Annotated in this window: 111 protein-coding genes and 2 pseudogenes (2 of these 113 running past the window's edge); 67 read left to right on the top strand and 46 right to left on the bottom strand. The window is 66.5% G+C overall.

The features are described from left to right. On the top strand, positions 1-370 hold the end of the coding sequence (gene purU / locus OM977_RS17095; protein ID WP_264355080.1) for a formyltetrahydrofolate deformylase. 536 nt of this gene lie to the left of the window's left edge; only the last 370 of its 906 coding nucleotides appear in the window; the start codon falls outside the window, past its left edge; its stop codon occupies positions 368-370. A 53-nt stretch (positions 371-423) separates the two neighbouring features. Beyond that, the gene (locus OM977_RS17090; RefSeq protein WP_264355079.1) at positions 424-594 is read left to right on the top strand and encodes a hypothetical protein; all 171 of its coding nucleotides are present in this window, start codon (positions 424-426) and stop codon (positions 592-594) included. Between the two features lie 187 nt (positions 595-781). Here OM977_RS17090 and OM977_RS17085 read toward each other — a convergent pair whose 3' ends face one another. Continuing rightward, positions 782-2,014, bottom strand: coding sequence for an NYN domain-containing protein (locus OM977_RS17085; RefSeq protein WP_264355078.1), 1,233 nt, complete (start codon positions 2,012-2,014; stop codon positions 782-784). Between the two features lie 143 nt (positions 2,015-2,157). Between OM977_RS17085 and OM977_RS17080 the strand changes: the two genes are divergently transcribed. Next, complete coding sequence (locus OM977_RS17080) at positions 2,158-2,577, top strand: YciI family protein (protein ID WP_264355077.1); 420 nt, start codon at positions 2,158-2,160, stop codon at positions 2,575-2,577. Between the two features lie 22 nt (positions 2,578-2,599). Beyond that, a complete protein-coding gene (locus OM977_RS17075; RefSeq protein WP_264355076.1) occupies positions 2,600-3,865 on the top strand; it encodes an RNA polymerase sigma factor in 1,266 nt (421 codons plus the stop codon). Between the two features lie 16 nt (positions 3,866-3,881). Here the strand turns inward: OM977_RS17075 and OM977_RS17070 are convergent, their stop codons facing one another. The 5 genes from OM977_RS17070 to OM977_RS17050 form a co-directional block, all read right to left on the bottom strand. Next, on the bottom strand, positions 3,882-4,730 hold the full coding sequence (locus OM977_RS17070; RefSeq protein WP_264355075.1) for an HAD-IIB family hydrolase: 849 nt from the start codon (positions 4,728-4,730) through the stop codon (positions 3,882-3,884). A 67-nt stretch (positions 4,731-4,797) separates the two neighbouring features. Beyond that, the gene (locus OM977_RS17065; RefSeq protein WP_264355074.1) at positions 4,798-5,001 is read right to left on the bottom strand and encodes a hypothetical protein; all 204 of its coding nucleotides are present in this window, start codon (positions 4,999-5,001) and stop codon (positions 4,798-4,800) included. Positions 5,002-5,264: 263 nt separating this feature from the next. Then, positions 5,265-6,389: a phosphotransferase family protein gene (locus tag OM977_RS17060; RefSeq protein ID WP_264355073.1), complete on the bottom strand. Its 1,125-nt coding sequence runs from the start codon at positions 6,387-6,389 to the stop codon at positions 5,265-5,267. A gap of 269 nt (positions 6,390-6,658) precedes the next feature. Then, complete coding sequence (locus tag OM977_RS17055; RefSeq protein ID WP_264355072.1) at positions 6,659-7,240, bottom strand: ferritin; 582 nt, start codon at positions 7,238-7,240, stop codon at positions 6,659-6,661. 155 nt (positions 7,241-7,395) lie between these two features. Then, positions 7,396-8,307, bottom strand: a complete 912-nt coding sequence (locus tag OM977_RS17050) for a metallophosphoesterase family protein (RefSeq protein ID WP_264355071.1) — start codon at positions 8,305-8,307, stop codon at positions 7,396-7,398. Positions 8,308-8,728: 421 nt separating this feature from the next. Here OM977_RS17050 and OM977_RS17045 point away from each other — a divergent pair, with 421 nt between their 5' ends. Next, the gene (locus tag OM977_RS17045; RefSeq protein WP_264355070.1) at positions 8,729-10,102 is read left to right on the top strand and encodes an FAD-binding oxidoreductase; all 1,374 of its coding nucleotides are present in this window, start codon (positions 8,729-8,731) and stop codon (positions 10,100-10,102) included. Positions 10,103-10,157: 55 nt separating this feature from the next. Here the strand turns inward: OM977_RS17045 and OM977_RS17040 are convergent, their stop codons facing one another. Next, the gene (locus OM977_RS17040) at positions 10,158-11,507 is read right to left on the bottom strand and encodes a permease prefix domain 1-containing protein (protein WP_333473988.1); all 1,350 of its coding nucleotides are present in this window, start codon (positions 11,505-11,507) and stop codon (positions 10,158-10,160) included. Beyond that, the gene (locus OM977_RS17035) at positions 11,507-11,869 is read right to left on the bottom strand and encodes a PadR family transcriptional regulator (protein ID WP_264355068.1); all 363 of its coding nucleotides are present in this window, start codon (positions 11,867-11,869) and stop codon (positions 11,507-11,509) included. Before OM977_RS17035 ends, OM977_RS17040 begins: the two co-directional genes overlap by 1 nt. 200 nt (positions 11,870-12,069) lie before the next feature. Here OM977_RS17035 and OM977_RS17030 point away from each other — a divergent pair, with 200 nt between their 5' ends. Together OM977_RS17030 and OM977_RS17025 are read left to right on the top strand one after the other, a co-directional pair. Continuing rightward, positions 12,070-12,411, top strand: coding sequence for a hypothetical protein (locus OM977_RS17030; protein WP_264355067.1), 342 nt, complete (start codon positions 12,070-12,072; stop codon positions 12,409-12,411). Between the two features lie 73 nt (positions 12,412-12,484). Further along, positions 12,485-12,742, top strand: a complete 258-nt coding sequence (locus OM977_RS17025) for a hypothetical protein (protein ID WP_264355066.1) — start codon at positions 12,485-12,487, stop codon at positions 12,740-12,742. Between the two features lie 27 nt (positions 12,743-12,769). On the opposite strand, the gene OM977_RS17020 is transcribed toward OM977_RS17025, so the two are convergent. From OM977_RS17020 to OM977_RS17005, 4 genes are all read right to left on the bottom strand, one after another. After that, positions 12,770-12,988: a hypothetical protein gene (locus tag OM977_RS17020; RefSeq protein WP_333473987.1), complete on the bottom strand. Its 219-nt coding sequence runs from the start codon at positions 12,986-12,988 to the stop codon at positions 12,770-12,772. Between the two features lie 175 nt (positions 12,989-13,163). Beyond that, positions 13,164-14,078, bottom strand: coding sequence for an alpha/beta fold hydrolase (locus OM977_RS17015; RefSeq protein WP_264355064.1), 915 nt, complete (start codon positions 14,076-14,078; stop codon positions 13,164-13,166). 81 nt (positions 14,079-14,159) lie between these two features. Next, positions 14,160-14,354 (bottom strand): PEP-utilizing enzyme, encoded by a 195-nt coding sequence (locus OM977_RS17010; RefSeq protein WP_442960666.1) that lies wholly within the window; start codon positions 14,352-14,354, stop codon positions 14,160-14,162. Further along, positions 14,315-16,831, bottom strand: a complete 2,517-nt coding sequence (locus tag OM977_RS17005) for a PEP/pyruvate-binding domain-containing protein (protein WP_264355062.1) — start codon at positions 16,829-16,831, stop codon at positions 14,315-14,317. Before OM977_RS17005 ends, OM977_RS17010 begins: the two co-directional genes overlap by 40 nt. A 224-nt stretch (positions 16,832-17,055) precedes the next feature. Here OM977_RS17005 and OM977_RS17000 point away from each other — a divergent pair, with 224 nt between their 5' ends. Genes OM977_RS17000 through OM977_RS16980 form a run of 5 tightly spaced genes read left to right on the top strand, consistent with a single transcriptional unit; the run spans position 17,056 to position 21,899 of the window. Beyond that, positions 17,056-17,751: a hypothetical protein gene (locus OM977_RS17000; RefSeq protein WP_264355061.1), complete on the top strand. Its 696-nt coding sequence runs from the start codon at positions 17,056-17,058 to the stop codon at positions 17,749-17,751. Then, complete coding sequence (locus OM977_RS16995; RefSeq protein ID WP_264355060.1) at positions 17,748-20,087, top strand: multicopper oxidase domain-containing protein; 2,340 nt, start codon at positions 17,748-17,750, stop codon at positions 20,085-20,087. Before OM977_RS17000 ends, OM977_RS16995 begins: the two co-directional genes overlap by 4 nt. Before the next feature lie 56 nt (positions 20,088-20,143). Next, positions 20,144-20,533 carry an ArsR/SmtB family transcription factor gene (locus tag OM977_RS16990; protein ID WP_264355059.1) on the top strand — a complete coding sequence of 130 codons (390 nt, stop codon included), beginning with the start codon at positions 20,144-20,146 and terminating at the stop codon, positions 20,531-20,533. Then, entirely contained in the window at positions 20,530-21,510 is a 981-nt protein-coding gene (locus OM977_RS16985; protein ID WP_264355058.1) for a TIGR03086 family metal-binding protein, read from the top strand. Before OM977_RS16990 ends, OM977_RS16985 begins: the two co-directional genes overlap by 4 nt. Positions 21,511-21,560: 50 nt before the next feature. Continuing rightward, the gene (locus OM977_RS16980; RefSeq protein ID WP_264355057.1) at positions 21,561-21,899 is read left to right on the top strand and encodes a YciI family protein; all 339 of its coding nucleotides are present in this window, start codon (positions 21,561-21,563) and stop codon (positions 21,897-21,899) included. Positions 21,900-22,007: 108 nt separating this feature from the next. Here the strand turns inward: OM977_RS16980 and OM977_RS16975 are convergent, their stop codons facing one another. Next, entirely contained in the window at positions 22,008-22,976 is a 969-nt protein-coding gene (locus OM977_RS16975) for a GNAT family N-acetyltransferase (protein WP_264355056.1), read from the bottom strand. Between the two features lie 322 nt (positions 22,977-23,298). Here OM977_RS16975 and OM977_RS16970 point away from each other — a divergent pair, with 322 nt between their 5' ends. Then, positions 23,299-24,237, top strand: coding sequence for a 5'-3' exonuclease (locus OM977_RS16970; RefSeq protein ID WP_264355055.1), 939 nt, complete (start codon positions 23,299-23,301; stop codon positions 24,235-24,237). A gap of 28 nt (positions 24,238-24,265) precedes the next feature. On the opposite strand, the gene OM977_RS16965 is transcribed toward OM977_RS16970, so the two are convergent. Together OM977_RS16965 and OM977_RS16960 are read right to left on the bottom strand one after the other, a co-directional pair. After that, positions 24,266-25,186, bottom strand: a complete 921-nt coding sequence (locus OM977_RS16965) for a 2-hydroxyacid dehydrogenase (RefSeq protein ID WP_264355054.1) — start codon at positions 25,184-25,186, stop codon at positions 24,266-24,268. 185 nt (positions 25,187-25,371) lie between these two features. Continuing rightward, entirely contained in the window at positions 25,372-25,887 is a 516-nt protein-coding gene (locus OM977_RS16960; RefSeq protein WP_264355053.1) for a flavin reductase family protein, read from the bottom strand. A gap of 343 nt (positions 25,888-26,230) precedes the next feature. Here OM977_RS16960 and OM977_RS16955 point away from each other — a divergent pair, with 343 nt between their 5' ends. Together OM977_RS16955 and OM977_RS16950 are read left to right on the top strand one after the other, a co-directional pair. Next, on the top strand, positions 26,231-28,624 hold the full coding sequence (locus OM977_RS16955; protein ID WP_264355052.1) for an excinuclease ABC subunit UvrA: 2,394 nt from the start codon (positions 26,231-26,233) through the stop codon (positions 28,622-28,624). A 215-nt stretch (positions 28,625-28,839) separates the two neighbouring features. After that, positions 28,840-29,661, top strand: coding sequence for a GAF domain-containing protein (locus OM977_RS16950; protein ID WP_264355051.1), 822 nt, complete (start codon positions 28,840-28,842; stop codon positions 29,659-29,661). A 65-nt stretch (positions 29,662-29,726) separates the two neighbouring features. Here the strand turns inward: OM977_RS16950 and OM977_RS16945 are convergent, their stop codons facing one another. Then, positions 29,727-29,999 (bottom strand): hypothetical protein, encoded by a 273-nt coding sequence (locus OM977_RS16945; RefSeq protein WP_264355050.1) that lies wholly within the window; start codon positions 29,997-29,999, stop codon positions 29,727-29,729. Positions 30,000-30,217: 218 nt separating this feature from the next. Here OM977_RS16945 and OM977_RS16940 point away from each other — a divergent pair, with 218 nt between their 5' ends. Continuing rightward, complete coding sequence (locus tag OM977_RS16940; protein ID WP_264355049.1) at positions 30,218-30,415, top strand: hypothetical protein; 198 nt, start codon at positions 30,218-30,220, stop codon at positions 30,413-30,415. Positions 30,416-30,427: 12 nt separating this feature from the next. Here OM977_RS16940 and OM977_RS16935 read toward each other — a convergent pair whose 3' ends face one another. Next, positions 30,428-31,558 carry a glycosyltransferase family 9 protein gene (locus tag OM977_RS16935; RefSeq protein WP_264355048.1) on the bottom strand — a complete coding sequence of 377 codons (1,131 nt, stop codon included), beginning with the start codon at positions 31,556-31,558 and terminating at the stop codon, positions 30,428-30,430. Next, positions 31,558-32,522: pseudogene (locus tag OM977_RS16930) on the bottom strand (glycosyltransferase family 9 protein). The gene OM977_RS16935 and the pseudogene OM977_RS16930 overlap by 1 nt, the downstream one beginning before the upstream one ends. 132 nt (positions 32,523-32,654) lie before the next feature. Here OM977_RS16930 and OM977_RS16925 point away from each other — a divergent pair. The 7 genes from OM977_RS16925 to OM977_RS16895 all read left to right on the top strand — a co-directional run bounded on the left by OM977_RS16925 (position 32,655) and on the right by OM977_RS16895 (position 41,953). Further along, complete coding sequence (locus tag OM977_RS16925) at positions 32,655-33,008, top strand: ArsR/SmtB family transcription factor (protein WP_264355047.1); 354 nt, start codon at positions 32,655-32,657, stop codon at positions 33,006-33,008. A gap of 16 nt (positions 33,009-33,024) precedes the next feature. Continuing rightward, positions 33,025-33,522 (top strand): SRPBCC family protein, encoded by a 498-nt coding sequence (locus OM977_RS16920; protein WP_264355046.1) that lies wholly within the window; start codon positions 33,025-33,027, stop codon positions 33,520-33,522. Between the two features lie 192 nt (positions 33,523-33,714). Further along, positions 33,715-34,884 (top strand): aminotransferase class V-fold PLP-dependent enzyme, encoded by a 1,170-nt coding sequence (locus OM977_RS16915; protein WP_264355045.1) that lies wholly within the window; start codon positions 33,715-33,717, stop codon positions 34,882-34,884. A gap of 182 nt (positions 34,885-35,066) precedes the next feature. Then, a complete protein-coding gene (locus OM977_RS16910) occupies positions 35,067-37,637 on the top strand; it encodes a DUF4118 domain-containing protein (RefSeq protein ID WP_264355044.1) in 2,571 nt (856 codons plus the stop codon). Further along, positions 37,612-38,283, top strand: a complete 672-nt coding sequence (locus OM977_RS16905; RefSeq protein WP_264355043.1) for a response regulator — start codon at positions 37,612-37,614, stop codon at positions 38,281-38,283. The genes OM977_RS16910 and OM977_RS16905 overlap by 26 nt, the downstream gene beginning before the upstream one ends. A gap of 227 nt (positions 38,284-38,510) precedes the next feature. Beyond that, entirely contained in the window at positions 38,511-40,493 is a 1,983-nt protein-coding gene (locus OM977_RS16900) for an amino acid transporter (RefSeq protein ID WP_442960665.1), read from the top strand. 68 nt (positions 40,494-40,561) lie between these two features. Then, positions 40,562-41,953: a TrkH family potassium uptake protein gene (locus tag OM977_RS16895; protein ID WP_264355041.1), complete on the top strand. Its 1,392-nt coding sequence runs from the start codon at positions 40,562-40,564 to the stop codon at positions 41,951-41,953. A 40-nt stretch (positions 41,954-41,993) separates the two neighbouring features. On the opposite strand, the gene OM977_RS16890 is transcribed toward OM977_RS16895, so the two are convergent. Next, positions 41,994-42,794, bottom strand: a complete 801-nt coding sequence (locus OM977_RS16890) for a DeoR/GlpR family DNA-binding transcription regulator (protein WP_264355040.1) — start codon at positions 42,792-42,794, stop codon at positions 41,994-41,996. A gap of 161 nt (positions 42,795-42,955) precedes the next feature. Between OM977_RS16890 and galT the strand changes: the two are divergent. Both galT and galK read left to right on the top strand, forming a co-directional pair. Beyond that, a pseudogene (gene galT, locus OM977_RS16885) lies at positions 42,956-44,092 on the top strand (galactose-1-phosphate uridylyltransferase); the annotation flags it as partial. A 15-nt stretch (positions 44,093-44,107) separates the two neighbouring features. Then, on the top strand, positions 44,108-45,280 hold the full coding sequence (galK, locus tag OM977_RS16880; RefSeq protein ID WP_264357460.1) for a galactokinase: 1,173 nt from the start codon (positions 44,108-44,110) through the stop codon (positions 45,278-45,280). A gap of 626 nt (positions 45,281-45,906) precedes the next feature. Here galK and OM977_RS16875 read toward each other — a convergent pair. Continuing rightward, a complete protein-coding gene (locus tag OM977_RS16875; protein ID WP_264355039.1) occupies positions 45,907-46,935 on the bottom strand; it encodes a LacI family DNA-binding transcriptional regulator in 1,029 nt (342 codons plus the stop codon). A gap of 199 nt (positions 46,936-47,134) precedes the next feature. Here OM977_RS16875 and OM977_RS16870 point away from each other — a divergent pair, with 199 nt between their 5' ends. The 4 genes from OM977_RS16870 (at position 47,135) to OM977_RS16855 (ending at position 52,839) form a co-directional block, all read left to right on the top strand. After that, on the top strand, positions 47,135-48,091 hold the full coding sequence (locus tag OM977_RS16870; RefSeq protein ID WP_264355038.1) for a carbohydrate ABC transporter permease: 957 nt from the start codon (positions 47,135-47,137) through the stop codon (positions 48,089-48,091). A gap of 12 nt (positions 48,092-48,103) precedes the next feature. Next, complete coding sequence (locus tag OM977_RS16865) at positions 48,104-49,021, top strand: carbohydrate ABC transporter permease (protein ID WP_264355037.1); 918 nt, start codon at positions 48,104-48,106, stop codon at positions 49,019-49,021. A 64-nt stretch (positions 49,022-49,085) separates the two neighbouring features. Then, positions 49,086-50,426 (top strand): ABC transporter substrate-binding protein, encoded by a 1,341-nt coding sequence (locus OM977_RS16860; RefSeq protein ID WP_264355036.1) that lies wholly within the window; start codon positions 49,086-49,088, stop codon positions 50,424-50,426. A 166-nt stretch (positions 50,427-50,592) separates the two neighbouring features. Next, positions 50,593-52,839 (top strand): alpha-galactosidase, encoded by a 2,247-nt coding sequence (locus OM977_RS16855; protein WP_264355035.1) that lies wholly within the window; start codon positions 50,593-50,595, stop codon positions 52,837-52,839. Positions 52,840-52,949: 110 nt separating this feature from the next. Here the strand turns inward: OM977_RS16855 and OM977_RS16850 are convergent, their stop codons facing one another. Beyond that, positions 52,950-53,492: a TspO/MBR family protein gene (locus OM977_RS16850; protein ID WP_264355034.1), complete on the bottom strand. Its 543-nt coding sequence runs from the start codon at positions 53,490-53,492 to the stop codon at positions 52,950-52,952. A gap of 77 nt (positions 53,493-53,569) precedes the next feature. On the opposite strand from OM977_RS16850, the gene OM977_RS16845 reads away from it, so the two are divergent. The 3 genes from OM977_RS16845 (at position 53,570) to OM977_RS16835 (ending at position 55,234) form a co-directional block, all read left to right on the top strand. Further along, positions 53,570-53,794, top strand: coding sequence for an SDR family oxidoreductase (locus tag OM977_RS16845; RefSeq protein ID WP_264355033.1), 225 nt, complete (start codon positions 53,570-53,572; stop codon positions 53,792-53,794). A 157-nt stretch (positions 53,795-53,951) separates the two neighbouring features. Continuing rightward, positions 53,952-54,128, top strand: a complete 177-nt coding sequence (locus OM977_RS16840; RefSeq protein WP_264355032.1) for a CsbD family protein — start codon at positions 53,952-53,954, stop codon at positions 54,126-54,128. A 155-nt stretch (positions 54,129-54,283) separates the two neighbouring features. Continuing rightward, entirely contained in the window at positions 54,284-55,234 is a 951-nt protein-coding gene (locus tag OM977_RS16835; RefSeq protein WP_264355031.1) for an LssY C-terminal domain-containing protein, read from the top strand. Positions 55,235-55,275: 41 nt separating this feature from the next. On the opposite strand, the gene OM977_RS16830 is transcribed toward OM977_RS16835, so the two are convergent. The 6 genes from OM977_RS16830 to OM977_RS16805 form a co-directional block, all read right to left on the bottom strand. Continuing rightward, entirely contained in the window at positions 55,276-56,130 is an 855-nt protein-coding gene (locus tag OM977_RS16830; RefSeq protein ID WP_264355030.1) for a fumarylacetoacetate hydrolase family protein, read from the bottom strand. Positions 56,131-56,185: 55 nt separating this feature from the next. Then, the gene (rhmD, locus tag OM977_RS16825) at positions 56,186-57,367 is read right to left on the bottom strand and encodes an L-rhamnonate dehydratase (protein ID WP_264355029.1); all 1,182 of its coding nucleotides are present in this window, start codon (positions 57,365-57,367) and stop codon (positions 56,186-56,188) included. Further along, positions 57,364-58,410: a zinc-dependent alcohol dehydrogenase gene (locus OM977_RS16820; RefSeq protein ID WP_264355028.1), complete on the bottom strand. Its 1,047-nt coding sequence runs from the start codon at positions 58,408-58,410 to the stop codon at positions 57,364-57,366. Before OM977_RS16820 ends, rhmD begins: the two co-directional genes overlap by 4 nt. Then, positions 58,410-59,750 (bottom strand): MFS transporter, encoded by a 1,341-nt coding sequence (locus OM977_RS16815; RefSeq protein WP_264355027.1) that lies wholly within the window; start codon positions 59,748-59,750, stop codon positions 58,410-58,412. Before OM977_RS16815 ends, OM977_RS16820 begins: the two co-directional genes overlap by 1 nt. A 102-nt stretch (positions 59,751-59,852) precedes the next feature. Further along, on the bottom strand, positions 59,853-60,689 hold the full coding sequence (locus tag OM977_RS16810; RefSeq protein WP_264355026.1) for an IclR family transcriptional regulator: 837 nt from the start codon (positions 60,687-60,689) through the stop codon (positions 59,853-59,855). 149 nt (positions 60,690-60,838) lie between these two features. Next, positions 60,839-61,312: a hypothetical protein gene (locus OM977_RS16805; RefSeq protein WP_264355025.1), complete on the bottom strand. Its 474-nt coding sequence runs from the start codon at positions 61,310-61,312 to the stop codon at positions 60,839-60,841. 181 nt (positions 61,313-61,493) lie between these two features. On the opposite strand from OM977_RS16805, the gene OM977_RS16800 reads away from it, so the two are divergent. Continuing rightward, on the top strand, positions 61,494-62,087 hold the full coding sequence (locus tag OM977_RS16800) for a J-domain-containing protein (RefSeq protein WP_264355024.1): 594 nt from the start codon (positions 61,494-61,496) through the stop codon (positions 62,085-62,087). Between the two features lie 125 nt (positions 62,088-62,212). Here OM977_RS16800 and OM977_RS16795 read toward each other — a convergent pair whose 3' ends face one another. Further along, complete coding sequence (locus tag OM977_RS16795; RefSeq protein WP_264355023.1) at positions 62,213-62,971, bottom strand: FadR/GntR family transcriptional regulator; 759 nt, start codon at positions 62,969-62,971, stop codon at positions 62,213-62,215. A 212-nt stretch (positions 62,972-63,183) separates the two neighbouring features. Between OM977_RS16795 and OM977_RS16790 the strand changes: the two genes are divergently transcribed. From OM977_RS16790 to OM977_RS16765, 6 genes are all read left to right on the top strand, one after another. Then, on the top strand, positions 63,184-64,548 hold the full coding sequence (locus OM977_RS16790) for an MFS transporter (RefSeq protein ID WP_264355022.1): 1,365 nt from the start codon (positions 63,184-63,186) through the stop codon (positions 64,546-64,548). Between the two features lie 133 nt (positions 64,549-64,681). Further along, positions 64,682-66,424 (top strand): dihydroxyacetone kinase family protein, encoded by a 1,743-nt coding sequence (locus OM977_RS16785; protein WP_264355021.1) that lies wholly within the window; start codon positions 64,682-64,684, stop codon positions 66,422-66,424. After that, a complete protein-coding gene (locus tag OM977_RS16780) occupies positions 66,421-66,891 on the top strand; it encodes a ribose-5-phosphate isomerase (RefSeq protein ID WP_264355020.1) in 471 nt (156 codons plus the stop codon). The genes OM977_RS16785 and OM977_RS16780 overlap by 4 nt, the downstream gene beginning before the upstream one ends. Further along, positions 66,875-67,705 (top strand): triose-phosphate isomerase family protein, encoded by an 831-nt coding sequence (locus OM977_RS16775; protein ID WP_264355019.1) that lies wholly within the window; start codon positions 66,875-66,877, stop codon positions 67,703-67,705. The genes OM977_RS16780 and OM977_RS16775 overlap by 17 nt, the downstream gene beginning before the upstream one ends. Next, entirely contained in the window at positions 67,702-68,508 is an 807-nt protein-coding gene (locus OM977_RS16770; RefSeq protein WP_264355018.1) for a sugar phosphate isomerase/epimerase family protein, read from the top strand. The genes OM977_RS16775 and OM977_RS16770 overlap by 4 nt, the downstream gene beginning before the upstream one ends. Before the next feature lies 1 nt (position 68,509). Beyond that, positions 68,510-69,370, top strand: a complete 861-nt coding sequence (locus tag OM977_RS16765) for a phosphogluconate dehydrogenase C-terminal domain-containing protein (RefSeq protein ID WP_264355017.1) — start codon at positions 68,510-68,512, stop codon at positions 69,368-69,370. 226 nt (positions 69,371-69,596) lie between these two features. Here OM977_RS16765 and OM977_RS16760 read toward each other — a convergent pair whose 3' ends face one another. The 3 genes from OM977_RS16760 to OM977_RS16750 are packed head-to-tail and all read right to left on the bottom strand — an operon-like array spanning position 69,597 to position 72,826. Further along, the gene (locus tag OM977_RS16760; RefSeq protein WP_264355016.1) at positions 69,597-71,471 is read right to left on the bottom strand and encodes a Na+/H+ antiporter; all 1,875 of its coding nucleotides are present in this window, start codon (positions 71,469-71,471) and stop codon (positions 69,597-69,599) included. A 12-nt stretch (positions 71,472-71,483) separates the two neighbouring features. Continuing rightward, positions 71,484-71,879 carry a universal stress protein gene (locus tag OM977_RS16755; RefSeq protein WP_264355015.1) on the bottom strand — a complete coding sequence of 132 codons (396 nt, stop codon included), beginning with the start codon at positions 71,877-71,879 and terminating at the stop codon, positions 71,484-71,486. Further along, positions 71,876-72,826: a 2-hydroxyacid dehydrogenase gene (locus tag OM977_RS16750; RefSeq protein WP_264355014.1), complete on the bottom strand. Its 951-nt coding sequence runs from the start codon at positions 72,824-72,826 to the stop codon at positions 71,876-71,878. Before OM977_RS16750 ends, OM977_RS16755 begins: the two co-directional genes overlap by 4 nt. A gap of 306 nt (positions 72,827-73,132) precedes the next feature. On the opposite strand from OM977_RS16750, the gene OM977_RS16745 reads away from it, so the two are divergent. The 6 genes from OM977_RS16745 to OM977_RS16720 are packed head-to-tail and all read left to right on the top strand — an operon-like array spanning position 73,133 to position 79,487. Next, positions 73,133-74,695 carry an ABC transporter substrate-binding protein gene (locus OM977_RS16745; RefSeq protein WP_264355013.1) on the top strand — a complete coding sequence of 521 codons (1,563 nt, stop codon included), beginning with the start codon at positions 73,133-73,135 and terminating at the stop codon, positions 74,693-74,695. Positions 74,696-74,722: 27 nt separating this feature from the next. After that, on the top strand, positions 74,723-75,652 hold the full coding sequence (locus tag OM977_RS16740) for an ABC transporter permease (RefSeq protein ID WP_264355012.1): 930 nt from the start codon (positions 74,723-74,725) through the stop codon (positions 75,650-75,652). 8 nt (positions 75,653-75,660) lie between these two features. Then, positions 75,661-76,656 (top strand): ABC transporter permease, encoded by a 996-nt coding sequence (locus OM977_RS16735; RefSeq protein WP_264355011.1) that lies wholly within the window; start codon positions 75,661-75,663, stop codon positions 76,654-76,656. Then, positions 76,653-77,753: an ABC transporter ATP-binding protein gene (locus tag OM977_RS16730; RefSeq protein ID WP_264355010.1), complete on the top strand. Its 1,101-nt coding sequence runs from the start codon at positions 76,653-76,655 to the stop codon at positions 77,751-77,753. The genes OM977_RS16735 and OM977_RS16730 overlap by 4 nt, the downstream gene beginning before the upstream one ends. Beyond that, a complete protein-coding gene (locus OM977_RS16725; RefSeq protein WP_264355009.1) occupies positions 77,746-78,771 on the top strand; it encodes an ABC transporter ATP-binding protein in 1,026 nt (341 codons plus the stop codon). The genes OM977_RS16730 and OM977_RS16725 overlap by 8 nt, the downstream gene beginning before the upstream one ends. Further along, positions 78,768-79,487 (top strand): sulfite exporter TauE/SafE family protein, encoded by a 720-nt coding sequence (locus tag OM977_RS16720; RefSeq protein ID WP_264355008.1) that lies wholly within the window; start codon positions 78,768-78,770, stop codon positions 79,485-79,487. Before OM977_RS16725 ends, OM977_RS16720 begins: the two co-directional genes overlap by 4 nt. A 27-nt stretch (positions 79,488-79,514) precedes the next feature. On the opposite strand, the gene OM977_RS16715 is transcribed toward OM977_RS16720, so the two are convergent. After that, positions 79,515-80,537, bottom strand: coding sequence for a 2-hydroxyacid dehydrogenase (locus OM977_RS16715; protein ID WP_264355007.1), 1,023 nt, complete (start codon positions 80,535-80,537; stop codon positions 79,515-79,517). 116 nt (positions 80,538-80,653) lie between these two features. Here OM977_RS16715 and OM977_RS16710 point away from each other — a divergent pair, with 116 nt between their 5' ends. Continuing rightward, positions 80,654-81,478 carry a LysR family transcriptional regulator gene (locus OM977_RS16710; RefSeq protein WP_264355006.1) on the top strand — a complete coding sequence of 275 codons (825 nt, stop codon included), beginning with the start codon at positions 80,654-80,656 and terminating at the stop codon, positions 81,476-81,478. A gap of 103 nt (positions 81,479-81,581) precedes the next feature. On the opposite strand, the gene OM977_RS16705 is transcribed toward OM977_RS16710, so the two are convergent. The 5 genes from OM977_RS16705 to OM977_RS16685 all read right to left on the bottom strand — a co-directional run bounded on the left by OM977_RS16705 (position 81,582) and on the right by OM977_RS16685 (position 86,492). Continuing rightward, on the bottom strand, positions 81,582-82,925 hold the full coding sequence (locus tag OM977_RS16705; protein ID WP_264355005.1) for an ammonium transporter: 1,344 nt from the start codon (positions 82,923-82,925) through the stop codon (positions 81,582-81,584). Between the two features lie 195 nt (positions 82,926-83,120). Continuing rightward, the gene (locus tag OM977_RS16700; protein ID WP_264355004.1) at positions 83,121-84,461 is read right to left on the bottom strand and encodes a S8 family peptidase; all 1,341 of its coding nucleotides are present in this window, start codon (positions 84,459-84,461) and stop codon (positions 83,121-83,123) included. Positions 84,462-84,708: 247 nt separating this feature from the next. Next, entirely contained in the window at positions 84,709-85,026 is a 318-nt protein-coding gene (locus tag OM977_RS16695; RefSeq protein ID WP_264355003.1) for a DUF6221 family protein, read from the bottom strand. Between the two features lie 206 nt (positions 85,027-85,232). Continuing rightward, positions 85,233-86,207, bottom strand: a complete 975-nt coding sequence (locus OM977_RS16690; protein WP_264355002.1) for a CapA family protein — start codon at positions 86,205-86,207, stop codon at positions 85,233-85,235. Positions 86,208-86,240: 33 nt separating this feature from the next. Next, the gene (locus tag OM977_RS16685; protein WP_264355001.1) at positions 86,241-86,492 is read right to left on the bottom strand and encodes a DUF2630 family protein; all 252 of its coding nucleotides are present in this window, start codon (positions 86,490-86,492) and stop codon (positions 86,241-86,243) included. 201 nt (positions 86,493-86,693) lie between these two features. Between OM977_RS16685 and OM977_RS16680 the strand changes: the two genes are divergently transcribed. Both OM977_RS16680 and OM977_RS16675 read left to right on the top strand, forming a co-directional pair. After that, positions 86,694-87,260: a type 1 glutamine amidotransferase domain-containing protein gene (locus tag OM977_RS16680; protein WP_264355000.1), complete on the top strand. Its 567-nt coding sequence runs from the start codon at positions 86,694-86,696 to the stop codon at positions 87,258-87,260. Positions 87,261-87,388: 128 nt separating this feature from the next. Then, a complete protein-coding gene (locus OM977_RS16675; protein ID WP_264354999.1) occupies positions 87,389-87,802 on the top strand; it encodes a VOC family protein in 414 nt (137 codons plus the stop codon). Between the two features lie 23 nt (positions 87,803-87,825). Here OM977_RS16675 and OM977_RS16670 read toward each other — a convergent pair whose 3' ends face one another. Then, complete coding sequence (locus OM977_RS16670; RefSeq protein ID WP_264354998.1) at positions 87,826-88,071, bottom strand: hypothetical protein; 246 nt, start codon at positions 88,069-88,071, stop codon at positions 87,826-87,828. Positions 88,072-88,324: 253 nt separating this feature from the next. Between OM977_RS16670 and OM977_RS16665 the strand changes: the two genes are divergently transcribed. The 3 genes from OM977_RS16665 to OM977_RS16655 all read left to right on the top strand — a co-directional run bounded on the left by OM977_RS16665 (position 88,325) and on the right by OM977_RS16655 (position 90,085). Next, the gene (locus OM977_RS16665) at positions 88,325-88,534 is read left to right on the top strand and encodes a hypothetical protein (protein ID WP_264354997.1); all 210 of its coding nucleotides are present in this window, start codon (positions 88,325-88,327) and stop codon (positions 88,532-88,534) included. Positions 88,535-88,601: 67 nt separating this feature from the next. Next, a complete protein-coding gene (locus OM977_RS16660; protein ID WP_264354996.1) occupies positions 88,602-89,417 on the top strand; it encodes an alpha/beta fold hydrolase in 816 nt (271 codons plus the stop codon). Next, on the top strand, positions 89,414-90,085 hold the full coding sequence (locus tag OM977_RS16655; protein ID WP_264354995.1) for an esterase/lipase family protein: 672 nt from the start codon (positions 89,414-89,416) through the stop codon (positions 90,083-90,085). Before OM977_RS16660 ends, OM977_RS16655 begins: the two co-directional genes overlap by 4 nt. Here OM977_RS16655 and OM977_RS16650 read toward each other — a convergent pair. Beyond that, entirely contained in the window at positions 90,082-90,846 is a 765-nt protein-coding gene (locus OM977_RS16650; protein WP_264357459.1) for a GAF and ANTAR domain-containing protein, read from the bottom strand. The genes OM977_RS16655 and OM977_RS16650 overlap by 4 nt on opposite strands. 359 nt (positions 90,847-91,205) lie before the next feature. Here OM977_RS16650 and OM977_RS16645 point away from each other — a divergent pair, with 359 nt between their 5' ends. The 3 genes from OM977_RS16645 to OM977_RS16635 all read left to right on the top strand — a co-directional run bounded on the left by OM977_RS16645 (position 91,206) and on the right by OM977_RS16635 (position 93,708). After that, positions 91,206-92,555: a phosphoribosyltransferase gene (locus tag OM977_RS16645; RefSeq protein ID WP_264354994.1), complete on the top strand. Its 1,350-nt coding sequence runs from the start codon at positions 91,206-91,208 to the stop codon at positions 92,553-92,555. Between the two features lie 98 nt (positions 92,556-92,653). Continuing rightward, positions 92,654-93,526 carry an NAD-dependent epimerase/dehydratase family protein gene (locus OM977_RS16640; protein ID WP_264354993.1) on the top strand — a complete coding sequence of 291 codons (873 nt, stop codon included), beginning with the start codon at positions 92,654-92,656 and terminating at the stop codon, positions 93,524-93,526. A gap of 8 nt (positions 93,527-93,534) precedes the next feature. Then, positions 93,535-93,708 carry an aldo/keto reductase gene (locus tag OM977_RS16635; RefSeq protein WP_442960664.1) on the top strand — a complete coding sequence of 58 codons (174 nt, stop codon included), beginning with the start codon at positions 93,535-93,537 and terminating at the stop codon, positions 93,706-93,708. A 93-nt stretch (positions 93,709-93,801) separates the two neighbouring features. Here the strand turns inward: OM977_RS16635 and OM977_RS16630 are convergent, their stop codons facing one another. Beyond that, positions 93,802-94,596: a FadR/GntR family transcriptional regulator gene (locus OM977_RS16630; protein WP_264354992.1), complete on the bottom strand. Its 795-nt coding sequence runs from the start codon at positions 94,594-94,596 to the stop codon at positions 93,802-93,804. A gap of 137 nt (positions 94,597-94,733) precedes the next feature. Here OM977_RS16630 and OM977_RS16625 point away from each other — a divergent pair, with 137 nt between their 5' ends. The 7 genes from OM977_RS16625 (at position 94,734) to manD (ending at position 102,143) form a co-directional block, all read left to right on the top strand. Then, a complete protein-coding gene (locus OM977_RS16625; RefSeq protein ID WP_264354991.1) occupies positions 94,734-96,029 on the top strand; it encodes an ABC transporter substrate-binding protein in 1,296 nt (431 codons plus the stop codon). 110 nt (positions 96,030-96,139) lie between these two features. Then, complete coding sequence (locus tag OM977_RS16620) at positions 96,140-97,093, top strand: carbohydrate ABC transporter permease (RefSeq protein WP_264354990.1); 954 nt, start codon at positions 96,140-96,142, stop codon at positions 97,091-97,093. Next, entirely contained in the window at positions 97,090-97,983 is an 894-nt protein-coding gene (locus OM977_RS16615) for a carbohydrate ABC transporter permease (protein ID WP_264354989.1), read from the top strand. The genes OM977_RS16620 and OM977_RS16615 overlap by 4 nt, the downstream gene beginning before the upstream one ends. A gap of 7 nt (positions 97,984-97,990) precedes the next feature. Further along, positions 97,991-99,139, top strand: coding sequence for a galactonate dehydratase (dgoD, locus tag OM977_RS16610; protein ID WP_264354988.1), 1,149 nt, complete (start codon positions 97,991-97,993; stop codon positions 99,137-99,139). Between the two features lie 35 nt (positions 99,140-99,174). Further along, on the top strand, positions 99,175-99,867 hold the full coding sequence (locus tag OM977_RS16605; protein WP_264354987.1) for a bifunctional 4-hydroxy-2-oxoglutarate aldolase/2-dehydro-3-deoxy-phosphogluconate aldolase: 693 nt from the start codon (positions 99,175-99,177) through the stop codon (positions 99,865-99,867). Continuing rightward, complete coding sequence (locus OM977_RS16600) at positions 99,864-100,853, top strand: sugar kinase (RefSeq protein WP_264354986.1); 990 nt, start codon at positions 99,864-99,866, stop codon at positions 100,851-100,853. Before OM977_RS16605 ends, OM977_RS16600 begins: the two co-directional genes overlap by 4 nt. A 60-nt stretch (positions 100,854-100,913) precedes the next feature. Next, positions 100,914-102,143 (top strand): D-mannonate dehydratase ManD, encoded by a 1,230-nt coding sequence (gene manD / locus OM977_RS16595; RefSeq protein WP_264354028.1) that lies wholly within the window; start codon positions 100,914-100,916, stop codon positions 102,141-102,143. 101 nt (positions 102,144-102,244) lie between these two features. On the opposite strand, the gene OM977_RS16590 is transcribed toward manD, so the two are convergent. From OM977_RS16590 to OM977_RS16575, 3 genes are all read right to left on the bottom strand, one after another. Continuing rightward, positions 102,245-102,454, bottom strand: a complete 210-nt coding sequence (locus tag OM977_RS16590; RefSeq protein WP_264354985.1) for a hypothetical protein — start codon at positions 102,452-102,454, stop codon at positions 102,245-102,247. 191 nt (positions 102,455-102,645) lie between these two features. Next, complete coding sequence (locus tag OM977_RS19705) at positions 102,646-103,818, bottom strand: cyclase family protein (protein ID WP_333473986.1); 1,173 nt, start codon at positions 103,816-103,818, stop codon at positions 102,646-102,648. Next, positions 103,815-105,452, bottom strand: a complete 1,638-nt coding sequence (locus OM977_RS16575) for a purine-cytosine permease family protein (RefSeq protein ID WP_264354984.1) — start codon at positions 105,450-105,452, stop codon at positions 103,815-103,817. The genes OM977_RS19705 and OM977_RS16575 overlap by 4 nt, the downstream gene beginning before the upstream one ends. 220 nt (positions 105,453-105,672) lie before the next feature. Between OM977_RS16575 and OM977_RS16570 the strand changes: the two genes are divergently transcribed. Then, positions 105,673-106,455 carry a phosphatase PAP2 family protein gene (locus OM977_RS16570; RefSeq protein ID WP_264354983.1) on the top strand — a complete coding sequence of 261 codons (783 nt, stop codon included), beginning with the start codon at positions 105,673-105,675 and terminating at the stop codon, positions 106,453-106,455. Positions 106,456-106,506: 51 nt separating this feature from the next. Next, complete coding sequence (locus OM977_RS16565) at positions 106,507-106,815, top strand: MmcQ/YjbR family DNA-binding protein (RefSeq protein WP_264354982.1); 309 nt, start codon at positions 106,507-106,509, stop codon at positions 106,813-106,815. A 30-nt stretch (positions 106,816-106,845) separates the two neighbouring features. Here OM977_RS16565 and OM977_RS16560 read toward each other — a convergent pair whose 3' ends face one another. Further along, a complete protein-coding gene (locus tag OM977_RS16560) occupies positions 106,846-107,175 on the bottom strand; it encodes a MerR family transcriptional regulator (protein ID WP_264354981.1) in 330 nt (109 codons plus the stop codon). Positions 107,176-107,318: 143 nt separating this feature from the next. Between OM977_RS16560 and OM977_RS16555 the strand changes: the two genes are divergently transcribed. The 4 genes from OM977_RS16555 (at position 107,319) to OM977_RS16540 (ending at position 110,290) form a co-directional block, all read left to right on the top strand. Continuing rightward, complete coding sequence (locus OM977_RS16555; protein WP_264357457.1) at positions 107,319-107,744, top strand: Hsp20/alpha crystallin family protein; 426 nt, start codon at positions 107,319-107,321, stop codon at positions 107,742-107,744. Between the two features lie 103 nt (positions 107,745-107,847). Next, positions 107,848-108,216 carry a J domain-containing protein gene (locus OM977_RS16550; protein WP_264354980.1) on the top strand — a complete coding sequence of 123 codons (369 nt, stop codon included), beginning with the start codon at positions 107,848-107,850 and terminating at the stop codon, positions 108,214-108,216. A 33-nt stretch (positions 108,217-108,249) separates the two neighbouring features. Further along, complete coding sequence (locus tag OM977_RS16545) at positions 108,250-108,639, top strand: hypothetical protein (RefSeq protein WP_264354979.1); 390 nt, start codon at positions 108,250-108,252, stop codon at positions 108,637-108,639. 109 nt (positions 108,640-108,748) lie between these two features. Continuing rightward, positions 108,749-110,290: a glycoside hydrolase family 1 protein gene (locus tag OM977_RS16540; protein ID WP_264354978.1), complete on the top strand. Its 1,542-nt coding sequence runs from the start codon at positions 108,749-108,751 to the stop codon at positions 110,288-110,290. A gap of 53 nt (positions 110,291-110,343) precedes the next feature. Here OM977_RS16540 and OM977_RS16535 read toward each other — a convergent pair whose 3' ends face one another. Both OM977_RS16535 and OM977_RS16530 read right to left on the bottom strand, forming a co-directional pair. Continuing rightward, a complete protein-coding gene (locus OM977_RS16535; RefSeq protein ID WP_264354977.1) occupies positions 110,344-111,414 on the bottom strand; it encodes an App1 family protein in 1,071 nt (356 codons plus the stop codon). Between the two features lie 62 nt (positions 111,415-111,476). After that, on the bottom strand, positions 111,477-111,619 hold the 3' end of the coding sequence (locus OM977_RS16530; protein WP_264354976.1) for a DUF72 domain-containing protein. The gene runs 589 nt beyond the window's last position; 143 of the gene's 732 nt are visible here — the last part of the coding sequence; its start codon lies off the right edge, out of view; the stop codon is at positions 111,477-111,479.

Raw genomic sequence — 111,619 nt, 5'->3', positions numbered from 1 at the left:
GGATGTGGAACTCGTGGTCCTGGCCCGCTATATGCAAGTGCTCAGTGACGAACTGTCGGCCAAGCTTGCAGGGCGGACCATCAACATCCACCACTCCTTCCTGCCCAGCTTCAAGGGTGCGAAGCCCTACCACCAGGCCTATGACCGCGGCGTCAAAACGGTGGGCGCCACGGCGCACTACGTCAACGCCGAACTCGATGAGGGCCCGATCATTGCGCAACAGGTTATCGAGGTGGACCACACGTACACCGCCGATGACCTCGTGGCCGTGGGCCGGGACGCCGAATGCGCGGCCCTCCGCAACGCCGTCCGCTGGCATTGTGAGGGCAGGATCCTGCTGCTCGGCAACCGCACCGTCATCCTGCGATAGCGCTCATGAAATCGACAAAGGGATCACCTTGGCGCCGAGTGCCATGGAACGCCTTGCCCGCCGGGCAGCCGGTGCGACTCTCGCAGGATGGGCGTCCCATCGGCTCCGGCGTCGTGGACGGCACCACACCCGACGGTGCAATCGTCTGGGTTGTCCTGGACGGGTGGCGGGAACGGCGGATGTTCCACAGGGAGGACTATGTGCAGGTGGAGATCATTGCGTAGCGGGCAAAGGCGCAGGCGCGATCTGAACCGGAAACAGGCCCACCTGCGGTTGCGCCTGGAAACATGGGCGGTCACCGTCGCGTTTTTTATTCTGATGACAGTCACCGTCTCTCAGGCGGTGCCCTTCGGGTAGTGAAAACGCAAGCGGACGTCGGCGGAGTTCCCGCCGCCGTCCGTTTCCCTGTTGTCAGGTCTCCAGCAGTCCGCCGCTGGCCCAGCGCCGCACCGCGAGCTTCTCGGCGGCGTCGAACTCCAGCAGTGCCACGCGGCATAGTTCTTCTACGTTCGCGGTCCAGGCTGCTGCCAGAGTGGCTGCGGTCGCCTCGTCGTTGAGCTGAAAATTGACGTAGGCGAGGCCTTGAAGGACAAAGTTCACGGCGTTGCGGGAGACCGGCTGGTTTGCGCTGACGCAGTCGTCCCTTACCAGCCGGGACAGTTCGGTGCGGTTGAGCGGCTCACGAAGCCTGGCCGCCATGGCCAGGAACATCTGCCGGAACTGGGCTGCGGAGAGTGCTGGCACATCCGTCACTCGGGTGACTTGCTCCTCGATGCCGGGCTGCCGGTCAGCCGGCGCAGGAAGATCCTCGCTCGAGAACCTCCTCGCGTCCCAGACCCAGCCGCCCTGTCCTGGGGAATATTCGATGCCCTGGCCAACCTGGGCCACCCAGGTCCCAAACTTTCCGCAGCCACCCCAGTCTGTCTTTAGGGACGGGTCGGCCGTCAGGGCCCGGTGGGCCACCATCGCGCCCACAACCGGTCCCGGAGCGTTCCGGACGAAGTCCAAGACTTCAGGGACCGCGGGCGAGGCTGCTGTGCTGGTCGACTTCGCTGCGGCTGGAACGAGCTGCTGCTTCCGGGGCGCCACAGCATGGATGGGTTCCACCGTTGTGCCGTTGAGGATCGCGACGAAGTCGTGGGACTCCACCACATGATCCGCCATCTCCCGGTACGCGAAGGCCACGGCACCGGCGGCGATGACAGTGGTCATCCGGTCAGCGGCCCGGAACCGCTGTATCAGGGACGTGAAGTCGGCGTCGGCCGAGGCGATGAAGAACTCGTCGATGCCACCGCCGCCGGAGAGTGCGTCCATTGCATCCAGCACCAGGTTGATGTCCGTGCTGCTCTTTCCCCGTTGCGTCAGCGACGGGCAATCGATCACGCGGAACCCGGCCCGGGTCCAATAGGTCCGGTACTTCGAGTACACCACCGGGTTCAGGTAGCAGTTTCGGATCAGGAAGCGGCGGGCGTCCTCTCCGGAACTGCCGGCTGACAACGCGTCGGCCCAATGCTTGGGGTCTTCGGCAAACCTCTTCGCCGCCAGTGGATCCAGAGCCTGCAGGCCCGTGAATACATTGTCGAAGTCAACAAACATGGCGGCGCGGATGCCGGGCCTTCGGGAGGGTGGGAGCGCCTCATTCATTGGCCCAGTGTGCCAGCATCGCCGCCTACTCGCTAAAGAAAGACGCCATCGACTTTTTACCCGGCCGTGTCGATTTACCCTCGCGCTGTTCGACCTAGGGGTGAGAAGGTCGAAGGGCGACCTTCCAAAACTAGGAGATTGAAATGGCAAAGTACATGTTGATCATGCGCGGAACCGACGAGTCGTACGCCAACCTTGAGAAGGCCGACTTCAACGAAATCCTCGAAACCATGGGCAAATTCAATGACGAATTGATCCGCGCCGGTGTCCTGCTGGCGGCAGAGGGCCTGGATGATCCGAAGGAGGGCGTTGTGGTGGACTTTACCGGCGAAACCCCGGTGGTCACCGACGGTCCCTATGGAGAGACCAAGGAACTATTCGCCGGCTACTACATCCTCGATGTCGCATCCAAGCAGGAAGCCATCGAGTGGGCCAAGCGGGCTCCCATGACGGCGGGCACCAAGACCGAGATCCGCCGCGTACCCTCCATCGACGAGTTCCCACAGGACAACGAATGGATCCAGAAGGAACGAGCCTGGCGCGAGGAGACCGGGCAGCTCTGAACCGGCCGGCCCGGAAACAGCAGTGAGCAGCACGGACGCAAGGGCCGCCGTCGAAGCGGTGTGGCGCATAGAGGCCGCCCGTATCGTCGGCGCCCTTGCCCGCTATACGGGCGACTTTCCCCTGGCCGAAGACCTGGCACAGGAGGCGCTGGCGGAGGCTCTCGTGTCCTGGTCGGTGAATGGCATCCCCGCCGAACCGGTGGGCTGGCTGCTGACCACCGGCCGGCGCCGCGCGGTGGACACCTTCCGGCGGCGGGCCGCCCGGGACGGAAAATACGCCCTGCTGGCCCGGGACCTCTCGGGGGAGGAGCCGGGCGCGGATTCCCTGTTCGACCCAGAAGCGATCGACGATGACGTCCTGGCCCTGATGTTCATCTCCTGTCATCCGGTGTTGTCCAAGGAATCGCGGATCGCGTTGACGCTGCGCGTGGTGGGCGGCATGGGCACCGACGAGATCGCAAAGGCGTTCCTGGTTCCGGTGCCTACCATCCAGGCCCGCATCACCCGGGCCAAGAAGACCTTGGCCGCCGCCCACGTTCCGTTCGCCGTGCCGGAAACGCGGGAAGTGCCTGAACGGCTGGGCTCCGTGCTTCAAGTCGTGTACCTGATCTTCACGGAGGGATCCTTCGCGTCCGGCGGGAACTCCTGGATGCGCACGGACCTGGCCGGCGAAGCGCGCCGCTTGGCCCGAATGCTCACGCGGCTGGCGCCCGAACCCGAGGTGTTCAGTTTGCTGGCCCTGATGGAGCTGACCGCGGCGCGCTTCCCGGCGAGGCTCGATTCCACCGGGTGGCCGGTCCTCCTCGCGGACCAGGACCGGCGGCTATGGGACCGGTCGGCCATCCGGCGCGGTCGCGCTGCGCTGGCGAGGGCAGTGGCTGCCGGCCGGGGCCTCGGCGCTTACGGGCTGCAGGCCTCCATCGCCGAATGCCACGCGGTTGCCCGCTCCGTGGCGGAAACGGACTGGCAGCGGATCGTGCTCCTCTACGAGGCCCTGGGGAGGCTGGCGCCGTCGTCGATCGTCGAGCTGAACCGCGCCGTGGCGGTGGCCATGGCATCGGGCCCGGCCGCCGGGCTGGGAATCGTAGACGCGATCGCGTCCCGCGGCGAGCTCAACGGCTCGCACCTTCTGCCAGCGGTCAGGGGCGAGATGCTGACCAGGCTCGGCAGGCGCGGGGAGGCGCAGGCCGCCCTGCAGCAGGCTGTCGCGCTGTGCACCAACGCGGCCGAACGTGCGGCGCTGGAACGAAAGATCGACGAGCTCGCTAGAGGACGGCTTGGAGCCTAAAAAGTCAGGGTCCGGATTAGTAGAGGCCGAGTTCGGCGAAGGCGGCAACGAGCCCCTCCTGGCGTGGACGGGCAGCGGTGCGGTCCGCTACCGCCAAGACCTCGGGGGAGGAGCCCTCGATGGCGATGCCGACGCCTGCGTAGGCGATCATCTCAAGGTCGTTGGCGCCGTCGCCCACGGCAACGGTGTTCTCGCGGGCGATGCCCAAGTGGGCGATGACCGCCGCGACGCCGTCCGCCTTGCTGATCCCGCGCTGGTACAGTTCCCCCGCATGCCGGCCCTCGTCGGCAACCGAATTAGCGACGACGGCGATGCCCCCGCCGATGTCCCGGACCAGGCACTCCATGGCTACTGGGGAGTCGAACACGGAGACCTTGGCGAAGGGCACGGCCGCGCGCTTCGCGGTGGGGTGCACGGCGTCGAGGATGGCCGAAGAACCGACCGGGCATTCTGGCGCCTGCCTGAAATGCGCGTCGAGGATGGCGCGTAGACGCTCCAGCGCCGCCGGCGGAACGTGCAGCGCCTCCTGTGCTTCCAGGACATACACGGCGTCGTGCGCGTCGAGCGCCGCGACCGTTCTCGCCGCTAGCTCTGCGGGGAAGCGTCGGTCCACGAGCACGGTCCCGGCCACCTCCACGTAGGCGCCGGCACTGGCTACAAGGCCGTCGAAGCCCGCTGCGAGGATACTGTCGGGCAGCATCGACACGGGACGCCCGGTGCAGAGCAGGACCCGGTGGCCCGCTTCCCGTGCCGCCCGTACAGCGCGCACATGGCCGTCGGGGACGACGCCGTAGTCTGCGTACGTCCCGTCCACGTCAAGGAAGACAGCCCGGATAGTTCCAGTGGTGCTCGGCGTTGTGTTCATGTTCGCGCATCATACGCAACGGCGACGGCGGGAGGAGGTGACTCCCGCCGTCGTTCGTCTTGTGCTGCTACAGGTTGACGGTCTCAAGGTTGGCTTCGCCGTGGTTCACGCTGAGCGTGAAGGTGTTCGGCCCGCTGGCGTGGACCGCGATGCTGCTCTTGGGGGTGTTGTGCCGGACCGAGAGGTCGTGGACCAGGGCATCCAGTTCGTTGTGCATGTTGGAGCGGTCCCACAGCTTGTGGGTTACAGAGTTGGCAGTGTCAAACGTCATTGTTCAGTGCTTCCATTCTTCGATCCGGATGTCAGGCTGCCGCACCGATGCGGAGCCGCCGTAAGCCAAACCAGGGACGCCTGAGTCATTTGGGCAGCTCTGCGAGCTCACCGGTTTGGCCTCATTGCGTCCACCAGGATGGGTATAACTTTGCCTCTGACCACTTCGTGCGTTGCGCGTTCGGAGTGGTATTCAGGGCTGCCAGCAGGGATTCAGTGCTTCCCGCCGTGCCTTTCCATAGTGCACAGTGCGGTGTTCAGGGCTCAAGCCAGATGGCGATTATGGCTAGTGAGACTCATCACAGCGGGCCCGGAGGAGCGCAGCAGGCTGTCCTCGAGTGCGGCCATGGCCAGGGAGAAGCGCCCGGGTAAGGGAGAAGATGCCACCCGGAGCCAGAGGGCGTCAGCGTAGGCGTGGAACCGGCCGGGAGTTACCTGCAGTTCTTCGGCAACGGCCAGCACCTGCGTGTGAGCGGTCAGGTATCGGGCGGGTGTCATCTGGCCCTGACGAAGGTCCAACTCCAGGTGCACGTCGAGGCCGGCCAGATCGCGGGCAGCCTCGGCCCTGGCCGTACTGTCGAAGTCCAATAACCCGGGGGACGGCCCGTCAGTGGCGATGATCTGCTTGGCGTGAAGGTCTCCGTGGGCCCAGACCAGCGGATCCGGCGCCGTCCGAAGCAGGTTTATGGACACGTGCTCCGCTGCGGCGCGCAAGGCGTTGCCCTGGGGCGCCAATTCCGGGACGTTTTCATTGTGAAGCAGCCAACCGTTGACCCGTCGCCATACGTTCGCTGACTCCACCTCCGGTGAACGGAGCGGAAGACTCTCCACGACGCTTTGCCCGACGCGGCCATACCGGCCATGCTGTTGCGCGATCCAGGCGCGCGACCATTTCTCCCACTCACCGGCAAACATTTCGTCGCTGACTCCGGCTCCGTTCCGGCCCAGCTCCGACAGGGTCAGTCCGGGGATGGAGCTGAAAACGATGACGTCGGAGCTGCGAGAAAGGATTCTGGGGGTGGTGAAGGTGCCGGGATCCAGCAGGATATCCACTTGGGCGCACCGTTCTGCGGGGACGACGGCACGAAGGGGTTGGAAGACCTTGATGTAACGGTCCGTCGCGCGGACCACAGCCTGGCGGTAGGGCCGATACGAAATGACTTCACCCTTTTGCGCTTCCGCCCGCAGGGCGGGCAGTTTCGGAGCGTCCGGCGGGATGAGGTTGAAGCGCCCCTGGCGCAGGCGGGCTCCCCGGACCCCGGGTTCTCCCGGCGTCAGGACCTCCAGGGCGTAGTCTCCAGGCGTCGGTACCGGCCACGCCCGGCGGACCTGCCAGGTTGTGCCGGCTTCGTCGTCGGCGGAGAGCGGGACGGGGGAGGGCCAGTCCATGCGATCAGCTCAAGACCCTGCGGATGTTTCAGCGAGTGGCGCCGCGCAACGGAGTGCCGGGATCTCAGTGTCCCGTTCCTTCGGTGCCCGGCACGCAGCCAAGCTCAGTCCATCCATGGTCACCGCGGTCCTCAACCCGGCAAGCTCTACCGGCGCACGCCGGATCGTATTCCAAGCATGGCGGTCAAGAATGAGGCACCGATTAAGGGTTCATGAAAGAAACCTCATGAACGAAATCCCGCGGACCGAGTGGGGGCTGGCTACCTGGTTCAGAGCGAGCCGCCCGCCGCCTCCGGAGTGCCGGAATCATGTGTTTCGCCGCCGCGGTGTCCCTGATGACCGCCACGACCGCCGCCCGGGCGTCCTTGGTCGCCGACGCGCTCACGGGCGAGGAAGTTTTCGATGTCAAAGAGGTTGTCCGCGCGGCGCGCGATGTTCAGGAGCGTGGTCATCGAGGCGACCTCTTCGACCTGTTCCTTGAGGAACCAAAGCATGAACTGCTCGCCCAAGGCGTCGTTTTCCGCCCTGGCTGCGGCGAAGAGTTCCTTGATGTTCTCGGTGACTTCCTGTTCCTGCGTGAGGGCCAGGGCCAGGGGTTCCTCGACCTTGGAGAAGTCGTTGCGGACGGGCTCAATGCCGGGAATGGCGATCTTGAGTCCGCGGTCCAAAATGTACCGGACCATCATCATTGCGTGATTTCGTTCTTCCAGTGACTGGCGGTAGAAATGCTTGGCCAGCTGGGGAAGATCCTGCCCGTCGAACCATGCGGCGACGGCAACGTACTGGTGCGAGGCGGAGAATTCGTTTCCAACCTGACGGGCCAGCAGTTCGTTGAATCTTGAGGGGCTCATGAACTCTCCTGAAGTTTTGGGTTCAAGGCTGGAGTGCCACAATTACAGGGCCTCGCTGGCTGCGCCACGGGAGGGCCTGCACTGAGAATCCCGCGGCGTGGACATCGGGTCAAGACCCTATTTAATGCCGTCCCGTTTTGACTGGCGGTCCGGGGCTACCGTCGATGGAGGGCGAAGGAGTCCGTGAAGCTGTACCCCGCAGCAGGAACGAACCGTGCGGCGAGCTGGTCAGCCGACACGGTGACATCTAGCGTACCCAGGGCTGGATTCCGATTCTTGCCGGACCAGGTGGAGAAGTACCCGACCTCCGGATCGTTGTTTTTCACGTTGTAGAGTTCGACACCGCCGACGCCGACGGTGACGAAAACCGTTCCCGCGCCCTGCTCCATGCTGCCGTCCTTGTCGGTCAGGCACGTGGCGGAAAAGTTGGCCGGGACGAGCTCCGAGCAGTTGCCGCCGAGCCCCACCTGATGCGACCGCTGGTAGACGTGGTCATGCCCGGACAAGACGAGGTCGACTTTTTTGTCGATCAACATGTTCGTGAAGTCCTTTCCGGCCTGGCAGCTTTTCTCACCCAGGCTGAAACACGGGACATGCATTCCGACGACGGTCCAGGGGATTCCCTGCGATCTTGCCTGGTCGATGGCTTCGGCGGTCCAGCGCCAGCGTTCACTTCCCTTCGAATAATCGAGGGGGTTTCCGTTCTTGAAATCAATTCCGGGGCTCACCAGAATGAATCGCACCACCGGATTCTGCTCCGGCACGTCCACGCGCCACTGGATGCCGTACTGGCCCTGCAAACCGGGCAATTTATTCGGCAGGCAGCGGACGAATTTGTCGATGTCACCTTCCTCCCCGTTGCTCTCGTGGTTTCCGGTGATCAGCTGGTAGGGGAGGTCGGTGCCCAGTTTGCCGGTGACCATGTCGCAGAATTGCTGTTCGCCTCCTGCCCTGTAGCTGAAGTCCCCGAGGGCAAGATTCAGCTGGGGATCGAGACCCGCGATGACGTCCAGCACCTTTTTGGCCCCTGCGCCGAGGCCGATGTCCCCCTGGGCGGTAAAGTGCACGGTTTCGGATTCAGCCGATGGCGGTGGCGGGATGAAAGTTGGCTCCGGCGCGGGTTGCGTTGAGGACGGCGCGGGTTGCGTCGGGGAAGGCGCCGGTTCCGGTGGCCCCGGATCACACGCAGCCACCATCATGGTCAAGCTCAGCAGAGCGGCCGCCAAACCGGCCCTGCCCCGGTTGCTCAGCGATCCGGCCATAAATCCCTCACTCGGTCAGCCTCGGTGGAGCCCGGTTTTTATACGCCACAGTAGCCCCGCCCTCCGGCGAAGACCAGACCTCTGTTGGGGCGCTTCAGTTCAGCCGCCGCTCGTCCCTTCCTGACACGCGCGGGGAGGGCGTACGCTCGTTGCACCTTAGGAACGCACGGTCACGCAGCATGCCCAATCGGCGCGGTGACGTCCGGATCGAGAATGGTGCCTTCGAATGGCTATTGAGACTCCTCCGCCGGCGCTGGACCCGGCAGTCCTGGACGGCCTGAGCAAGGCCCTTGTCGGGGCGCTGCTCCGTCCCGAAGATGCCGGCTACAACGACGCCAGGAAGATCTTCAACGCCATGATTGACCGCCGTCCGGCCGTGATCATCCGCCCCGCCGGTTCGGAAGACATACGCCGTGCGGTGGTATTCGCCCGGGAAAACCGCCTCCCGGTCTCCGTCAAGGGCGGAGGCCACAACGTGGCAGGGAGTGCCGTCAGCGCCGGCGGGCTCATGTTGGATTGCTCCGGCATGAAAGACGTTCAGGTCGATTCGGGACGCCGTATCGCGGTGGCTGGGGCCGGGGCGCTTCTGGCGGACCTCGACCAAGCCACTCAGGCGCACGGCCTCGCCACGCCGCTCGGAGTGGTCTCGGTCACCGGCATCGCCGGCTTGACCCTCGGAGGCGGCATCGGCTGGCTGAACGGCAAGCACGGTCTTGCCTGCGACAACGTGATCGCCGCCGAGATTGTAACGGCGGACGGCCGGCTCTTGACCGTGAGCCCCGACGAGCACACCGACCTTTACTGGGCGATCCGGGGAGGCGGCGGCAACTTCGGCGTGGTTACCTCCTTCACCTATCGCCTGCATCCCGTCGGGCGGGTCCTCGCCGGAGGACTCTTGTACCCTGCCGAGCGGACAAAGGAGGTCCTGCGGTTCTACCTCGAATTCGCTGTCTCCTGTCCCGACGAGCTGTCCATGTCGGCCAGTCTGGGCAACGATGACGCGGGGCGCCCTGTTTTCGGCGTCGCCCTCTGCTGGAGCGGTGAACAAGATGAGCTGGAGTCGGCGCTCCGACCACTGCGCGATCTCGGTCCGACGCTGGACGAAGTGGTACCAACCGAATATTGCGCCTGGCAGAGCGCTCACGATGAGGGCTTTCCGTTGGGCCAGCACCACTATTGGAAATCGAGCTTCGTCACAGACTTCACCGACGACGCCGTCGATGTCCTGCTTCATTTTTCGGCCGAGAAGCCCTCAGCGGCGAGTGGCATCGGCATGCAGCAGTTGCACGGCTCGGCCGCCCGGGTTGCTCCCGCAGCCACAGCGTTCCCACACCGCCGTTCCCAAAGCGAACTCCTCATCCTGGCCGCGTGGGCTGACCCCGCTGAAACCGAGCGCAACGTGGCGTGGGCCCGGGACTTCTTCGAAGCGATGCAGCCCTTCGCCGCGCGCGGTGTCTATGTCAACGACTTGGGTGAAGAGGAGGGGGACCGGGTGAGGGCCGCCTATGGGGCGAACTACGATCGGCTGGCCGCCATCAAGGCCGTGTATGACCCGACCAACCTCTTCCGATCCAACCAGAACATCCGCCCGATCGCCTAGCAGTTCTGCTGGCGCCCAACACCGCCGGTGCATAGGCGCTTGTGGGGCGTGTTTACTAGGCGAAGCCGAATACGGGCGGGAAAACTACGACCACGACGGTAGCCCAGACGCCGTAGACCGGCAGATACCTGGTTTGCCAGCGCTCCACCGCGGCAAAAGTGCGGAGGCCACGAAGGAATCCGACGCCGAGCCAGGCCGCCCGGAGCAGGTGCACCAGCAGCAGAAGGTTCAGGCCAAGGGCGGCGATCTTGTTTGGGCTGTACCCGAACTCGGCGATGCGGGCAAGCATCGCCGCCAGCATCACGCCGTCCACTGCGAGGGCCGCGAGAACGAGTACCGACTGCATTGCATCGAACAGTCCTGGAGGCGAGAGCGGGTCACGGGCGGAGATCGAGTAGAGCAGCAGGCACAGGACCAGCACGAGGATGGCGTCCAGGAGGATCAGCAGGTTGCGGTCGATCTCGACGAAGCCGCCCGCCGTAGCAAGCACGGTCAGGAGAACCAGGAGCATGGCAACGGTCAGGGGGGTGAAGACGCGGGTGAGGACGGGGGCGATGTTTTCGACTACGTGCTGCTTGGCTTCGACGAGCCAGACGGCGACCAGGAGCGCTCCGGGTACCGCGAACGGGAGGATCCAGCCTGCCAGAACGGGTTCGAAGTCGAAGCCTATGATCCGGAGGGTCGCGAGTGTGAGCGCGATCAGGACTGCACCGCCGAGCGCAAGCAGCGTGAAGTAGATACCGAGCTCGCCGGTGAACCGGACGAAGTCCATGCGTCGCTTGTCCGACCGCCACCTCCCGCCGAGGTAGCCCACTCCGGCCAGCAGCCACAGGATGACGGGGGCGTGCAGGGCGGCGAGCATTCCGGTCGAGCCGCCCGGGGCGAACGGGTAGATGTTGAGCGCAACTGCCAGAGCAGCAGCCGGGAGTAGCATTGCGGCTGCCACCGCGCCCGTGAAGCGGCGCCTCCATGCGAAGTACGCGGCCAGGGACGGGAAGACGAGCAGTCCCAGGTTGCGTGTCAGCGATCCGCCGTCGTCGATCCAGGCAAAGCCAGCCTTGACCGCGATACCCGCCCCGACCGCGAGGGCGAGGACGACGGCCAGCTCGCGCCACGGCGGCGTGCCGGCGTCGGCGGAACCCTCCGGCACCAGAACAAGCTGCTTCCACAGCCGTTCGGAGTGTTCGCGCGCAAACTCGTGGGAGACGGCGTCGAGGTTGCCCAGGCGTTTGATGGCGACGAGGAAGGCCTCATCGTCATCCAGGCCGGTCGCTTGCCGGTCGGCAATCTGCTCGCGCAGATGGTCCTCCAGCTCATCGACGTCGGCCGGGGAGATGGCCTGGCGCCGCTGAACGTAGCCGCGCCACCGGTCGATCTGGGCCTCCAGCTCAGCGTGTGACGTCACTACGCCCACCCCTCAACCGCGGCAGAGGGCCGCTGCGTAGTCTGCCACACTTGCCGCAACGCGTCCGCGACGACGGTCCACTGCTCCTGCCGCTCGGCGAGGGCGTCCCGGCCTGATGGCGTGATTGTGTAGTGCTTGCGACGACGGCCGGCATCGGAGGTACCCCACGAGGAGGAGACGTAGCCGAGCCGCTCGAGACGGTGCAGCAGCGGGTAGAGCATCCCGTCCGTCCATTGCATGCCACCGCCCGACAGCTCACCCACCCGCTTGAGGATTGCGTAGCCATACAGATCGCCGTCCGCCAGAATGCCGAGCACCAGCGGGGTGGCTGAGGCGGCCACCAGGTCCTTGTCAATGCGCACTACGTCTCCCATACCTAGATCTAAAGGGTATTAAACATAGTAGCTCTAGGTATGGCAAGGGGCCCCGACCGGTGGCCGCCGGGCACAACTTGTTAGCCGGCAGGTCGGCCTCGTGCCAACGAACCCCGAATCCCTATTACTGGCTGCCGGTCAGGCCTACACTGGTCTTGCATTCAGCGGTTGCGTCTAGGGAGAAAGTCATGGACGTTATTGAGCAGGTGTACGAAGGAATGCACGTCGTAGCGCCGGATGGGAAGAAGGTCGGCAAGGTCGGCGACCTGAAGATGGGTGATCCCGAGGCTGTGACCTCGGACGGCCAGACCGATCCGATAACAGGAGGCCTTGTCGGCAGCGTGATCGATGATTTTGCGAAGAGCTCCAGGCTGCCGCGCCACACCGCAGAGCGGCTACTGCGGATCGGCTACGTGAAGGTCGACAGGTCCGGCCTGTTTGCAGGCCACACGTTCCTGGCCTCGGATGAGCTTGACCGGGTCGAGGGCGACACGCTGTGGCTCAAAGAAGGCCTGCACGCCGATCATTGACGCGCCCCGGCTGCTGGGAGGCGCTGGTGGATCCTGCGCGCCCATCGGTTCTCTGCGGGGTTACCGTGGAGGTATGGACTACCTGAGAGGTCCGCTGTATCTGGACATCGCGGCCAAGGGCCTGTGCCTGGTAGGTATCCTGTTGATGATTTTTGGGCAGGGCGGCTGGTTCACTGCCGGGGTTTTCGCCGTGGCCGTGGGCGTGCTCTTCGGCGCGTGGTCCCTGGTTGCCGCCCGCCGCATGGGATCACGGAGCGGCCGCTCGGGTGCAGCACTTCTCCGCGCCCGTCCTCCCGAGAATGACGTCCGGGAGGACGACGGGCATCCATGACGATCAGCACGTCGTCCGGCCAACAGCTCAGCCCGGCGCGTCGCCAGGGACCTGGCCGTCGGCGACGTCGGCCTTCGTCCAGGTGGCCACAACGCTGACGCCGCCGCCCTCATCGCGGTCGGTCACGACATCGATCTCGCCCGGCGCCGCGCCCATGCCTAGGAGCTCCTCCCGGTAGGCCGCCACAAGCTGGGAAAGACTTTCCTCCGTCCATTCACCGGGGCGCATCCGGGTGGAGATCTCCACTGGTTCAGGCTGATATAGCGTCAACGCTGCCTCCTCGGGCGGTTTCGGGGGCTGCACCAGCGGCCATTAGGGCTCTGGTTCCTGCGACCCCGCTCGCTCCACGGTAGAGCCGCCAGCGTCCCTCGGACAAGAACCCTAGCTTGAAACTGCGAACCCCCCCACGCAAGCGGACGCCTCACGGACGCCACACCCCTTTGAGCAGCCGTTGCACCTGCTCCGGCCGCTCGAGATTGGCGAAGTGGCCGCAACGCGGGATCGTCACCATGTGGACGTGCGGGACGAGAGCTGCCAAGCGGGCCAGGTCCGAGGGCGGCGTGAACACATCGCTGTCCCCGCGGGTGGCCAGCACCGGGCAGCGAATGCCGCGCCACCAGTCAAAGTCGTAGTGTGATGCGGCCCGGGCGGCAGCAGTGAAGGAGGCGGGCCGGGCGTCCTCGCCTAGCCGGCGGATCTCGATTTTGGAAATGACCGCGGGATCCGCGAAGAACGGGGACGCCAGCGGTCCAATTAAGGGCGTGGTCCCGGCTGCACGGACCAGTGCCTGCCCTGCCGGCCCGAGGGCCGCCATCGAGCGCATGAGCAGCTGCATTCCGACAAACGCGGGGAACGTTCTCAGGCTGCGCAGCGGCTCCTTGGCTGCCTCGGACACGCCGAATGTGGTGGCCGAAATAGCGGCCACGCTGGCCGTCCGCTCCGGCCACACCGCTGCAATGTGCAATGCCAGAAAGCCGCCCATGGAGTGGCCCACCAGGTTCCACCGCCGGTAGCCGAGCGCGTTCAGTACCCCGGTGACGGCGCGGGCCATCGCCTCGATAGTGAAATGTTCCACCCGGGCACCTTTCGTTGATTCACCCCAGCCCGGCAGATCAAGCAGCACCCGATCATGGGCCGGCGTTCCGCCCAGCAGCGCCCCGAAGGTGGTCCAGGTTCCGGCGGCGCCGTGAAGGTAGACAACCGGTGTGAGCGACACGGGACCGGGGCCTCCGCTACCCTGCATGACACGCACCGTGCAGGGACCGAGTTCCGTGGGAAGGATCTGCCGCCGCAGCGCGGCCGCTACCGTGGACGCGGTTTCCTGCTGGATACTCATGGTCACTTTCCGGTCGTGGTCTCTGAAACAGATTCGGAGCCACAGGTACTGCGGACCGGTCTGGAGGGGGGAGGCTGGGGGTCACGGCTCCTGCGTGCCGGCCGGATGCTCGATTGCCACGGTGCCGGCGTCACCGTCGACGCGGATCCGCTGGCCGCTGGCAACCCGCTGGGAGGCCACGCCGGTGCCGAGCACGGCCGGGATGCCGTATTCGCGGGCCACGATCGAGCTGTGGCTCAATGGGCCGCCGACGTCGGTGACCACGGCGGAGGCCATCGCGAACAGCGAGGTCCAGACGGGAGTGGTGATGCGGGCCACCAGGACGTCTCCGGGCTCCATCCGCGCGAAATCCTGTGGCCCCTCAGGACACGGGCGGGAGCAGTGACCCGGCCCGGGCTGGCACCGATGCCTTTGATGATGTCACCGGGCTGGTCCTGCGGGCCCGCCGGCATCATCGACCCAAAGGCCCGCTCCATCCACCGGCTCTCCGGCAGCAGCTGCGGTGCAGCGGCCTTTGCCTGGCCGCGCCACAGCATCTTGCGCTCCTCGACGACGGCGGAGCGGACGGGCCGGTCTGCTCCGGTAATGGCCACCGCCGCCGGTGCGCCGGGCGCTACCGCGGCCAGACCGAACTCGATGGCGCTTTGCAACTCCTGGCGGCGCAGCCAGAACACATCGTCTGGCTGGGCGATGACACCAGAGCCAACCAACCGCTGTCCGAGTTCGAGCAGCAGGCGCCGCAGCAGCGGCCAGGCCAGGCCGACGTCGGCCAGGGCATCCTCGCGGATCGGGGCGGCGTTCTGCGCCCACCGGAGGAGCCGGATGAAGGCTGCCCGGCGGGCCGGCCCGAGCCGGCTGGCCATTCGGCTGGTTTGCTCCTCCCTGCGTGTGGCCGAGTGCCGCTGGCGCTCGTGCGGGTCGGTGCCTTGGCCCCGCAGGTAGTACTTGACCGTCTCCAGCGGCGCCGAGGGATCGTCCGCCGGCACCGGGCTGGCGAAGTCCAGGTTGTAGACCGCATGACCGAACCGGTCGAGGTGGTTCTGGAAGCGAGGATGCCACTGCTGCCACAGTGCAGGGTCGAAACCGGCCGGCGGGGACCCGTCTGGCTGCGACCCGGCGAGCGCCGCCGTCGGTTCATTGAGGATCGCCGGGGCCAGCCCCGGCACGCCGAGGGCCCACACCGCGAGGTCGTACAGCGATTTTTCCGCCCGGATGGGTTCGCTGTCATAGCCGAGGAGGAACGTCTGGGCGGGGGGATCCCCGTCGCGCCGAACGAACTTGTCGTAATACGCCCCGAACGAAATTTCGCTCGTCGCGGCGAGCGGAATTATTGACTGCACTGCCGTGTAGTACACGGTGCCGGCGTCCAGCAACGCCTGCACACCCTCTAGCAGTTCTTCGCCGGAGAATTCGACGGCGGGCCTCGCCGACCAGTCCTTGATCACCTGCTCGTAACGAGGGTGCGAATATTCCCGCCAGCCGGTTATTCCCATATGCGCCTTGCCGCGGAGCAGCGCGCGTACCGCAGTCAGAGACTTGCCCATCAGCCGCCACATTCCTGAAGTGCGGTAGTAGTAGTAGGCGTAGCCGTTGATGGTGGGCAGTCCGACGTCGTCCTCGCGGATGATGTTCTTGCCGACGGCTTCGGCCAGCAAGGCTCTCAGCGACCGGGACACGGAACCGTCAATCAGGTCGGCGAACAACGGCGAGAGCGGGTTGGGCAGCTGTTCCACGATGCTCGCACGGAAATAGAGCCCCTTCGGATAGGGCACCGCCCAGGTGTCCGGGGTGTCAGCCGCCGGTTCAGGAAGTGCGGTGATGGGCCGGGATTGCAGGATGAAGAACTCGTTCCCGGCCCGCGCCCACTCGATGTCCTGCGGTGACCCGAATTGATCCCTAATCCGTGTTCCATAGCTTGCCAGCGCGGCGGCCGCGTGGTCGTCCAGTACTGGCCGGCGACGGCGGGCCGACGGCACCGGCTGCTCCCGGGTGCCGTGGTCCGCGTAGACCGTCAAGACGTCCTTGTCAGCGGTCCGCCGCGACAGCACGCGGCCCGACCCCGCCTCGACCACGACGTCGTCCGTGCTGACCGTTCCGCTGACCACAGACTCGCCGAGGCCCCACGCGGCACTGATCACGATCTGGTCGCGGCGCCCGTTGGCCGGATTGGCGGTGAACAGAACACCGGCTGCTTCGGCTTCGACCATCCGTTGGACCACTACAGCGAGGCGCACCGCGTCCGGTCCGATGCCTTCACGGGCGCGGTAGGCCATGGCACGGGCCGTCCACAGGGAAGCCCAGCATTCGGTGACGGCGGCGGACAGGGCCTCCGTCCCGACAATGTTGAGGTAGGTTTCCTGTTGCCCCGCGAAACTGGCCGAGGCGAGGTCCTCCGCCGTGGCGGAGGACCGCACCGCCACGGCCGTATCCCCGTTGCCGAGCAGCCCGTAGGCGGCGCCGAGTTCGGCTGCGATCACTGCCGGCATGGTGGCACCGGTAAACAGGGCGCGGATCCGCTCGGAAGCATTTTCGTAGTCCTCGGGCGACGCCTGCGGCGCCAGTTCCGCCAGCTCGCGGATGCCGGCCTGGAGGTGATTGGCCTCCACAAAATCCGCGTAGGCAGCGGTGTTCAGCACGAAGCCCGGGGGGACTGGCAGCCCGGCCCGAACGAGGCCGCCCAGTCCCACGCCCTTGCCGCCGGCCACGTCGACGTCGCTCTGTCCCACATCACCAAAGTTGACGATGTAGGTCATGACCGCGCGTCCTTCCTGCTTCGGAGCTTGGCCGCTCCATAGGGCCTGATTCCCAACATATTGGCACTCCTGCAGGCAAGAGGCCATAGCGTCCCCGGGGGGTCTGGAACGGCCGCCGCGGGTGACGCCGCAGGTCAGGACGGGATTCGAGCCCGGCCCAAGCTTTCCATAGGGTCTGTAAGCAGCATGGAGGCCTATCGCGAAGCCAATTTGGAGGTCCAATCATGGATCCGCACACTCGCAAAATTCCGGCCCCGGTTCTCAACCGCCGCCAATTCGGACTCCTGATGGGCGGCGGTGCCCTCCTGCTGTTCGGTGGAGGAACCTACGTTGCCATAGCACTGGGCGCTGCCGACGACACACCGATCCTGGGCACGGCCTTCGGCACCCTTTCCGTGGTCAATGCAGGCCGCCTTGCCCGGCTGGACGCGCAGGGAAGACCTGCCACCAAGTCACTGGCCGCCGCGGTAGCGCAGATCACCACCGGCGCGGGCACGGCGGCAGCGTTCGACGGCGCGCCACGCCTGGAGCGGGCGGCCCACCATGAGCCGGCAACGCCAGCCACCCACGGGCACGACGACGGGGCCGTACCGGATTCCGACTGGCCGCAGCCCGCCAACCTCACCTGGGGCGATGTTGTTCTCCTCGAAGTGGCGCTACGAAACACCCTGTCAGATCCTGTCCTGTTTGCCCCGGGCCAGTTGAGGCTGAAGCTGCTTCCGTCCGGCGTGACGGTCACCCCGCAGGACTTCAACCACGGCCCCGGCATTATCGCGCCCGGCGCCACGGAGCAGCTCTGGATCAGCTACCTGGCCCCCCACGATTCCCTTGAGATGGAGATCGAGTATTCGGATCCGGAATTGGAGGGGACTATGAGCGTGGGCCTGCCCGCCCTGACGGTCAGCCAGGTGACGCCATGAGCCCGCTGGACCTCCACATCAACGACGGCTACCTGCCAATGGTGGATGGTTCCCGCGTCTACCACCGTGGGTTCGGCGACCGGCAGACCCTTCTCCGCGACCCCGCGCCCAGCCTCGCAGTGAGTCCGCGGGTGTTCCTGCGGAACGGAACGGTGGCGGCGAGCCGGACCTACCCGCTGAATGCGGCCGTCCCGCCACTGGGCCGCCCCGCGCCCGCGGCGAAGGACCCGGCCAGCCCCGGGGAATTCCTGATCCGCCGCGCGCACTGGGCCAGCTTCTTTCCGGACCGGACCCTTATCGCGGAGACCGGCAGCACCATCAGCGTCCGCGTGACCAACCACCTGGCCCAGGAACATTCCCTGCAGTTCCTGAATGCCGGTCCGAACAACGGCCATGTCGGTACAGGCGCGATCAGGCCGGGTCAAGCCAGGACGCTGGAATTCAGGGCCCCGAAGGAGGGCACCTACCTCTACTGTGACCCGGGCGCTGATCCGGCCGATCCGACCGCGGACCCCGTCCAGCGGGTCCTTGGCCTCTTCGGCGCCCTGCTGGTAGTCAATCCGGACTCGCCGTGGGTGCCCATGCCGGGCGGGCCCGAGTTCGAGCGGCAGTGGCTGTGGATGCTGCACAACGTCGACCCCGTCTGGGCAGGTATCGCCTCCCGCAATGGAACCGTAGACCCAGGCCGGACACCCGCATACCCGCGCTATTTCACGCTGAACGGCCGCAGCGGCTTCCAGTCGCTGGCCGCGTCCACCGATGAGGCCCTCAACCGTGTCCGCGACGAGGACACCCTGATGTCAGGCTCCGCCCGGCGCGTCGACGTCCGCAATTTCAGTCAGGGTGCGACCCCCGGCACCGTCAGGGCCGGCCAGCTCATGCGCTTCCTCAATGCCGGCGTGGTCCACCACCAGCTGCACTTCCACGGAAACCACCTCTGGACGGTCAACCGGAACGGGGACATGTTCCCCCGCTCCGGCGGCAACGTCGATCCCGATGGCCATGTGGTGCTCCAGCAATGGGAAGACGTTATTGAAATGCACCCACTGGACCGGAAGGATTCCGTTCTCCCGCTGAAGCGCCCCCCGGAAGCGATTGAAGAGGTGTGGAACGCCCGGACGGAGGACTGGGACTACCCGATGCACTGCCACGCTGAACCATCGCAGGTGGCACGCGGCGGAATGTATCCGGGCGGCCTGGTGGGGCACTGGACAGTCGCAGCCCCCGGACCGGACACGGGTGGTCACGAGCTGTTCCGCAGCCAGGTCGACTTCAGTTCCCAGCAGATGCACGAGGGAAGCCCCGCAACAGAGTTCCGCCAGAAGCCGGACGTGGCGCATGAATTCAAGTTTTTCAACCGCAAAATGAAATTCGACGACGGCGGCGAATTTGAGATGTGGACGTTCGAATCCGAGAACTCCGGGCGAATCTTCCCGGCGCCCCTGGTCCGCCTCGTCGAGGGCCAGCTCTTCCAGGGCACCATAAAACCCGGCAAGAGGGTCCATACGGTCCACTGGCACGGCATCGAACCGGACCCGCGCAACGACGGCGTGGGCCACACCTCGTTCGAAGTCTCCGGCTCCTACACGTACCAGTGGCGCCCCGAGCGCGGATCTCCCGGGAATCCGAACGTGGGGGCGGCCGGAACGTACTTCTACCACTGCCACGTCAACACCCCGCTGCACGTCCAGATGGGAATGTTCGGCCCGCTCATCATTGACCCGGTGCCACACCCGGATTTCCCGGTGACCCGCGGGGCACGGAGGGCGTTTGTGGACGGGCCGGAGTACGACATAGATACCGAAACGATCCTCGTCCCCTACTCGTTGGACCCGCGCTGGCACCAGCTCAACCACGCCGCCGGGCTCTCCGGCGACGACGCCGGCCTGGACAAATTTGAGCCCAGACACTTCTACCTGCTGGGCGGCGAACTTGCCCCGGCACCGGCCAATGAGGGCCCGATTTTCCTCACCAGAATCCGCGCCCGGATGGCCGGGGGCACCTTCAAGCCCACGCTGCTCCGCCTGCTCAACGCCAACTACTTCCCCGCGAACGCGCGCTTCACCGACTCCGGCGGCAAGCCTGTCGCCATGGCCGAACTTATATCGCACGACGGACGGCCGTTCCGGGACACCTCAAGCCCAACCGGACCGGCCCGGCCGATTTCCGCCACCGGCCCCCTCCGGACGGCCAGCATCAACTTCGGTGCGGCCGAACGCTACGACATGCTCCTGCACCCGCCAGCCCGCGGAACGTATTGGCTTACCGTGGACCTGCTCGACTGGATCACCGAAGGAGTCCTTTTCTCCCGAAGAATCCCGGTGGTCACCGCCTAACCGCAGCACCGCCCCTGAAACCCTGTATGGCCGCACCCTTGCGAAATGCGTTAGTAGTGGCTAACGTATTCTTTGTGCTGGATGCCTTGGAGATTGCTGCGGAGCCGAACCGGCGACGGCTCCTGCATCTGCTGGCCAGCCATGAACAGGCCGTCGGGGAGCTGGCCGCGCACTTTACGGTGAGCCGCTCCGCGGTGTCCCAGCACTTGCTGTTGCTGGAGCAGGCCGGCTTGGTGTCGGCCCGCAAAGAGGGCCGCAACAGGTACTACCGGCTCGATCCGGCGGGCATGGGCCGGCTCCGGGAACTGGTCGAACAATTCTGGACCTACGAGCTGGACCTGCTGGCCTCGGATGCCGCTGCACTTGCCGCGCGGCGCTCCGGACCTCCGCAACATCACAAGACCAATTCAGATGCCCCGCCCCAAGACAAAGGACCACTCTCATGACGTTCGATAAGACCATTCACCTGCCCGTCGGCGCCGACGAGGCCTTTGCACTCATCACAGAGCCGGAGCGTCTTCGCCGCTGGCAGACGGTGGCCGCACGCGTGGACCTCCGCATCGGCGGCGAATACCGCTGGACCGTCACCCCGGGCCATCACGCGGCCGGCACGTTCCAGGAGATCGAGCCGGGCAAGCGCATCGTCTTCACTTGGGGCTGGGAATCGGGAATGGACCTGGCGCCCGGCGCCTCCACCGTGACCATCACGCTGGAGCCCGACGCCGGAGGCACCACGCTCCACCTGGTCCACGATGGCCTCACCGCCGAACAGGCCGCAGCACACGCCGAGGGCTGGAACCACTACCTGGGCCGCCTCGTCGCGGAAACGTCCTCCCCGGCCGGCGCCGGCCCCGACGAGTGGTCAGCGGCGCCGGACTCGATCGATCACCTCAGCTCTGCAGAGGCATCACTCGCCGTGCTTCTGGGCGTGCTTCGAAAGCTCACTCCGGCAGACCGGGAGAAGGCCACTCCTTGCGAAGACTTCACGGCGCACGAGTTGCTGGAACACCTGGCTGGTTCGCTGAAGCAGATCGGTGGTGCACTGGGCGCGGACGTGACAGACGACGCCGGGGCAGGCCCGGAAGTTCGCATCGCGGGTCTCGCGCAGGCCACCCTGGAGGCGTTCACCCGCCGCGGCGTCGAAGGCACCATCGACATGGGCTTCGCGGAACTGCCGGCCACGGTCGTCGCCGGCATCATTAACCTGGAGCTGCTCGTGCACGCCTGGGACTTTGCGAAGGCCACCGGCCAGGAACTCGTCGTTTCCGACGTCGTCACCGACCACGTTGCGGCCCTTGCCCGGCTGACCATCTCCGAGCAGGTCCGTGCAAGCGGCAGCTTCGCCCCTGAGTTCACGGTCGCCGAAACGGCCGGCAGCCTTGAGCGCCTGATCGCGTTCACCGGCCGAAGCGTCGCCGCCTAGAACTTTTCCCCCAGAAACCGCGTCAAACCAACCATGAAAGTAGGAACCCCATGTCCAAGTTCGTCTTCATCTACCACGCCCCGATGACCCCCGCCGAGGCGGCGCCGCCCGCGCCGGAGGACATGGCAGCTGTCATGGAGCAGTGGAACGCCTGGGCCGGGAAGGTCGGCAGCGGCCTGATCGATTTCGGCAGCCCGCTGGCCAACGGTGTCCGCGTTTCTTCCGGCGGAGCCACCGCCGCGAGCCAGCGTGAGGTCGCCGGCTACAGCATCATCGAGGTCGAAAATCTCGAGGCCGCCGTGGAACTCGCCAAGCAGCACCCGCACCTGAACATGCCGGGCGGCTGCGAGATCGAGGTTCACGAGGCCCAGCAAATCCCCGGGATGTAGCAGGAGCGGCCCGCCCGGTCCCGCAGGTGTGTGCGCCGTCGCCGCTGTACGGCCACGGCGGACACGCCGGCGCCACTAAGGCACATCTACGGGAGTGAGAGTCGTGTCTCAGCGCCAGTCATCGATCACGTAGGCGTTGGGGTGGCTGTATCCGGGATCATTGGGCCGGTGCATGGTCACACCCTGCAACCCGGTACGGAAACCGCGGGCGACCATGCGCTGATAGGCGTCCGGGCGGCCCAGGTTCATCCCGGCTTCGAGCTGACCCAGTCCGCGCTCGGCGGCCAGTTGCTCGCAGGCGTCGAGTAGTCGTTCGAATCTGTCACCCGCCTGCTGGCCGGGGCGTACGGCGCCGAACTTGATGAAGCACACATCTGTCCCGGCCTCCGAGCCCGGTCCGCAATGACACACGGCCAGCCCGTCGAGCCCCGACTCGCCCGGCAACAGCACAGTGTCACCGAGTCCCTGCACGTGCGCGGCGAGGATCTCGCGTTTTAGGTCCAGACCCGCGTACACGGCGTCAGTGAGGGCACGACAGGCACTGAGATAGTCGGGCCGCTCGGCGTCGGACAGCCCTCCAAACGTCACCTTTGCGGGCACCGCGTCACGGGCCGCCACCTGCTTACGCATGACGGCGGTCAGGAATCGGGGCCAGAAGCCGTACCGGCGGTAGAGCTCAAGGTGTTTAGGACTGTGCGAGAAGGTGAACAGGCCGAGGTGGCTGTTCCCCCAGCTCTCGAAGCACTCCATGATCGGCTCCATCAGGCTCTTGCCGACGCCGTGGTCCCACAAGTCCGGGCGCACGGTCAACGGTCCGAAGAACCCGACGCTGCCCCAATTTGCGGCAAAGTTTGATCCTACGAGCTCGCCATCGACTGTTGCGGCGAAGGCGGCGTGCGGATCGGCGGCGAAGCGAGTACGGACATAATCGGCCGTTCCGAACGGATCGGGGACGCCGAGAAACGTCCCGAACGCCAGCCTGACTATCTCGTCTGCGCGATCGAGGTCCGCCTCGCGCAGCGGCCGGACCGATACTGCGCCCTCGACACTCTTTCGCCCGGTTTCCTGTGCGGTCATGAGACTCTCCCTCCACGACTTCTTCTTGCAACAGACGCCCGACGCAACCCCGTCGCGTAGCGAATCCGGACACCCCCGGGCGATAGACTCCCGCGGAGGGATGTTGATCGTTGCTTTGTGGTGCTGTGCATTATGGCCCTATTGGAGGGTCTCGTCCAGCATCCGCGGGATCGTCAAAAGGCGCACATATATGTGATCTCGCCCAGCTGCCGGGGCGGGTCACTGGGCACGTGCGAGTTTCTATCGGGCCGCGCGCCGCCGCACATAGACACGAAACCGGCACGGTCCGGCGCGGGCGGCCGCATCCGTGTGAGGATCAGTCATGGCCGACCGACTAATGCTGCTCGACACCGCCTCGCTTTACTTCCGCGCTTTCTACGGCTTGCCCGACACGATCCGTCGCCCGGACGGCACGCCGGTGAACGCTGTCCGCGGCCTGCTCGACATGATCGCCCGGCTCACGACCGATTACGAGGCGACGCATCTCGTGGCGTGCTGGGACGACGACTGGCGCCCGCAGTGGCGGGTAGACCTCCTCCCGACCTATAAGTCGCATCGGGTCGCGGAGGTGGTGGCGGGCGCCCCCGACGTGGAGGTCGTGCCGGACGCGCTCGAGGCGCAGCTGCCGATGATCCGCCGGGTGCTCGACCTCGCCGGCATCGCCGTCGTGGGGGCCGCCGACCATGAGGCCGACGACGTCATTGGCACCTACGCCAGCCACGCGGAGCTTCCGGTCGATGTGGTCACCGGCGACCGCGATCTGTTCCAGGTTATCGACGACGCCCGTCAGGTGCGGGTGATCTACACCGCCCGCGGCATGAAGAACCTCGAAGTGGTGACCGACGTCGTAATCGTCGGGAAGTACCGCGTGTTGCCCGAGCAGTACGCCGATTACGCGACGCTCCGCGGCGACACCTCGGACGGCCTGCCGGGCGTGGCCGGCATCGGTGAGAAGACCGCCGCGTCGTTGCTCGGGGAGTACGGCACCCTCGACGGTCTGCTCGAAGCGGCGGCGGATGCGGGAGGCGGGCTGTCCGCGTCCGTGCGGTCGAAGCTCGCCGCGGCCGCCGATTACCTCGCCGCCGCGCCAACCGTCGTAAAAATCGTGCGGGACTTGGAGCTGCCGACGCTCGAGGAGGCCGGTGCCCAGCTGCACCCCGTCACCGGCGATGCGCGTGCCGAACTGGAACGGCTCGGCACCGAGTGGAACCTCGGCGGATCGGTCCGGCGACTCCTCGAAGCCCTCGATCGGCGGCACTGAGGGCGGGGAGACCCCGGCAGGCGGCGGCTCAGCCGCCGAGGACCACGTTCGCCGGCGGTTCCCCGGCCAGCATGAGCTCGATCTGTCGCTGCAGGAGCCGGCCCATGCGCGGGCGCATCGCCGAGCTCGCCCCGCCCACGTGCGGGGTGATGATCACGCCGGGCGCCTTCCAGAGCGGGTGGTCGCGCGGCAGCGGTTCCGGGTCCGTGACGTCCAGCGCGGCCCGGATCCGACCTGCAGCTGCATGGCGGACCAAGGCCTCGGTATCGGCCACCGGGCCACGGGCCACGTTCACCAGCAGTGCGCCATCGGGCATCGCCGCAAGGAACGCGTCATCGATCAGGTGCCGGGTGGAGTCGCTGAACGGAACGGCCACCACCACAATGTCGTGGTTTGGCAGAAGCCCGGGCAGCTCGGCAATGCCGTGCACGGCACCGCCCTCATCCGTCCGCGCCCGGCTTGCCACCCGCGTGACGCTGGTTTCGAATGGGATGAGCCGCCGTTCAATCGCCTTGCCCACTCCGCCGTACCCCACCATCAGGACGCGGCAGTCCGCCAGGCTCGCGGTCGACCGGGTTTCCCAGACGCCCTCCTGCTGATTGCGGAAGATGCGCGGGAACTCCCGCTGGCTGGCGAGAACCAGGGCCAGGACGAGCTCCGCCGTGGAGGTCTCGTGCACGCCGGCGGCATTGGCGAACACCCGTCCGGCCGGCAAGGACTCCGCCACGCCGTCGTACCCGATCGACTGGCTCTGCACCAGCGCCGTCTCGACGTCCTCGAGCCTGCGCAATACCTGCGTGCCGCCCATGTAGGGCGGGACGACAATATCGATCTTCGGCTGTGGCGCCCCACCTTCGAAGTCCCAGTCAAGCACCGTGACGTCCGGGTGCGGTTTCAGGTACCCGCGAAGGGCGGGGTCCGGCAGGCTGACGCTGATCTTCCGGGTCATAGGTCTCCAACAGCTCCGTCGGTCCGGGGCAGGCCTTTCTTCGGTTGGCCTGCCGGGTGGTTGATCTCCGTGGCCAGCCTAACGGAGCGGCAGCGGCGGCGGTGTCGGGATTTTTTCGGCCGGAGCTGCGCGAAAAGCAGATGCGCAACCACGACTAAGCCGTCCCCTTTGTATCGTCCGGCCCGTCATGCCACGCCCTGCAGGGCACCGGCCCGGGACCGGACGCCGACGTATTCACCCTTGAAGAAAAGCAGCGGTTCGGCGCCGGCCCGGGCGCTGAGGGCGCGGACCGCCGCAACAACAATGGTGTGGTCGCCGCCGTCGTACTCCTGATGCAGTTCGCAGTCCACCCACGCGAGCGCCTGGTCCAGGACGGGGTTGCCGAGGGGCGACGGAGAATGCTCGACGCCGGCGAACTTGTCGGTACCTGAGCGGGCGAACTGGGCAGCCAGGTGCTGGTGTTCCTCGGGCAGGATGTTCACCGTGAACCGGCCGGCCGCACGCAGCAGCGGCCAGGTGCTGGAGGTCCGTGCCGGGCTGAACGTGACGAGGGCGGGCTCCAGTGACAGGGACGAGAAGGACTGGCAGGTGAACCCGGCCGGCCCGTCCGCCGTCGTCGCCGTTATCACCGTCAAGCCGGTAGCGAAATGTCCCAGGATGGAGCGAAGTTTCGTGGGGCTGAGATCAAATGGTTCCGTCATGGCGAGTCCTTCCGTAGCTTGTGCACTCAATCAATCACCCCGTGGGCAGGATCCCAACCCCGGCCGAAACGCGCCGACGCCGAGCGACACACCGCTTCACTGTCCGCATCAAGAGGTAATGAACGCCTGCCGGCGAATAGCGGAGCACTGGTTCCGGGCGGCGGGCCGCAGGGGATGACCTCACCGGTGACGTACTGGCACGTGCGCTTAGCAGGCAGCGGACCGTTGCCTCCGGCCGCACGGACACAGGACAATCAGACCTGCCCCCGCAAGCTGATTAGATAGAGCCCAGCGACGCCAACGGCGGCTGCGACGGCGGCCCCGCGCAACAGATGGAGACACGATGACTACGACCACGACGACGGACGACACGCAGTCGCCCGCGACGCATGTTGCCGACAGCCACGATCTGATCCGTGTGCAGGGCGCGCGAGAGAACAACCTCAAGGACATCAGCATCGAGATTCCGAAGCGCCGCCTGACGGTGTTCACGGGAGTGTCCGGCTCAGGCAAGAGCTCGCTGGTGTTCGCCACCATCGCCGCCGAATCGCAGCGGATGATCAACGAGACCTACAGCGCCTTTGTGCAGGGCTTCATGCCTAACCTGGCGCGGCCCGACGTCGACCACCTGGAGGGACTGACGACGGCGATCATCGTCGACCAGGAGCGGATGGGCGCGAACCCGCGCTCCACGGTCGGCACTGCCACCGACGCCAACGCGATGCTCCGGATCCTTTTCAGCCGGCTGGGAAAGCCGTACGTCGGCCCACCCACGGCCTTCTCCTTCAACATCCCGACCCGGAAAGCGAGCGGGGTGATGAGCACGGAGAAGAGCGGCAGGGTGGAGAAAAGCGTTGTCCAAAACGCCGTCTACTTGGGCGGCATGTGTCCGCGCTGCGAGGGCATGGGCGCGGTCTCCGACTTCGACCTCACTGCGCTGTACGACGACACGAAGTCACTGGGCGAGGGTGCCCTGACGATCCCCGGCTACAGCATGGACGGCTGGTACGGCCGCATCTTCAGCGGCGCGGGCTTCAACATGGACAAGCCGATCGCTAAGTACACCAAGAAGGAGATGCACGACCTCCTCTACAAGGAACCGACCAAAATCAAGGTCGAGGGCATCAACCTCACGTATGAGGGCCTGATCCCGAAGATCCAAAAATCGATGCTCTCCAAGGATGTCGACGCGATGCAGCCCCACATCCGGGCGTTCGTGGAGCGCGCCATCACGTTCCAGTCCTGCCCGGAGTGCAACGGCACGCGGCTCAGCCCGGAAGCCAGGTCCTCGAAGATCCAGGGCAAGAACATCGCCGACCTGTGCGAGATGCAGATCAGCGACCTGGCCGGGTGGATCCGCGCGCTCGACGAGCCGTCGGTCGCGCCGCTCCTGAAAGGCTTGCGGCACCTGCTCGAATCGTTCGCGGAAATCGGGCTGGGTTACCTCTCGCTGGACCGGCCGGCGGGCACACTGTCCGGCGGAGAGGCCCAGCGCACCAAGATGATCCGCCACCTCGGGTCATCCCTCACCGACGTCACGTATGTCTTTGACGAGCCCACGATCGGACTGCACCCCCACGACATCGAGCGGATGAACACGCTGCTGCTGCAGCTGCGGGACAAGGGCAACACCGTGCTCGTCGTGGAGCACAAACCGGAGACCATCACCATCGCCGACCACGTCGTCGATCTCGGTCCCGGCGCCGGAACCAAGGGCGGCAGCGTCTGCTTCGAGGGAAGCGTGGAAGAGCTGCGGGGCAGCGATACCATCACCGGACGCCACCTCGACGACCGGGCCACGGTCAAAAACTCGGTAAGGACGCCGTCGGGCGCGCTCGAGGTCCGAGGTGCCTCGACGCACAACCTTCAGGACGTCGACGTCGACGTTCCGCTCGGGGTGCTCTGCGTGGTCACCGGCGTTGCCGGCTCCGGGAAGAGCTCACTGATCCAGGGCTCGGTTGCCACCCGCGACGGCGTGGTGGTGATCGACCAGGGTGCCATCAAGGGCTCGCGCCGGAGCAACCCGGCGACGTACACCGGCCTGCTCGAGCCGATCCGCAAGGCGTTTGCGAAAGCCAACGGCGTCAAGCCGGCGCTTTTCAGCTCCAACTCCGAGGGCGCCTGCCCCACCTGCAACGGCGCTGGGGTTATCTTCACCGAACTGGGCGTCATGGCCACCGTCGAGTCCACCTGCGAGGACTGCGAGGGCCGGCGCTTCCAGGCCTCGGTGCTGGAGTACACGCTGGGCGGCCGCAACATCTCCGAGGTGCTGGCAATGTCGATGACGGAGGCCGAAGGCTTCTTCAGCGAAGGGGAGGCCCGCACGCCCGCGGCCCACAAGATCCTCGACCGGCTCGTCGACGTCGGACTTGGTTACCTCACCCTCGGCCAGCCGCTCACCACGCTGTCCGGCGGCGAGCGGCAGCGCGTCAAGCTGGCCACCCAGATGGCTGAGAAGGGTGACGTCTACGTCCTCGACGAACCGACCACGGGCCTCCACCTCGCCGACGTCGAGAACCTGTTGGGCCTGCTCGACCGGCTCGTGGACTCCGGCAAGTCGGTCATTGTGATCGAGCATCACCAGGCTGTCATGGCGCACGCGGACTGGATCATCGACCTCGGTCCGGGCGCCGGCCACGACGGCGGCCGGATCGTTTTCGAGGGCACGCCGGCCGAGCTGGTTTCCGCCCGGTCCACCCTCACCGGCGAGCACCTCGCCGCCTACGTCGGGGCCTGACCGGGGGCTCGTCACCGGCGATCACTGCCATCCGGGCCCACCTCACCGACCAGTCCGTCCCGGATCCGGAAGGGCAACCCCACCGCAATCCTCCCTGCCGGGGCGCTGGTGCGGCGCCATTTGCCTTGGGCGTAGTGCTGACCCGACCGTCGGCCGTATGCTGTCCGTAGCGGTCCAGCATTGAGCCGTCGTGTTTCGTATCTCGAGCGTGAAACGTGACCCAGGAAATCTCATCCGACAACGGACAGATGGCTGACGCCGCCGTCTGGGAGATACGTTTCGACAGTCCGGACATCGATACGTTCCTTCACGAGGCAATCAGTGAGTTCGTCGACGATCTCGGCCCCCCGGGCAGGAGCATCAGTTGGGCGATTACGCTCCTTCGGGCAGAAGGGAGCATCACGCTGGCCGCCGGCAGTGCTGCCTCGGAAGCCGTCGATCGGTTGCAGTCCGCGTTCGACGACGGTCCCTCCCGCGCCGCGGTCCGCACTGGGGAGTTCGTCCTCATTCCGGATATGGGCAGGGAGCGCCGTTGGCCCGGGTACGCCAGTATGGCTCTCGGCCTGGAGATCCGGTCCGGCTTGGCCGTCCCCCTCGTCCCTGCAGATATGTTCCGCGCGGCATTCAACTTATATGCTCCACAGGCCCATGTCTTCACAAGTGCCGACATCACAGCAGCGGTCACGTTCGTCCGTCATGCCTCCTGGACCCTGCGCCTGGCACAGCAAGCGGGACGGCGGGACCAGCGCAGTGAGGAGCTCTCCTCGGCCCAGTTGTGCCGGGCCCTGGCCCCGCTGGCGCTACGGGCGCTCGTGCTGGAATACGGTTTCAGTGTGGAGGAGTCCCTGGAGTATCTGCGCCGCGCCGCCGGCAACCTTCCGCAGCCCAAAGATCAGGTCCAGGTGGTCCCGGTAGCCATGTGGGACTCCGACCAGGCCATCCTGGACCCGCGGGAGGGATCCAACCTCCAGGCTGCGGGGTCGACCAAGCCGCGGACGCGCAGCCGGAGGCGCCCCGCACCCGAGAAGACGGCCTGACGCCCCAACGCCGGGGGAGCGGGAAGGCGTCAACGTGGCCGCGCAGGACGGCAGTCCCGCGTCGGTCAGTGGCCGACGCGGGTGGTCCCGAACATCAGGGTTTGCCGGCTCACGTCGTAGAAGACTGTATCCGCGGTGGACAGGAGATCCTGCAGGTTGTCCGCGTCATCGGCGTCGATGGTGAGGACTTCCTCCCAGGCCCCCTCATCCAGCACGAGCTGCAGCGTCCACGTGCCAGGGCCACCCGCGTCCCCGGCAACCCAGCTGAACTGATAATGGCTGAGCTGGCGCACCTTGATGCTGTCGTCGGTGATTGGCTGCTTGGGTGTAGGACTCATGGTCATATCCTTGCCGGCTGCACCCGCCGCGCAGCCTCGTCGCTGTCTGCTGAATGTTTGAATAGCTCTGTCCGGCCGGCCGGCGAGTCTCTCAACCGGGACCCTAAATGTAGCCCCGGGGCCGGAGGCATGTAAATGATGGGAAGGCGCCAAGGGGAGCGGCAGGATGCGTGGGGTGGGCGTAAAATCACTGCCATCGACTGAGAGAAGGAACGTCCATGGACCAGAACCCAGCGGCTTCGGCGGAGCAGGACCCGGATAAGACCAATTCTCCGGGCAGCGGAAGCACCATACCGAAATCCAAGGACGGCGTCTGGGTCACCTCGACGCCGGGCGGATCCAATTTTGAGCCGGAAGAAGACGTTCCGGCCCGGGACGCCGGAGAGGACACCGGAGCAACAGACAAAAAGACCTGACCGCAGCGGCACTCAGCTTCCGGTGGCCGTGAACAACCGCATGTCCACCAAGACGTCCTCGGGCCGGATCGGGGCGAGCAGGGATGGGTCGTGGGGGCAACGAACAGACGTGTATCCCACTTGGGTCACGTCTCTTCCGCAGTCCCGGCAGTGCGTCACCCAGGACAGGTGGGCCCGGTGCAGGCTTCGACCCAGCGGCCCGGCGTTTATGAGGTTGCCAACCCAGTAGAGACCGACCGTCGGAGTGCCCATGGCCTGGGCAAGATGCCGGGGCCCGCTGTCGTTGCCCAGCATCACGCTGCACCGGGTGAGCAGGGCCGCCAGGGTGCCCAGATCCAACTGCCCGGCCAGGGAGGTGACCTGCGGGGAACGGGCGGCATCAACCACCTGGGCCGCCAGGTCCTTGTCCTCACTGGCTCCGACCACGAGCACCCTGCACCCGTCCGCCGCGCAGGCTGCAGCTACCTCGCCGAACAGCTCTGCCGGCCATCTGCGGCGAGGATCGGTTGCGCCGGGGTGGATGGCAACAAGCGGCGCCGCCACCTCACCGATGAGCAACTCGGCCTGGTCCACATACTCCGGAAGCGGCTGCAGCCTGGCCTCCAGCTCGACCGGGGGCGCGCCCACCAGCCCCACAACCTCAAGCGCGCGGAGGGGTTCGTGCTGGTAGTAGATGTAGGGAACGGACCGGTCCAGCTCCGCGGCATCCGCCGTCCGGAGCCCCGCGGAGAACCGGGCTCCCAGACGAAGCAGGAAAGGGTTGGAGAAGCGGCCGCCGCCGTGCAGTTGGACGGCCAGATCGAACTTCTCCGAGGCCATCTCGGAGAAAAAACGTTCAACCTCGACGGCGTCCTCCGGGCCCGGGCGGACCCCCTCAGCGAACGGCAAAATCCGCACGTCCCGGAGCGGGGGATGGGTGCTCCGGAGCAGTTCACGATGCGCCGGCGTGCCCAGCAGGGTCAGTGCGGCCCGGGGGTAGGCCGCCCTGAGGGCGGCCACAGCGGGGAGGGCAAACATGAGGTCCCCGAGTCCGCCGCCCCGGAGCACGGCGATCTTTTCGACGTCGGGGAACTTCTCCAGGACCGGTCCGACGCCCCAGCCCACTTCTTTGGCGCCGCCGAACTCCGCGGTGGTCTCGTCCACTATCCGGCTCCCGTCGCTTGCTGCGGCCACAGCGGTCCGAGGCCGCGGACCGCTGCCAGCACCTCGTGGACCTCCACGCCGAGAAGTGCCGGATCAGGGTCCGCCGCGAAGGTGTCCCCCCGCCGCAACTCAGCCTTGGTCAGGACAGTATGGGGTCCGGGGGTGGACCCCAATGGTCGGGGGAGGCCGGGCCAAAGAGCACCACGGAAGGACGCCGGTACGCCGTTGCGAGGTGCGCCGCGCCGGTATCGGCGGAGACCACAAGCCTGGACTCCGCGATGAGCGCCGCGAACGCGTTGAGGGACTGCTGCCCAGCCAAAACAACGCCTTCGCGGAGGCCCGCGAGGGCGGCAATCCGGGCAGCGCGTGGCCGTTCCGCGGCGCTGCCCGTGAAGACCACGTCGTGACCGGCCTGCGCCAGTTCGGCGGCGACCTCGGCAAAGCGGTCCTCGGGCCAGAGGCGGCTTCCGTACGCGGCCCCGGGGTGAAGCACAGTCGCGCCCGGCCGGTCCGTCCGCACCGGGGGCAGATTCAACCCGAAGTCCCCGGAATCCGCCTCGATGCCGTGCCATTGCAGCAACCGGGCCCACCGTTGACGCTCGTGCATGTCGTCTTCCCAGACTGGGCCCGGCCGGCCATCGGAGGCATGCGATATGACCCGCCGCGGCCGAAGTGCATCGATGCGGGAATCGCTCTCCGGGCCCCTTCCATGCAGATTAACCGCGACGTCCACCCGTCCCGGCGGCAGGGCCAGCGGGACGTCGAGGCCATGCGTTGGGAGCAGTTCGTAACCCCCGACCAGGGCTAATGCGTCCTCAAGCCAGTCCTGGGCAGCATAGAGGAGCCGGTGCGCAGGATAAGCCCGGCGCAGGGCATGCAGGGCCGGGACAGCGACGAGCAGATCGCCGAGCTTCAGCGCCCGCAACACCAGCACCACCGGCCGGCCGTCCTCGGATACGAGCACTGAGCCCCCTCCCGGTTCTCGAGATAGATCACCTCTTGAACGAGGAGTGTAGTCCGATGTTCGGGAATGCAGTACCGGTAGGCTGCCCGTCCTATTGACGCCCGGCGGCAACCGGGCATAGCCTACAACCAAATGGTTGTAGATCAGAGAAGTGAGGCCGACATTGACCGCCTGTTCCAGGCGCTCGCAGATGCCACCCGCCGCGACATAGTTCGCCGGGTGACGGTGGGGGAGTATTCGGTGTCCGGCCTGGCCGCCCTCTATGCCATGAGCTTTGCCGCCGTTCAAAAGCATGTGGCGGTGTTGGAACGCGCATCCCTGGTCACCAAGGAGAAACGCGGAAGGGAGCAGATCGTGCGGGGCAGCCACGAAGGTCTAGAACGAGCCCGGCGGTTGCTCGATGAGTACGAAGCGATCTGGCGGCAGCGTGCCGGGCGGATCGCAGACATCCTCGCTGAAAAGCGTTACGTCCTCACCGAAGAATAGGAAGGGTAGCGAGAAAATGACGGTTATCAGTTCCACCAAGAATCCGGAGGCGTTGAGCTTCACCCTCATCGCCGAGTTCGACGCCGGCGTCGAGCGCGTCTGGCAGATCTGGGAAGACCCGCGGCAGCTTGAGCGCTGGTGGGGGCCGCCCACGTGGCCGGCCACCTTCGAAAAGCACGAATTCACCCCCGGCGGGGAGGCCAGTTACTACATGACGGGACCCGACGGTGAGAAGGCCCGCGGCTGGTGGCGCATCACCGACGTCCAGCCCCCGACGCATCTCGAGTTTGACGACGGTTTCGCCGACGACGACGGTGCTCCCGTTGAGGCCATGGGCACCACCCATGCCACCGTCACGCTCGAGGAAATCGGTGACCGCACCCGGATGACCATTCTGTCCACATTCGAGTCTGAAGATCAGCTGAACAAGATGGTCGAGATGGGCATGGAAGAGGGCATGAAGGAGGCCGCCGGCCAGATCGACGCCCTCCTCGCCGAGCACTCCCGCGCTTGACCCAGTGGGTCCGTAACGGTTTGCGGGCAGGAATGCGTAACGACGACGGCGGGACCTCCCGCCGTCGTCGTCCGTCCGCAGCGCGAGACCACGGCCCCCTTGTACCCTGCCGGGGCGCGCGCCACCATGGAAGCGTCGGCAAGGCTCCTGGGAGGTTGGGTGGCGCCGGCGCTCCACAGGAGGTGCGGCAGCATGTCCCGGAACGAAACTGCCCGCGAGGCCGGACTCAAGCCCCTCGTCAGCCCTGGCGATTTCACGGGGCTGCCCGGGCTATGCCACCTGGCGGCAGCAGGGGAGACGCCGATGCTCGCCTCCCAGGCAGCCGTGTTCAGCGACTTCATGTACGACAAAGCCATGGGCATGGCAGGCCGGGAACGCATCTACGCCAAGGTGTCCCGGACGGCCGATTCACTGGCAGCTCTTCTTGGGTGCCAGGCGGTGGACCTCGGATTCCCGCAGAACGTGGCGCAGGCCATGAACATGGTCGCGCGCACTATCGATCTTCCGGACGGAAACGTGGTGCTGCCGCAATGGGAATACCCCTCCGTTCTGTATCCCTGGGTTACCGGAACAAACCTGGAGGTCCGCCTCGTAGTGAGCCCTGACCACCTGATGGATGCCCGCCGGTTCCGTGACACGGTGGACCCCCGCACCCGGGCGCTCGCCGTTAGCCTCGTCTCCTACTACACCGGCGAGCTGATCGACCTCGCCGAGTACCGGGAAATCGCTGATTCCTGCGGGGCGCTCCTGATCGTGGATGTTTCCCAGGCCCTCGGCGTGGCTAACTTCGATATATCGCTGACCGACTTCGCCTTCGCATGCGGATACAAATGGGCGCTGGGCACGCACGGCGCCGGGATTGCGTACTGCAATGCGGCTCGGCAGCCCAACTGGCAGCCGAAGGAATCCGGCTGGACTTCGGCCGAATGGGTGGACGCCGACGTCCGGGACACTTCGGTGACGCCGGTCCGGGACGGCCGGCGCTTCGAACTCGGCAATCCCGCGGCATTGTGCGTGCAGATTCTCGGCACCGGCGTCGACTACCTGCGGGCTGCGGGAATCGACAGCGTAGAGCGTCACGTCCGGGCCCTCACCGACGTGCTGTGGGCTGAACTCCATGCCCTCGGCATGAGGATGCTCACACCCTCTGACGCGCATCGGCGCCTGGGAATAGTCGCATTTGCGGTCGAGGATGAGGCCCACTGGAGGCGCGGACTGGAAGCCCGCGAGGTTCTTGCGTGGACCGGCGACAAGCGGGTTCGGATCTCCCCGCACCTGTACAACGGGATGGCGGACGTCCGCCAGGCCCTCGATGCCGTTGAGGCCGTGCGGAACGCCGAGAGCAAGGGGGAGCAGCCATGAAACGGCGCCCAGCGGGCGACGGCGGGACGTCCAGGAGACCGTCGAGGAACTCGGTCATGAGGGTACTGCCTTCGCCTGCTGGTGCCTGAGGAAATTCTCCACCGGCGGGGCTCAGGCCTGAAGAGGGGACCCGATTCCGCCGGGGCGCAGCGGCATTGCCTGCGAGCGTGAACAATAGAGCCATGGCACGAGGCAATCTGCGCATTTTCCTGGGAGCTGCACCCGGGGCCGGGAAGACCTTTGCCATGCTGGAGGAGGGCCGCCGGCTCCAGTTGCAGGGAACGGACGTTGTCGTCGGGGCGGTGTCCGTCCGTGGCAGGGCTGAAACCGCCGTGCTCCTGGCAGATCTGGAGCTGTGCCCGGCCGGATCAGGAGACGAGGCCGGGCTGGACGTTGCGGCCGTGCTGGAACGTTCCCCCGAGGTGGTCCTGGTCGACGACTACGCCAGCAGCCGGTGTTCCGGCACGGGTAACACTGCCCGCTGGCAGGACGTGGCCGTCCTGCTGGAGGCGGGCATCGACGTGATCTCCACCCTGGACATCCGCTGCCTGGAGTCCCTCTCCGACGTCATCGAAAGCATCACCGGCGACAGCGAGGCGGAGAAGGTTCCCGATGCCGCCGTGCGGGGAGCCGACCAGATCGAACTGGTGGACGCGTCCCCCGAATTGTTGCGCCAGCGCCTTGGGGAAGGGAAGATCTACCCCCGGCAGCAGGACGCAGATGCCGCCCTGGCCGGTGACTTCCGGATCGGACCGCTCACCGCATTGCGGGAGCTCGCCCTGCTGTGGCTGGCCGAGCGCATCGATGCCGGACTGTCCGGCTACCGGGCAGGGAACAACAAACGGGACGGCTGGCCCACCCGTGAACGGATCGTTGTCGGGTTGAGCGGGCTGCCTGAAGGGCGGACGCTGATTCGCCGGGCGCTGAGAATGCTTTCGAACGCTGCGGGCGGGGAGCTCCACGCGGTCCATGTCCGCACCAGCGCCGCAGGGAGCGAGCTGAGTTCCGGCAAGGAGCTCGAGCTGCAACGCAAGCTCACCGTTGACGCCGGAGGCGTCTTCCACGCTGTCGGCGGCGAGGACGTTGCTGCCACCCTGCTGGAGGTTGCGCAAAACCTCCACGCCAGCCAGATTGTCCTGGGAAGCTCCCGGCGCCGGGCGAGGGCCCGCTTCCGCCGCGGGACGACGGCTGCCGTCCTGCGAAACGCGGGCGCCCTCGACGTACACCTTGTGACGCGGGAGGCGTCCGCGGAGGCGGCCGGGACCGGCCGCGCGCCATCGCGCCTCGGCCGCCGCCGGGAGATGACAGGCTTCGCCCTCGCAGCGGGCCTGCCCCTGCTGCTGGAGCTTGCCCTGGATCTGCTCCCGCACCGGCAACTTTCCACCGACATGCTGGTTCAACTGACCGGCATCGTGGCAGTCGCCCTGGTCGGGGGGCTCTGGCCCGCCGTGTTGGCCGCCGTGTTGGCAGGGCTGACCGTCAACTATTTCAGCGTCCGGCCGATAGGCTCGCTGTCAGTGATCGATCCGGAAAACGTGCTGGCGCTGCTGATATTCCTCCTCGTGGCCGTGTCAGTATCCCTGGTGGTGGACAGGTCCGCGAGGCGCAGCAAGGAAGCCCGGCGGGCCGGCGCGGAAGCCTCCATCCTGGGAGAGCTGAGCCGTAGGGCGGTGGCAGAGGGCAGCAGCGTCCCGGCAGTCCTGGAGCAGGTCCGGGAACATTTTCAGGCGGCCGGTGCCGGCCTGTGGGTCCGCGGTGCCACGGCTCCCGGAACCGCACGCTGGCAGCTCGCGGAATACTCGGGTGCATCCCGTCCGGCGGAGATGCCGGACGAGGACATCATCGAACAGTTGGACGAGACCCGGATCCTCTCACTGACCGGCCGGGAACTCGGCCAGGACGACAGGCGCCTGCTCAGTGCGTTCGGGTCGCATCTGCTGGCCATGCTGCAGCGCGAGGAACTGACGGCCAGCCAACGGGAGAACCTGCGGCTGGCGGAAGGCAACAAGATGCGCACCTCCATCCTGCGGGCCGTGTCCCACGACCTGCGGACGCCGCTGGCGGGCATCAAACTGGCGTCCAGCAGTCTCCGGGACCGGAATGTATCATTCACCCCAGGGGAACAGCAGGAACTTCTTGCCACCATAGAGTCCGGGGCTGACCGGCTGGACCGGCTGGTCAGCAACCTCCTGGACATGTCCCGGATCACGGCAGACTCCGTCGCGCCCCTCATCGCCCCGGTCTACTGGGCGGATGTGATCTCCGAAGCCCTCCGGGGAACAGCCTCAGAACGCGTCCGGGTGCTTCTGCCTGACAACATGCCGCCGGTTGACGCGGACCCCGGCATGCTGGAACGGGTGATCGCCAACCTTGTGGAGAACGCCCTCAAATACGCGCCGGACTCCGACGTCGTGATCGCCGGAGCGGTGGGCGGCTCCGGTAACGCGACAATCGGCGGTGCCCCGGCCAGCGAGTTGAGTGTGGTCGATCACGGCCGCGGCATCCCGGCCGAGGAAGTGCTTGCCATGTTCCGTCCGTTCCAGCGGGCGGATGACACCACGGCAGGGACCGGCATCGGACTGGGACTGGCGGTCGCCAAAGGTTTCACCGAAGCGATGGGAGGGATGCTGTTGGCCGACCCTACCCCCGGCGGCGGCCTGACCATGGTGATCCGGTTGCCGCTTTCCACCGGCGCAGCGCCGCCCGCCATCAGCCCGAGAGGACACCATGCCGGCAGTGCTGATAGTCGATGACGAAGTCCAGATCCTCCGTGCACTGCAGATCAACCTGAATGCCCGGGGGTACTCCACTGTCACGGCCTTTACCGGGCAGGAGGCGCTGGATCAGGCTGCCCGCCATCCGGTCGACGTCGTCATTCTGGATTTGGGGCTGCCGGATCTGGACGGGGTTGAGGTTCTCCGCCGGCTGCGCCGCTGGAGCGGCGTCCCCGTCATCGTGCTCTCGGCCCGGCACGGCTCCGAGGACAAAATCCAGGCCCTGGACGCCGGCGCCGACGACTACATCACCAAGCCGTTCGGCATGGATGAACTGCTGGCGAGGCTTCGTGCCGCGCTGCGCCGGAGTACCTCAGCAGATGTCCCGGTGGTGGAAACCGCTGACTTCGTGGTGGACCTGGCCGCGAGGCGCGTTACCCAGCGCGGCGCCGCAGTGCGCCTTACGCCCACGGAATGGAACATCCTGGAAATGCTGGCGCGGAACAGCGGTGCACTGGTCACCCACGAGCAGCTGCTCACCCACGTCTGGGGCCCGGCTTACGCCGGCGAAACAGCCTATCTGCGCGTCTACCTCGCCCAGCTCAGGAGGAAGCTCGAGCCGGACCCAGCAAATCCCCGCCACCTGCTGACCGAAACCGGGGTGGGCTACCGGTTCCAGGAATAACAGCTCGGCCGTTGGCATGGGCGTCCCGGCCGCCCGGGCCGGCGGCGTTAAGAAAGCGTTAAGATCCCCCGGATTCTGCTGTCACGACGCGCGCCCCGGGCTACGCTCCGGTGGTTGGATTCCCGAGCATCCGGTGCCCAAGCCCCGCGTAATCGCGACGGCTGAGGGCTCGCACCGGGAGCCGGGATTAGGCTGGCCCGCTCCTTGCAGTACAGAAAGACACGTCGTTGACAGCATCTGCCCAATTCTCGATCCCAGCCAGCGTTCCAAACCCGGAACGCCCGGCTGAACCCGGCAATACGCTGGTCAGGTGGCTTCTGGAACATCGGGTGCACCCACCCGTCGGTCCCGAAGCGGCCGAAGACACCGCGCACCAGCAGAGCTGGTGGAAGGTCATGTGCCTGACAGGGGTGGACTACTTCTCCACGCTGTCCTACCTGCCCGGCATCGCAGCGCTCGCCGCCGGAGCACTCTCCCCGCTCGCCACCCTGCTGATAGTGGCCCTGACCCTGCTGGGGATGCTGCCGATGTACCGCAGGGTCGCGAAGGAAAGCCCGCACGGACAGGGATCAGTCGCGATGCTGGAAAACCTCCTGCCGTTCTGGCGGGGAAAGATCTTTGTCCTGATCCTGCTCGGCTTCGTCGCCACGTCCTGGATCATCACCATCACCCTGTCCGCGGCGGACGCCACCGTCCATCTGCTGGAAAACCCTTACCTGCCCCCGTTCCTCGAAGGCCAGGCCGTGGCAATCACGGTGGTGCTGCTCCTGATCCTTGGCGGCGTGTTCCTGCTCGGCTTTTCCGAGGCCGTGGCCGTCGCCATCCCGTTGGTAGCTGTCTTCCTCCTGCTCAATGCCGTCATCATCGGCGTAGGGATCGTTGACATATTCAGCACGCCGGGGGCACTCTCCACTTGGATTGAGGCCCTGGGCTCCGCCGGAGGCGGGTTCGGCGGCATCCTCGGGCCGGCGCTGATGGCGTTCCCCTTGCTGGTGCTTGGCCTGTCCGGCTTCGAAACCGGGGTCAGCATGATGCCCCTCGTCGCAGCCAAGGGTGCCACCCCCGAGGAGCGGCTGGAATCACGAATCAGGAACACCCGCACGCTCCTCACGGCGGCGGCCCTGATCATGAGCGTCTACCTGATCGGCAGCAGCTTCGTCACCACGGTGCTGATTCCTGCCGAAGCGTTCCAGGAGGGCGGGGAGGCCAACGGACGGGCCTTGGCCTACTTGGCCCACGAACGGCTGGGCAACGGCTTCGGCTCGGTGTACGACGTGAGCAGCATCTTGATTCTCTGGTTCGCGGGGGCCTCGGCGATGGCAGGCCTGATCAACATCGTTCCCCGGTACCTGCCGTCCTACGGTATGGCACCGGACTGGTCACGGGCGGTCCGCCCCGTGGTCCTCGTCTACACCGCGATCAGCATCCTCATCACGATCGGCTTCAACGCCGACGTCAACGCCCAGGCCGGCGCCTACGCCACGGGGATCCTGGCCATGATGGTCTCCGGTTCCATCGCGGTCACCATCTCGGCCGCCCGCCGGAAAAAGCGCCAGGCCGCCGTCGGGTTCGCCGTGCTGACCATGGTGCTGCTCTATGCCCTGGCCGCGAACGTGATTGCTAAGCCGGACGGAATCGCAATTTCCGGTTTCTTCATCCTTGGAATCGTCGCTATCTCCCTGGTCTCGAGGGTCAGCAGAACCACCGAGCTGCGTGTGGACAAGATCGAATTCGATGACGCCGCCCGGCGCTTCATCACCGATTCCCTCGAGTTCGACGGCAGGCTGAACCTGATCGCGAACCGGCCGGAGAGCCGGGACGTCGCGGAATACGCCGGTAAGGAGATCACGCAGCGGGAAATGAACCCGGTGCCCGGCACCGCCGACGTGATGTTCCTAGAAATCGATGTCACGGACCCCTCCGGCTTCAGCGACATCCTGGAGGTCAAGGGGGTTGAAGTGGGCGGTCACCGCGTCCTCCGCGCCGAGAGCCCCGCGGCCCCTAACGCCATAGCCGCGATCCTCCTCGCACTCCGGAACGCCACGGGAGTGCGCCCGCACGCCTACTTTGAATGGTCCGAAGGCAACCCGCTGGCGCACCTGATGCGCTACCTGCTGCTCGGCCGGGGGGACACCGCCCCCGTGGTTCGCGAAATCATCCGGGAGAACGAGCCCGACCCGGAGCGTAGGCCTGGCATCCATGTCGGCTAAGGCGCGGAAGGAGCATGTTGCCGTCCCGGAATGGCGTTAGCCGCCCCGGCAGGGCGGGGGGTGCCGGCATGGCGGTAAGGGGGTTGCCGCGGAACGGCAAAGCCCACGCCGCCCGGCCGGAGAGCGCCCTCCGACGCGCTCTCTCGCATCCCGTCCGTTCCGTGCCGCTGGCCTTCCTCGCCGTGATCCTCGTCGGGGCCGGGCTTCTGATGCTTCCCATCGCCCGCGCCGGCGATGGCACGGATGTCCTGATGCCCGCGCTCTTCACCTCGGTTTCAGCCGTGTGTGTCACCGGTCTGACCACCGTGGACACGGCAACGTTCTGGACGCCATTTGGGCAGGGCATCATCCTGCTCCTCATCCAGGCGGGCGGGTTCGGGATCATGACCCTCGCGACCCTCCTCGCGCTGCTGGTCCGCAAGAGCATCGGGCTCCGCGGCCAGCTCGTCGTGCAGTCCGAGACGCACACCCTGAACCTCGGCGACGTGCGGGCCGTGCTGTTCCGCGTTGCCAAAATAATGGTCTTCTTCGAAGCCGCCACGGCTGCGGTACTCACGGCGCGGTTCTGGATCGCCTACGACCGGAACCCCGCCACAGCTCTCTGGCACGGAACGTTCCATGCGGTGTCGGCCTTCAACAATGCCGGGTTTTCCCTGTACAGCGACAACCTCATCGGCCTCGCCGAGGACCCCTGGATCATCATCCCGATATGCGTCGCGATCGTCGCCGGAGGGTTGGGCTTCCCGGTGATTATCCAACTTTTCCGCGGAGGTATGAGAGTGCGGGACTGGAGGGTCCACCTTCGCCTCACGATTTACGGCAGCCTGTTCCTCCTGCTGGCCGGCTTCGCGCTTTTCGGCGCGTTCGAGTGGAACCGGAGCGAGACGCTGGGGCCGCTGACGTTGACCGGCAAGCTCCTGGGCTCGCTCGCCGGAAGCGTCTTCCCCCGCACCGCAGGATTCAACAGCATCGACTACGGGGCGGCAGCACCCGAAACGCTCATGGTCACCAACATCCTGATGTTCATTGGCGGCGGCAGTGCCGGCACCGCGGGCGGCATCAAGATCACGACTTTCCTGGTGTTGGGCTTCGCCATCTGGAACGAGGTCCGGGGCCGCGACGAGGTCACGGTTGCGCACCGCTCCATCAGCGCCTCAACGCAGCGCCAGGCGCTGTCCGTCGCGCTGTTGGGCGTCGCCGCCGTGGTTGGCGGAACGCTGCTGTTGCTTCTGCTCACCGACTACGGCCTCGAGAAGGCCCTGTTCGAGTCCATTTCCGCGTTCGCCACGGTGGGGATGAGCACCGGGATCACCTTCAACCTGCCGCCGGCCGCGCAATGGGTGCTGATGGCGCTGATGTTCACCGGCCGCATCGGGACAGTGGCCGTTGCATCCGCGCTCGCCCTTTCGTCCCGCCCCCGCCTGTACCGGCTTCCCGAAGAACGGCCGATCATCGGCTAGGAGCGCCCAGCAGGCGCGGCAGGTACCGCCACCGGAACCCCTACCCGGCCTCCACCGCGGCGGCGGCGGAACCCGCGGGCGCCAGCCGAAGCCGGCCCACCCGGTCGCTGAGGATGCGCCGGGCTTCACCGGGCAGCCCCTCGTCGCTGATGAGCTCGTCGGCTTCCTCCAGGCCGGCGATGGTGCTGATGCCAAAGGTTCCCCACTTGGTGTGATCGGCCAGCACCACCACGCGCCGGGCGGCGGCCATGAAGGCGCGGTCCGTTTCGGCTTCCAGCACATTCGGCGTGGTGAAGCCGGCGTCGGTATCCACGCCGTGGACGCCCAGAAAGAGGACGTCAAGATGCAGCTGCTTCAGTGCGGACGTGGCCAGCGGGCCCACCAAGGCATCCGAGGGTGTGCGTTCGCCGCCGGTGAGGATCACCGCCGACGGCGAGGAGCCCTGATGGAAGACGTCGGCGATCCGCACCGAGTTCGTAACCACCGTGATCCGGGGACCGGCGCACAGCAGCCGGGCGAGCGCCCAGGTGGTGGTGCCCGCGCTCAGGCCCACCGCCATCCCCTCGCGCACCTGGGCGGCCGCCTCCTGCGCGATCGCGGCCTTCTCCTCCTGCAGCTGCGTCACCTTCAGCTCGAAACCCGGCTCGTGCGTGCTCGCGCCGCCGGGCAGCTTTGCCCCGCCGTGGATTTTCTCCACGGCGCCGGCCGCGTCCAGCGCATCGATGTCGCGCCGGACGGTCATCAGGGACACGCCCAGCATCTGCGCGAGGTCCGCGACGCGAACGATCCGTTCGCGCTGGACCTCCGCGATGATGGCGGCGTGGCGGGCTGGGGCTAGCATGCTGCGTCCTTCGAACGTGCTGACAAGAGGCTTGGGGGAGTGGCGGCTGGGCGAGCTTCCTCCTGCCCATCCTAATCTTGGCCAGGAGCAGGCGGACGCCTCGCCCCAAGCTTTGGTGTTCTCTATTGTTCGAAAATGTTTTATCGTGTACAAATTAGACCATGACACGAACCACCATGACCAGGCTGGCAGACGGCCGGGAGATCCTCTACTTCGATGACGCCGCGTCCCCGGAGCGCCCTCCGGCGTCGCTGGTGGACCACCGCGATCTTCCCGCCCGCCCGGAACCCGGCCAACTGCGCTTTGATGCGCTGAGTCGGGAATGGGTGGCCGTCGCTGCGCACCGGCAGTCGCGAACGCACCTGCCGCCGGCGGACCAGTGCCCGATCTGCCCCACGACGCCGGCCAACCAGACCGAGATTCCTGCCCCCGACTACGACGTGGCAGTCTTTGAGAACCGCTTCCCCTCGCTCGGTCCGGACACGAACGAGATCCATGCCGTGCCGGTCTGGGGGACCACGGCACCCGCGGTGGGCCGCTGTGAAGTGGTTGCCTTCACTCCGGAGCACACCGGATCCTTTGCCGAACTGGGCTGGCAGCGAACCCGGACGGTAATCGATGCCTGGGCCCACCGGACTGCGGCCCTCAGCGCGTTGCCCGGCATCCAGCAGGTCTTCCCGTTCGAAAACCGGGGCCCGGAAATCGGCGTCACCCTCCACCACCCGCACGGGCAGATCTACGCCTACCCCTATGTCACGCCCCGCGCCGCCGTCCTGGCCGCCGCGGCAGGCGAGTACTTCGACAACTCGGACGGCACCGCGACCCTCACCTCGTCCCTCCTCCAGTCCGAGCGCAGCGACGGCAGCCGCATGGTCCTCGAGGGCGAACATTTCAGCGCCTACGTCCCCTTTGCCGCACGCTGGCCGCTGGAAGTCCATCTCGTCCCGCACCGCCAGGTCCAGGACCTGGCAGGGCTGAACGGGGCTGAACGCGACGAACTGGCGGACCTCTACCCCGAACTGCTCAAGCGTTTCGACGCCCTCTACCCGACGCCGACCCCCTACATCGCGGCCTGGCACCAGGCTCCGCTCGAGCCGCACATGCGCCGGGCTGGGCAACTGCATCTGCAGCTGACCTCACCGCGGCGTGCGGCCGACAAGCTCAAATACCTCGCGGGCTCCGAGGCTGCCATGGGCGCCTTCATCAACGACACCACGCCCGAATCCGTCGCCGCCCGGCTGCGCGAAGCCGCCGTCGTGCCGGCCGATGTTGTCCGGACCCACGCGGCCCTGACCCCGGAAGGCGCCCCCCGCATGAACACCACCGCACGCGCTGACGCCCAGGCCCGCGACCTGGCGGCCCGCTTCGAGGAGACCTTCGGGGCCGCCCCGGACGGCGTCTGGGCCGCCCCCGGCCGGGTCAACCTGATCGGCGAGCACACCGACTACAACGAGGGCTTTGTGCTGCCCTTCGCCATTGACAAGCGGGCCCGGACGGCGCTCCGCCTCCGCGGGGACTCCACGATCAGGCTGCTGTCCACCTTTGGCGACCAAGGCCCGGTCCAGGCCGACGCCGCGGACCTTGTGCCCGGTGCCGTGAAGGGATGGGCCAAATACCCCCTCGGCGTGGCCTGGGCGCTTCAGCGGCACGGCCTCGACGTTCCCGGATTCGACCTTCTGCTGGACTCCGACGTGCCCCTTGGCGCTGGATTGTCCTCCTCGCACGCGATTGAATGTGCGGTCATCACGGCCCTGAACGAACTCACCGGGGCAGGGCTGTCCGCCGAGGACATGGTCCGGCTGACCCAGCACGCGGAAAACGCGTTCGTCGGCGCTCCGACCGGAATCATGGATCAGTCGGCGTCCCTGCGCGGGGCCGCCGGGCAGGCCGTCTTCCTCGACTGCAGGGACCAGGCCGTGCAACTCGTCCCGTTCGAGGCCCAGGAGTCGGGGCTCGTGCTGCTCGTCATCGACACGAAGGTCTCGCACTCGCACGCCGACGGCGGCTATGCCTCCCGCCGTGCCTCCTGCGAGCTCGGCGCCGACGTCCTCGGCGTCAAGGCATTGCGCGACGTCACCGTCGCCGACCTTGACGAGGCCCGCGCGCTGCTTGATCCTGTGACGTTCCGACGCGTCCGCCACATTGTCACCGAGAACCACCGCGTGCTGCTGACCGTGGACGCTCTCCGGAGCCAGGGACCGGCCCACATCGGCCAGTTCCTGGATGCCAGCCACGTCTCCATGCGGGACGACTTCGAGATCTCCTGCCCCGAGCTCGATCTCGCCGTGGCCACGGCCCGCGCCGCCGGCGCCATCGGCGCCCGCATGACCGGCGGCGGCTTCGGCGGCTCGGCCATCGCCCTGACCCCGGCGCGGCACGAGCAGCAGGTACGGGACGCCGTCGTCCGGGCATTCGCGGACGCAGGATTCACCGCGCCCGATATCTTCACCGTCACACCGGCGGCGGGCGCCGGGCGCATTTCCTGACGTCGGTTGCTCCCCGCCGGCCCCCTCGCCTCGCAAGCTCGGCCAGGGAACCCTGCCGGCGTGGGCCCCCCACCGGCCCCCTCGCCTCGCAAGCTCGGCCAGGGAACCCTGCCGGCGTGGGCCCCCCACCGGCCCCCTCGCCTCGCAAGCTCGGCCAGGGAACCCTGCCGGCGTGGGCCCCCCACCGGCCCCCTCGCCTCGCAAGCTCGGCCAGGGAACCCTGCCGGCGTGGGCCCCCCACCGGCCCCCTCGCCTCGCAAGCTCGGGCAGGGAACCCTGCCGGCGTGGGCCCCCCACCGGCCCCCTCGCCTCGCAAGCTCGGGCAGGGAACCCTGCCGGCGTGGGCCCCCCACCGGCCCCCTCGCCTCGCAAGCTCGGGCAGGGAACCCTGCCGGCGTGGGCCCCCCACCGGCCCCCTCGCCTCGCAAGCTCGGGCAGGGAACCCTGCCGGCGTGGGCCCCCCACCGGCCCCCTCGCCTCGCAAGCTCGGGCAGGGAACCCTGCCGGCGTGGGCCCCCCACCGGCCCCCTCGCCTCACAAGCTCGGCCAGGGAACCCTGCCGGCGTGGGCCCCCCACCGCCCTTTTGAACCCCTCAAAACGGCGGTTACGGAGCAGTCGATGGGCGTTAGGCCGCCGGGGCGCAGCCGCAGGACTGCCGCACCCGGAGTGCGGTGGGGAAGGTGCGGTGCTCCGGCTGCTCGCCGCGGCGGGCGCCGACGAGGGCGGCGACGGCGGCCTCCGCCATGTCCCGCACGGGTTGTTCCACCGTGGTGAGCGGGGGCCAGCTGAACTCGGCTTCGGCCGAGCCGTCGAAGGATGACAGGGCAATATCGCCCGGCACGGTGAGCCCGGCCTCGTGGACGGCGCGCAGGATGCCGATAGCCTGCATATCCGAACTGGCAAAGACGGCCGTGGGCCGGTTGGCGGAGGCGAGCAGCCTGCGGCCGGCCGTGTAGCCGCCCTCGCGGGTGAACGGTCCGCGGACGATCTGGCCTTCGGGCAGTCCCGCATCTTCGAGGGCCTGCAGCCATCCCGCCTCGCGCCGGTCGAAGTCGTTGGCTGTGTTCGTTCCCATGGCGAGGGCGATGTTGGTGTGGCCGTGGCCGATCAGGTGCTCGACGGCGATCCGGGCCCCGGCAGCGAGGTCCACGCCGACGCTGTTGAACCCCGGGGACTCGGTGCCGTGGTTCAGGAGCACCGAGGGGATCTCCGCCGCTTCGAGCTCGGCCAGGTCGGGTTCGAACAAGACACTGGCCAGCACCACCCCGTCCACCTGGCGCGCGGCCAGGTTACGCACGTGCCGGCGTTCCTTGGCGAGGTTCCCGTCGGAATTCGTCAGCAGCAGCGCAAAGCCGCGCTCTGCCGCCGCGTCTTCGACCGCATGTGCCAGCAGGGAAAAGAACGGGTTGGAGTTGTCCGGGATGACGAGGCCGATCGTCTCACTGGAGCCCAGCTTCAGCGCCCGCGCGGCAGCGTTCGGCCGGTACCCCAGGATCCTGATGGCATCCTGGACCTTGGCTTCGGTGCCCGGCGCCACCTTCTTCGGTCCGCCGTTCACCACGTAGCTCACGACGGCGGTGCTGACGCCCGCGTAACGGGCCACGTCCTTGCGGGTGACCTGGCTGCGGTGGGCGGGGATTGCCGGCGTTGTCATGGCATCCATGCTAGTTCCCGCGCCCTCTCATCCTGCACGTTTTCGGACAGTGTCGCACGGTAATCTACACGAGTCAATCGTTACCGGGGAGTACGAAGTCCAGGCGGCAAATCCGCGGAAAAAGACTTGCCACCCCGGATCTACTCGTGTAGATTCTTCTCAGCTGTTACCCACATCACACCACCAGGAAGAGTCAACGATGACTACCATCACCAAACTTCCGGATCCCGTGGCTGGAGGATCCAAGCCCTCGCACACCGGGGACGCTCCCCGCTCCAACCGGGGACGACGCCTCGGAGATCTGCGGATCGCCCTCCTGTTCATCGCCCCGGCCCTGATCGGCTTCGTCGCCTTCTACCTGGTGCCCACCATCCGCGGCATCTACCTGAGCTTCACCGAGTACAGCATCCTGGGGGAGCCCGCCTGGATCGGCGCCAGGAACTACACCGCCATCTTCGCCGACGAGCTGTTCTGGAATGCCATGGGCGTCACCGTGCAGTACGTCGGCCTGAACATCGGCTTCCAGACCGTCATTGCACTCGGGCTGGCCCTGCTGATGCACCGGGTCGCGAAGTCCACGTTTATCCGCGGCGCCCTGCTTCTGCCGTTCCTCGTCGCCAACGTCATCGTGGCGCTGCTGTGGTTCTGGATGCTCGACTACCAGATGGGCATCGTCAATGAGGTGATCAGCTGGCTGGGACTGCCCCGCATCGCCTTCTTCGGCAGCGAGCAGTGGGCCATTCCCACCATCGCCGGAGTCAACGTCTGGCGCCACATGGGCTACACGGCGCTGCTGATCTTCGCCGGCCTGCAGTCCATCCCCAACCACGTCTACGAGGTCGCCTCGCTCGACGGCGCGTCCCCCACCCGGACCTTCTGGAGCATCACGATGCCGCTCCTGCGCCCCGTGCTGGTGCTGGTCCTGGTGGTCACAGTGATCGGGTCCTTCCAGGTCTTCGACACCGTGGCCGTGACCACCGGCGGCGGACCCATCAACGCCTCCCGCGTCATCCAGATGTACATCTACCAGAAGGCCTTCGGTGAATCCGACTTCGGCTACGCCTCGGCCCTGTCCGTCATTCTCTTCGTCATTCTCGCCCTCGTGGCCTTCATCCAAATGAAGTTCCTCAAGGGCAACGAATCGGATCTGGACTAAGGAACCCCAGCCATGACAACCTCCGCACTCTCCCGCAAGAAGCCCGCTCCCACGACGCCGGTCAACTGGCGCCGCGTCGGCGCCTGGACGCTCGTCGTCGTCGCCGTCATCGTGACGGTGGCACCGTTCCTCTGGATGCTCCGCACCGCGCTCTCCAGCAACGCTTCGCTCGCCTCCAATGCCGGCAACCTGCTGCCGGCAGACTTCAGCCTGGGTGCCTTCAAACGGGTCCTCGGCCTGCAGAGTGCCGAGGAAGCCATCGCCGAGGGCGGTTCCGGCGCCGCGATCAACTTCTGGCTGTACCTGCGTAACTCGATCATCTTCGCCACCGTGACCACCGCCGGGCAGGTGTTCTTCAGCGCGTTGGCCGCGTACGCCTTCGCCCGGCTCCGCTGGCCCGGCCGGAACGCGGTGTTCGGTCTGTTCCTCGCCACGATGATGGTTCCGCCGATCTTCACCGCGCTGCCCAACTTCCTGATGATCAAGAACCTCGGCCTGCTGAACAGCTTCGCCGGCCTGGCCCTGCCCTTCCTGTTCATGACCCCGTTCGCCATCTTCTTCCTGCGCCAGTTCTTCCTCTCCATGTCCCGCGAAGTGGAGGAGGCCGCGATGCTCGACGGCGCCAGGCACGTCCGGATCTTCTTCCAGATCGTGCTCCCGAACGCCGCCGCACCGCTGGCCACCCTGGCCCTGCTGACCTTCATCGGCCAGTGGAACGAATACTTCTGGCCGCTGCTCGTGGGCCAGGACGAAAGCGTCCGGGTCCTCACCGTCGGCCTGGGTGTCTTCAAGTCCCAGTCCCCGCAGGGAGCGCCCGACTGGTCCGGTCTGATGGCCGCCACCCTGATCGCCGCCGTGCCCGTCCTCCTGCTCTTCATCGCCTTCGGCAAACGGGTGGTCAACTCCATCGGCTTCTCCGGCATCAAATAGCACCCACACGTTCTGTTCCACGCACCTTTGCACAACCACGTTGTACATCCCTGAAAGGTCCACCATGAAGAAGACCCTCGGCGCCGTCGCTGCCGCCGCAGCCATCGCCCTCTCCCTTTCCGCCTGCGGCGGTTCCGGCGCCCCAACCGCCGAAGCCAAGGGCGAGATCAACTACTGGCTCTGGGACGCAAACCAGCTCCCGGCCTACCAGCAGTGCGCGGACGATTTCACCAAAGCCAACCCGGACATCAAGGTCAAGATCACCCAGCGCGGCTGGGACGACTACTGGACCACCCTGACCAACGGCTTCGTCGCCGGCACGGCCCCGGACGTCTTCACCAACCACCTCTCCAAGTACCCCGAGTACGCCGCGAAGAAGCAGCTGCTCTCCCTGGATGACGCCGTCGCGAAAGACGGCATCAAGCTGGAGAGCTACACCAAGGGCCTGGCGGAGCTCTGGGTCGGCCAGGACGGGAAGCGCTACGGCCTGCCCAAGGACTGGGACACCGTAGGCCTCTTCTACAACAAGGCCATGACCGACGCCGCCGGCCTCACTGCCGGGCAGATGGCGGACCTGGACTGGAACCCGAAGGACGGCGGCAGCTACGAGCAGGCAATCGCGCACCTGACCGTGGACAAGAACGGCGTCCGTGGCGATGAGGCCGGGTTCGACAAGAACAACGTCGCGGTCTACGGCCTCGGGCTGGCCGGCGGCGGCTCCGGCCAGGGCCAGACCGAGTGGAGCTTCCTGACCGGAACCACCGGCTGGACCCATACCGACAAGAACCCCTGGGGCACCGAGTTCAACTACGACGACCCCAAGTTCCAGGACACCATCGCCTGGTGGGCCGGCCTGACCGAGAAGGGCTACATGCCCAAACTGGAAACCACCGTCGGCGCCAGCCTGGCGGATAACTTCGGCGCCGGCAAGGCCGCCATCAACACCACCGGCGACTGGCTGATCGGCCAGTACCAGAGCTACAAGGGCGTGGAAACCGCGTTCGCCCCGACCCCGAAGGGCCCGGACGGCAAACGTGCCAGCATGTTCAACGGCCTCGCCGACTCCGTCTGGGCGGGCACCAAGAACCCTGCCGCCTCGGTCAAATGGGTCGAATACCTCGGGTCCGCCGCCTGCCAGGACGTTGTGGCCTCCAAGGCTGTGGTTTTCCCGGCCATCACCAGCTCCGCCGAGAAGGCAGCCGAAGCATTCAAGGCCAAGGGCACCGACGTTTCCGCCTTCACCACGCACGTCAAGGACAGCACCACCTTCCTGTTCCCGATCGCGGATAAGGCAGCCAAGGTGGACGGCATCATGAAGCCGGCCATGGACGCCGTCCTCTCCGGCAAGAAGCCCGCCAGCTCCCTCACCCAGGCCAACGACCAGGTCAACGCCCTCTTCAAGTAGCCCCCGCTGCGGCACCGCCCGCAGCCACACACCCCGGGTGTCGCCGCTACCTCCTCGCGGCGGCGGCACCCGGCATCATCTGCCGCACCACCCTGCACTCCCCAGACTCCTGCACTCAGACTCCTGCGTCCCTGGACGCGCGCCGAACCACCGAAAGAGACCCGCCATGGATCCCCTGCACCTCCGCTCCGCCAGCACCAGCCTGGTGATCAGCTTCGACAGCGGAGAGGCCGAGGTGATCCACTGGGGCGCCGACCTCGGCGCCTCCCTTCCGGACCTGGCCATCCTCGGTGAGCCGGTCCCGCACTCAGCCGTGGACGCAACCGTCCCCGCCGCACTGCTCCCGCAGGCGTCCTCGAGCTGGCAGGGCCGTCCCGGGCTCCGCGGCCACCGGATCGTCGACGGCGTCCCCGGCCACGACTTCTCACTCCGCCTCCGCGTCGCGGACGTGACCGTCGACGGTGGCAGGAATTCAGCCGCGCCCAATTCCGCGGTGATTGTCCAGACGGACGCCGACGCCGGCATCAGCGTGGCGTCCACCCTGACACTGCACGACGGCGGCCTGCTGGAACTGAGCCACACCGTCACCAACACCGGAAGCTCGCCCTTCCAGCTGGACGAACTGGCCACCATGCTCCCGGTGGCGCGGGACGCCGTCGAACTCCTGGACCTGACCGGGCGCTGGTGCCGGGAACGCCACCCCCAGCGCCGCCCCATCCAGCAGGGCACCTGGGTCCGGACCGGCCGGCACGGCCGTACCGGACACGACTCCTCGCTGCTTTTCGCCGCCGGCACCGCCGGCTTCGGCAACCGGCACGGTAAGGTCTGGGCGACGCACCTGGCGTGGAGTGGCAACCACGAGCAGTTCGCGGACCGTGTCGCGGACGGCCGGACCATGATCGGCGGATCGGAAGTGCTCGGCGCGGCCGAGGTCATCCTCCAGCCCGGCGGCAGCTACACCACCCCCGCACTGTTCGCGGCGTACTCGGCCCGCGGGCTCGACGGCGTCAGCGAGGCCTTCTATGCCTGGTTCCGGAACCGCCCGCACCACGTGCTGCCGGCCGCGGGCACTGCCGGAGCAAAGGGTGCCGCGGCCGGAAAGCCGCGCCCGGTGGTGCTCAACACCTGGGAAGCCGTCTACTTCGACCACAACCTTGCAACCCTGATCGAGCTCGCGGACTCCGCAGCCGAGCTGGGCGTCGAGCGCTTCGTGCTCGATGACGGCTGGTTCCGCGGACGCCGCGACGACCACGCCGGCCTCGGTGACTGGTACGTCGACGAGGACCTTTGGCCGGACGGGCTCACGCCGCTGATCGAGGCTGTCACGTCCCGCGGCATGGAATTCGGCCTCTGGGTGGAACCGGAAATGGTCAACCTCGACTCCGATGTTGTCCGGGCCCACCCGGAGTGGATTGCGGGGCCCTCGGTCCAGAGCTACAAGGACGGCGGCCACCTGCCGCTGGAGTGGCGCCACCAGCACATCATCGACCTCGTCAATCCCGATGCCTGGCAGTACATTTACGACCGCGTGGATGCGCTTCTGCGGGAGAACAACATCAGCTACCTCAAGTGGGACCAGAACCGGGACCTCCTGGAGCACGGCCACGCCGGCCGCGCCTCCGTGCACGCCCAGACCCTCGCCGCCTACCGACTCTTCGATGAGCTCCGCAAGGCCCACCCCGGCGTCGAGATTGAAAGCTGCTCGTCCGGCGGCGCCCGGGTGGACCTGGGGATCCTGGAGCGCACCGACCGGATCTGGGGCTCAGACTGCAACGACGCCCTGGAACGGCAGACCATCCAGCGCTGGACCGGACTGGTGGTGCCGCCGGAGCTCGTGGGCGGCCACATCGGCCCCACCACATCGCACACGACAGCCCGCACCCACGACCTGTCCTTCCGCGCCATCACGGCCCTGTTCGGCCATTTCGGGATGGAATGGGATGTCCGGCAGGTGCAGGGCGCCGAGCGCGAGGAACTCAAGCGCTTCATCGCCCTCTACAAGGAACACCGCGGGCTGATCCACAGCGGCCGGATGGTCCGCGCGGACCTGCCCGATGACGCGCTGATGCTGCACGGCGTCGTGGCAGACCCGGCTTCAGGTGCGGCCGCTGTCGCTGCCGCATCAGGGTCGACGGCGGCGCTGTTTGCGCTGGTCAGTACGCGGACCACGTTCTCCGAACAGCCCGGTCGGATCGCCATCCCGGGCCTCCCCGCCGCATCGGATTTCCGGGTCGAGGCCGTGTTCCCGGCCCCGGGCGACGCAGACTACGCGCACCTGTACACCCAGGTCCAGCCGCCGGCGTGGCTCGCATCAGGGGCGGTAGCCAATGGGCGTTTCCTGGCCGAGGTGGGCGTGCCCATGCCCATCCTCAACCCGGAGCACGCGCTGCTGCTGAGGATTACCACCGTCTAACGCCCTTCCCAGGCCATCGATTGCTGCGCAACGGCCCTTTTGAGCCCGCATTAGGGCAGTTGTGGAGCAGTCGATGAGCCGGGGACCCCGCAGACTGGGGCCTGGCCTCCTCAGTTGTTCAGGGCCGCGTAAACGTTCAGGCTTGCCGAGAACACCAGCCACGAGACATAGGGCAGCATCAGCAATCCGGCGCTCGTGCTTATGGGTCCGAAGCGGAGGACAGTGACGGTCGCCGTCGCTGCGTGGGCGGTGATGATGAGAAGAGCCAGCCACAGGGCGGCGGTCCCCATCATGGGGTACATGCCGAAGAACGTCATCGGCCACGCCAGATTTAGCACGATCAGGACCGCGTAAACCTTCAGCGCATCCCGGCGGGGGAAGGCCCGCTGCCGCCAGACCAGCCAGGCCGCCACCGCCATCGCCGCGTACAGCGCCGTCCACGCCGAGCGGAACAGCCATCCCGGTGGTGTCCATGGCGCCTTCTCGGCGAGCGCGTACCAGCCGTTGCTGTTGAGGATGATCGGAACAGAGCCCAGCGTCGCCACAACCCAGGACACCGCGAGGAACCCGAGCAGGGCGGCGATTTGCCGCGCCCACGGCGCAGGGCCGGGGCTCGGGACGCCCGGGGCGCTCTCTTGAGGATTTGCTGGCACTGACCAACCTTAAGCTGTCCGAGGACCTGCGGCGGACCGGAAGTGCCAGTCAGCCCTGGGGCAGGCGGAGCACGTCCATGGCTTTCAACGCCGTGGCACCCGGCCCCACCATCACCGGAATCGTTGCCAACTGGGGCTCCCAGCTCGCGGCCGAACGCCTCGGCCCGCTGATGCAGGCCACCGTCCCCGCGCCCGCCACTGCCGCGCAGCTGGCCGCCTCCATCACCTTCCTGCTTAGCGAGGACGGCACGAACATCAACGGTGCCATCCTCGCCTCCGACGGCGGCTGGTCCGCCCTTTAAGCGTCGCCCGGAGGATGTCGACGGCGGGACTGCGCCGAATCCTCCGGGGGCCCGCTGTGGTCCCTGGGCCATTGGACGCGGCGCCCGGCACGATTAGGATGGAGTCGTCAGCCGCCGGCAGTGCGCCGGCGGGCAGCGGACCACAAGGAGAAATGCCATGGGTTTGGATGACAAGATCGACAACGCGGCCGAGAAGCTGGGCGGCAAAGGCAAGGAAGCCGCCGGAGAAGCGAGTGGCGATGAGAGCCTGAAGGCCGAGGGCAAAGGCGACCAAGCAAAGGCAGACCTCAAGCAGGCCGGCGAGAAAGTCAAGGACGCCTTCAAGAAGGACTGACGCCCGGGACTGACAGGCATCAGACAAAGGTGCGGCTCGCAGGAGCCGCACCTTTTTGCTTAGGATCGGACCCCGGGCCGCCATATCCTGACGTCGATGCAGTCGGCGGACCGTGCCCGCAGCGATGCCATCCACGAGCACCGGGAGGAGATGGAATGACGGACGCGCCAGCCGCCGAAGAGGACGGTCCGAGCGGGCCCACAGCGGCTGCGCGCCCCCCGGCCGGAGTGCCAGCGCAGGAACCGGATCATTCGAGGCAGCCCAGCGCCCGGGCACGCTGGCGCAGCCGATGGGTTACCGTCGTCGCCGTCGTGCAGCGTCTGCTGTACGTGCTGATCACGGTCGCCGTCGGCTGGGCCGTCTACTATTTCCTGCTGGCCCGCCTCGCCCAGGGGCCGGAGCAGATATGGGTGTTTCTCCCCGTGTGGCTGATCGCCGCGTATGCGCTCCTGCCCCGCATCCACAAAATCCTCAGCAGCCTCTACATTCCGGATTACTTCATCGGCCGGGCCCGCACCGGCGACGGCGTGCTGGGTGATCCTGTGAACCTGGCCGTGATCGGGCCCGAGCGCGAACTGCGGGAGGCCATGACCGCGGCAGGCTGGACCGAGGCCGATCCGATCACCCCCGCCACCGCGTGGCGCACCCTGACTTCCACGCTGCTGCGCCGGAGCTATCCGGAAGCGCCCGTCAGCTCGCTGTACGTTTTCGGCAAGAGGCAGGACATGGCCTTCCAGCGGGAGATCGACGGAAACCCGCGCAAACGCCACCATGTGCGCTTCTGGAAATGCCCGGAGGGCTGGAAGCTTCCCGGCGGCTTCGCCGTTGACTGGGTGGGCGCGGGCACGTACGACAAACGGGTGGGCCTCTCGCTCTTCACGTTCCAGATCACACACAAAATCGCCGACGGCACCGATGAGGAACGCGACTTCATCATCGAGACGCTGCAAAAGGCACGTGCGGTGGAGTCGGTGCACGTCATCGCGCATTTCTTCTCCGGCTACCACCACCGCAACGGCGGGGGAGACGCCATCCGCACCGACGGCCACTTGCCCATCATCGATCTGCTCCCGCAGGAAACGCCGACGGCTGAAAGCGGGCGCTGACGCCATCAAGGGGCGTCAGCGCCCGCCGCCCGATCGTTACCTCAGTTCCGGAAGGCGACCAGCTTCTGCTCCTGCCGGCCCAGCTTTTCGATCGAGATTTCCATGCTGTCCCCTTCGCGCAAGTACGGGAATTTGCCCGAAAGCGCGACACCCTGAGGCGTACCGGTGTTGATGATGTCGCCCGGGTCCAGCACCAGGTACTGGGAAAGGTTCCAGATGATGTGGGCCACCGAAAAGATCATGTCCGAGGTGCTGGAGTCCTGCCTCGTCTCGCCGTTGACGGCGGAGCGCAGGCGGAGCCGCTGCGGGTCGCCAACCTCCTCGACGGGAACCAGGGAAGGGCCGAGAGGATTGAACGTGGCGCAGCACTTTCCCTTGGACCACTGTCCGCCCGAATGTTCCACCTGGAAGGCGCGTTCGGAGACATCATTGCTGATCGCGTAGCCGGCTACATATTCGAGGGCCTCCTCGGGGGAAGCGAGGTACGAGGCGCGCTTGCCGATGACGACGGCGAGTTCCACCTCCCAGTCCACCTTTTCGGCTCCGGGCGGGATCACGACGTGGTCGAAAGCCCCCACAACGGTGTTGGGGTGCTTGAAGAACAGGATGGGAACCGAGGGCGGGGCGTCACCGGATTCCGCGGCGTGGGCGGCGTAATTCTGGCCGATGCACAGCACAGCTCCCGGTTTGGCGACGGGGGCGCCCATCCGGAGGGATGCTGCTCCTTCGAGTTCGGGCAACCCGGTTTTGAGGGCGGCGCGGGCTTTGGCGACGCCGTCGGAGCCCAGGAAGCCGCCGTCGATGTCTGCGGTGATCGACCGCAGGTCGTAGTACTTTCCATTCTCGGTGGCGACCGGAATTTCCTGGCCGGGTTCACCCAAGCGCATGAGTTCCATAGTTTCATTCCTAATTTCTTGTTTTCTTGTTCCAGGATTTCCAGCTGGCAGGCGGTCAGTGCGTGTAAGGGCGGACCTTGTCCAGTGCCGGGTTCAGTTCGACGCCGAAGCCCGGAGTTTCCGGGACCTTGAGCTTGCCGTTTACGGGGATCGGCTCACCGAGGAGCATGGGGGAGAACATGGGCACGATTTCCTCGGCAGTGGGGTGCATCATGAGGAACTCGGCGAACGGGCTGTTTGTGCGGGTGATGACGAAATGGTACGAGTAAACGGAAGATCCATGCGGAATCACCAATGCACCCGCGGCATCGGCCATGGCCGAGATCTTGGTCAGCTCGGTGATTCCACCGCACCAGCCGACGTCGGGCTGGATGATGTCCGCGCATTCCATGTCCAGGAGCAGCTTGAAGCCCCACCGGGTGGCCTCGTGCTCGCCCGTGGTGACCAGCATTTTCGGCGGAACCTGCTTCTTGAGCTTCGCGTAGCCCCAGTAGTCGTCCGGTGGCAACGCCTCCTCGATCCACTTCAGGCCGTACTCCGCGGCGCCGTGGGCGAGCCGGGTGGCGTAGTCGAGGTCCAGGGACATCCAGCAGTCCAACATGAGCCAGAAGTCGTCGCCGACCTTCTCACGCATGTCCCGGATCATCTCCAGGTTCTTCCGCAGGCCTTCCTCGCCCTCGGCCGGGCCGTGGTGCAGCGGCATCTTGCCGCCGATAAAGCCAAGGTCCTTGGCGACGTCGGGCCGGGCGCCGGTGGCGTACATGGTCAGTTCGTCGCGGACCGGTCCGCCGAGGAGCGCATAGACCGGCTCCTGCCGGATCTTGCCCAAGAGATCGTAGAGTGCGAGGTCCACCGCGCTGATGGCATTGAGGACAACGCCCTTGCGGCCGTAAAAAAGCGTGGACCGGTACATCTGGTCCCAAATCTTCTCGATGTCCGTGACGCGGGCGCCTTCGACGAAGCGGGCCAGATGCTTCTCCACGATGAATGCGCCGAGCTCGCCCGCCGTTGTGACGGCGAAACCGACTGTGCCGTCGTCGGCCTCGATCTCCACCACCAACGTGCCGAGGACATTGATGCCGAAGCTCTGGCGGGACTGGCGGTACTCCGGATAAACGGACATCGGGGTCGCGATGTGGTCATCGATCCAGTGGCCCGCGTCCTGGTCGTGGTAGTCGGCGCCGCCGCCGCGTAGCGTATAGGCGCGGACCTGGCGGATACGGTTTTCGATGCTCATTCGCTGTTCCTTGCTGAATCGAGGCGGACCAATACTTTGCCTGCGGTGCCGTCCGCGGCGGCAAGCCCGGCGAAGGCCGCGTCGGCGTCCTCCATGGACACTTCACGGCTGATGAGTTCTGCCAGGACCGGGGATCCCCGATCCACCCACGCTGCCGCGTCGCGGAAGTCCTGATTGTTGTAGCAGAAGCTGCCCACGATCTCCCTTTCCTCCGTGGAAACACGGTAGGCGCTGAACGCCAACTCCGGCGAACCCATGCCGACCAGCGATACGACGCCACCGAACTTCGTAGCGTCGAGGGCACTGGCAATGGTGGGCTTGATCCCGACGGCGTCCACAGTGGTGTCGGCGAGTTTTCCGAACGCCGCCCGGACCTGCTGGTCCAGCGGAGCGGCAGTTGGGTCGAGGGCGGTGGCGCCGAGCCGTTCGCACAGGGAGCGCCGGGCGGGATCCATTTCGGAGACGAGGACCCGCGAGGCACCCTCCTGCAGGGCCGCCAGGATGACGGATTGCCCGATGGGGCCGCCGCCGATCACCAGGACCTTCTGGCCGGCGCTGATCCGGGCGCGGCGCACGGCATGGAACGCGACCGCGAGCGGCTCGATCAGGGCCCCGTAAACAATGGGTGTGTTAGCGGAGAGGACCACGACGTTGTCTGCGGGTACCGCCACCTGCTCGGCGAAGGCGGACACGATTGCCGGGTTCACCCCGATCACGGTCCGCTCCGGGCAGTGCTGCTGCTGGCCGGCTGTGCACGCCTCGCAAGCGTTGCAGCTGATGAGCGGGTTGAAGGTGACGGCCTGGCCGACCGCGAAGCCGAAGCGGTCTGTTCCTGAACCGAGGGCAGCGATGCGTCCCACAGTCTCGTGGCCCATCACCTGGCCCGGCACGCGGCGGCCGTTCTCTCCGGTGTAACCATGGATATCCGATCCGCAGATGCCGGTGGCAACCACGTCGATCAGGACTTCCCCTGGCCCGGCGGCGGGCCTGTCACGGTCCGCCAGCACGAGCCGGCGGAATTCTTTCAGTTCAAGGACTCGCATTAGTGCACCTTTTCGGCGATGGGCTGGGCCAGAGGGTTGCTGTCGGCGATCTTGCTGACCCGATGGCTGTTGAAGAGCAGGACGGCGCCGAGGAAGGCTGTCATGGCAAGCAGGAACAAGCCCGAGTTCGCACCGAAGGACGCCTCTGCCCAGGTCTTGGCGATGGGTGCCACGAAACCGCCCAGGCTTCCGACTGAGTTGATGAGAGCGATGCCGCCGGCGGCTGCGGCGCCCACGAGCATCCCGGTGGGCAGCGTCCAGAACACCGGCTGTACCGAGATGAACCCTGCGGCACCGAGGGAGAGTGCAGCCAAGCCCAGGGCGGGGTTGTCAGTAAGGGCGGAAGCAAAGATGCCAACTGCTGCGGCCGCGAGTGAGGCGGTGGCCACGAGGCGGCGCTTGCCGGTTTTGTCTGCCAAGCGGCTGAGCAGGAAGGTGGCGATTATGGCGATGCCCCACGGGACCGCAGTCATCAGACCAACGCCAAGGCCCACTTTCGCGCCCACCAGTTTGGCGATCTGGGTGGGCAAGTAGAACGTGACACCGTAGACGCTCATCTGGATGGTGAAGTAGATGAGGCAGAAGTAGAGGACCTTCGGATTGGCCAGCGCGCGCAGGGCGCCTTTCGGGGAGTGGTCGGCCTTGACGTGGTCTTCGGCGTCGAGCGCCGCCTTGAGCGTGGTCCGCTCGCTCTCGTTCAGCCATTTGGCGTCCGCCGGGCCGTTGTCGAGGTAGGAGAACGCCCAGATTCCGACGGCGACGGTCAGGGCGCCGGTTACTACGAACATCAGCTGCCAGCCCTGCAGCCCGCCCAGTCCGTCAAGGTCAAGGAGCATGCCGGAGAGGGGGCCTCCGAAGATGAAGGCGAGGGGCGCACCAAAGTAGAACAGGCCGTTGACCCGGCCGCGGAACTGGGTCGGGATCCAGTACGTCAGGTAAAGAATGACGCCGGGGAAGAAGCCCGCTTCGGTGATGCCCAGCAGCACGCGGAGGATGTAGAAAGCCCATTCGGTCTGGGCGAACATCATCAGCGCCGAGACGATGCCCCAGCTGATCATGATTCGCGCCAGCCAGATCTTGGCTCCAAGCTTGCGCATGAGGATGTTGCTGGGGACCTCCAGGGCAGCGTAGCCGAGGAAGAAGATGCCGGCTCCGAGGGCGTAGGCGGCGTCCGAGAGGCCAGTGTCCGCCTGGAAGGCGGCCTTGGCGAAACCCAGATTGGCACGGTCAAGGAACGCCAGGATGTACATCAGCAAAAGAACTGGGATAAGCCGCCGCGTAACGCGGCTGACAATCGGCGCCAGCGCTTCGCTGGTGGGAGCCGTCACTTGATGGGACACGCTAACTCCTCGTTGAGTTCATCGTTATGAATTCTTGTTCACGAATGTGAACAATGCGAGTATGGCACAGGTCACAGGGTGTGGCAAGAAGCGAATTCGGAGTTACGCGGAGCGGGCCGTGTCCCGGGGCCGGACCGGTGCCGTGCTGGGAACAACTAGGTCCGGTTCCCGGACGCCGAGGAGGGCGCGGATTTCCTGGGCGGCTGCCAGCAGCGGCCGCAGGATACTCCCGGGCCAGTCCGCGTCTGTCCGGGCGGTTGGCATGGTGACCGAAAGGGCGGCATACATGCCCCCTCCTGCCGCACTGGTCAGTGGAACGGCGACACAGCGGCACCCATCGAGATATTCCTCATCGTCCACCGCGAAACCCTGGGCTTTGGCGGCTGCCACGAGATCGGCGAGCGCCGCGACATCCGTGACGGTCTTGTCCGTCAGGCGGGGCAGCGCCACCGAGTCGAGACGGCGCTTCGACTCGGCGGGGTCAAGCATGCTGAGCAGGGCCTTGCCGATCCCCGTGGCATGGGCGAGCAGGCGCATGCCGACGGAGGAACCCAGCCGCATGCCTCCCGATGTCTGGCTGATGGCGATGTACACGTTCTCGACACCGTCCAGGAGGGCGAGCTGAACTGTCTCCCCGAGCGACGCGGAGAGCCGGTCCATTACGGGCTTGGCGACGTTGGCCAGCGTTTGGTGACCGGTGTACAGCTGGCCGACCTGCCAGGCCCGAAGCCCCAGCGAATACTGTTTGTTAGCCGTATTGTGGTCCAGCCAGCCGGCGGCGCACAGGGTGTTCAGCAGCCCGTGTGCGCTCGAACGGGGCAGGTGAAGCCCTTCAAGGATTTCCGTAAAGCTGGCCGAGCCCTTGCCCGCGACGAATTCGACCACGGTGAGTGCGCGGTCGGCGGATTTGACGGTCGGGTTGCCCCGGTCTTCGCTCATGCCTGCTCCAGAGGTCGTACGGTCCTCCTCGAGGACACAGCCTCCAGGGATGTGACTGACCTGTTCACATACTTGAATTGTAGACGGACGGTTCGCGGCCGCGCTCCGGGGGCCGTCACATGCGCGAAGTGGCGGGCAGCTTCCAAGGCTCAGTCGCCGCCGCCGCCCCCACCGCCGTCACCTCCGCCGCCCCCACCGCCGCTACAGTCGCCGCCGGAGCCGGAACCGGGTCCGCCGCCGCTGTAGAAACCGCCGTCGGATCCTGGCCTGCCCGCGTGACAGGTGCGCCGCGGCAGTACGCCGAACAGCAGTATGCCGGCGGCGTTCGGGTCACCGCCGGAGACTGCAAAGGCGGCCCTTCGGCGTCGCCCGGCGAGCCAGATGAGGGTCAGGACGAGGGCAAAGGCCGCCGCCTGTCCCACGAGGATTGACCCGAGCGTCCCGAAGTCCGACCCGTCCAGCGGATCGAGCAGCAGGCCGGCAAAGAATAATCCGACGGGAATGGCCAGCAACAGCCTGCGGGTTAGGGTCCAGCGCAGGCTGGCAAGGGGAACGTGCAACTCCTCGGGCCGGTGGTCCGGCGTGACCCGGCCTTTTGCCGCGGTCACCTTCAATTTCGCCATGCCCCGCCCCCTGGATCCCGGTTCCTGCCGCCATGTCGTGCCGGCTTTTGCTCGTATCGTATGCGAATTCGCGGCGGCAACCGCCGCTCCATCGAAGCGGGCGGACGGTTGAGCTCCCGTAATGCTGATCGGCATACTGGAGTGAGGGTCAGTGAACTCCAATGTGAGGCGGCGGTGATTCATGAGCAGCGGCTCAACGGGAGCGTTCCGGCGCCGCGTGGAACGGGCAGCCGAGCTTCGGGCGGTGCGGGCCAGCGGCAGCACGGCCCGGGAGAACGACGAGCTCACGGCTGCCGAGGAAGAGCTCCGGCAGAAGCGGGCGAAAGTGGACGACGCCGCGAAAGCCGAATACCTCATCCGCGACGCCATGGCGCAGGGGAAGTTCGACAACCTGAAGTACGCGGGCAAGCAGATCCCGGGGTTGGGGGAGGCCTATGATCCCGACTGGTGGGTTAAGGGCCTGCTGCAGCGGGAGAACGTCACTGGCCTGGGCCCGAAAGCCATTCTGCTCCGCACCGAGGACGCCGGGCTGGATGCCAAACTTGATGCCGAATTTTCCGAAAAGCAGGTGCGGGACATCCTGGAGGACTTCAACAGGCGCGTCATCGACGCGCGGCGCCAGCTGCAGGGCGGGCCGCCCGTGATCACAAAGACCCGCGACGTCGACGCCGAACTGGAACGCTGGCGGGACCGCCGGGAGGCCGCGGCTGCCCCTGCCCCGCCGGAACCGGAGCCCAAACGCCCCTGGTGCCGCCGGATTTGGAGCCCTTCCTAAGTCCCGCTTCAGCCACGCCGCCCGGCCGAAGTCGCCGGAAAGCTGCCGGTTCGCCGGAATGTCCCGGCGAGTTCGCAGGTTTCCAGCGATTTCGCACGCCGGGGGAGGAGGCGCCGGCAGGGGAGCTAGGTGCCGGCCTCAGCCTGGTCGGCGTCGAACCCGGCCAGCAGGCGCCGGGCGGCCGTGTCCATGTGCGAGTGCATGGCGGCCGTGACGGCAGCCTCGTCCCGGGCTTCCAGTGCGCGGAAGATCTCCCAGTGTTCGGCCAGGGCCGCCGCCGCATGGCCCTTCTCGGTCAGCGCCCGGTCAACCCAGATGCGCAGCAGCGAGCGGATGCTCTGGAGGAGTTCCTGCAGGACCTGGTTGCCCGAGCTGGTGGCGATTTCACGGTGAAAGGCGGCGTCGGCCTCCACGAAGACATCCAGATCGTCCAGGCTGCCCTCCATCGTGGCGAGGTTGCCGCGCATCCGATCCAGCGCCTCATCGCTGATCCGCAGGGCTGCAAGCTGCCCGGCTTGCACCTCGAGGCCGCCGCGGAGTTCCACGAGTTCGCGGGTGCGCGGGGCGCCCAGCATGAGCCCCCAGCTGAGGGTGCGGGGGAGCAGTTCGGAAATACCGTCCCGAAGATATGTTCCGGAGCCGGGCCGGACGATGACGATCCCCAGGATCTCGAGGGCGGCCAACGCCTCCCTAACAGCGGACCGGCCCACACCCAGGGATGCGGCCAACTGACGTTCCGCCGGCAGCCGCGTTCCGACGGCGATCTCTCCGCTGGTGAAATATGCCAGCAGCCGCTCTGCCACCTCGGACACCACCGAGCCTTGTTCCATGGAACCGAGGGCGGCACTGATCTTGGCCGACGATGCGGCGGAGTTAACGGACACACTCAAAGCCTAACAACCCGGCCCCCGGAAAAGTGCCGCACAATCACCTCGAGAAACGTACATGTCAACCGGTTGACCAATTTCCTAAACGGTCTTATGGTGTTAATCACAGGCTTACTCGCGGGCCGGCAAGCTTCGCGTTAACAGGCCCTGAGACACCCTCCCGGCATCCAGCGAAGGACGCTGCCGGAGACCAACATCTAGGAGTCAATGTGGACACCACACAATCGGTGGTCGAAAGATCTGCAATCAGGAAAGTGGCGATGCGGCTGGTGCCGTTCGTTGCGTTGATGTTCTTCATCAACTACCTGGACCGGACAGCTATCTCGTTCGCCGGTCCCAATGGCATGAACACCGACCTTGCCCTCTCGGCAGCGCAGTTCGGTTTCGCCTCCGGCGTCTTCTTCATCGGCTACATCCTACTGGAGGTCCCCAGCAACCTGGCCCTCCACAAGTTTGGCGCCCGGCGCTGGCTTGCCCGCATCATGGTCAGCTGGGGCATTGTCTCCCTGCTGTTTACGTGGGTGGGCAACGTGGAACAGCTCTACGTCCTGCGGTTCATCCTGGGCGTGGCCGAGGCCGGGTTCTTCCCCGGCGCCATTCTCTTCCTCAGCCTCTGGGTCCCCTCCCGGCACCGCAGCAAGATCCTTGCCCTGTTCTACTTGGCCCAGCCGCTGACCACCGTCATCGGTGCCCCGCTCGCCGGCCTCCTGATCCAGCAGCACGGACTCTTCGGACTCGCTGGCTGGCGGGTCATGTTCTTCGGCGTCGCCATCCCCGCCATCATCATCGGCATCATCGCCTGGTTCTACCTCGCCGATTCCCCCGCCAAGGCCAAGTGGCTGACGCAGGAGGAAAAGACCTGGCTGACCGCCGCCCTTGAGACGGAAAAGAAGGAAACCGCGGCCAGCAACAAGCACGTCAGCGTCCGCACCGTCTTCGGCAACGGCCGCGTCTGGATGCTTTCCGCCATCTACTTCGGCTTCATCTATGGCCTCTACGCTCTCGGGTTCTTCCTGCCCACGATCATCGCCGGTTTCGAAGGCATCTACGGCACCAAGTTCGATGTCTTCCAGAAGGGCCTGATCACCGCCATTCCTTACCTGCCCGCAGCGTTCGCCCTGTACTTCTGGTCCAAGGACGCCACCAAGCGCGGCGTCAAGACCTGGCACATCGCGCTTCCGGCTCTCACCGGCGCCCTCAGCATCCCGCTGGCTCTGTTCGCCGGCTCGCCGGCCGCCACCATCGCCGTCATCACCATCACGGCCATGTCCATCTTCGCCGCACTGCCCAACTTCTGGACCGTACCCACGCAGTTCCTCACCGGAGCAGCGGCGGCAGCCGGCATTGCCCTGATCAACACGGTGGGCAACCTGGCAGGCTTCAGCGCCGGCTACATCACCGGCTGGCTCAAGGACTTGACCGGCGCCTACACCGTACCGATGTTCGTCGTCGGCGGCTTCATGCTCCTTTCCGCCATTCTCATGGTGCTGCTCAGCCGCTCAGGCAAGGTCAGTGAAGGCATTCCGGCTGAAGCCCTGGACCCCACGGGAGCCGGACACCACGCCGAGCCGTAACAGACCCGGGGGCGTTCTCCTCATCCGAGGGCGCCCCCGTACCAAGCCCGGCCCGGCGCATACCGCCGCCAACCCTTCACCCCCTCAGCATCAGAATCACGACTTCGCCCTAGTTAGGCCCAGGAGCTTTCCCATGACCCGCCTGTTCAACCAACCCGCAGCCTTCGCTGACGAAATGATCGAGGGCTTTGTCGCCTCCCACGGACGCTGGGTGAAGCGCGTTTCCGGCGGCGTTGTCCGCAACACCAAGAGCACACCGGACACCGTGGCGCTGGTGATCGGCGGCGGCTCCGGCCACTACCCCGCCTTCGCCGGCCTGGTGGGCCAGGGCCTGGCGCACGGCGCCGCGATGGGCAACCTGTTCGCTTCCCCGTCCGCCCAGCAGGTGTACAACGTGGCCAAGGCGGCCAACAACGGCGGCGGTGTGCTCCTGGGCTACGGCAACTACGCCGGGGACGTCCTGCACTTCAACCAGGCGCAGGATCGCCTGCGCAAGGAAGGCATCGACTGCCGCAGCATTGCCGTGACCGACGACGTTTCCTCCGCGCCGCTGGCAGAGCGGACCAAGCGGCGCGGCATCGCCGGCGACCTGACCGTCTTCAAGGTGGCCGCGGCCGCCGCGGAGGCCGGATATTCGATGGACCAGGTGGCGGAGATCGCCGAACGCGCCAACCACCGCACACGCTCCTTCGGAGTCGCCTTCTCCGGCTGCACCCTGCCGGGCGCCGACCACCCGCTGTTCTCCGTCCCCGAAGGCCGCATGGCCGTAGGGATGGGCATCCACGGTGAACCGGGCATCGACGAAACGGACATCCCGACGGCGGATGAGCTCGCCGAACTGCTGGTCGCCAGGCTCCTCACCGAGATCCCCGAAGGAACAGGTGACAGCCCGCACCGCGTGGTTCCCATCCTCAACGGCCTGGGCAGCGTCAAATACGAAGAGCTCTTTGTCGTCTACCGCCGCGTTGCCCAGCTCCTTGCCGAAGCCGGCCTGGAAGCGGTGGACCCGCAGGTGGGCGAGCTGGTGACCAGCTTCGACATGGCCGGCACCTCGCTGACCCTCTTCTGGCTTGACGCTGAACTTGAATCCCTCTGGAATGCCCCGGCCGACACCCCATCGTTCCGCCGCGGCGCCGTTACGGCCGAGGCACTGGAAGTCCCCGGCGGGGGACATGGCGCCGGCGGCTTTGACGACGTCGAAAGCGCCATCCCGGACGCTACCGAAGAGTCCCGCGCCGGAGCCCTCCGCATTCTTGACGTTCTGGGCTCGGCGAAGGCAGTGGTGGATGCCAACGCCGATGAACTCGGCAGGATCGATGCCATCGCCGGCGACGGCGACCACGGCATCGGCATGGAACGGGGAATCGGGGCGGCTGTAGCCGCCGCCGCAGACGCCGTTGCCCGCGGGGCAGGGGCCGCGACCACGCTTCATCTCGCCGGTGACGCGTGGGCTGACAAGGCCGGCGGCACGTCGGGAGCGCTGTGGGGGATGGCGCTCCGCGCCGTCGGTGACGCCCTCGGTGACTCCAAGGCTCCCGACGCGAGCGCCGTCGCCGACGGCGTGGCCCGGGCTGCCGCCGCGATCATGGAATTCGGCAAGGCAAAACCCGGCGACAAAACCCTGGTGGATGTCCTGGTCCCGTTCCGCGACTCGCTCAGCACCGGCGTCAGCGCCGGCCAGACCCTCCGCGAAGCCTGGGACGCGGCAGCTACAGTCGCCGAGCAGGCGGCCGAGGGCACCGCACAGTTGCTGCCGCTCATGGGGCGTGCACGTCCCCACGCCGAGAAGAGTCTCGGTACCCCCGATGCCGGCGCCGTCTCCATGGCGCTGATCGTACGAGCCATTTCCAAAACCCTTACAAAGGAGAACGCATGAGCGCCAAACTGCGCCTGGTCATCGGATCCGACGACGCCGGATTCGAATACAAGGAAACCCTGAAGGCCGACCTTGAGGCGAGCGACCTCGTCGAATCCGTCCAGGATGTCGGCGTGGACGCCACCAGCCACACCCCCTACCCCTCCGTGGCCATTGCCGCGGCCGAGCTCATCGCCGCCGGCAAGGCGGACCGTGCGCTGCTGGTCTGTGGCACCGGACTTGGTGTCGCCATCGCTGCCAACAAGGTCCCCGGCATCCGTGCCGTCACGGCCCATGACAGCTTCTCGGTGGAACGCTCCGTGCTGAGCAACAACGCCCAGGTCCTCACCTTCGGCCAGCGTGTCGTCGGCCTCGAGCTTGCCCGCCGGCTCGCCCGCGAATGGCTCACCTACACCTTCGACGAGACCTCAGCCTCGGCCGAGAAAGTCACTTTGATTAAGGACTACGAGGGTGTCACTTCCTGCTAAGGGCCCCGCGGGCCAAACTCAGCCGAAGGCCATCATCGGCGTCAGCCTCAAGATGTACTTCGGCTACGATCGCACACTCGACTGGTGCCGCGACGTCGCCGGGTTCGCTGCGGGCCACCCCGCAGTGCGCAGCGGCGAGATCGAACTCTTCGCCCTGCCATCCCACCCGGTGCTCGCCGAAGCGGCGCGGGTCCTCGGCGCTGCCGGGGTAGCCTCCGGCGCCCAGGACATCTTCTGGAAGGATGAGGGCGCCTTCACCGGCGAAGTCGGCGGCAAAATCATCGCCGAGGTCGGTGGCCGCTACGCGGAAGTGGGCCACGCCGAGCGGCGCCGGATCTTCGGCGAGGACGATGACGTGATCGGGCTGAAGACCGCCGCCGCTTTCCGCAACGGCCTGACTCCTGTCCTGTGCGTCGGGGAACCTGCCCGCGGGACAGCCGCAGACGCCGCGCGGTACTGCATCCGCGAAATCGATGCCGTGCTGAACCGGGCCGAGAGCCTCGGCCAGTCCGGACGGACCATCGTCGCGTACGAACCCCAGTGGGCCATCGGCGCCGCCGAACCCGCCACGCCGTCCTTCATCAGCGACGTCATCCGCGGCCTTGATGCCCACCTTCGTAGCCGGCCCGGCCAGGCCGACAGCCGGGTCATCTACGGCGGCAGCGCCGGACCCGGACTGATCGGCCAGCTGGACTCCGCCGTTGCAGGCCTCTTCCTGGGCCGCTTCGCCCATGACCCGGAGGCGCTCAGGACCATCCTGGATGAGACCTCCGCGCGGCTCGGGCTTCCGATCGGAACCGAGGCGACAGCATGAGCAGCACCGCCACCATCGGGCTGAGCAGCTACGCCTTCTTCTGGCAGCTTTCCGAGAAGGTCTCGAAGCCGCTCAGCATCCACCAGGCGCTGGAACGCACTGCCGCCCTGGGCGTGGACCTGTTCCAGATCTGCGACTACGTCCCGCTCGAATCCATGAGCGCCGCGGAGCTCGCGGACGTCAAGGCAACCGCGGACTCGCTTGGGATAGCGCTGGAAGTGGGGACCAAGGGGATCCGCCCGGAGCACCTCCGGAAGTTCCTGGGCATCGCCGGCATCCTCGGATCCCCGCTGCTGCGGACGATGTTCAACAGCCCCGGCCACACCCCCTCAACGGAGGAGGCCACGGCCATCTTCCGGGAGGTCCTGCCGGAGTTCGAAGCGGCCGGGGTAAAGATCGCGCTGGAAACCTACGAACAGGTACCCACCTCCCGGGTCCTGGACGTCATCCGCAGCGTTGGCAATCCGAACCTGGGCATCTGCAGCGATCCCGCCAACACCGTGGCCGCCCTTGAGCTGCCCCGTGAGGTGATAGACGCCGTCGCGCCGTATGTCCTGAACATGCACATCAAAGACTTTGCGTTCAGCCGCAAGGAGGGGTGGGTCGGGTTCACATACTCCGGCGCGCCGCTCGGCGAGGGCCTTCTGGACTATGACTACATGGCCGGAAAGCTGCAGCCCAAAGAAAGAAACATCAACCAGATTGTCGAGCACTGGCTGCCGTGGCAGGACTCCGAAGACGAGACCATCCGCCTCGAAAACCAGTGGACCCAACAAAGCCTCGATTTCCTAAGGAGCAAGTGAAATGTCAGCAGAACAATTGACCATCGCCGTCATCGGTGCCGGAGGCAAAATGGGGCTGCGTGTTTCAGCCAACCTCCAGAAGAGCGCCCATAACGTCTTCTACAGCGAGAACTCCCCGGCCGGCCAGGAACGGGTCCGCGCCGAGGGCCGCGAGATCAGCAGCACCGAGGACGCCATCAAGGACGCCGACGTCGTGATCCTCGCCGTCCCGGACACCGTCCTCGGCATCGTTTCCCAGGGCGTGGTCCCGCAGATGAAGTCCGGCGCCATCCTCCTCACGCTTGACCCCGCAGCCGCCTACGCCGGTCTGCTGGCCAAGCGCGACGACGTCGTCCAGGCCGTGGCCCACCCGTGCCACCCGTCCGTGTTCCTGGAACGCACCACCAAGGAAGAATGGGCCGATACCTTCGGCGGCCAGGGCGCCCCCCAGAATGTCGTCGCCGCCATCGACGAGAACGCCTCCGGGGAGACCCGAGCGGCCGCCGAGGCCACCATCAAGGTCATCTACGCGCCCGTGATCGACGTCCACTGGGTCACCGTTAAGCAGCTGGCCATCCTCGAACCCACCCTGGTGGAGACCGTGGCCTGCATGATCGGCACCCTGCTGAACGAGGCACTCCACGAGACCGTGCACACCGCCGGCGTTCCGGAGGGAGCAGCCAAGGCGATGCTGTTCGGCCATGTGCAGATCGCCCTGACCAACGCCCTGCGCGGCTCCAACCCGTTCTCCGAGGCCTGCGAAATCGCCATCCAGTACGGCAAGGACACCATCATCAAGGACGACTGGAAGAAGATCTTCGACGACTCCGAGCTGGACAGCGTGATCGCCAAGATGCTCAAGCTGGACGCCATCAAGCGCTGATTCATCCGATCGGCGCCGCTCCAGGGCGCACCGAGCAGCAAGGCCAGAAGACGACGTCGGGAATCTCCCGGCGTCGTCTTCTTGCGCCCGCCGTCAGGGTGGCCGGGTGAGTCTGTATGCCCGTCCCCGGGGCAGCGGGCGGGGCCCAGTCGATGCACGATTGCGGGCCGGGCCGCAGCGCTTTTCGACATCCCCCTGGCCCCCTGACAGCCGGACCCAGGACGCGTCACCCGAGAAGGTCGTCCGCGTAGCACCAGCGCCAGTCTTCGCCTGGTTCGATGCTCCGCATCACCGGGTGGCCCGTGGCGTCGAAGTGCTTCGAGGCATGCGTCCCGGGCGAGGAATCACAGCACCCCACCTGCCCGCAGACCAGGCACATCCTGAGGTGGACCGTCGTCGTGCCCTCGCGGACGCAGTCGGCGCAGAAGGCGTCCCGGGGCACGTCCGGGGAGACGGCGGACTCGAGGTGGCTGCAGACTCCGCCGGGCCGCGCGATCCCTTCCCCGCCGCCACCCTCGGCCGTGTCCAGCTCATCCAACGCGACGTCGAGCATTGACTCCTCGATGTCGAGTTGGTCCAGGACTTTGCTGAGGATCTCGTGGGCGTACTCGCCGCCGCGCCGCAGCTCCAGCACCGTGGCCCGTTCCGCCTCCAGCATGGCAAGGCGCAGCTGGGCGTAGCGCTGGCTGGGAGTCGACGCTTCCGCCGTCGGACGGCCCAGCCGCTCCCAGGCCGCCAGTCCACGCTCCTGGGTGCGGCGCGTCAGCATCGCCACGACCTCCGGAGGATCGGTTTCGGTGCGCAGTTCCTCCAGACGCTGCACGCCGGCGGCGGTGGCCAGCTGCACCAGCGAGGCCTGGTTCAACGCGTCCTCCCGGGGATCGGGGCCCTGGACCGGGAGGAACCGGACGACGGCCGGGAGCGTGAACCCCTGCAGCGTCAGCGTGCCGGCGACCACCACCATCGCGGCCAGAATCAGCACGGAGCGGTGTTCCAGGTCCGCAGGCAGCACCAGCACCGCGGCCAGCGTCACCACCCCCCGCATTCCCGCCCAGGACACGATCGCGGGGTAGGTCCACGGTGGTGCGGGGTCCTTGCGGCGCACGGCCGGGATCAGCCGGGGAAGATATGTCGCGGGGAACACCCAGATCGGCCGGAGCACCAGCACCGCCAGCAGGATCACGGCGCACCCCGCCCAGATCCGTTCGGTCCCGAGCGAGTCGTCCCGGACCCCGTCAATGATGGTCCGGACCTGGAGCCCGATCAGAAGGAAAACCGAATTCTCCAGCAGGAACTGCACCGTGTTCCAGTTGCTGCGCTGGCTCAGGCGCGCCGCGCCGTTCGGCATGGACGGCGCCTTCGTGCCCATCACCAGGCCGGTGACGACGACGGCGAGAACCCCCGAGGCGTGGATCGCCTCGGCCGGCAGGTAGGCGAGGAAAGGCGCCATCAGCGACGTCGAGGTGTTGATGGCGACGTTCCGGATCCGCTTGCGGAGCTCCGTAAGGATGTACGCCGCGGCCAGGCCCACCACGAGTCCGCCGCCGGCCGCCAGCAGAAAATCGCCGCCGATCTGGGCCACAGAGACCGATCCCGAGAGAGCGGCGATGGCCGCGCGCAGGCACACGAGAGCGGTGGCGTCGTTGACCAGCGACTCGCCTTCGAGGATGCTGACAATCCTGCGCGGCATGCCCACCTTGCGGGCGATCGAGGTCGCGGCCACGGCGTCCGGCGGCGCCACCACCGCACCCAGGGCGATCGCCGCGGCCAACGGGACTTCCGGAAAGAGCCACCACACCACCAGACCCACGGTGATGGTGCCGAAAATGACATAGCCCACCGAGAGCAGGCCGATGGCGCGCCGGTTGGAGCCGAAGTCGTACAGGGACGTCCGCAGCGCCGCCGCATAGAGCAACGGCGGCAGCAGCCCGACCAGGACGAGCTCGGGGTTCAGCTCGATCGGGGGAACGAATGGCAGAAAGGAACCGGCGATGCCCGTGAGGACCAGCAGCAGCGGGACGGAAACGTTGAACTTCCGGCCCAGCGCACTGCCGGCACAGACCACCGCGACGAGAACCACCAGTCCCAGCGCGACTTCCATTGAGCCATTCTCTCAGTTGCGGGAGCCTACCTCGGGCTTTACTGCCGTGACGGGGCAGCCGGCCTCGAGGATGACCCGTTGGGCGGTGCTGCCGAGGAACAGCTTCCCCACTGGGGAACGCCGCCGCACGCCAATGACAATCAGCTCAACGTCAGCCTCGTAGGAGGCGTCGATCATCAGGTCCGCCGCGTCGGTGCCGCCGTCATCGGGCCGCAGCGAGGCGGCGACGCCCGCAGCCGCGGCGGCGGCGATGGCCTCCCGGATATCCGCATCCGCCTCGGCGGACGCCACTCCCGGGAGGGGGCCCATGATCTGCAGGTCCGTGTTTCGCAACGCGGCTTCCTGGATGGCTGCGCTGAGTGCCGCACGGCCCTCCTGGCTGGCGACGTACCCCACGGCGACGCTCATGCCCGCACCTCCGTCAGCACGGCGCCGGTGGTTACGAAAGAGCGCAGGTTGGCGAGGGTAAGTTCGGCCATCGCGGCGCGTGTTTCGTGCGTGCCGCTTCCGAGGTGGGGCAGCAGGACGACGTTCTCCAGGGCGAGAAGGTCCTCGGGAACCTTCGGCTCCTCCGCGAACACGTCCAGTCCGGCGCCGGCCAGCCGACCGGCCAGCAGGGCGGCCACGAGGGCGTCCTCATCCACTACGGATCCCCGGGCGATATTGATCAGATAGCCTTCCGGCCCGATCGCATCGATGACTGCAGCGTCTACCAGCCTTGCTGAGCCCGGGCCGCCCGCGGCAGCAACAATGAAAACATCGCAGCCTGCGGCGAGTTCGCGCGGTGTTGCCGCGTAGCGGTAGCTGACCCCCTCCACCTGGTTGCGGCTGTGGTAGCTGATCTCGCAGTCGAAGCCTTCGAGCCGCCGGGCGATGACGCGGCCAATCCTGCCCAGCCCGAGGATGCCTACCTTCTTCCCGCTGGCCTTGGTGGCCAAGGGAAAGTTGCCTTTGCTAAGCCAGTCACCGCGGCGGACGAAGCGGTCCGCTGAGCTGATGCCCCGCAGGAGGTCCAGGTAGAGTGCCATGGCCGTGTCGGCCACGCAGTCGTTAAGGACATCGGGAGTATTGCTGACGGTGATGCCCCGCGAGGCTGCCTGTGCCACGTCCGTAGTGTCATAGCCGACGCCGAAGTTGATCACCGCGCGGAGGTTCGGCAGGGAGCGCATCACCTCCGAGCCCACGCCCACCTTTCCGGAGGTCACAGCAACCTCGAAGGATTCCCCGTGCTGCCGCAGGAACTCGGTCCGCTCGTCAGTGGAATCGGGGAGACGCACCGCCCGGTAGTCTTCCGTGATGGCTTCTTGGACGGTTGGCATGAGGGGCCCTACCTGGAGGACGGCGTTGTTCTTCATATCTGCACCCTAGGTTTCGGACCCATACACGTCCAACATGTAAATGGCATTGATCGATGCCCGGATTGAATTGATGGCAGCACTTCGGCGGAACCGCGCGGAATTCCCGGGGAAGTGGTGGCCGTCACATGCCGCTGGCGATGTATTCCTGCCGCTTCGCAGCGGTCCGAGGCCAGGAAACATCCTTGTGGGGCTCCCAGACGTCGCTTAGCTTGAGTCCAGCGCGGCCCGAAAAGCACCAGGTTTTTGATGCTTGTTGGTGCAAGAGCACCCCGCTGCCGCAAGAATCCAACCCGGAGGAATCCAATGACGTCTTCTTCAAAACTCCCCGTTTCCGCTGCCTTGCTCAAATGGCCAGCCCTGGCGTCCGTCGCGGTGCTGGGTCTCAGCGGCTGCTCGGTTGCCAATTCCAACGAGGGCGCCGCCGCCGCCTCGAACACCGTCCGCGTGGTCCTCAGCCAGGAACCGCCCACCCTGGAAGCCTGCGAATCCAACCTGACGTCCACCGGCGTCGTGATGCGCTCGAACGTCACCGAACCGCTGATTGAGCGGAACCCGCAGACCGGTGAACTCGAACCTAAACTCGCCACCACGTGGGAAGCCACCTCCGATACCGAGTGGACCCTGAAACTCCGCGAAGGGGTCAAATTCCAGGACGGCACGCCGTTCAACGCCGAGGCCGCCGCCTTCACCATCGAACGGGCCGTCAACTCCAAGCTCGGCTGCAACGTGGAGGGCTACGTCTTCGGCGACGCGGACCTCGCTGTGAAGGCCGTGGATGCCACCACCCTGACCGTCACAACTCCGGAGCCGGACCCCATCCTGCCGCTGCGCCTGTCGTTCCTTGAGGTGGTTCCGACGTCTACGAGCGCCACGGAGAAAGTCCGTGAGCCGATCGGCACGGGGCCTTACAAGATCGAGACCTGGGACGCGGGCCAGAAAATCACGTTGTCCAGCTGGGACGGCTACTGGGGGGACAAACCTGCGTACGCCAAAGCCGAGTACCAATGGCGCTCCGAGAGCTCCGTGCGAGCCGCCATGATCACCAGCGGCGAGGCGGACGTGGCCATGGGATTGGGCCCGGACGACAACATCGGTGAGCTGGGAATCGACTACCCGAACAATGAGACGGTCGCCCTCCGGTTCGACGGAACCAAGGCCCCACTGAACGACGTCCGCATCCGCCAGGCCGTGAACTATGCGATCGACAAGGAGGGAATCGTGAACTCCCTCTACCAGGGCAAGCACAAAGTGGCAGCCCAGTTGGTTCCGGAAGGCATTGTGGGACACAATGCAGCCCTTAAGCCCTGGTCCTTCGACCTGGACAAGGCCAAAGCCCTTGTTGCAGAAGCCAAGGCAGCCGGCGTAGACACCGGTGCCCAGATCTCGCTCGTCGTCCGCAACGCGCAGTTCCCCAAAATCACGGAACTGGCCCAGGTCCTGCAGGAGCAACTCACCCAGGCCGGCTTGACCGTAAAGCTGAAAATGCTGGAAACCAGCCAGCAGCTGACCTACCAGACCCGCCCCTTCGCCCAGGATGAAGGAGCGGCGGCGGTGATGGTGCAGCACGGCAACCAGGCCGGCGATGCAGCCTTCACCGTTGACCAGTACATGCTCTCGACTGGAGCGCAAAGCCACTTCGGAACCCCGGAGTTCGACGCCATGATCAAGAAGGCCGATGCGGCCTCCGGCGACCAGCGGAAGAAGGATTTCGAGGAGATCTTCGCCTACCAGAGCGACAAGGTTGTCCAGTTCGCCCACATCTCACACCAGACCGGCATCCTCGGCAAGGCCAAATCCGTGAACTACACGCCGAACTCATCCAGCGGTGATGAGCTGCGCATCTCGGAAATGACCCCGGCAAAGTAGCCGGACCTCCGGGAGAGAAGGACAACCATGCTGAACTACTTGAGAAAGCGGATCGTCTCCAGCGCGTTGCCGCTGGTGGTGGTGGTCGTCGGGGTGTTCGCCCTGGCCAGGATGACCGGCAACCCGGCCGCTCTATACCTGCCCCTGAACGCCACACAACAGATGCGCGACGACTTCACCGCCCGCAACGGACTGGACCAGCCGCTCCTGCTACAGATGGCGGACTACTTCGGTGGAGTGCTCCGGCTCGATTTCGGGCAGTCATTGCGCACCGGGCAGGACGCCGCCGCCATGGCGTTGCGCGCCTTCCCGGCCACCTTGCAGCTGGCCGCCACCACCATGGTGCTGGCCGTGCTGCTGGCCCTCGTGGTCGGCTGCTGGGCGGCATTGAATCCAAATGGCATCGCCGACCGCATCTCAAGTTTCGTTTCGATGGCCGCCGCTTCGATCCCGGATTTCTGGCTGGCAATCGTGGGCATCTGGGTCTTCGCCATTACCCTGGGCTGGCTCCCGACATCCGGTGTGTCGGGAGCCGGCGCCTGGGTGCTGCCCATCGCCACCCTGCTCCTGCGGCCGTTCGGGGTGCTGGTCCAGATTGTCCGGGGCTCCATGGTCTCGGCGCTCTCGGAGCCTTACATCAAACTGGCCCGCAGCCGCGGGGCCAGCGAGTTCCGCGTGGTTACACACCACGCGCTGCGCAATGCTGCCGCTCCCGCGCTGACCGTGGCCGGCGACCTCACTGTCGGGCTGGTTAACGGAGCCGTGGTGGTGGAAACCATCTTCGGCTGGCCGGGCATCGGAAAGCTCATGATCGACTCGATCCTGCAGCGTGACTTCGCGGTGCTGCAAGCAGCCGTGCTGCTCACCGCCGTCGCGATCTTCGCCCTGAACATCCTCATCGACATGGGTTACGCACTGCTGGACGCACGCGTCCGTCCCGTTACGGCCAAGGCTTAGGAGTAGCCATGAAGAGTTCACTCAGTGACGCCGCGGTGCCGGAGCAGCTGCCAGCGGCTGCCGATCGCCAGAATGAAAAGGATGGAAAGCAGGATGGAAAGCTCAGCCTGTTCCGTCTCCTCCTCAAGGACCGCTTTGCCACTTTCTCGGCAGTGCTCCTGGTCCTCATTGGCCTGACAGCCCTGATCGGACCGGCCCTGATGGGCGATCTGGCCACCAAACAAAACCTGCTGTTTGCCAACAAGCCACCCTTCACGCTCGCGCACGGCTGGGAGTACTTCCTGGGCAGCGATTCGCTGGGGCGGAGCATGCTGGCGCGGCTGGTGGTGGCCAGCCGGACGACCCTGTCAGTCGCCTTGCCTGCCGTGGCCGTGGCCTTGTTCCTTGGCTCGCTGTGGGGCGTTTGGGCCGGCTACCACCGCGGCTGGCGGGAGAGCATCTCCATGCGCGTTGCCGACGTCATCATGAGCTTCCCGTCCCTGCTGCTCGCCGTCGTCGTGCTTTATGTGTTCAGTCCCAGCGCAGCCAACATCGTCCTGATCCTGGCACTTACGCGCATCCCGATCTACCTCCGCACGGCCCGCGCCGAATCGGCGGAACTTCAGAGCCGGACATTCGTGGATGCTGCCCGCACGTTCGGGGCCAAGCCCAATGCGATCATCGTCCGGCACGTCATTCCAGTGGTGCTGCCGACCCTGCTGACGCTGGCCACGCTTGAGTTCTGCTACGTGATGCTTGCCGAATCCTCGCTGAGCTTCCTGGGCATCGGCATCCAGCCGCCGGACGTCAGCTGGGGCCTCATGGTGTCGCAGGGCCGGCAGTACCTGCAGACGGCTTGGTGGCTGTCCATCTTCCCGGGCGTCGCCATTGTGGTCACCACCATCGCCGCCAACGTCCTCGCCGCCTGGCTCCGGATCGCCACGGATCCGGCCCAGCGTTGGCGCCTGGCGCTTCCCCGCAAGCGGCTGATCGCCCGCATCCCAGTCAAGGAGGCAAAGCCATGAAAACAGCTGCCGAACAAGCTCCCGCCGAACGTTCCCGTACCGCCGCAACAGCGACCGTCCAGGCGAAAGCGCACGACATCGTGCTGCAGGTCCGCGACCTGGCGGTAGACATCCGCACGCACCGCGGCACGGTGCGCGCCGTCAACAGCGTGGCCTTTGAGGCCCGCGCCGGCGAGACCCTGGCCTTGCTGGGGGAGTCAGGCTGCGGAAAATCCATGACCGCGAAGGCCTTGGCGGGAATTATGGATCCCGTCTGCGACCTGGCCGGCGGAACGATCATCCTCAATGGCACCGACCTGGCCGCGCTCAGTCCCAAGGAAAGGCTCAAGTTTGCCGGGCCCGAACTGGGCATCGTCTTCCAGGACGCCCTGACCGCGCTGAACCCTGTCTATACCGTGGGTACCCAGCTGGGCGAGGCCTTCCGTATCCACCACGGCCTGAGCGCCAAGGCGGCCCGGGTGGAGGCCATTGACCTGATGAAACGGGTGGGAATACCCGAGCCGGAATCCAGGGTAAATTCCTACCCGCACCAGTTTTCCGGCGGCATGCGGCAGCGCATCCTCATCGCCATGGCCGTGGCACTTAACCCGCGCCTGCTGATCGCCGACGAGCCCACCACGGCTCTGGACGTCACCGTCCAGGCGCAGATCATGCAGCTGCTGCGGAAGCTTCGTGAAGAGGGCCAAATGGCCGTCATCCTCATCACCCATGACCTCGCTGTGGTAGCGGAGGAAGCAGACACGGTGGCCGTGATGTATGCCGGCAACGTCGTGGAGAGCGGACCCGTCTCCGAGGTCTTCGCCGACCCGCGCCATCCCTACACCAAGGGGCTGCTGGAATCAGTGCCGGTCCACCTGGAGCGGGGCGCGCAGCTGAAGTCCATTGCTGGCAGCCCCCCGGAGCTCCACGACATCCCGGCCGGCTGCGTCTATCAGTCCCGCTGCCCGCTGGTCCAGGCTATTTGCCGTGCCGAGCGCCCTGCGCTCCGCCCGGTTACCGGCACAAACACCGGCAATTCCGGCAACGCACCTTCCGGGGATCCGCGGCCGGCCCGCACCGCCGCATGCCACTTCAGCGAGGAGATCAACAATGTCTGAGCCGCTTCTGAAAATCGACGGCCTGACCAAGACGTTCCACGTGGCCAAGAGCGCCAGCGGCAACACCCGGCTCAAGGCCCTGGACGGTATCAGCCTGACGGTGGGCCGCGGGGAGACCCTTGGGCTGGTGGGCGAGTCCGGCTGCGGCAAGTCCACCCTGGCGCGGACCCTGATGATGCTGGAAACACCGGATGAAGGGACCGTCAGATTTGAGGGAACCAATCCTTTCGGGCTCCGCGGCAAGGAATTGCTGACGTGGCGACGGCGGGTGCAGATGGTGTTCCAGGACCCGTTTGCGTCCCTGAACGCCCGGATGAACGCCGGCGACATCATCGCCGAGCCGTGGGCTACCCACCGCAGTCTGTACCCCACGTCGCGCGAACGCGAGGCCAGGGTCCGGGAGCTGCTGCATATGGTGGGGCTGCGTCCGTCGGACGCACGCAAGTCGCCGCAGGAGTTCTCCGGCGGCCAGCGCCAACGCATCGGCATCGCCCGAGCCCTGGCCCTCAACCCGGATGTCATCATCCTCGACGAGCCAGTCTCGGCCCTGGACCTGTCCGTGCAGGCGCAGGTCCTGAACCTGCTCAACGAGCTCCAGCAGGAGCTCGGCGTGTCCTATATCTTCATTTCGCATGATCTGACGGTGGTCCGGCACGTGGCAGACCGGGTCGCGGTGATGTACCTCGGCCGGATCATCGAGACAGGGGCCACGGAGGAAGTCTTTGACCACCCGCGGCACCCCTACACGGCTGCCTTGATGTCCGCGTCCCCGAAGCTGGACGTTAGCGGGACCAGGCGGGACAGGATTGTCCTGACGGGCGAACTGCCATCGCCCCTGGATCCGCCCTCGGGCTGCCGGTTCCGGACGCGGTGTTGGAAGGCCCAGGACGTCTGCGCCGAAGTGTCTCCGGAACCTCAGGTCCTGGCAGCACCGGACGGCACGCAGCACGTAGCGGAGTGCCACTTCCCGCTGGATGCCATCAAGGGTCTGACTGGCGCTACAGCCGCGGCCCAGTGACAGTTGGCGAGTATGCCGTCATTGCAGGGGCGATCTTCCTGGCCGCGTGCCTGCAGGCGTCCAGCGGCTTCGGTATGGGCATGCTCGCGGCGCCGGTGATCGCGATCGTGGACCCGGCGCTGCTGCCGGCCACGCTCATCCTCCTGGCCCTCCTGGTCACGGTGATGGTGACTGTGCGGGAGCGGCAAAGCCTGGACCTGCGGGGGACCGGGTGGGCCTTGGTGGGCCGGGTCCCCGGAAGTTTCCTCGGTGCCTGGCTGGTGACGGCCCTTTCGAGGCAGGGCCTCGCGTGGATGGTGGTGGCCGTGGTGCTGACCGGCCTGGTCCTCGCGGGGAGGGGCTGGGCTCCCCGGCCTGTCCGGATCAACCTGATCGCGGCCGGCGCGGCTTCCGGCATCATGGGCACGGCCACGTCCATCGGCGGCCCGCCCATGGCACTGGTCTGGCAAGGGCACTCCGGTCCGCGGCTGCGCGGCACCATGAGCGCTTTCTTTATGGTGGGCTCCTCGATTTCGATGCTGATGCTCTGGATCACAGGGGCGGTCACCGAGAACATACTGCTTCTGGCGCTGTGGATGGTGCCGGCTGCTGTGGGTGGCTATGCGGCCTCCCGGTTTATCAACCGCTTCCTTAACCCGGCACGCCTGAAGGCCCTCGCCCTGGGCGCGTCGGCGGTTGGAAGCGTCCTGCTGATCCTGCAGCTTGTCCTGCCTTGAAGGTAGCGGTGGCCGGGGGCGGTGTGGCTAGGGAGCCGGAACTGGCCGCGGCACCAGATTGCTCAGCTCCGCGCCGCGGGCAAGGCGCCCGATGTTCGCGGCGATGTCCCCTGCCCGGCGTTCGAAAGTGATGCGCGCATGACCGGAGTGGTGGGGCGTGAGCACGGTGTTCGGCAGTGACGCGAAGGGCAGTTCCGCGGGCGGAATGACACCGTCAGCAGGCAACCCCCACCAGACGTCCAGTCCCGCTCCGGCAATGCGCCGTTCCTTTAGGGCGGAGAACAGTGCTGCCTGGTCAACGACGGGCCCACGGGCCACGTTGATAAGGAACGCTGACGGTTTCATGGCGGCCAGTTCCGGAGCCCCGATCAGTCCTCGCGTATCGGCATCCAGCGGTACCGTCAGCACCACGACGTCGGACGAGGCCAGCAGCGTGTGCAGCTGGTTGTTCCCGCCCACCCAGTCCGGCTGGACGCCTTCCGGAAGCGGGGCCGCGGGGTTGCGCCGCACCGCGTTAACCTTCATGCCCAGCAGCCCGGCGACCCGGGCCACCTCGGCACCTATCGAGCCCAGGCCCACCAGGCCCAGGGTCATGTCGGACAAGACGGGATGGAAGGGGACGTCGCTGGCGGTGGCAATGGTGTGCCAGTGCCCTTGGCGGACCTCCCGGTCTGCAACGGCGACATTCCGGGACAGCATCAGGGTAACCATCAGGACGTGTTCGGCGATGGGCCGCGCATGATGAAAGGTATTGGCCACCGAAGCAGACGGCACGAGGTGCGAAAACGAAATCCTGTCATAGCCGGCGCCGGTAACGTGCACCAGCCGCACCCGGGAAGCCGCCTGCGCCTCTTCCCGGCTGAGGGAGGAACAGATCACGACGTCGGCTCCCGCCAGGGCGGCAAGCCGGCGTTCGGGAGTCCACGCCGCAGCCAGCTCCCACTGGTGGGCGCCGCCGTCGGTCCTCAGCTTGTCCTCGAAGCGGCTGATGATGGGGTCCGTAACTACGATCCTCAGGGACTGCTGGGCGGGATCCGATGCCTGATTCACTGCGCGGTGCTCCTCGTCGGACGGTTGCATAATGTGGTCCTGATCACCGACCATAGGCAAGTAATTCATTCAAGTCCAAGCTAATTTGTGCACTCAATAATTCAGTAAAGGTATGGATGTTTTCGCTACCCCAGCTAGAGGCGTTTGTAGCTGTCGCCGAGGAACTGCATTTCGGTGCTGCAGCTGAGAGGCTCAACATGACGCAGCCGCCCCTCAGCAGGCAGATTCAGATGCTCGAAAAGAAGTTGGGCGCCCAACTTTTCGGCCGGACCAGCCGGAAGGTGGAGCTCACCGCGGCGGGGGCGACCCTGTTGCCCAGGGCCCGCCAGATCCTGGACTTGTGCATCAAGACCGATATGGACGTGCGCCGGGTGTCGTCCGGGCAAGCCGGCGCGATCGCGGTGGGATACACCGCCATAGCGGGGCAGAGCGCGCTGCCGATGATGTTGCGACTCGCCGCGGAAGGAATGCCCGGAGTGTCGTTCATGCTTCGGGAACTGGTCTCAACCGACCAGATGGACGGGCTCGTAAAAGGAAGCGTGGATATAGGTTTGCTGCGCCCCATCGTCGGCAGGCCCGGGGTGGTCTCCAGGCCCCTCATGAAGGACCGCCTGGTCGTGGCGCTGCCCGAAGGCAGCTCGTTGCTGAGCAGCATGGCAGCGCCGCATGGCGAGCCATTGCGGCTCGGAGCCTTGGATCGGCTTCCTTTGCTGATGTATTCCACCAAGGAGGCCCGTTATTTTCATGACCTGGTGCTCCGGTTGTTCGCAAGCGCCGGCGCCCATGCCAACATCACCCAGTACGCCAGCCAGGTCCCGGCTCTCCTGGCATTTGTGCAGGCGGGGCTGGGCGTCACCCTAGTTCCTGCGTCGGCGATGGCTTTCGCTCCTCCGGGGTGGAATTCCATGAGATCGACGGGCGGAACGGCATGCACGAGTTGAACCGTGTGGATCTGGAGTTGGCCTGGAACGAGGAGACGGCCAATCCTGCTGTTCTGAAGCTTCTTGAACTGATTGAGCCGATCCTGCAGGAGGTCAGCCCCGCCTAGACGAGGCTTTCCTGCTTGTCGTGCTGGGCTGGTCCCGCTTCGGTCGCTTCGGCGAGTGGGGTCCGGACCGGGTGGGCCTGCACGGAGTGCCCGAACGGGCTGAAGCGGCTCTGGCCCAGGTCGGCGAAGTCGTAGGCGCTTTCCGCATGTTCGGAGCGGTCCACCCCGGCGGCCTCGGCTTCGGGGCTGACCCGGAATCCGACCGTCTTGTGGATGGCCAGCCCGATGACCGCCGTCCCGAGGCCGGACAGCACCACGGTGAGGACGACGGCGACCAGCTGGGCGGTCAGCTGCTGGAGCCCGCCGCCGTACAAAAGTCCGCCGCCGGCCCCGTCGACGGGCAAGGCGATGAAGCCAAGAGCGAGAGTGCCGACCAGCCCGCCGCCAAGGTGGACGCCGACGACGTCCAGCGAGTCGTCGAAACCGTACCGGTACTTCAAATCGACGAACACCGCGCAGGCAGCACCGGCCAGGAGGCCCAGGCCGATGGCGGCGACGGGACTGATGTTGGCGCAGGAGGGGGTGATGGCGACGAGACCGGCGACGACGCCGGAGGCCGCGCCGAGGGAAGTGGGATGCCCGTGGCGGATCTTTTCCGTGACGAGCCAGCTGAGCATGGCCGCGGCCGGCGCAGCGAGCGTGTTGATCCAGATCAGGCCCGCCTGCTCGGCCGTTGTTGCCGCGCCAGCGTTGAAGCCAAACCAGCCGAACCACAGGATGCCGGCGCCCAGCATGATGAAAGGAATGTTGTGCGGGCGGTGGGCGGGGTCCTTCCCGAAACCACGGCGGTTGCCCAGGATCAGCACCAGGACCAGCGCGGCGGTGCCGGAGCTGATCTCCACCACGGTCCCGCCAGCGAAGTCGATAACCTGTCCGAACACCGCGCTGACGGCTCCGTGCTGGCTCATCAGGCCGCCGCCCCAGACCATGAACGCGAGCGGGCAGTAGACAACCGTGATCCAGATCGGCACGAAGAGGGCCCACGAGGTGAACTTGGCGCGGTCGGCGATGGCGCCGCTGATCAGGGCCACGGTGATGATGGCGAACGTCGCACCGTAGCCGGCCTTGATCAGCTCCGGTGAACCGACGAGGTTCTGCAGCCCGAAGCTGGCAAACGGATTGCCGAAGATCCCCAGTACGCCGTTGCCGCCGGTCATCGAGTAACCCCAGAGGACCCAGACGACGCCAACGATTCCCGCAGACACGAAACTCATCATGATCATATTGAGCGAGGCTTTGGCCCGCGTCATGCCGCCGTAAAAGAGCCCCAGGGCCGGTGTCATCAGCAGGACGAGCACTGCCGACACCAGCATCCAGACGTTTCCCGCAGTGAGCTCCACGTGCGTGTCCCTTCTCCACAATCCATTACCGGGGCGCATCGCCGCCGGCCCCCAGTCCGGGTTCAATGCTCCCGGGTTCGTGTTTCGGGGAGTGGGAAGAAATATTGCAGGGAAGTTACGGGAAACGGTCCGGCGTGAAGATCACGTGACGGCCATGTTTCGGGAATATTAACGGGTCCTCATGAGCGGCTAAGTTTAGAACTCCGCCAGTCGGGTCAGATAGCCGTAGTACTGCTTGTCCTTCGGGCGGATCGGGTCCCCGTCGAAGCCGTGGTCGTGATCGTTCTTGTTGAAGTTCTCGGCGCGGTCCAGGAAGTCCTCCATGACGTCTTTGCCCGAGCCGCGGCAGTCGTTCTGGCTGATGCAGCGTGCTACCGAACCCGCGACGGCGGGGCTCGCAAAGCTCGTTCCGTGGTTGACGCTGTAGCCGCCCGGCGCGGTGGACAACATGCAGACGCCCGGGGCGGAGACCGTGTGGCGCTTGTCCCTGGAGTGCGTGGCGAAATTCGAGAAGAAGGCAGGCTGGTCGTCGCGTTGTCCGACGTCGGCCCAGTTTTCAGCACCGCACAGCGGGGCGGCAACGCCTCCGGGACGTCCGTCGAAGTCGGCCATCGCGGTCGCAGTGAGCACCTCGCGATAGGCGGCCGGTACGGTGTCGGCGATGTCGGCATGCGCGTTTCCGGCCGCGACCGCGTACGCGACACCGGCCCTGACGGAGCGGCAGATCGCGTAATGCATCGGATCCGAGCCCCGCCCGCAGTCGGCCGTGTCGCTACCCGGGCCGCCGATGCTGATGTTGGCCACCTCGATATCGTTGCGGCTGTCATCGTCCTTACGCGTCGACGTGACCCAGTCGATGGCGCAAATCAGGCTCTCCTCGGTGATCACGTCGTAGTCGTCAACCACCCGGACGGACCATAGCGGTGTGCCGGGAGCAGTGCCGATAATCCCGATGTTGTTGTTCCGGGCGCCGATGATGCCTGCCACAGAGGTCCCGTGACCCAGCTTGTCGATGGGGTCCACCCTGACCGGAGTGCCCGAGGAGCAGTCAACGCCGCCCCGCACGTTGAGGTCCGGGTGGGCCCCGTCGATTCCGCTGTCAATGACGGCCACGTTCACGTTGACCGAATCCTTCGCGCTGCTGCCATCTCCGACGGTCGTGTTCCTGGCCTCGTCCACGGTCCCGCCGATGCGCAGCCACCAGAACGGGGCGACCTCGGCGTCGGAGGGTACGGGGTCGTTCGGCGTGTCAAAGGTCCGGCTCATCGCAACGAACTCGACGTCGGGGTCAACCGCCACGGCCTGCGCCTCGGCAGCAGTCATCGTGCCCGCATACCCGCTCACGGCGTGGCGGTACACCTTGGCTGCGGGAAAGCCGTATTTACCTTGGTGGGCGGCTGCAACCGCGCCCGCGTCCAGCACCGTGTCTTTGAGGACCACAATGTAGCTTTGCTCCGCCGCGGCGCCGAGCGACGGGGTCGCGGTTAGCACGCCGCCTCCGGCGGTCAACGCCATCGCGGCGACAATCCCCAGCATCCGCCGGCGCCACGCTCCCCGCGTCGGCGGATACGCGGCATCCCAACGCCGTCGCGGCCGCCCCGCGGCCGATGATGCTCGTGATTGGGCAAGATGACCGCGGATCTGGCTGTACATTGTGGCCTCCCATGAAGCGTCTTCGCTATCGAGTGCCCCCTCTCCGATGTTAGGCCCTTTGAAAAACCTTGGACAGCGTTGAGGGCGGCAAAAAAGGCCAGGATCCGGCTGCCGGGACTAGGAAGCGGCCCTACAGCTGAAGCCAGTGCCGTTCGAAGTCGGGATGATCAAGGTAGGGCAATGCGAGGGCATTGAGGGATAGCCTGGTCCATTCGAGGGCCTCCGGACTCCACGGTGCATCCCCGTCGGACTCGCGGACCAGCGCCGCCAAGGCGGCCTGCCGGGCGGATTCGACGATGCCGATCAGCCGTTTCTTGGCCTCGCATTCCAACAGGAGGCGGCGCTCGTACCATTCCCCGGACCGGGAGAGTGATCTGTCATTGAGCAGATTCCGCGCCGCTGCCTCGTCTTCGGCGATCCGCTGGGACAGGAATTCGACGACGTCCACACCTTGAGGTTACGCGCCCGAGGGGTTCGTCCGATATCGCTCAAGACCTGACCCTAAGGGCAGTATATTTCGCAGACTGGCTCACCCGGGATGAAGGAGGTCCTCATGGTTGCCACCTCAGATCTTGCCGCGCGGCTCAGTGACCTTGCTCAGCACGTCCCTGCCGTAGATGCATCAGGGCCGTCAGGGCGCGTCAGGCCGGTTGGCTATTCCTCGTCCGGCGCGATCTCCAGGCAGCCTTCATCTTCCCGCCAGTTGCTGGGGGTCCCCAGCTGCGCACTCAGCCGCTGCATCCGGTGGGCGATCTCCGGGGACGCAGCACCCGCCAGCCGGACCTGGAATTCCCCGATCGACGTCGGGTACAGCCGGAGCGCCCCCGGTGTGGCGCCATCGGTGTCCAGCAGGAAAATGAACGACTGGTCATTGCGTTCCACGGGGTCCACGGCATAGTCGTCCACGAAGTCTCCGGCACTGTAGAGGAGCGGACGGTTCCGGTACAGCTCGACGCCGCGAAAGACATGCGGCGAGTGGCCGTAGACGACGTCGGCCCCGGCGTCCACCAGCGCGTGCGCCAGCGCCCGGTGCTCCGAGGGCAAGGCGGAACCCCAGTTGGCGCCCCAGTGCGCGGAGACGATCAGCAGTCCGGTCCGGGACTTGGTCCGGCGGACAAGCTCCAGCAGTTCCGTGGTCCGGCGGTCCGCGTACGCCACGGGGACGTAATACACTCCGGGGTTACGGTCTGCTTCCCAGTCTGGCTGGTTGTCGGTGAACGCGATGAACCCAATGGTGGTGCCGGTTGCCTGCAACACTGCCGGCCGACGGGCCGCTTCCGCGTCCATCCCGGCGCCGGCGTGCAGGATGCCGGCCGCGTCGAGCAGGGGCAGCATCTCCCGGAACGCATCGGGACCGAAGTCCAGGACGTGGTTGTTGGCCAGAGAGACAAGATCGATTCCGGCGCGCCGCAGGCTCTCCACGTTCGTGGGATCGGAGCGGAAGTGGAAGGTTTTTCCGGGCGCCGGCTCCCCGCCGGCGGCCAGCACGCACTCCAGGTTGGCAATCCGGACGTCGGCCTTCCGCAGCACGGAGAGCGTGTCCCCCCAGGGGTACTCCGCGCGGACAGCTTTCAGCCGGTCGTTCACCAGCCGGCCGAGCATGACGTCACCCAGCAACGCGATCCACACGGCCCACCTGCCTGTCCATGCCCCCGTTGGGCGTCAGGACTCGTAGCCCTCCACTTGCTTGACTGGCCGCACCGCGGCCTCGTCCGGGTTCTCGCCGTACTGGCGTTTGGCCCGCCGCTGCCGGAGAAGGTCCCAGCACTGGTCCAGGTCCTCTTCCAGACGCTTCAGCCGCTCATTGTCGGGTCCGTGCTCATAGTCGGGCGAGGAGGACGGCGCCTTCTCGCGCAGTGTCTGCTCCTCTTCGACCAGCGCCGAGATCCGTTTCAGGATGTCCCGTTCGTCCATGACGGCCTTCTTTCGTCGGTAGTGTCCTTCCGCCAGCGTAGTAAGGCGGAGGTGCAGTGGCCAGAGCTCCCGCAACGCATCATCAGCTTGCTTATTATTTTGGGGCTTCCTAGAGTTGGAGATGTAAGCCAATCCAGTCTCCGCGGGGACGTTTGAGCGGCAACCCGCCCTCTGGACCCTCGCCCGGTATGAGGAGGACACATGTCAGAGCACAACATTGCAGGCAAGAAGGTCGCATTCCTGCTGACGGACGGCGTGGAACAGGTGGAGCTGACCGGCCCCTGGGATGCCGTCAAGGAAGCCGGCGGCCAACCCACCCTGGTGGCGCCGAAAAGCGGAAAGCTGCAGGGCTACGACGGCACTGAAAAAGGCGAGACGTTCGACGTCGACCTCACGCTGGCCGAGGCCAACGCCGCAGACTTCCACGCCCTGGTTATCCCCGGCGGCGTCGTCAACGCCGACCATCTCCGCGTGGACAGGGACGCCCAGGCCTTCACCCGCGCCTTCTTCGAACAGCACAAGCCGGTGGCCTCAATCTGCCACGGACCATGGTTGCTGATCGACGCCGGCGTCATCAGCGGCCGGAACGTCACCTCCTACCACACGCTCCAGACCGATTTGAAGAACGCCGGGGCCAACTGGAGCGATGAGGAAGTGGTAGTCGACCAGGGGCTGGTGACAAGCCGCAGCCCCCGTGACCTTCCCGCCTTTAACGACAAGATGCTGGAAGAGATCGAAGAAGGCGAGCACGCCGGGCAGACCGCTTAGGCCCCCTGCCGGAGTACCCCTATCCAGTCGGTCCGATGTGGGGCAGGATATGCCCTGTAACTGCACCTGTCCCGCCGCCGCCAACCTGCGTCGCTGCGGGAGCCCCGAAGCCGCAAGGAGTTCCGGACATGACCACGCTCAATCCCTACCTTAGTTTTCGCGACAACGCGAAAGAAGCCATGACCTACTACCAGACGGTGTTCGGCGGTGAGCTGAACATGAGCACCTTCGGCGAGTTCCATGCCAGCGAAGACGCGGCCGAGCAGGACAAGATCATGCACGCCATGCTGACCACAGAGAAAGGCATGGTGCTGATGGGCGCCGACACCCCGAACGGCATGGACTTCACGCCGGGCAACAACATCTCGGTGTCACTGAGCGGGTCCGACGAGCCGGAGCTCCGCGGTTACTTCGACAAACTGGCCGACGGCGGCACGGTGGCGATGCCTCTGGAGAAGGCGCCCTGGGGTGACACCTTCGGGATGTGCAAGGACAAGTTCGGAATTGACTGGCTGGTCAATATCGCGCCGTCCGCCACGTAGCGCAGGGAGTTGCGGCCGTGGGCTCAGTCCGGACTTGAATCCGTGGTGAGGCCGCGGTCGTCGCCGGCGTTTTCGTCCTGCTCCTCCGCAGGACCAGCAGCCTTATTGGCTTCTCCGGACCCGACGGCGGCCTCCTGCTCGGTGGCGCCGGTCCCCTTCGGGGCGGCCACCTGGCCTTCCTCGCGGGGGACCGGATTGTCACCGGCCGGGGCCTCCTGCTCGAGGCCGTCCTTGACGATGTCCTCTGGTTCCTTGGATCCGGTGCTCATCGATTCCTCCTCTTGCGGCGGCGCGGCTGCGCCGCAGTAGTTCAAGTGGGCCTGTCTGTCCCCAAGTTACAGGCCCCGGCAGTCCCCGTACAGGAAGGATAAGCGGGACGACAGGCAGGTTCCCGCGTGGCGACGGCCGTGCAGCCCTGTTTGCCCGCCTCGATCGTCCTTGGAGTTGGAGCCGAGGGCTATCCTGAAGACAGCCAGGACATCGAATGACCGAGTCCGGCTTTCCTTGCCGAGAGAGGCTCCAATGTCCGAGAAATTGCACCTCACACCGGCCGACGCGTTCCCAGAGGACCTCAGTACAGTGGCTGACAAGGATCTCCAGATCCTCGACAGCCAGGTCCAGCGCCAGCTTGACCACGAATATGTCGCCGATGGAGAACCGAACCCGGAGACCGAGTTCAGGCACTTTGACCTCGATGAGGAATTCAGCGAGCGGGACAAGCGGGACGACTAGTGGTGCGGCTCTGTCAGTATGCTTACTGTAGAGGCCGCCAAGCGGCTCTGAACAGAAATGAGTCCCCATGATCAGGCCCGTCCGCTCCGAGATCGAGGCCGCGGGTCATCTCGGCCACGTGTATGCTTCCCGCCGGGCGCCCGTCGCCGGTGACCCGGACACCGCGCTGCGTGATCCCGCCGTCGTGCTCGTCCATGGGATCGGAGTCTCGCACCGCTACCTGCGGCGCCTGCACGGGGCGCTCGCCGAGTCAGTCGACACCTACTCGATCGACCTGCCTGGATTTGGTGCCACGCCCCGGCCGGATCACACCCTCCCGGTCGCGGACCATGCCTCGTACATCCTCGGGGCCATGGAGCAACTTGGCGTGCTCGACTTCGTTCTCGTGGGGCACTCAATGGGAGCCCAGTTCGCCATCGAGGCCGCCCGCCAGCAGCCGGAGCGGATTCCGTATGTGGTCCTGATGGGTCCGGTCGTCGACTCCAAGCGCCGCACCGTGGCGCAGCAGGCCCTGGCGCTGGGCCGGGACAGCCTGTTCTTTGAAAGCCCTTCCTCCAACGCCTTGGTGTTCTCGGACTACATTCGGTGCGGACCGAGCTGGTACCTCAAGAACCTCCGCGTCATGATGGAATACCCCACGGAGCAGCGGATCGCCGAAGTGGCGGCCCCCGTCCTCGTGGTCCGCGGCGCCAACGACCCCGTGGCATCCGCGGACTGGTGCCGGCGGCTGGCCGAGCGGGCCACGGGCCGGCTGGCAGAAATCCCCGGAACCGGGCACGTCGTGCAGCACAACCGTTCGGCGGAGGTGGCCGAGGCCATTCTGTCCTTCGCCGGACTTCCCGGCAGGGCAACCGGGGCGGCGCGGCAGGAATTCAAGGCATGAGAGGGACCTTGCGGGCGGCCCGCTGGTGGGTGGAGGACTATCTCTACGCCGCCCTCCGCCAGTTGGGCAGCGCGTTTTCGCGGACCCGCTCGGATGAGTTCCTTAGCGGCACCGGCCGACCCGTCGTCGTGATTCCCGGTATCTACGAGGACTGGCGCTTCATGCTGCCGTTGGTCAGGCGGCTGCACGAGGCGGGGCACCCGGTGCACGTGGTGACGCTGCTGCAACGGAACCGGATCGCTGTGCCCAAAGCCGCCGAGCTCATTGCCGGTTACATCCGCGAAGAAAACCTAGCCGACGTGGTGATTGTCGCGCACAGCAAGGGCGGCCTGATCGGCAAATACGTGATGATGTCCCTGGACCCCGAGGCGCGCATCAGGGGAATGGTGGCCGTGTGCACGCCGTTCTCCGGTTCCCGGTACGCAGCGTTCATGCTCCTGCCGAGCCTGCGCGCCTTCTCGCCGCGGAACGCGGTCACCCTGCAGCTCGCCCGCGAGGAGCGCATTAACGAACGCATCAGCTCGGTCTACGGGATCTTCGACCCGCACATCCCCGAGGGCAGCGTGCTGCCCGGTGCCAAGAACATCCAGCTGCAGACCGGCGGCCATTTCCGGATCCTGAGCCACGAGGACACAATCCTCACAATTCTGGCGGAGACCGCCGCCTAGGTCTCGAAGTGCGTACGGGCCGAGCCCTGGCCCAACGACTCCACGACGCCTGCCGCCACCACATGCAGCTTGACGTTGCGCGCGCTGGACGCGGACTTGAGCAACTCGAACGCCTCGTCCTGGCTGCACCGGTTCTGCGCCATGATGATGCCGACGGCGACGTCGATGCCGGTGCGCGTTTCGAGCGTCGCTCTCAGGTTCGCCGCCGTATCGATGGAGTGCGCAAACCGGACCGCCAGGCGGAGCGCCATGGAGGTCTGGTTCACGAAGTCGCGGGCCAGTTCCAAGGCCCTCGCATCAAACCGGCCGGGACGGTGCGAATAGAGGTTGAGCGCGGCCTGGGTGCCCCCGTCGAGCAGGAAAGGCAGCGCGAGGATGGACCGCGCGCCCTGCTCCCTGACAGTCGCGGCGTACTGGGGCCAGCGGCCCTCGGCGTCCAGATCGGGAACGTGGACCGTTTCCTGTTCCCGGGATGCCGTCACGCATGGGCCGTCCCCGAAGGCGTACTGGATCTCATCCATGGCCTGGGCGGCCGCGCTGCTGCTGGCGACCGTTGCCGCCTTCCGGTGCCGCAGGAGTGTGATCCCGCAGAGAATCTCGTCCCCGGGTTCCGACAGGCTCCGTGCGGAGACCCGCGCCAGTTCGTGCAGGAACTCCTCAACGTCTGCGCTGCCCAGCACCAGCTCGTGCAAGTGCTGGGTGATGGAAGTTGCTTCAAGGGTTGATTCGTCTGTTGACGTTGCGGTCGACTCGGTGGCCACTATCTCTTCGCGCCGTTTCACTCAGGTCAGATCGATGCGGTGGCGCGGCATCCCTCCTGCGCAAGCAGCGGTGGGGAGGGCAGCGGTCAGCCGGATCGATGAACAATCCAACGGCTCGCTGCAAAACCGTACGGAAATTATATACAGCTGATTCCAACCTTTTTGTTCGGCTCCTGGTTCGGGCCGGGCGCGGAACCACCCGGGCTCCTGCTTCCCAATCCGGGCACAAAGGCCCTCACCCGCTGCGCCGTCCTGACCCATAGTGGGAGAGAGGCCTTCTGCTCCCTCCTCCCGGCTTTCCGGTGCCCTGCCGGGAGGAGGCTTAGCGCGGCCGATGTCTCACGTGGAAAGCCTTGGCGATGAGCATTTTTGAGGACAGGGTCGACGCCGGGCGGCAGCTGGGGCGGCAACTCCGGCAACTACGCGGACAGGACATCGTAGTCCTGGGGTTGCCCCGTGGCGGGGTCCCCGTCGCCTTCGAGGTGGCGGCTGCCCTGGACGCCCCCTTGGACGTAATTGTGGTCAGGAAGCTGGGACTGCCGTACCAACCTGAACTCGCCATGGGCGCCATCGGCGAGGGCGGGACGCGGGTGTTGGAAGAGCGCGTACTCGCGCAATCCCAGGTGTCCGAGAGTGAGCTGCAGGCTGTCGAAGTGCACGAACGGGCCGTCCTGGAGAGCCGGGTTGCCCAGTTCCGGAAAGGGCGGACGCGGCGGGACCTCACCGGCCGCATCGCAGTGATCGTGGATGATGGAATCGCCACCGGATCGACCGCCCGGGTCGCGTGCCGGATCGCCCGGAGGCTCGGCGCCGCGCGGGTGGTTCTCGCGGTGCCGGTGGCCCCGGCCGACACCCTCGGGACCCTGACCGAGCCGGACGAAATCGTCTGCCTGGCGACGCCGCGGCACTTCGCCGCCGTGGGCTACCACTACCGTGATTTCTCGCCCACGGAGGACGACGAGGTGGTCCAGCTGCTCGACGCGGCCGCCAGGCGGCTGCAGGCCTCAGCCCCCTTGGCCCGTTGGGCGGATGACGACGGAATCGAACCGGATTTTGACGGGGAAGTCGAGATACCCTCCCGCGGCGTCCGCCTCCAGGGTCAGTTGCACCTCCCTGTTCCCACGCAGGGGGTTGTGCTGTTCGCCCATGGCAGCGGCAGCAGCCGGCACAGCCCCCGGAACAGGTTCGTGGCCGGTGTGCTCCAGCAGGCGGGTCTGGGCACCCTGCTGCTGGACCTGCTGACGCCGGGGGAGGAACACAACCGCGCGAATGTTTTCGACATCGAACTGCTGGCCCGTAGGCTGTCCGCCGCGACGGAGTGGCTGGCCACCAGGGAAGACACCGCTTCCTGCAGTGCCGGCTATCTTGGTGCGAGCACGGGCGCCGGGGCCGCACTGTGGGCCGCCTCCGAACCTGTGGCCAGGGTCGCGGCCGTCGTCTCCCGCGGCGGGCGGCCGGACCTGGCCGGGCCGCGGCTTTCAGCCGTGAGGTCGCCGAGCCTCCTGATCGTGGGAAGCCTGGACTATGAGGTGCTGGAGCTGAACCGGAAGGCGAAGTCAATGATGCGCTGCCCCAACCAGCTGGCCGTGGTGCAGGGCGCTACCCATCTTTTTGAAGAACCGGGCACGCTGGCCGCCGCCGCCATCCTCGCCCGGGACTGGTTCATCAGATATCTCCTACCTGACGAGGAAACCCCAACGCACGCGTAGGGTCCCCCGGCCGTTGCCCCGGACGCCGGGCCGGTGAGGCTGCGCGGAGGCGCGGACCGTTCTAGGGTGGAACAGACCACCACCCAGAGGAGACCCTGATGAGAATTGCTGTTACCGGAGGAAGCGGAAAGCTGGGCCGGAGCGTAGTCCGCCGGCTGCGCGAAGACGGCCATGAGGTCACCAACCTGGACCGTACCGGGGTGCGCGGCCCGGGCTTCGCCGAGGTGGACCTGCGCAACTACGGCCAGGTCGTGGATGTGTTCCTGGGGCTGGAGGACCGGTCCACGGGCTTCGACGCCGTCGTGCATCTGGCCGCGATTCCTGCTCCCGGGCTTGCGCCGGACGCCGCCACCTTCGAGAACAACATGCAGGCCACCTACAACGTGTTCCAGGCCGCGCGCCGGGCCGGGATCAAGAAAATCGTCTACGCCTCCAGCGAGACGGTCCTGGGACTGCCGTTCGACGTCGACCCTCCGTATCTTCCGGTCGACGAGGAATACCCGGCCCGGCCGGAAAGCACGTACTCGCTGGTCAAGCACCTCGAGGAGCAAATGGCGATCCAGCTGACCCGCTGGGACCCGGACCTGAGCATCACGGGTCTGCGCTTCTCCAACGTCATGGACCCGGAAGACTACGAGGAATTTCCCTCTTTCGACTCCGACGCAACACTGCGCAAGTGGAACCTCTGGGGCTACATCGACGGCCGCGACGGCGCCCAGGCCGTGGCCCTCGCCCTGGAGCACGCCGGCCCCGGCTTCGAGGCGTTCATCATCGCTAACGGGGACACCGTGATGGGCCGGTCAAGCGCCAGCCTCGCCGCCGAAGTTTTCCCGGACGTGAAAGTGGTCAAGGACCTGGGCGAGCACGAAACCATGCTCTCGATCGACAAGGCGAAGCGGGTGCTGGGCTTTGCCCCGCAACACAGCTGGCGGAATTACCACCCGCTCCGCACCACCCCCACGGAAGACTGACCCACGGTGTGAGCGCCTCGCAGGTGGCGCTGGCCTGGCTGGCGGACCAGCCTGCCGTGACCTCCGTCATCCTGGGTGCCCGCACCACGGACCAGCTCGCCGATAATCTTGCCGCGGCGGAGCTCCGGCTCAGCGAGGGCGAGTTGATGCGGCTGACTGAGGTTCCCGACGGCCCCGCGTAGGGGTATACCCCTACGGGCCGCTCGCCCAGGAACAGCGCAGCCGGAAGCTTGAAGGCGGCCGCTGACTGGTAGGGCGCCTGCCGCGCCGGCGTGTCACGCCGTCGCGATCCCAATGGCAGCGCTGACAGTGGCCGCCGCCGGGGCCGGCACTGCTGCCAGCTCCGCCGGGTGGTGGCTGGACCAGATGTCACCCATTTCCTCGGTGGACTGCTCCACGATCCGGCTCATGGCGGCATGCGCAGCGTGTGACTCGCTGCGCTGGATGGCGCTGGCCACGTCCACGTGCAGCTGAAGGGCCTCGTGGTCCGGAAGCTGCGGCATCAGGCCGTGCTCGGTACGCCCGGTCAGCACCTCGGCGACGAGGTTGTGCAGCTGGGAAAACATTGGGTTGCCGGAGGCCCGGAGCACCGCGGCATGGAACTCAATGTCCAGCCGGAGAAATTCGTCCCGGTCGCCCCGCTGGCCGGCCGACCACAGCCGCGCGGCCTGGGACACCAGGTCGCTGCCTTCGTCCCATGAGGCGCGCTCGGCGGCGAGCCGGGCTGCCTGCGGTTCGATCGCCCCGCGGAGTTCGTTGAGAGCCCGCAACTGCTCCAGCCGCCTGGAGGAGGCGAGGCGCCAGCGGATGACCTGCGGGTCGTAGAGGTTCCAGCATTCTTCCGGCTGTACCACCGTCCCCAACCGCCGTCGTGATTCCAGCATGCCTTTGGAGGACAGGACCCGGGTTGCCTCCCGGACCACGGAGCGGGACACGCCGTGCTGCGCCTCGAGCTCGTCCAGGCGCAGGATCGAGCTGGGTGCCAGGGCGCCCCCAGCGATGGCGAGCCCCAAGTTCTCGACCAGCACGGAATGCAAGTCAGCTGAGGACGCCACCTTTGGGGTTTTCATAAACAAATCATACGGGTGGGCGCAAGGGTCTTGTTTAAGTCTGCCTTATTTCTCTATGATCGCTCTCAGAGCAGATGTAAAGATGCATGTGCGGATGGCTGGGCGTAGACCGCCGGCCCTGAATCAAGGGAGTCGTAATGAAGCGACGTTCAATTGTGAAGTACGCGGCCGTCGCCGCGGCCTTGTCACTCGGGCTCACCGCCTGTAGCGGCGGCAGCGGCAGCAACGATGCCAAGACCGCAGGCACCGTCCGGGTCACGCTGGCCAACCACGTGTGGACCGAAGGCATCAAGGCAGCCATCCCGGAATTTGAGAAGTCCAGCGGCCTCAAGGTCGAGCTGACCCAGCTCGGCGAAGACCAGCTTTCGGATCAGTACAACGTCAAGCTCAACGCCGGCAGCGACGAGATCGACGTGATGATGTACCGCCCGCTGCAGGAGGGCAAGGCGTTCGCGAAGAACGGCTACCTCGCGGACCTGACGTCCAAGGTGTCCTCGGACGCCACCTGGGACTGGAAGGACTACCAAGAGGGCCCGGTCAAGGCCACCACCGCTGACGGCAAGGTCGTGGGTGTCCCGATCATCACCGAACGCGAGGTGCTCTACTACCGCAAGGACCTGCTGCAGGCCGCGGGCCTCGAGGTTCCCAAGACCATGGAAGAGCTCGAGGCCGCCGCCAAGGCCATCAAGGCTTCCTCGCCGGATACCGCAGGCTTCGTGGCCCGTACCGGCAAGTCCGCCGCAGTCACCCAGTTCTCCAGCTTCCTGTACAGCTTCGGTGGCGACTTCACCGACTCCAGCGGCAAGTCCGCCGTCAACACAGACGCTGCCAAGAAGGCCTACGCGTACTACGGCGGCCTGATCCGCAACTACGGGCCCGCCAACGTCAGCACCGACATGAGCTGGCCCGAGGCGATGGCAATCTTCACCCAGGGCAAGGCCGCGTTCTACACCGAAGCCGACTCGCTCTACAAGAACGCCACCGACCCGGCCAAGTCCAAGGTCGCTGACACGGTCGGTTTCGCGGCCCTGCCCGCCGGCCCCGCTGGTTCCAAGCCGTACAACATCCCGTCCTGGGGCCTGGCCGTGAACCAGGCTTCGGGCAACCAGGACAACGCCTGGAAGTTCATCCAGTGGGCCACGAGCAAGGAACGCACCCTGGCCGCGCAGAAGGCCGGTGTCCCCGGACCCCGCGCCTCCGTCTGGTCCGATGCCGAGGGAACGTCCACCTACCCGAAGGATCTGGCTGAGGCCATCGCCGCCAGCGCCAAGAACGGCGTCGGCCACGACCGTCCCGAGGTTGTCACGGTAGGCAAGGCCCGCGAAATCGTGGGCGGCCCGATCGTTGCCACCATCACCGGCGCCGACTCGTCCGCCGCTGCTGACACGGCCCACGAGGACTTCCAGAAGTTCCTGGACACCGAAAAGAAATAGCGCCCCTGCGCGCTACGCGCCGGAGTGCACCACAGCCCGGCGGGAAGGCAGTCCTGCTACCGTCCCGCCGGGCCCGCTCTTCACTTCACCCCCAACTCCTTAGGTGAACCATGTCTGTACTGAACCCTCCCCGTAGCGCGCCTGCCCGCAGCGCCGGCCGCCCTCCCGGTGCGCGCGAGAACTTCTCCGCCTGGGCCAACCGGCACCGCAAGTGGCTCTTCGCCGCCCCCGCAATGATCTTCGTCGGGATCCTGATCATCTTCCCGCTGGCCTGGACCCTCTACCTGAGCCTCACCGACTCGCAGGGCTCCGTCCGTGCCGCCTCCGAGTTCATCGGGCTGCAGAACTACCTCACGGTCCTGTCCGACGTCGACCGCTTCTGGCCCGCCGTCGGCCGCACACTGACCTTCACCGGCGTCGCGCTTGTCTGCGAAGTCGTTCTCGGCATGTGCATCGCACTGCTGCTGTGGCGCCCCTTCCGCGGCGAAAAGTGGGTCCGGGTGGCCATCCTCCTGCCGCTCGTCGCAACTCCGGTGGCCGTCGGCATGATGTGGCGGCTGATCTTCGATCCCAACATTGGCTTCGCCAACCAGCTGCTCGGCATGATCGGCATCCCGGCCCAGCCGTGGCTTTCCGGCCAGGACACGGCGCTGGGCACCACAATCTTCATGGACGTGTGGCAGTGGACCCCGATGGTGGTGCTAATCCTGCTCGCCGGCCTGACTTCCCTCTCCGAGGAACCCGATGAGGCGGCCCGAATGGACGGCGCCAACTCCTTCCAGCGCTTCTTCTACATCACCCTGCCGCTCATGATGCCGACCGTGATCGTGGCCATCCTGCTCCGGGGCATCGACGCCCTGAAGACCTTTGACATCCTCTACGCCACCAAGGGCAAGGGCGGCGGTTCCTTCCACGAGGTGGAGACCCTCAACGTCTACGCCTACGGATTGAGCTTCGACTACAACCAGTACGGGCTGTCCTCCGCGGTGCTGATCCTGTTCTTCATGATCATCATCGGCTCGATGTGGCTGCTGACCATGCGCAAGAAAGCGGTAAGCAAATGACCGTACTGAACCAAAACACCGAATCCCAGACCGGCTCCGCCGCAGGGACCCCCCCGGCCCGCCGCCGCCGGAAGCCCCTGGCCACCCGCGCGTACAAGGTCTTCCGCGTTGTGGCCCTGATCGCCGTCGTGCTGTTCCTGATCGCTCCGCTGTTCTGGATGCTGCTGGCGTCCTTCAAGACCAACGTGGACATCTACGACACCGGCAAGGCGCTGCTCTTCACGCCCACCGCCGAGAACTACGCCAACGTACTGCAGCGCAACAACTACTTCATCTTCATCTTCAACAGCTTCTGGGTCGCCTTCGTCTCCACGGCGCTTTCCCTGGTCCTGGGCGTCCCAGCGGCCTACGCGATGAGCCGCTTCACGATGCACCGCTCGGCCCTCGTGGTCCTGATGGCCCGCGTCATCCCCGGCGTCTCACTGCTGGTGCCCTGGTACTACGTGTTCTCCAACCTGCGGATGGTCGGCGGCTTCGAGGTGCTGATCCTCAGCCACATGTTCGTGGCGCTGCCGCTGATCGTCTACATCATGATGAGCTACTTCGATTCGATGCCGCTGGAGCTCGAGGAATCAGCCCAAGTGGACGGGCTCACTCCGATCGGAGCCTTCCGCCGTATCACGCTGCCGCTCTCGGTCGCCGGCATCGCCACCGCCGCCATCCTGTCCTTCATCTTCTCGTGGAACAACTTCATGTTCGCCCTGGTGCTCTCCGGCTCCAAGACGAAGACCTTGCCGGTCGCGATCTTCGACTTCGTCTCCTACGCCAGCATCGACTGGGGCGGACTGATGGCGGCCGCCACCGTGGTCACCATCCCGATCATGATCATTGCGCTCTTCACGCAGAAGTACATCGTCTCCGGCATGACCGCCGGGGCGACCAAAGGCTAGGCAACCCATGACACTCATCAGCAGGATCGAAACGTTCCTCGTCGCACCGCGGTGGCTCTTCGTCCGCATCGAGACCGAGAGCGGAATTGTCGGCTGGGGCGAGGCAACGTGCGAGGGCCGCAGCGAAACCGTGCGCACCGCCGTCGAACAGCTCTCCGAGGTGCTCATCGGCAACGATGCGCTCCGGATCGAGGACCACTGGCAGGTCATGACCAAGGGCTCCTTTTACCGCGGCGGCCCCATCTTGGCTAGTGCCGTCTCGGGCCTGGACCAGGCCCTCTGGGACATCGCGGGCAAGCACTTCAACACCCCCGTGCACCAGCTCCTGGGCGGCCACGTCCGGGACCGGATCCGGATGTACGGCTGGGTGGGCGGAGACGAACCGAACGAAGTCGCCGACCAGATCAGCGCCCAGCTGGAGGTCGGCCTCACCGCCGTCAAGATGAACGCCAGCGGCCGGATGAGCCCCATCGCCTCCGTGGCCGAGCTCGACGGCGTCGTCCGCCGGGTGGCCGCCGCCCGCGAGGTCCTCGGCGAGCACCGGGACGTCGCGGTCGACTTCCACGGCCGCTTCAGCCTGGCCAACGCCCGCCGGGTGGCGCCGCTGCTGGAGCCGTACCGGCCCTTCTTCCTCGAAGAGCCCGTGGTTCCGGAGAACACGCACCTGCTGCGCGAGTTCACCTCCTCGACGACGACGCCGGTCTCCACCGGTGAGCGGCTCTACAGCCGGCAGGAATTCCTGCCTGCGCTGCAGGCCGGCATCGCCGTGGCCCAGCCGGATCTCTCCCACGCCGGCGGCATCACCGAGGTCCGCAAGATTGCCTCGCTGGCCGAAATCTACGAGGTCCAGCTCGCCCCGCACTGCCCGCTGGGGCCGCTGGCCCTGGCCGCCTGCCTGCAGGTGGGCTTCGCGACGCCCAACTTCCTGATCCAGGAACAGAGCATCGGAATCCACTACAACAAGGGCGCCGAGGTCCTGGACTATGTGGTGGACAAGTCCCCGCTGAAGTTCGTGGACGGGCACATTGAACGGCTCACCGGCCCGGGCCTAGGCATCGAGATCGACGAGGCCGTGGTCCGTGCCGCGGACAAACGCGGGCATTCCTGGCGCGGCCCGGTCTGGCGCCAGCCCGACGGGGCCTTCGCAGAATGGTGAGCGTTGGAATCACGGGAACGGCGATGGACACCCCAATGAAAGAGAAGCCCAGCATGGAGAACACCCTGACCCCTGAGACGCTGCTGGCCGGGATACGGCAGACCCGTCTCGTGGCAATCGTGCGTGGCACCCGGGGATCGGCCGCGGCGAAGGCCGCCCTCGCCGCCATGGCGGAGGGCTTCCGCTACGTCGAGATCGCCCTCACCACGCCGGACGCCCTCGATGCCATCCGCGAGGTGCGGGCAGCAGCGCCCGCAGGGTGCTTCGTCGGCGCCGGCACGGTGCTCACCAAGCGGGACGTGGACAACGTCGCCGAGGCGGGCGGACAGTTCATGGTCACGCCGTCACTGGCGCCGTCCATCGAAGAATCGGCCAGCCGCGGCATCCCCGTCCTCGCCGGAGCCCTCACGCCGAGCGAGGCCCTCGAGGCCATGAACCGCGGCGCCACTGCCGTCAAGCTCTTCCCTGCCTCCATCGGCGGCCCGGGCTACCTCAAGGCGCTGCGCGATCCCTTCCCGGACATCCCGTTCATCGCGGTCGGCGGCGTCGGTCTCGACGAGGCGGCGGGCTACTGGGCAGTGGGTGCTATCGCCGTCGGGCTCGGCGGGCCGCTGTTCGGCGACGCCGGATCGGGCGGGGACCTTGCTCCGATGCGGGAGCGCGCCCGCAGCTTCGTTGCCCTGGCCTCCGAGTATGACCGCCGGGCCGCTGCGGAGAGCCTGCGGTGACTGCCGCCGTCGGGCTCGCTCCCGTTGACCTGCTGACCTTCGGCGAATCCATGGTCTCGCTGCGTTCCGCCGGGCCGCTGTCCGCCGGCGGGGCCCTAACCATGCACGTTGCCGGGGCCGAATCGAATGTCGCCGTGGGCGTCGCCCGGCTTGGGCACAGCGTCAGCTGGGCCGGTGTGGTGGGCGCCGACCCGCACGGTGAGTTCATCCTCCGCCAGCTTCGCGCCGAGGGCGTCGGGCTGCTGCACCGGCAGGACAGCACGCGCGGGACCGGTGTGATGTTCCTTGAACAGCGCACGGCCGATGTCACCCGCGCCTTCTATTACCGCTCCGGTTCCGCCGGCTCCACCCTGAGTCCGGAGGACGTGGACCGTGCCCTGCTTCCTGGGGCCCGTATCCTGCATCTGACCGGCATTACCGCCGCGCTCAGCCCCGAGTCGCGGAAAGCCGTGGAGTACGCCGCCGAGCGCGCCGCAGCAGACGGCACGGTGGTGTCACTGGACGTCAACTACCGCAGCAAGCTCTGGTCGCGGGACGAGGCGCGGAAGGTGCTCACGCCGCTCGTCCGGCACGCCAGCATCCTGATCGCCTCCGACGACGAGCTCGGCCTGGTGGCTTCCGCGCCGGCAGGCGGACGGGACCCCGACGCCGTTGAATCGGCGATGGCTGCCGAACTTCTTGGGCTTGGCGTAAGCGAAGTTGTCGTCAAGCGCGGCGCCGACGGTGCCGGCGCCTACACCGCCGACGGCCGGTGGGAGACACCCGCCGTGCCCGTCACCAGCATCGATACCGTGGGAGCCGGAGACGCCTTCACCGCAGGCTATCTGTCCGCCCTGCTCGACGGCGCCGACGTGGCGGGCCGCCTGCAGCGCGGCGCCCTCACGGGGGCCTTCGCCGTCAGCACCGCCGGGGACTGGGAAGGCCTGCCCGCCCGGGCGGAGCTCGCCCTGCTCGGAACCACCCCTGGCGGAACCACCCAACGCTAAGTACCGGCGGGCCGGCCTCCGGACCGTCCCAACCTCCCGACCAAGAAAGCCTGGAACGCTGTGAAAATCATTGCCGCGGAAGTCTTTGTGACCAGTCCCTCCCGTAATTTCGTGACGTTGCGGATCACCACCGAGGACGGGGTGACCGGGATCGGCGATGCGACGCTGAACGGGCGTGAGCTCGCGGTCGCGGCGTACCTGAAGGAGCACGTTGCGCAGTTGCTGATCGGGAAGGATCCGCATCGGATCGAGGACACCTGGCAGTTCCTGTACCGCAGTTCGTACTGGCGGCGGGGGCCGGTGACGATGGCCGCGATCGCCGCGGTGGACATGGCGCTGTGGGATATCAAGGGCAAGCTCGCGAACATGCCGGTGTATCAGCTGCTGGGCGGGGCGTCGCGGAACGGGTTGCGCGCGTACGGGCACGCCTCGGGCGCGGACCTGGAGTCGTTGTTCGATTCGGTCCGGGAGCACCTGGCGCTGGGGTACAAGTCGATCCGGATCCAGACCGCGGTGCCGGGGATCAAGGCCGTGTACGGGGTCGCGGCGCAGGCGCAGGCCTCGGGGGAGCGGTATGACTATGAGCCGGCCGGGCGGGGGGCGTTCCCGCTGGAGGAGGACTGGGACACCCGGGCGTACCTGCGGCACCTGCCGGGCGTGTTCGAGGCGGTCCGGAACGAGTTCGGCCCGGAGCTGCCGCTGCTCCATGACGGGCATCACCGGATGACGCCGATCCAGGCCGCGAAGCTGGGCAAGGCGCTGGAGCCGTATGACCTGTTCTGGCTGGAGGACTGCACCCCGGCGGAGAACCAGGAGGCGCTGCGGCTGGTCCGGCAGCACACCACCACGCCGCTGGCGATCGGGGAGATCTTCAATACCGTCTACGACTACCAGACGATCATCAAGGAACAGCTGATTGATTATGTCCGGGCCGCGTCGACGCACTTCGGCGGGATCAGCCCGCTGAAGAAGGTGATGGACTTCGCCGCGCAGTACCAGATCAAGTCAGGTTTCCACGGGCCGACGGATATTTCCCCGGTGGGGTTCGCCGCGCAGCTGCACGTGGGCCTGGCGATCCATAACTACGGGATCCAGGAGTACATGCAGCACTCGGACAAGACCAACGAGGTCTTCGAGCAGTCGATGACGTTCGTCGACGGCTACCTGCACCCCGGGGACAAGCCCGGCATCGGCGTCGAGTTCAACGAGGAGGCCGCCGCGGCCTACCCGTACCAGCAGGCCTACCTGCCCTACAACCGCCTCGTCGACGGCACCGTCCACGACTGGTAGCGGTCACTGGGGGCTCCGGGCACAAAAAGGTCCCGGGCGGCGAGTCTACGCTCAGCCGCCCGGGACCTGGCTTTGTTAAAATTCGATTCCTGCAGCGACGGCTAGTGAATCAGCTCCCGCGTCATGCCGAAGGGCACCTGGTCGGACAGTGCCGCCGTGTAGTGACCGGGCTTGTTCCGCGTGAGCAGAATGCCCTGGGTTCCAGTCTCCATCGCGAGCTCCTGCAGTCCGCGCACGGCGTCGTTAAGCCGTTCGTCGAGGATGTCCCGGCTGTCGACTTGAATCTCGATGCGGTCGGTAATTGTGGTCATTGCACTAACTTTCTTGGCGTACTTCTACTCGGCCCCAATGATTGAAGCGACAATAACGGTCTCTCCGGCGGCCGGTCAAATCACCACGCCGGCCCGGGCCGCAGCGGGAATCCGGCGGCGGCCCGCCTCCGGCGGCTGACCTGCAGTTCCATCGCGGAAGGCGTTCCGGTCGTGAGGGTGGTCACCCTTGCTCACGCTGGGCAGGATGAGAGGTGCTCATGGACAGCCAGAACGCCGCCGTCCGCTGCCCGGGCAAAGACGATCGTCTCCCGTTCATCGCTGGCAAATGTGCCGCCCGTGGAATCGGTTCGGACCGTCGTGGCCACCCGATGAGAAAACACCGCGGTGGTCCCCAGCAGCTGGATGTTCCGTTCGCTGCTGCGGCACTCCAGCACGCGCCACCCCGCAGCTACCCAGCCGTCCCAGAGCGCTCGGTAGGCCGACCGGGAACCAAGGCTTTCGGCCTCTGGATGGAAAATATACGTGGCATCAGGGCTGAACGCCGCGAAGTAGGTAACGGTGTCAGTGGCAGCGAAGGCGGCGACCAAGGAGTCCGCCGCAGCCTGGACCTCGTCGAGGCCGAGGTTGGGCCACTGCGGTGGCCGCACCGCGCGCTCCACCACCGGCCGGGCGACGGCGCGGACCGGCGCCCCGTCGGAGCCCGGGACATTGAGCGGAAACAGGAAGACTTCGACGGCGGCCCCGGAGTCCCGGGCCCGCTGGACCTGTTCCAGGCCGGTCAGGTTTTCCACGATGACGCACCCGCTTCCAGCCAGGATCTCGTGGGCCGGAAAGGCGCCACCGGCGGCCGGCACGCCGTCCTCAGCGCCCTCAGCAGGTCCACCGGAACTGGGGTCCACACTGAGGGCGTCCACGCCAACCGCGCGGTAGCCGCGGTCCACGATCAGTTGCGCCGCATCGGCGTCGAGCCACGGATGCTTCAAATACTCGTCCGAACCCCAGGCGGCGGCACTGCCGGTGTGCAGCAGGAGGATCTTCCCCGGTTCGCCGGAACCCGGCTCGCCGGAACCCGATTCGCCGGCGGCGACTGCGGAGGAGCCCTCGCACGCGAGCCCGGCGAGATGCGCGGCCGAAATGCGGCCGCCGAGGCCCACCCCGCGGACGTCCACCAGCTCGGCCAGCCCGCTGAAGCGGAACAGCGGCAGATCGTCCAGGGCGGGCCAGCCGTCGTGCACGTGCAGGGGAGCATCGGCATGGGTTCCGGAATGGGAGCCCAGGCTGAGCGAGAGCACATTGGCGCCGTCGGCTGCCACGCTCAGCGCCGGTGCAATCACCACCTCGGGATCCCCGGGGTAGACCGGCATCCCGGTATGGAGCGGAACGCTGAGATCGAACCAGGTCACGGCCGGGCCACCAGTTCAGAGTCTCGGTCCCCGGGCATCTCGAGGGCCGGCGCCCCGCCTGATGCGACTGGAACAGCAATGCCGGCGGCATCCAGGACCGGGGTGACCGGAGTGTCCTTGGATGGGACCCACCGGGGACCGGCGGCCGGGAACACCGCACGCGGCTCAGGGAAGATCCACAGCAGCCCAAGGTAGAGGACCGCCGCAAGCGCGAGTGACGCCGGCAGGCTGATGTCCACACCGCCACCGAGGTTCCCCAGCGGGCCCTGGAACTGACCGGGCATGTTGACCATGCTGAGGCCCACCGCCGCGCTGATCAGCCAGGCGCTCATGCCGCGCAGATTCCAGCCGTGGTTGAACCAGTAACGTCCTCCGGTCTGGCGGCGGTTGAAGACCTGCAGGGCATCGGCGTCGTACCAGCCCCGCCGGGTGATAAAACCGATGATCATGACCACCATCCAGGGCGCGGTGCAGGTGACAATCAGGGTGGCAAAGGTCGAAATGCTCTGCACCAGGTTGAAGGCGAAGCGCCCGAGGAAGATGAAGACGATAGCCAGGACGCCGATGATGAGGGTGGCCTGCACCCGGTTAAAACGCGGGAACACACTGCTGAAGTCCAGTCCCGTTCCATAGAGCGAGGTGGCGCCGGTGGACATGCCGCCGATCAGGGCGATGGCGCAGAGAGGCACGAAGTACCAGGCCGGGGAGACCGCCAGCAGCCCGCCAACATAGTTGGGCGCTGCCGGGTCCATGAACTCCGGCGCCTTCGCGGCGATGATGGACGCCGTCGCCAGACCGAAGACAAACGGCACGAGCGTGGCCAGCTGAGCGAGCAGCGCGGCGCCCATGACCCGGCGCTTGGGCGTGTCGGTGGGGATGTAGCGGGCCCAGTCGCCAAGGAACGCCCCGAAGGAGATCGGGTTGGACATGACAATCAGGGCAGCCCCGATGAAGGCCGGGATGAAGCCTGCGATGCCGACGCCGTCGAATCCGGTGCCGAAGGCGCCCTCGAAGTTCAGGTTGAGTTCGCCGGCGAAAGCGATGAAGCCCACGACGAAGAGCGCGGTGGCCGCCGTGACAGCAATTTTGTTGACGAGCAGCATGAACTTGAACCCGTAGATGCAGACAACCAGGACCATCCCGGCGAAAAGTCCGTAGGCGACCGCGAAGGAGCCCATGTCCTGCGGAAGGCCGACCAGCCGGTTCAGGCCACCCACCAGGGCATCGCCGGAACTCCAGACGGAGATGGAGAAGAAGGCCGTAGCCGTGAGGAGCGACAGGAAGGAGCCGACAATCCGGCCGTGCACGCCGAGGTGGGCGGAGGAGGACACGGCGTTGTTGGTTCCGTTTGTGGGGCCAAAGACGGCCATCGGCGCCAGCAGGAGGGCGCCGATCACGAGTCCCGTCACGGTTGCAGCCAGCCCCTGCCAGAACGACAGTCCGAACAGGATGGGAAAGGCGCCGAGGAAGGCTGTCGCAAAGGTGTTGGCACCGCCGAAGGAAACCCTGAACAGGTCAAAGGCGCTCGCATTGCGGTCCTTTTCCGGAATCCGCTCAATCCCGTAGGTCTCCACTTCGGTGACCTTGCCGCGGTTCCGTTCCCCGCGCGTTCCGGCCGGCTGTGCCTTGGCCATGTTGTTCTCCATCCTGGTCGCCGGTAGTTGCTCAGCGAGCATCATAAGTTGATTGGAAGGCTACATTGTGAACCGGCTCACAGCAAGGGGCGGGGATTCGGGCTTGTTGTTTTACGGAGGCGACGGCCGGGGCATTCCTGAGGGCCGGGAGCTTCAACGGGTGAAGCGCGGTAATCTTCAGCAAGGACGTCTACATCCCGATCAGAGGCGGAAACGGAACATGGCTGAGGAACAAACCCGGGAGTCCCCGGGCCGGTGGCGGGTATTCCATGACAAATTCGTCGTGGAAGAGCGCTTCATGAGTGAGGCCGCACGGAAGAATCTCTACCGGATTGCCCTGGGCCTGATGATCGTTGGAGCCGTGGTCTTTTTCGTCATTCTGGCCGGCGTTCTCGGGCGTGACGGAGTCAGCCAGGTCGATGAGCCAGTGCGGTCCTGGCTCCTGACCCTGCGCTCTGAGCCCCTGACGATCGTCATGATCGTCCTGGCGGTCATCTTCGGGCCGGTTGCCCTGCCGATCATCATCCTGGTGGTGACCGTTGCGTGGGGGCTGCTGGCCAAGCACGCCTGGCGCCCCCTGGTGCTCGCGGGCGCCATGCTGACCGGCGTGATCCTGGCGCAAGTCATCGGCCGGACGGTGGACCGCCAGCGTCCTCCGGTGGACCTGATGCTCTTCGGGGCAGACACCACGTTCGCGTTCCCCTCCGGCCATGTCCTCGGGGCCTGCGACTTCCTGCTCCTGACCACTTACCTCATCTTCTCTCGCCGGCGCAATCCGAAGACTGCCATCATCGGCTTCGCCGTGGCGGGGGTCGGGATCTTTCTTGCCGCGGTCAGCCGCCTCTATCTGGGGTACCACTGGACCTCCGATGCGCTGGCCTCACTGGCCATTTCCTTCGTGATACTGGGGGCTGTAATTGCCCTGGATACCTGGCGGACCGCACGGATTCCCGGCGAGCGCGTCACCGGAGTCCTCTCGAAGGCCGACACCAGCCAGGACTAGTCCGCCCTTGTCCGCCCTTGTCCGGACCGGCCGGCAATGCCACAGTGGTCCATGGCCACTGAAGACGATGTCCGCAGAGCCGCTCTTGCACTTCCGGGAGTAGTGGAGCGGCCGAGCTGGGGCAGGCCCGCGTGGTTCGCGGCCACCCTGATGGCCCGGATCTGGGACGACGGGGTGCTGACGGTCAAGACGGAGGAGCGCGAGGCGCTCGCCGGGACGGACCCTGAAACCTACTTCTGGACGCCGCACCATGACCGGTCGCCGCAGCTGGTCCTCGTCCGGTTGGACCGGATCGGCCTGGAAGAGCTCGGCGAGCTCCTGGATGAGTCGCACCGGCTCGCCGGCGGCAGGCTTCGGTAGCCGCTGCCCCGTTCCTGATCCGGCGCCGGATCAGGAAGCGGCGCCTGCGTCCTTGTCCAGGTTCCCGGGGCGGGCCCTCGCCCGGGCCCGTTTCAGTTCGGCCCGCAGCCGCGCGTTGGCCGCCTCCAGTTCCAGCACTTTCGCCACCCCCGCCAAATTGAGTCCCTCGTCGAGCAGGTCGCTGATCCGCCGGAGGACTGCAAGGTCCGCCTCGCTGTACTGGCGTGTCCCTCCCGCGGTACGGTCCGGCGTCAGGAGTCCCCGGCGCTCGTACAGCCGGATATTCTGCTGCCCCGTCCCGACGAGCTGGGCCACCACGGAGATCGCGTACAGGCCCATCTCCGCTCCGCGTCCGTCCATGGGTGCTCCTTCGGCTGGTGCAAAATTTCCTGTTGCATCAGTTTTGCACCAGTGCTATAAAAAATCTATATCCACCAACACAGAAAATCTGGTGGGTGGATGCAGGAAAGAATCTGGATTCTAGTCAGAAGGAGTGGATCATGATGTTGATGCGTACGGACCCGTTCCGGGAACTCGACCGGCTCACCCAGCAGGTCTTCGGGACGGCCGCACGGCCCGCTGCCATGCCGATGGACGCCTGGCAGGAGGACGGGGAGTTCGTCGTCGCTTTCGATCTTCCGGGCGTCAACGTTGACACGGTTGATCTTGATATTGAGCGCAATGTCCTCACGGTCCGGGCCGAGCGGCGTGATCCGACGCAGCCCAATATTGAGCTGATAGCGTCGGAGCGGCCGCGCGGCGTCTTCAGCCGCCAGCTGATCCTGGGCGACACCCTGGACACGGAGAAGGTCAAGGCCACGTATGCCGACGGCGTGCTGACGCTCCGCATCCCGGTGCTGGAGAAGGCGAAGCCGCGCAAGATCGAGATCGCGCACACTCAGGACAAGCTGCAGGAGATCGGGAAGTAGGGGGTAACTGCGGCCGGACCGGCAGCCTTTAGGCTCCGGCCCGGCCGCCCTCACACCCGCTCACCTGACCCTGCCGGAGAACAACCGGATTGATGGTGGACCCATGAACGCCGATCCTCGAGGTTACTACGCGGCCCTGCACCTGACGCCGGCCGCGACGCAAGCGGACATCCAGCGGGCTTTCCGCGCGCTGATCCGGCTGCACCACCCCGACGTCGGACCAACAGGTCCCGGTGAGGAGGGCCGAGGGGCGGACGTGGGCAATATCCTGGCCGCCTTTGGCGTGCTGCGCAACCCGTTGACCCGGGCCGAGTACGACCGGAACGGGCAGGCTCCGGGCGCAGGCGCAGGCAGCGGCCCCACCGCGGCTGCACCGAGGGACATCCCGGTGCGCCACCACGGGGGACGCGGCCCGGCATTGCGCATCACGCCGGTCCGGTGGGAACGGGGCCCCTGGGAGGGGCGCAGCTAGCCAGGCAAACAGCAGAAGGGAAGGAGGAATGCCATGAGCGCATGGCGCCGCTACGATTCGCATCTGATGCCGGTCTTCCACGAACGGTTCGAGGAACGATGGGGGAAGGGCACGGCTCCATTTCTTGACCCGGAAGCGCATGAGGCCCCGCTTCCGCGGGCCCAGTGGATCAACATCGAGACGGGTGCGGCGCTTGCAGTGGTCCCGATTTGGGCCGACGACGACAGCCAGCATCGCTCGTTCGGCGTGTTCTACCTCCCGCCGGCCGGCGACATCTGGGTCCTGCGCCCGGGCTACACCGAATACCTGGAACCGTCCGCAGATGAAGCCCAGCAGCTGCTCTCCCTCCGGAACGATGCCTTCAAAAAGGCCGTGGCCCATGCCAAAGAATTCCTCTACGGTCCGGAAAGCTCCACGTACTAGTCTGGGGTACTGACAGCGCACCGCAGGGACCGGGCGGTGCGTGGCATGAACGGCCGGGTCGTTCTAAGATCAAGCCACCAATTGAGCAACTATCTGGGAGACTCCACCGATGAAAGCCTCCGCCAAAGAGCTGGCCGCCCTGCTTCCGCCCCGCTTCACTCTGGGCGTGGCCACCGCCGCTTTCCAGATCGAAGGCGCGCTGGACGAGGACGGACGCGGGCCCTCGGGCTGGGACGTGTTCGCGGCCAAACCGGGATCGATCGTTGACGACCACAGCCCTGCCGTCGCGTGCGACCACTACCACCGGATGCCCGAGGACGTGGCTCTGATGAAGGAACTCGGGGTCGATTCCTATCGCTTCTCCTTCTCCTGGTCCCGCATCCAGCCTGGTGGCAGCGGGCCGGTGAACCCGGCCGGACTGGATTTCTACGACCGCCTGATCGACCTGCTGCTGGACAACGGGATCTCGCCAATGGCCACGCTGTACCACTGGGACACGCCTCTGGAGCTGGACCAGGCAGGCGGGTGGATGAACCGGGATACGGCCTTCCGGCTCGGCGAGTTCGCGGCCATCGCAGCGGCCGCTTACGGGGACCGGGTGACGCGTTGGGTCACGGTCAACGAACCCGCCACGGTGAGCACCAACGGCTACATGCTGGGCATGCACGCACCTGGCGAGACGCTTCTGCTGAAGGCGCTCCCAAGCGTCCATCACCAACTGCTGGGTCACGGACTGTCAGTGCAGGCGCTCCGCGCCGCCAACGTTCCGGGCGAAATCGGCATCACCAACGTCTATTCGCCGATGGTGCCGGCCACGGGCAACCCGCTGGACAAGATCAGTGCCGGCCTGATGGACTTGGCCCAGAACCGGATTTATGCGGACCCGGTCCTGCTGGGAAAGTATCCGGACCCGATCCGGGCAGCAACGTTTTTCTCGTCCTTCAGCCCGTCCAGCGAGGACATGGCGCTCATCTCCCAGCCGCTGGACTTCTACGGGCTGAATTACTACATGCCCACCCGCGTAGCCTCCGGTCCGGGCGACGGCCCGGTGCCCGAGGGCATGGCCGCTGCCATGGGCGATGACCTGAGTGGCACCGGCACCGGCGCTCCGTTCCACATTGCCACCTTCCCGGACACCGAGACCACTGCCTACGGATGGCCGATCAAGCCGGAATACATGTCCGTGGCGCTGGCGGAAATGAGCGAACGCTACCCGGACCTGCCGCCGGTCTTCATCACCGAGGGTGGGGCGAGTTTCGAGGACCTCGAGATCCGGGACGCAGAGGGCCGGCTCATCGTCCCGGATGAACGGCGCGTGCGCTACCTGGCGGATCACATCGCCACCGCCGTAGAAGCCACTTCGCCGGGCGGGCCGGCCGAGAATATCGATCTGCGCGGCTACTACGTCTGGTCCTTGTTGGACAACTTCGAATGGTCCGGCGGCTACAGGCAGCAGTTCGGCCTGCTACACGTGGACCGGGAGTCCCAGGTACGCACGCCCAAGGCCTCCTTCTACTGGCTCCAGGAACTGCTCGCGGCCAGGCATAACGATGCCGCCCCGGAGGCACGCACCGGAGCGGCACTTCCCGAACTGCCCGACGCCGATGAGTCGACGGGCTCGCCCGACGTCAACCCCCAGCCGGTCGGCTGAGGCAGCGGCGCCGTCGGACCGCCCCAGCCGGCGGGCGGGGACCATGGCGCGGCCTAGAGAACGTTCAGTTCCCGCAGGCCTTTGGCCAGACCGGCGCCGTCGGGGGAGTAGAACCACGGAACGGACGAACCGGTGTGGTCGCCGGACTCGGAGTGTCCACCGGCCAGCACCGATTCGCCGGCGGATAGCTGGCGGATGCCGATGGCGGCCACACGGTCACCGTGCTGCTGGGCGAAGTGCGAGTAGATCGCCTCGTCGTGCTGGCCGTTATCCCCGAAAAGCAGCCAGCGCATGTTCGGGAACTCTTCCGCCAGCAGTTCCAGGTTCCGGCGCTTGTGTTCCTGGCCGCTGCGGAACCAGCGGTCGTTGGTCAGGCCCCAGTCGGTGAGGAGCAGGGCGCCAGGCGGGTACATGTTGCGGGTGATGAAGCGGGCCAGGGTGGGAGCCGCATTCCACGGTCCGGTGGAAAGGTAGATCACCGGCGCCTCCGGATGCTTCACCAGGAGGCGGTCCAGCAGCACCGCCATGCCGGGCGTCGCCATCCGGGCACGTTCGCTCAGGACGAAGGTGTTCCACAGCGCGAGGAACGGCCGGGGGAGCGCGGTGACCATGATCGTGTCGTCGATATCCGAGACGATTCCCAGCTCGGTGTCCGGGGAAATGACGAAGATCTGCGACTTCACCGGTTCGGTCCCCTCGGCGCGCAGCTCCGCCGTGTGCCAGCCGGGAGAGAGGGACACCTGCACGACCGTATCCACGAGCCCGCCGCGGTCCGCGTGCACCCGGGCGGTGACGCCGCCGATTTCGATTTCGACGTCGGTGAACTGGATCGGCACGCTGGTGAACGCCCGCCAGCCCCGGACGTTCTGGTTGCCGTTCTGAGCTGCCTGCTCCGCCGGGCTGCCGGGCTTCGGCTTGCTCGTGAGCACCACCCGCCCGAGCACACGGACCCAGCTGGTGGAACCGTAGCCCTGGTAGGCGATGGTCTGCGGAATGAAGTTCCAGCGCCTGGCCGCCTTCAGCCGCAGCCCGTTGACGGTGTCCGAAAACCGGTGGGCGAACCGGAAGACCTTGTTGCCGGAGACCGATGGCTGCTGGGGTGAGTGCTGTGACGCCAATTCCATGCCTCCACTCTCCCACAGCCGCCAGCTATTCGAACGGACTGTGTCCCGCGGAACCGCCGGGTTCAGGCCCCATCCAGCAGCCAGCGCAGCGTGAGGGCGTTGCGCACGGCGTTACCGCCGCCGTCGTTGTTGAAATACACAAAGACGTCCTTTCCGGCGGCCCGCCATTCCCTGATCCGGTCAGCCCACCAGCGCAGTTCGTCGT

The organism is Pseudarthrobacter sp. MM222, assembly GCF_947090775.1.
GTDB lineage: Bacteria > Actinomycetota > Actinomycetes > Actinomycetales > Micrococcaceae > Arthrobacter.
Note: the sequence above shows the minus strand (reverse complement) of the source record. Positions and strands in the feature narration are given on the sequence as shown.

What these genes read in the sequence shown, in the direction of transcription:
- OM977_RS16960 (WP_264355053.1), bottom strand. Translation starts at nt 25,887, where the DNA reads ATGACGGAACCATTTGATCTCAGCCCCACGAAACTTCGCTCCATCCTG.
- OM977_RS17080 (WP_264355077.1), top strand. Translation starts at nt 2,158, where the DNA reads ATGGCAAAGTACATGTTGATCATGCGCGGAACCGACGAGTCGTACGCC.
- OM977_RS16980 (WP_264355057.1), top strand. Translation starts at nt 21,561, where the DNA reads ATGTCCAAGTTCGTCTTCATCTACCACGCCCCGATGACCCCCGCCGAG.
- OM977_RS16655 (WP_264354995.1), top strand. Translation starts at nt 89,414, where the DNA reads ATGAGAGGGACCTTGCGGGCGGCCCGCTGGTGGGTGGAGGACTATCTC.
- OM977_RS16745 (WP_264355013.1), top strand. Translation starts at nt 73,133, where the DNA reads ATGACGTCTTCTTCAAAACTCCCCGTTTCCGCTGCCTTGCTCAAATGG.
- rhmD (WP_264355029.1), bottom strand. Translation starts at nt 57,367, where the DNA reads ATGAGCATCGAAAACCGTATCCGCCAGGTCCGCGCCTATACGCTACGC.
- OM977_RS16590 (WP_264354985.1), bottom strand. Translation starts at nt 102,454, where the DNA reads ATGACCACAATTACCGACCGCATCGAGATTCAAGTCGACAGCCGGGAC.
- OM977_RS17025 (WP_264355066.1), top strand. Translation starts at nt 12,485, where the DNA reads ATGGACTACCTGAGAGGTCCGCTGTATCTGGACATCGCGGCCAAGGGC.
- OM977_RS16920 (WP_264355046.1), top strand. Translation starts at nt 33,025, where the DNA reads ATGACGGTTATCAGTTCCACCAAGAATCCGGAGGCGTTGAGCTTCACC.
- OM977_RS16915 (WP_264355045.1), top strand. Translation starts at nt 33,715, where the DNA reads ATGTCCCGGAACGAAACTGCCCGCGAGGCCGGACTCAAGCCCCTCGTC.
- OM977_RS16605 (WP_264354987.1), top strand. Translation starts at nt 99,175, where the DNA reads ATGAAAGAGAAGCCCAGCATGGAGAACACCCTGACCCCTGAGACGCTG.
- OM977_RS16740 (WP_264355012.1), top strand. Translation starts at nt 74,723, where the DNA reads ATGCTGAACTACTTGAGAAAGCGGATCGTCTCCAGCGCGTTGCCGCTG.
- OM977_RS16560 (WP_264354981.1), bottom strand. Translation starts at nt 107,175, where the DNA reads ATGGACGGACGCGGAGCGGAGATGGGCCTGTACGCGATCTCCGTGGTG.
- OM977_RS16630 (WP_264354992.1), bottom strand. Translation starts at nt 94,596, where the DNA reads ATGAAAACCCCAAAGGTGGCGTCCTCAGCTGACTTGCATTCCGTGCTG.
- OM977_RS16620 (WP_264354990.1), top strand. Translation starts at nt 96,140, where the DNA reads ATGTCTGTACTGAACCCTCCCCGTAGCGCGCCTGCCCGCAGCGCCGGC.
- OM977_RS16735 (WP_264355011.1), top strand. Translation starts at nt 75,661, where the DNA reads ATGAAGAGTTCACTCAGTGACGCCGCGGTGCCGGAGCAGCTGCCAGCG.
- OM977_RS16710 (WP_264355006.1), top strand. Translation starts at nt 80,654, where the DNA reads ATGTTTTCGCTACCCCAGCTAGAGGCGTTTGTAGCTGTCGCCGAGGAA.
- OM977_RS16755 (WP_264355015.1), bottom strand. Translation starts at nt 71,879, where the DNA reads ATGAGCGTCGCCGTGGGGTACGTCGCCAGCCAGGAGGGCCGTGCGGCA.
- OM977_RS16700 (WP_264355004.1), bottom strand. Translation starts at nt 84,461, where the DNA reads ATGCTGGGGATTGTCGCCGCGATGGCGTTGACCGCCGGAGGCGGCGTG.
- OM977_RS16890 (WP_264355040.1), bottom strand. Translation starts at nt 42,794, where the DNA reads ATGCTAGCCCCAGCCCGCCACGCCGCCATCATCGCGGAGGTCCAGCGC.
- OM977_RS16540 (WP_264354978.1), top strand. Translation starts at nt 108,749, where the DNA reads ATGAAAGCCTCCGCCAAAGAGCTGGCCGCCCTGCTTCCGCCCCGCTTC.
- OM977_RS16970 (WP_264355055.1), top strand. Translation starts at nt 23,299, where the DNA reads ATGGCCGACCGACTAATGCTGCTCGACACCGCCTCGCTTTACTTCCGC.
- OM977_RS16995 (WP_264355060.1), top strand. Translation starts at nt 17,748, where the DNA reads ATGAGCCCGCTGGACCTCCACATCAACGACGGCTACCTGCCAATGGTG.
- dgoD (WP_264354988.1), top strand. Translation starts at nt 97,991, where the DNA reads ATGACACTCATCAGCAGGATCGAAACGTTCCTCGTCGCACCGCGGTGG.
- OM977_RS16820 (WP_264355028.1), bottom strand. Translation starts at nt 58,410, where the DNA reads ATGCGAGTCCTTGAACTGAAAGAATTCCGCCGGCTCGTGCTGGCGGAC.
- OM977_RS16945 (WP_264355050.1), bottom strand. Translation starts at nt 29,999, where the DNA reads ATGAGTCCTACACCCAAGCAGCCAATCACCGACGACAGCATCAAGGTG.
- OM977_RS17065 (WP_264355074.1), bottom strand. Translation starts at nt 5,001, where the DNA reads ATGACGTTTGACACTGCCAACTCTGTAACCCACAAGCTGTGGGACCGC.
- OM977_RS16835 (WP_264355031.1), top strand. Translation starts at nt 54,284, where the DNA reads ATGACGGACGCGCCAGCCGCCGAAGAGGACGGTCCGAGCGGGCCCACA.
- OM977_RS16910 (WP_264355044.1), top strand. Translation starts at nt 35,067, where the DNA reads ATGGCACGAGGCAATCTGCGCATTTTCCTGGGAGCTGCACCCGGGGCC.
- OM977_RS16865 (WP_264355037.1), top strand. Translation starts at nt 48,104, where the DNA reads ATGACAACCTCCGCACTCTCCCGCAAGAAGCCCGCTCCCACGACGCCG.
- OM977_RS16550 (WP_264354980.1), top strand. Translation starts at nt 107,848, where the DNA reads ATGAACGCCGATCCTCGAGGTTACTACGCGGCCCTGCACCTGACGCCG.
- OM977_RS16535 (WP_264354977.1), bottom strand. Translation starts at nt 111,414, where the DNA reads ATGGAATTGGCGTCACAGCACTCACCCCAGCAGCCATCGGTCTCCGGC.
- OM977_RS16855 (WP_264355035.1), top strand. Translation starts at nt 50,593, where the DNA reads ATGGATCCCCTGCACCTCCGCTCCGCCAGCACCAGCCTGGTGATCAGC.
- OM977_RS17015 (WP_264355064.1), bottom strand. Translation starts at nt 14,078, where the DNA reads ATGAGTATCCAGCAGGAAACCGCGTCCACGGTAGCGGCCGCGCTGCGG.
- OM977_RS16810 (WP_264355026.1), bottom strand. Translation starts at nt 60,689, where the DNA reads ATGAGCGAAGACCGGGGCAACCCGACCGTCAAATCCGCCGACCGCGCA.
- OM977_RS17085 (WP_264355078.1), bottom strand. Translation starts at nt 2,014, where the DNA reads ATGAATGAGGCGCTCCCACCCTCCCGAAGGCCCGGCATCCGCGCCGCC.
- OM977_RS16875 (WP_264355039.1), bottom strand. Translation starts at nt 46,935, where the DNA reads ATGACAACGCCGGCAATCCCCGCCCACCGCAGCCAGGTCACCCGCAAG.
- OM977_RS16925 (WP_264355047.1), top strand. Translation starts at nt 32,655, where the DNA reads ATGGTTGTAGATCAGAGAAGTGAGGCCGACATTGACCGCCTGTTCCAG.
- OM977_RS16670 (WP_264354998.1), bottom strand. Translation starts at nt 88,071, where the DNA reads ATGAGCACCGGATCCAAGGAACCAGAGGACATCGTCAAGGACGGCCTC.
- OM977_RS16565 (WP_264354982.1), top strand. Translation starts at nt 106,507, where the DNA reads ATGGCCACTGAAGACGATGTCCGCAGAGCCGCTCTTGCACTTCCGGGA.
- OM977_RS16555 (WP_264357457.1), top strand. Translation starts at nt 107,319, where the DNA reads ATGTTGATGCGTACGGACCCGTTCCGGGAACTCGACCGGCTCACCCAG.
- OM977_RS16570 (WP_264354983.1), top strand. Translation starts at nt 105,673, where the DNA reads ATGGCTGAGGAACAAACCCGGGAGTCCCCGGGCCGGTGGCGGGTATTC.
- OM977_RS16640 (WP_264354993.1), top strand. Translation starts at nt 92,654, where the DNA reads ATGAGAATTGCTGTTACCGGAGGAAGCGGAAAGCTGGGCCGGAGCGTA.
- OM977_RS17000 (WP_264355061.1), top strand. Translation starts at nt 17,056, where the DNA reads ATGGATCCGCACACTCGCAAAATTCCGGCCCCGGTTCTCAACCGCCGC.
- OM977_RS16940 (WP_264355049.1), top strand. Translation starts at nt 30,218, where the DNA reads ATGGACCAGAACCCAGCGGCTTCGGCGGAGCAGGACCCGGATAAGACC.
- galK (WP_264357460.1), top strand. Translation starts at nt 44,108, where the DNA reads ATGAACACCACCGCACGCGCTGACGCCCAGGCCCGCGACCTGGCGGCC.
- OM977_RS16750 (WP_264355014.1), bottom strand. Translation starts at nt 72,826, where the DNA reads ATGAAGAACAACGCCGTCCTCCAGGTAGGGCCCCTCATGCCAACCGTC.
- OM977_RS16765 (WP_264355017.1), top strand. Translation starts at nt 68,510, where the DNA reads ATGTCAGCAGAACAATTGACCATCGCCGTCATCGGTGCCGGAGGCAAA.
- OM977_RS17060 (WP_264355073.1), bottom strand. Translation starts at nt 6,389, where the DNA reads ATGGACTGGCCCTCCCCCGTCCCGCTCTCCGCCGACGACGAAGCCGGC.
- OM977_RS16645 (WP_264354994.1), top strand. Translation starts at nt 91,206, where the DNA reads ATGAGCATTTTTGAGGACAGGGTCGACGCCGGGCGGCAGCTGGGGCGG.
- OM977_RS16895 (WP_264355041.1), top strand. Translation starts at nt 40,562, where the DNA reads ATGGCGGTAAGGGGGTTGCCGCGGAACGGCAAAGCCCACGCCGCCCGG.
- OM977_RS16660 (WP_264354996.1), top strand. Translation starts at nt 88,602, where the DNA reads ATGATCAGGCCCGTCCGCTCCGAGATCGAGGCCGCGGGTCATCTCGGC.
- OM977_RS16965 (WP_264355054.1), bottom strand. Translation starts at nt 25,186, where the DNA reads ATGACCCGGAAGATCAGCGTCAGCCTGCCGGACCCCGCCCTTCGCGGG.
- OM977_RS17010 (WP_442960666.1), bottom strand. Translation starts at nt 14,354, where the DNA reads ATGGCCTCCGCCGTGGTCACCGACGTCGGCGGCCCATTGAGCCACAGC.
- OM977_RS16780 (WP_264355020.1), top strand. Translation starts at nt 66,421, where the DNA reads ATGAGCGCCAAACTGCGCCTGGTCATCGGATCCGACGACGCCGGATTC.
- OM977_RS16760 (WP_264355016.1), bottom strand. Translation starts at nt 71,471, where the DNA reads ATGGAAGTCGCGCTGGGACTGGTGGTTCTCGTCGCGGTGGTCTGTGCC.
- OM977_RS16845 (WP_264355033.1), top strand. Translation starts at nt 53,570, where the DNA reads ATGGCTTTCAACGCCGTGGCACCCGGCCCCACCATCACCGGAATCGTT.
- OM977_RS16675 (WP_264354999.1), top strand. Translation starts at nt 87,389, where the DNA reads ATGACCACGCTCAATCCCTACCTTAGTTTTCGCGACAACGCGAAAGAA.
- OM977_RS16860 (WP_264355036.1), top strand. Translation starts at nt 49,086, where the DNA reads ATGAAGAAGACCCTCGGCGCCGTCGCTGCCGCCGCAGCCATCGCCCTC.
- OM977_RS16905 (WP_264355043.1), top strand. Translation starts at nt 37,612, where the DNA reads ATGCCGGCAGTGCTGATAGTCGATGACGAAGTCCAGATCCTCCGTGCA.
- OM977_RS16870 (WP_264355038.1), top strand. Translation starts at nt 47,135, where the DNA reads ATGACTACCATCACCAAACTTCCGGATCCCGTGGCTGGAGGATCCAAG.
- OM977_RS17070 (WP_264355075.1), bottom strand. Translation starts at nt 4,730, where the DNA reads ATGAACACAACGCCGAGCACCACTGGAACTATCCGGGCTGTCTTCCTT.
- OM977_RS16840 (WP_264355032.1), top strand. Translation starts at nt 53,952, where the DNA reads ATGGGTTTGGATGACAAGATCGACAACGCGGCCGAGAAGCTGGGCGGC.
- OM977_RS16955 (WP_264355052.1), top strand. Translation starts at nt 26,231, where the DNA reads ATGACTACGACCACGACGACGGACGACACGCAGTCGCCCGCGACGCAT.
- OM977_RS17030 (WP_264355067.1), top strand. Translation starts at nt 12,070, where the DNA reads ATGGACGTTATTGAGCAGGTGTACGAAGGAATGCACGTCGTAGCGCCG.
- OM977_RS16680 (WP_264355000.1), top strand. Translation starts at nt 86,694, where the DNA reads ATGTCAGAGCACAACATTGCAGGCAAGAAGGTCGCATTCCTGCTGACG.
- OM977_RS16685 (WP_264355001.1), bottom strand. Translation starts at nt 86,492, where the DNA reads ATGGACGAACGGGACATCCTGAAACGGATCTCGGCGCTGGTCGAAGAG.
- OM977_RS16725 (WP_264355009.1), top strand. Translation starts at nt 77,746, where the DNA reads ATGTCTGAGCCGCTTCTGAAAATCGACGGCCTGACCAAGACGTTCCAC.
- OM977_RS16770 (WP_264355018.1), top strand. Translation starts at nt 67,702, where the DNA reads ATGAGCAGCACCGCCACCATCGGGCTGAGCAGCTACGCCTTCTTCTGG.
- OM977_RS16615 (WP_264354989.1), top strand. Translation starts at nt 97,090, where the DNA reads ATGACCGTACTGAACCAAAACACCGAATCCCAGACCGGCTCCGCCGCA.
- OM977_RS16575 (WP_264354984.1), bottom strand. Translation starts at nt 105,452, where the DNA reads ATGGCCAAGGCACAGCCGGCCGGAACGCGCGGGGAACGGAACCGCGGC.
- OM977_RS16730 (WP_264355010.1), top strand. Translation starts at nt 76,653, where the DNA reads ATGAAAACAGCTGCCGAACAAGCTCCCGCCGAACGTTCCCGTACCGCC.
- OM977_RS16985 (WP_264355058.1), top strand. Translation starts at nt 20,530, where the DNA reads ATGACGTTCGATAAGACCATTCACCTGCCCGTCGGCGCCGACGAGGCC.
- OM977_RS17045 (WP_264355070.1), top strand. Translation starts at nt 8,729, where the DNA reads ATGGCTATTGAGACTCCTCCGCCGGCGCTGGACCCGGCAGTCCTGGAC.
- OM977_RS17055 (WP_264355072.1), bottom strand. Translation starts at nt 7,240, where the DNA reads ATGAGCCCCTCAAGATTCAACGAACTGCTGGCCCGTCAGGTTGGAAAC.
- OM977_RS16785 (WP_264355021.1), top strand. Translation starts at nt 64,682, where the DNA reads ATGACCCGCCTGTTCAACCAACCCGCAGCCTTCGCTGACGAAATGATC.
- OM977_RS16975 (WP_264355056.1), bottom strand. Translation starts at nt 22,976, where the DNA reads ATGACCGCACAGGAAACCGGGCGAAAGAGTGTCGAGGGCGCAGTATCG.
- OM977_RS16800 (WP_264355024.1), top strand. Translation starts at nt 61,494, where the DNA reads ATGAGCAGCGGCTCAACGGGAGCGTTCCGGCGCCGCGTGGAACGGGCA.
- OM977_RS16665 (WP_264354997.1), top strand. Translation starts at nt 88,325, where the DNA reads ATGTCCGAGAAATTGCACCTCACACCGGCCGACGCGTTCCCAGAGGAC.
- OM977_RS16805 (WP_264355025.1), bottom strand. Translation starts at nt 61,312, where the DNA reads ATGGCGAAATTGAAGGTGACCGCGGCAAAAGGCCGGGTCACGCCGGAC.
- OM977_RS16625 (WP_264354991.1), top strand. Translation starts at nt 94,734, where the DNA reads ATGAAGCGACGTTCAATTGTGAAGTACGCGGCCGTCGCCGCGGCCTTG.
- OM977_RS16545 (WP_264354979.1), top strand. Translation starts at nt 108,250, where the DNA reads ATGAGCGCATGGCGCCGCTACGATTCGCATCTGATGCCGGTCTTCCAC.
- OM977_RS17005 (WP_264355062.1), bottom strand. Translation starts at nt 16,831, where the DNA reads ATGACCTACATCGTCAACTTTGGTGATGTGGGACAGAGCGACGTCGAC.
- OM977_RS16830 (WP_264355030.1), bottom strand. Translation starts at nt 56,130, where the DNA reads ATGGAACTCATGCGCTTGGGTGAACCCGGCCAGGAAATTCCGGTCGCC.